The 105,303-nt window shown below is 73.0% G+C and carries 101 protein-coding genes (1 of these 101 cut by a window edge); 54 read left to right on the forward strand and 47 right to left on the reverse strand.

Annotated elements, in window-relative coordinates; translation table 11 throughout:
- Both FXF65_RS20000 and FXF65_RS20005 read right to left on the reverse strand, forming a co-directional pair.
- Positions 1-82, reverse strand: the beginning of a protein-coding gene (locus FXF65_RS20000; RefSeq protein WP_148351467.1) for a CGNR zinc finger domain-containing protein. 482 nt of this gene lie to the left of the window's left edge; the window shows 82 of its 564 coding nt (coding positions 1-82); the start codon lies at positions 80-82; its stop codon lies beyond the left edge, outside the window.
- Positions 83-228: 146 nt separating this feature from the next.
- Complete coding sequence (locus tag FXF65_RS20005; RefSeq protein ID WP_148351468.1) at positions 229-1,416, reverse strand: NAD(P)-dependent malic enzyme; 1,188 nt, start codon at positions 1,414-1,416, stop codon at positions 229-231.
- 361 nt (positions 1,417-1,777) lie between these two features.
- Here FXF65_RS20005 and FXF65_RS20010 point away from each other — a divergent pair, with 361 nt between their 5' ends.
- The 4 genes from FXF65_RS20010 to FXF65_RS20025 all read left to right on the forward strand — a co-directional run bounded on the left by FXF65_RS20010 (position 1,778) and on the right by FXF65_RS20025 (position 5,470).
- Positions 1,778-2,683 carry an ABC transporter substrate-binding protein gene (locus tag FXF65_RS20010; RefSeq protein ID WP_148351469.1) on the forward strand — a complete coding sequence of 302 codons (906 nt, stop codon included), beginning with the start codon at positions 1,778-1,780 and terminating at the stop codon, positions 2,681-2,683.
- Positions 2,684-2,687: 4 nt separating this feature from the next.
- Positions 2,688-3,611: an amino acid ABC transporter permease gene (locus tag FXF65_RS20015; RefSeq protein WP_148351470.1), complete on the forward strand. Its 924-nt coding sequence runs from the start codon at positions 2,688-2,690 to the stop codon at positions 3,609-3,611.
- Between the two features lie 58 nt (positions 3,612-3,669).
- Entirely contained in the window at positions 3,670-4,422 is a 753-nt protein-coding gene (locus FXF65_RS20020; protein ID WP_148351608.1) for an amino acid ABC transporter ATP-binding protein, read from the forward strand.
- 79 nt (positions 4,423-4,501) lie between these two features.
- Positions 4,502-5,470, forward strand: coding sequence for a zinc-binding dehydrogenase (locus tag FXF65_RS20025; RefSeq protein WP_148351471.1), 969 nt, complete (start codon positions 4,502-4,504; stop codon positions 5,468-5,470).
- A 43-nt stretch (positions 5,471-5,513) separates the two neighbouring features.
- Here the strand turns inward: FXF65_RS20025 and FXF65_RS20030 are convergent, their stop codons facing one another.
- The 6 genes from FXF65_RS20030 to FXF65_RS20055 all read right to left on the reverse strand — a co-directional run bounded on the left by FXF65_RS20030 (position 5,514) and on the right by FXF65_RS20055 (position 13,132).
- A complete protein-coding gene (locus FXF65_RS20030) occupies positions 5,514-6,242 on the reverse strand; it encodes a PadR family transcriptional regulator (protein ID WP_148351472.1) in 729 nt (242 codons plus the stop codon).
- A gap of 7 nt (positions 6,243-6,249) precedes the next feature.
- Positions 6,250-7,071 (reverse strand): DUF4097 family beta strand repeat-containing protein, encoded by an 822-nt coding sequence (locus tag FXF65_RS20035; protein WP_148351473.1) that lies wholly within the window; start codon positions 7,069-7,071, stop codon positions 6,250-6,252.
- Positions 7,072-7,182: 111 nt separating this feature from the next.
- Entirely contained in the window at positions 7,183-7,362 is a 180-nt protein-coding gene (locus tag FXF65_RS20040; protein WP_148351474.1) for a DUF6104 family protein, read from the reverse strand.
- 117 nt (positions 7,363-7,479) lie between these two features.
- Complete coding sequence (locus FXF65_RS20045; protein WP_148351475.1) at positions 7,480-11,205, reverse strand: multifunctional oxoglutarate decarboxylase/oxoglutarate dehydrogenase thiamine pyrophosphate-binding subunit/dihydrolipoyllysine-residue succinyltransferase subunit; 3,726 nt, start codon at positions 11,203-11,205, stop codon at positions 7,480-7,482.
- Positions 11,206-11,490: 285 nt separating this feature from the next.
- A complete protein-coding gene (locus FXF65_RS20050) occupies positions 11,491-12,162 on the reverse strand; it encodes an AIM24 family protein (protein ID WP_148351476.1) in 672 nt (223 codons plus the stop codon).
- 61 nt (positions 12,163-12,223) lie between these two features.
- On the reverse strand, positions 12,224-13,132 hold the full coding sequence (locus FXF65_RS20055; RefSeq protein WP_148351477.1) for a glutathione S-transferase family protein: 909 nt from the start codon (positions 13,130-13,132) through the stop codon (positions 12,224-12,226).
- A 123-nt stretch (positions 13,133-13,255) separates the two neighbouring features.
- On the opposite strand from FXF65_RS20055, the gene FXF65_RS20060 reads away from it, so the two are divergent.
- On the forward strand, positions 13,256-13,948 hold the full coding sequence (locus FXF65_RS20060) for a DedA family protein (protein WP_148351478.1): 693 nt from the start codon (positions 13,256-13,258) through the stop codon (positions 13,946-13,948).
- A gap of 4 nt (positions 13,949-13,952) precedes the next feature.
- On the opposite strand, the gene FXF65_RS20065 is transcribed toward FXF65_RS20060, so the two are convergent.
- Complete coding sequence (locus tag FXF65_RS20065) at positions 13,953-15,032, reverse strand: NAD(P)H-dependent amine dehydrogenase family protein (protein WP_148351479.1); 1,080 nt, start codon at positions 15,030-15,032, stop codon at positions 13,953-13,955.
- 208 nt (positions 15,033-15,240) lie between these two features.
- Here FXF65_RS20065 and FXF65_RS20070 point away from each other — a divergent pair, with 208 nt between their 5' ends.
- Both FXF65_RS20070 and FXF65_RS20075 read left to right on the forward strand, forming a co-directional pair.
- Entirely contained in the window at positions 15,241-16,143 is a 903-nt protein-coding gene (locus tag FXF65_RS20070) for an SDR family oxidoreductase (protein WP_148351480.1), read from the forward strand.
- A 4-nt stretch (positions 16,144-16,147) separates the two neighbouring features.
- A complete protein-coding gene (locus FXF65_RS20075) occupies positions 16,148-16,948 on the forward strand; it encodes an enoyl-CoA hydratase/isomerase family protein (RefSeq protein WP_148351481.1) in 801 nt (266 codons plus the stop codon).
- A 191-nt stretch (positions 16,949-17,139) separates the two neighbouring features.
- Here the strand turns inward: FXF65_RS20075 and FXF65_RS20080 are convergent, their stop codons facing one another.
- Positions 17,140-17,982 (reverse strand): sirohydrochlorin chelatase, encoded by an 843-nt coding sequence (locus FXF65_RS20080; RefSeq protein WP_148351482.1) that lies wholly within the window; start codon positions 17,980-17,982, stop codon positions 17,140-17,142.
- Positions 17,983-18,359: 377 nt separating this feature from the next.
- Here FXF65_RS20080 and FXF65_RS20085 point away from each other — a divergent pair, with 377 nt between their 5' ends.
- The 5 genes from FXF65_RS20085 (at position 18,360) to FXF65_RS20105 (ending at position 23,030) form a co-directional block, all read left to right on the forward strand.
- A complete protein-coding gene (locus tag FXF65_RS20085) occupies positions 18,360-18,818 on the forward strand; it encodes a roadblock/LC7 domain-containing protein (protein ID WP_246198952.1) in 459 nt (152 codons plus the stop codon).
- A gap of 158 nt (positions 18,819-18,976) precedes the next feature.
- The gene (locus FXF65_RS20090; protein WP_246198953.1) at positions 18,977-21,598 is read left to right on the forward strand and encodes a sensor histidine kinase; all 2,622 of its coding nucleotides are present in this window, start codon (positions 18,977-18,979) and stop codon (positions 21,596-21,598) included.
- Positions 21,595-22,041 carry a roadblock/LC7 domain-containing protein gene (locus FXF65_RS20095; RefSeq protein ID WP_148351483.1) on the forward strand — a complete coding sequence of 149 codons (447 nt, stop codon included), beginning with the start codon at positions 21,595-21,597 and terminating at the stop codon, positions 22,039-22,041. Before FXF65_RS20090 ends, FXF65_RS20095 begins: the two co-directional genes overlap by 4 nt.
- A 4-nt stretch (positions 22,042-22,045) precedes the next feature.
- Entirely contained in the window at positions 22,046-22,441 is a 396-nt protein-coding gene (locus FXF65_RS20100) for a DUF742 domain-containing protein (protein WP_148351484.1), read from the forward strand.
- Positions 22,422-23,030: a GTP-binding protein gene (locus tag FXF65_RS20105; RefSeq protein WP_148351485.1), complete on the forward strand. Its 609-nt coding sequence runs from the start codon at positions 22,422-22,424 to the stop codon at positions 23,028-23,030. The genes FXF65_RS20100 and FXF65_RS20105 overlap by 20 nt, the downstream gene beginning before the upstream one ends.
- An 81-nt stretch (positions 23,031-23,111) precedes the next feature.
- Here the strand turns inward: FXF65_RS20105 and FXF65_RS20110 are convergent, their stop codons facing one another.
- The 3 genes from FXF65_RS20110 to FXF65_RS20120 all read right to left on the reverse strand — a co-directional run bounded on the left by FXF65_RS20110 (position 23,112) and on the right by FXF65_RS20120 (position 25,488).
- Entirely contained in the window at positions 23,112-23,807 is a 696-nt protein-coding gene (locus FXF65_RS20110; RefSeq protein ID WP_246198954.1) for a cupin domain-containing protein, read from the reverse strand.
- Between the two features lie 10 nt (positions 23,808-23,817).
- Positions 23,818-24,759: an NADP-dependent oxidoreductase gene (locus tag FXF65_RS20115; RefSeq protein ID WP_187412405.1), complete on the reverse strand. Its 942-nt coding sequence runs from the start codon at positions 24,757-24,759 to the stop codon at positions 23,818-23,820.
- A gap of 144 nt (positions 24,760-24,903) precedes the next feature.
- On the reverse strand, positions 24,904-25,488 hold the full coding sequence (locus FXF65_RS20120) for a Uma2 family endonuclease (RefSeq protein ID WP_148351486.1): 585 nt from the start codon (positions 25,486-25,488) through the stop codon (positions 24,904-24,906).
- Positions 25,489-25,831: 343 nt separating this feature from the next.
- On the opposite strand from FXF65_RS20120, the gene FXF65_RS20125 reads away from it, so the two are divergent.
- Entirely contained in the window at positions 25,832-28,318 is a 2,487-nt protein-coding gene (locus FXF65_RS20125; RefSeq protein ID WP_148351487.1) for a sialidase family protein, read from the forward strand.
- 216 nt (positions 28,319-28,534) lie between these two features.
- Here FXF65_RS20125 and FXF65_RS20130 read toward each other — a convergent pair whose 3' ends face one another.
- The 3 genes from FXF65_RS20130 to FXF65_RS20140 form a co-directional block, all read right to left on the reverse strand.
- Positions 28,535-28,720, reverse strand: a complete 186-nt coding sequence (locus tag FXF65_RS20130; RefSeq protein ID WP_148351488.1) for a hypothetical protein — start codon at positions 28,718-28,720, stop codon at positions 28,535-28,537.
- A 127-nt stretch (positions 28,721-28,847) separates the two neighbouring features.
- Positions 28,848-30,704: an endonuclease/exonuclease/phosphatase gene (locus tag FXF65_RS20135; protein WP_246198970.1), complete on the reverse strand. Its 1,857-nt coding sequence runs from the start codon at positions 30,702-30,704 to the stop codon at positions 28,848-28,850.
- Positions 30,705-30,779: 75 nt separating this feature from the next.
- Positions 30,780-30,971, reverse strand: a complete 192-nt coding sequence (locus FXF65_RS20140; protein ID WP_148351489.1) for a ferredoxin — start codon at positions 30,969-30,971, stop codon at positions 30,780-30,782.
- Between the two features lie 158 nt (positions 30,972-31,129).
- Here FXF65_RS20140 and FXF65_RS20145 point away from each other — a divergent pair, with 158 nt between their 5' ends.
- Entirely contained in the window at positions 31,130-31,849 is a 720-nt protein-coding gene (locus FXF65_RS20145) for a class I SAM-dependent methyltransferase (protein ID WP_246198956.1), read from the forward strand.
- 25 nt (positions 31,850-31,874) lie between these two features.
- Here FXF65_RS20145 and FXF65_RS20150 read toward each other — a convergent pair whose 3' ends face one another.
- The 6 genes from FXF65_RS20150 to FXF65_RS20175 form a co-directional block, all read right to left on the reverse strand.
- Entirely contained in the window at positions 31,875-33,002 is a 1,128-nt protein-coding gene (locus FXF65_RS20150) for a prenyltransferase (protein ID WP_148351490.1), read from the reverse strand.
- On the reverse strand, positions 32,992-33,753 hold the full coding sequence (locus tag FXF65_RS20155; RefSeq protein WP_187412418.1) for a class I SAM-dependent methyltransferase: 762 nt from the start codon (positions 33,751-33,753) through the stop codon (positions 32,992-32,994). Before FXF65_RS20155 ends, FXF65_RS20150 begins: the two co-directional genes overlap by 11 nt.
- 72 nt (positions 33,754-33,825) lie before the next feature.
- Positions 33,826-35,121: a glycosyltransferase family 4 protein gene (locus tag FXF65_RS20160; protein WP_246198958.1), complete on the reverse strand. Its 1,296-nt coding sequence runs from the start codon at positions 35,119-35,121 to the stop codon at positions 33,826-33,828.
- A gap of 186 nt (positions 35,122-35,307) precedes the next feature.
- Positions 35,308-36,567, reverse strand: coding sequence for a cytochrome P450 (locus tag FXF65_RS20165; RefSeq protein WP_148351492.1), 1,260 nt, complete (start codon positions 36,565-36,567; stop codon positions 35,308-35,310).
- A gap of 190 nt (positions 36,568-36,757) precedes the next feature.
- On the reverse strand, positions 36,758-37,747 hold the full coding sequence (locus tag FXF65_RS20170; RefSeq protein ID WP_246198960.1) for an MBL fold metallo-hydrolase: 990 nt from the start codon (positions 37,745-37,747) through the stop codon (positions 36,758-36,760).
- A gap of 126 nt (positions 37,748-37,873) precedes the next feature.
- A complete protein-coding gene (locus FXF65_RS20175; protein WP_148351494.1) occupies positions 37,874-39,034 on the reverse strand; it encodes a steroid 3-ketoacyl-CoA thiolase in 1,161 nt (386 codons plus the stop codon).
- 175 nt (positions 39,035-39,209) lie between these two features.
- On the opposite strand from FXF65_RS20175, the gene FXF65_RS43835 reads away from it, so the two are divergent.
- The 8 genes from FXF65_RS43835 to FXF65_RS20215 all read left to right on the forward strand — a co-directional run bounded on the left by FXF65_RS43835 (position 39,210) and on the right by FXF65_RS20215 (position 46,861).
- Entirely contained in the window at positions 39,210-39,617 is a 408-nt protein-coding gene (locus FXF65_RS43835) for a hypothetical protein (protein WP_187412406.1), read from the forward strand.
- Positions 39,618-39,817: 200 nt separating this feature from the next.
- Positions 39,818-40,819: a 3-oxoacyl-ACP synthase III family protein gene (locus tag FXF65_RS20185; protein ID WP_148351495.1), complete on the forward strand. Its 1,002-nt coding sequence runs from the start codon at positions 39,818-39,820 to the stop codon at positions 40,817-40,819.
- 2 nt (positions 40,820-40,821) lie between these two features.
- Positions 40,822-41,574 (forward strand): glycosyltransferase family 2 protein, encoded by a 753-nt coding sequence (locus FXF65_RS20190; protein ID WP_148351616.1) that lies wholly within the window; start codon positions 40,822-40,824, stop codon positions 41,572-41,574.
- Positions 41,571-42,728: a cytochrome P450 gene (locus FXF65_RS20195; RefSeq protein ID WP_148351496.1), complete on the forward strand. Its 1,158-nt coding sequence runs from the start codon at positions 41,571-41,573 to the stop codon at positions 42,726-42,728. The genes FXF65_RS20190 and FXF65_RS20195 overlap by 4 nt, the downstream gene beginning before the upstream one ends.
- Positions 42,725-44,245, forward strand: a complete 1,521-nt coding sequence (locus tag FXF65_RS20200; RefSeq protein ID WP_148351497.1) for a class I adenylate-forming enzyme family protein — start codon at positions 42,725-42,727, stop codon at positions 44,243-44,245. Before FXF65_RS20195 ends, FXF65_RS20200 begins: the two co-directional genes overlap by 4 nt.
- The gene (locus FXF65_RS20205; protein WP_148351498.1) at positions 44,242-45,168 is read left to right on the forward strand and encodes an NAD-dependent epimerase/dehydratase family protein; all 927 of its coding nucleotides are present in this window, start codon (positions 44,242-44,244) and stop codon (positions 45,166-45,168) included. The genes FXF65_RS20200 and FXF65_RS20205 overlap by 4 nt, the downstream gene beginning before the upstream one ends.
- Before the next feature lie 49 nt (positions 45,169-45,217).
- Entirely contained in the window at positions 45,218-45,970 is a 753-nt protein-coding gene (locus FXF65_RS20210) for a Clp protease N-terminal domain-containing protein (RefSeq protein ID WP_148351499.1), read from the forward strand.
- 30 nt (positions 45,971-46,000) lie between these two features.
- On the forward strand, positions 46,001-46,861 hold the full coding sequence (locus FXF65_RS20215) for an alpha/beta fold hydrolase (protein WP_148351500.1): 861 nt from the start codon (positions 46,001-46,003) through the stop codon (positions 46,859-46,861).
- A gap of 9 nt (positions 46,862-46,870) precedes the next feature.
- On the opposite strand, the gene FXF65_RS20220 is transcribed toward FXF65_RS20215, so the two are convergent.
- Positions 46,871-48,313 carry a PucR family transcriptional regulator gene (locus FXF65_RS20220; protein ID WP_148351501.1) on the reverse strand — a complete coding sequence of 481 codons (1,443 nt, stop codon included), beginning with the start codon at positions 48,311-48,313 and terminating at the stop codon, positions 46,871-46,873.
- Between the two features lie 96 nt (positions 48,314-48,409).
- Here FXF65_RS20220 and uraD point away from each other — a divergent pair, with 96 nt between their 5' ends.
- From uraD to FXF65_RS20270, 10 genes are all read left to right on the forward strand, one after another.
- Entirely contained in the window at positions 48,410-48,877 is a 468-nt protein-coding gene (uraD, locus tag FXF65_RS20225) for a 2-oxo-4-hydroxy-4-carboxy-5-ureidoimidazoline decarboxylase (protein ID WP_148351502.1), read from the forward strand.
- Entirely contained in the window at positions 48,874-49,188 is a 315-nt protein-coding gene (uraH, locus tag FXF65_RS20230; RefSeq protein ID WP_148351503.1) for a hydroxyisourate hydrolase, read from the forward strand. The genes uraD and uraH overlap by 4 nt, the downstream gene beginning before the upstream one ends.
- A gap of 5 nt (positions 49,189-49,193) precedes the next feature.
- Positions 49,194-50,060 (forward strand): factor-independent urate hydroxylase, encoded by an 867-nt coding sequence (gene pucL, locus FXF65_RS20235; protein WP_148351504.1) that lies wholly within the window; start codon positions 49,194-49,196, stop codon positions 50,058-50,060.
- Between the two features lie 7 nt (positions 50,061-50,067).
- Entirely contained in the window at positions 50,068-50,940 is an 873-nt protein-coding gene (locus tag FXF65_RS20240; RefSeq protein ID WP_148351505.1) for an FAD binding domain-containing protein, read from the forward strand.
- The gene (locus FXF65_RS20245; protein ID WP_148351506.1) at positions 50,931-51,413 is read left to right on the forward strand and encodes a (2Fe-2S)-binding protein; all 483 of its coding nucleotides are present in this window, start codon (positions 50,931-50,933) and stop codon (positions 51,411-51,413) included. Before FXF65_RS20240 ends, FXF65_RS20245 begins: the two co-directional genes overlap by 10 nt.
- Positions 51,414-51,484: 71 nt before the next feature.
- Positions 51,485-52,828, forward strand: coding sequence for an 8-oxoguanine deaminase (locus tag FXF65_RS20250; RefSeq protein WP_246198962.1), 1,344 nt, complete (start codon positions 51,485-51,487; stop codon positions 52,826-52,828).
- Position 52,829: 1 nt separating this feature from the next.
- Positions 52,830-55,139 carry a molybdopterin cofactor-binding domain-containing protein gene (locus tag FXF65_RS20255; RefSeq protein WP_148351507.1) on the forward strand — a complete coding sequence of 770 codons (2,310 nt, stop codon included), beginning with the start codon at positions 52,830-52,832 and terminating at the stop codon, positions 55,137-55,139.
- A 1-nt stretch (position 55,140) separates the two neighbouring features.
- Positions 55,141-56,442: an allantoinase AllB gene (gene allB / locus FXF65_RS20260; RefSeq protein WP_148351508.1), complete on the forward strand. Its 1,302-nt coding sequence runs from the start codon at positions 55,141-55,143 to the stop codon at positions 56,440-56,442.
- The gene (alc, locus tag FXF65_RS20265; RefSeq protein WP_148351509.1) at positions 56,439-57,455 is read left to right on the forward strand and encodes an allantoicase; all 1,017 of its coding nucleotides are present in this window, start codon (positions 56,439-56,441) and stop codon (positions 57,453-57,455) included. The genes allB and alc overlap by 4 nt, the downstream gene beginning before the upstream one ends.
- Positions 57,456-57,534: 79 nt before the next feature.
- Positions 57,535-58,422: a hypothetical protein gene (locus FXF65_RS20270; protein WP_148351510.1), complete on the forward strand. Its 888-nt coding sequence runs from the start codon at positions 57,535-57,537 to the stop codon at positions 58,420-58,422.
- Between the two features lie 61 nt (positions 58,423-58,483).
- Here FXF65_RS20270 and FXF65_RS43840 read toward each other — a convergent pair whose 3' ends face one another.
- The 3 genes from FXF65_RS43840 to FXF65_RS20285 all read right to left on the reverse strand — a co-directional run bounded on the left by FXF65_RS43840 (position 58,484) and on the right by FXF65_RS20285 (position 59,903).
- Positions 58,484-58,717, reverse strand: coding sequence for a DUF397 domain-containing protein (locus FXF65_RS43840; RefSeq protein WP_187412408.1), 234 nt, complete (start codon positions 58,715-58,717; stop codon positions 58,484-58,486).
- Positions 58,718-58,860: 143 nt separating this feature from the next.
- The gene (locus FXF65_RS20280; protein WP_148351511.1) at positions 58,861-59,091 is read right to left on the reverse strand and encodes a hypothetical protein; all 231 of its coding nucleotides are present in this window, start codon (positions 59,089-59,091) and stop codon (positions 58,861-58,863) included.
- A 164-nt stretch (positions 59,092-59,255) separates the two neighbouring features.
- Positions 59,256-59,903, reverse strand: coding sequence for a TetR family transcriptional regulator (locus tag FXF65_RS20285; protein ID WP_378232198.1), 648 nt, complete (start codon positions 59,901-59,903; stop codon positions 59,256-59,258).
- Between the two features lie 239 nt (positions 59,904-60,142).
- On the opposite strand from FXF65_RS20285, the gene FXF65_RS20290 reads away from it, so the two are divergent.
- Together FXF65_RS20290 and FXF65_RS20295 are read left to right on the forward strand one after the other, a co-directional pair.
- Positions 60,143-61,273 carry an acyl-CoA dehydrogenase family protein gene (locus tag FXF65_RS20290; protein WP_148351512.1) on the forward strand — a complete coding sequence of 377 codons (1,131 nt, stop codon included), beginning with the start codon at positions 60,143-60,145 and terminating at the stop codon, positions 61,271-61,273.
- The gene (locus FXF65_RS20295; RefSeq protein ID WP_148351513.1) at positions 61,273-62,445 is read left to right on the forward strand and encodes an acyl-CoA dehydrogenase family protein; all 1,173 of its coding nucleotides are present in this window, start codon (positions 61,273-61,275) and stop codon (positions 62,443-62,445) included. Before FXF65_RS20290 ends, FXF65_RS20295 begins: the two co-directional genes overlap by 1 nt.
- On the opposite strand, the gene gad is transcribed toward FXF65_RS20295, so the two are convergent.
- Together gad and FXF65_RS20305 are read right to left on the reverse strand one after the other, a co-directional pair.
- Complete coding sequence (gad, locus tag FXF65_RS20300) at positions 62,381-63,877, reverse strand: glutamate decarboxylase (protein ID WP_148351514.1); 1,497 nt, start codon at positions 63,875-63,877, stop codon at positions 62,381-62,383. The genes FXF65_RS20295 and gad overlap by 65 nt on opposite strands.
- 93 nt (positions 63,878-63,970) lie before the next feature.
- Complete coding sequence (locus FXF65_RS20305; RefSeq protein ID WP_148351515.1) at positions 63,971-64,642, reverse strand: TetR family transcriptional regulator; 672 nt, start codon at positions 64,640-64,642, stop codon at positions 63,971-63,973.
- A 151-nt stretch (positions 64,643-64,793) separates the two neighbouring features.
- On the opposite strand from FXF65_RS20305, the gene FXF65_RS20310 reads away from it, so the two are divergent.
- Complete coding sequence (locus FXF65_RS20310; protein WP_148351516.1) at positions 64,794-66,413, forward strand: MFS transporter; 1,620 nt, start codon at positions 64,794-64,796, stop codon at positions 66,411-66,413.
- A 34-nt stretch (positions 66,414-66,447) separates the two neighbouring features.
- On the opposite strand, the gene FXF65_RS20315 is transcribed toward FXF65_RS20310, so the two are convergent.
- A complete protein-coding gene (locus FXF65_RS20315; RefSeq protein ID WP_148351517.1) occupies positions 66,448-67,695 on the reverse strand; it encodes an RNA polymerase sigma factor in 1,248 nt (415 codons plus the stop codon).
- A 234-nt stretch (positions 67,696-67,929) separates the two neighbouring features.
- On the opposite strand from FXF65_RS20315, the gene egtA reads away from it, so the two are divergent.
- The 4 genes from egtA to egtD all read left to right on the forward strand — a co-directional run bounded on the left by egtA (position 67,930) and on the right by egtD (position 72,315).
- Positions 67,930-69,210, forward strand: coding sequence for an ergothioneine biosynthesis glutamate--cysteine ligase EgtA (gene egtA / locus FXF65_RS20320; RefSeq protein WP_148351518.1), 1,281 nt, complete (start codon positions 67,930-67,932; stop codon positions 69,208-69,210).
- The gene (egtB, locus tag FXF65_RS20325; RefSeq protein ID WP_148351519.1) at positions 69,207-70,556 is read left to right on the forward strand and encodes an ergothioneine biosynthesis protein EgtB; all 1,350 of its coding nucleotides are present in this window, start codon (positions 69,207-69,209) and stop codon (positions 70,554-70,556) included. Before egtA ends, egtB begins: the two co-directional genes overlap by 4 nt.
- Complete coding sequence (egtC, locus tag FXF65_RS20330) at positions 70,557-71,291, forward strand: ergothioneine biosynthesis protein EgtC (protein ID WP_148351520.1); 735 nt, start codon at positions 70,557-70,559, stop codon at positions 71,289-71,291.
- A 67-nt stretch (positions 71,292-71,358) separates the two neighbouring features.
- The gene (gene egtD, locus FXF65_RS20335) at positions 71,359-72,315 is read left to right on the forward strand and encodes an L-histidine N(alpha)-methyltransferase (RefSeq protein WP_148351521.1); all 957 of its coding nucleotides are present in this window, start codon (positions 71,359-71,361) and stop codon (positions 72,313-72,315) included.
- Positions 72,316-72,365: 50 nt separating this feature from the next.
- Here the strand turns inward: egtD and FXF65_RS20340 are convergent, their stop codons facing one another.
- Positions 72,366-73,139, reverse strand: coding sequence for an SGNH/GDSL hydrolase family protein (locus FXF65_RS20340; protein ID WP_148351522.1), 774 nt, complete (start codon positions 73,137-73,139; stop codon positions 72,366-72,368).
- A gap of 200 nt (positions 73,140-73,339) precedes the next feature.
- On the opposite strand from FXF65_RS20340, the gene FXF65_RS20345 reads away from it, so the two are divergent.
- Complete coding sequence (locus tag FXF65_RS20345; RefSeq protein ID WP_187412409.1) at positions 73,340-74,521, forward strand: acyltransferase family protein; 1,182 nt, start codon at positions 73,340-73,342, stop codon at positions 74,519-74,521.
- 165 nt (positions 74,522-74,686) lie between these two features.
- Here FXF65_RS20345 and FXF65_RS20350 read toward each other — a convergent pair whose 3' ends face one another.
- Positions 74,687-75,211, reverse strand: a complete 525-nt coding sequence (locus FXF65_RS20350) for a cysteine dioxygenase (RefSeq protein WP_148351524.1) — start codon at positions 75,209-75,211, stop codon at positions 74,687-74,689.
- 216 nt (positions 75,212-75,427) lie between these two features.
- Between FXF65_RS20350 and FXF65_RS20355 the strand changes: the two genes are divergently transcribed.
- The gene (locus tag FXF65_RS20355; RefSeq protein WP_148351525.1) at positions 75,428-76,435 is read left to right on the forward strand and encodes a LacI family DNA-binding transcriptional regulator; all 1,008 of its coding nucleotides are present in this window, start codon (positions 75,428-75,430) and stop codon (positions 76,433-76,435) included.
- 3 nt (positions 76,436-76,438) lie between these two features.
- Here FXF65_RS20355 and FXF65_RS20360 read toward each other — a convergent pair whose 3' ends face one another.
- Positions 76,439-77,902: an aromatic amino acid ammonia-lyase gene (locus tag FXF65_RS20360; protein WP_148351526.1), complete on the reverse strand. Its 1,464-nt coding sequence runs from the start codon at positions 77,900-77,902 to the stop codon at positions 76,439-76,441.
- A 160-nt stretch (positions 77,903-78,062) separates the two neighbouring features.
- On the opposite strand from FXF65_RS20360, the gene FXF65_RS20365 reads away from it, so the two are divergent.
- The 5 genes from FXF65_RS20365 to FXF65_RS20385 all read left to right on the forward strand — a co-directional run bounded on the left by FXF65_RS20365 (position 78,063) and on the right by FXF65_RS20385 (position 82,276).
- Positions 78,063-79,163, forward strand: a complete 1,101-nt coding sequence (locus tag FXF65_RS20365; protein ID WP_148351527.1) for an ABC transporter ATP-binding protein — start codon at positions 78,063-78,065, stop codon at positions 79,161-79,163.
- Positions 79,163-79,813 carry an ABC transporter permease gene (locus FXF65_RS20370; protein ID WP_148351528.1) on the forward strand — a complete coding sequence of 217 codons (651 nt, stop codon included), beginning with the start codon at positions 79,163-79,165 and terminating at the stop codon, positions 79,811-79,813. Before FXF65_RS20365 ends, FXF65_RS20370 begins: the two co-directional genes overlap by 1 nt.
- Complete coding sequence (locus tag FXF65_RS20375) at positions 79,810-80,496, forward strand: ABC transporter permease (protein WP_148351529.1); 687 nt, start codon at positions 79,810-79,812, stop codon at positions 80,494-80,496. The genes FXF65_RS20370 and FXF65_RS20375 overlap by 4 nt, the downstream gene beginning before the upstream one ends.
- Positions 80,497-80,519: 23 nt before the next feature.
- Positions 80,520-81,446, forward strand: coding sequence for an ABC transporter substrate-binding protein (locus FXF65_RS20380; protein ID WP_148351530.1), 927 nt, complete (start codon positions 80,520-80,522; stop codon positions 81,444-81,446).
- Positions 81,447-81,682: 236 nt separating this feature from the next.
- Entirely contained in the window at positions 81,683-82,276 is a 594-nt protein-coding gene (locus FXF65_RS20385; RefSeq protein ID WP_148351531.1) for a lytic polysaccharide monooxygenase auxiliary activity family 9 protein, read from the forward strand.
- A 134-nt stretch (positions 82,277-82,410) separates the two neighbouring features.
- On the opposite strand, the gene FXF65_RS20390 is transcribed toward FXF65_RS20385, so the two are convergent.
- The 6 genes from FXF65_RS20390 to FXF65_RS20415 are packed head-to-tail and all read right to left on the reverse strand — an operon-like array spanning position 82,411 to position 85,055.
- Positions 82,411-82,821, reverse strand: a complete 411-nt coding sequence (locus FXF65_RS20390; RefSeq protein ID WP_148351532.1) for a hypothetical protein — start codon at positions 82,819-82,821, stop codon at positions 82,411-82,413.
- Positions 82,822-82,838: 17 nt separating this feature from the next.
- Positions 82,839-83,402: an EndoU domain-containing protein gene (locus FXF65_RS20395; protein WP_148351533.1), complete on the reverse strand. Its 564-nt coding sequence runs from the start codon at positions 83,400-83,402 to the stop codon at positions 82,839-82,841.
- The gene (locus FXF65_RS20400; RefSeq protein ID WP_148351534.1) at positions 83,402-83,896 is read right to left on the reverse strand and encodes a WXG100-like domain-containing protein; all 495 of its coding nucleotides are present in this window, start codon (positions 83,894-83,896) and stop codon (positions 83,402-83,404) included. Before FXF65_RS20400 ends, FXF65_RS20395 begins: the two co-directional genes overlap by 1 nt.
- Positions 83,896-84,225: a hypothetical protein gene (locus FXF65_RS20405; protein ID WP_148351535.1), complete on the reverse strand. Its 330-nt coding sequence runs from the start codon at positions 84,223-84,225 to the stop codon at positions 83,896-83,898. The genes FXF65_RS20400 and FXF65_RS20405 overlap by 1 nt, the downstream gene beginning before the upstream one ends.
- A gap of 6 nt (positions 84,226-84,231) precedes the next feature.
- Positions 84,232-84,627: a YbaB/EbfC family nucleoid-associated protein gene (locus tag FXF65_RS20410; RefSeq protein ID WP_148351536.1), complete on the reverse strand. Its 396-nt coding sequence runs from the start codon at positions 84,625-84,627 to the stop codon at positions 84,232-84,234.
- Complete coding sequence (locus FXF65_RS20415; RefSeq protein WP_148351537.1) at positions 84,624-85,055, reverse strand: YbaB/EbfC family DNA-binding protein; 432 nt, start codon at positions 85,053-85,055, stop codon at positions 84,624-84,626. The genes FXF65_RS20410 and FXF65_RS20415 overlap by 4 nt, the downstream gene beginning before the upstream one ends.
- A gap of 240 nt (positions 85,056-85,295) precedes the next feature.
- Here FXF65_RS20415 and FXF65_RS20420 point away from each other — a divergent pair, with 240 nt between their 5' ends.
- Positions 85,296-87,119, forward strand: a complete 1,824-nt coding sequence (locus tag FXF65_RS20420; RefSeq protein WP_148351538.1) for an asparagine synthase-related protein — start codon at positions 85,296-85,298, stop codon at positions 87,117-87,119.
- Between the two features lie 56 nt (positions 87,120-87,175).
- Here the strand turns inward: FXF65_RS20420 and FXF65_RS20425 are convergent, their stop codons facing one another.
- Positions 87,176-87,943, reverse strand: coding sequence for an IclR family transcriptional regulator (locus FXF65_RS20425; RefSeq protein WP_148351539.1), 768 nt, complete (start codon positions 87,941-87,943; stop codon positions 87,176-87,178).
- Positions 87,944-88,035: 92 nt separating this feature from the next.
- Between FXF65_RS20425 and hutH the strand changes: the two genes are divergently transcribed.
- Genes hutH through hutI form a run of 5 tightly spaced genes read left to right on the forward strand, consistent with a single transcriptional unit; the run spans position 88,036 to position 94,971 of the window.
- A complete protein-coding gene (gene hutH / locus FXF65_RS20430) occupies positions 88,036-89,580 on the forward strand; it encodes a histidine ammonia-lyase (RefSeq protein WP_148351540.1) in 1,545 nt (514 codons plus the stop codon).
- A gap of 13 nt (positions 89,581-89,593) precedes the next feature.
- Entirely contained in the window at positions 89,594-91,249 is a 1,656-nt protein-coding gene (hutU, locus tag FXF65_RS20435; RefSeq protein ID WP_148351541.1) for a urocanate hydratase, read from the forward strand.
- Positions 91,246-92,445 (forward strand): allantoate amidohydrolase, encoded by a 1,200-nt coding sequence (locus FXF65_RS20440; protein WP_148351542.1) that lies wholly within the window; start codon positions 91,246-91,248, stop codon positions 92,443-92,445. Before hutU ends, FXF65_RS20440 begins: the two co-directional genes overlap by 4 nt.
- 10 nt (positions 92,446-92,455) lie before the next feature.
- Positions 92,456-93,811: a formimidoylglutamate deiminase gene (locus FXF65_RS20445; RefSeq protein ID WP_148351543.1), complete on the forward strand. Its 1,356-nt coding sequence runs from the start codon at positions 92,456-92,458 to the stop codon at positions 93,809-93,811.
- On the forward strand, positions 93,808-94,971 hold the full coding sequence (gene hutI, locus FXF65_RS20450) for an imidazolonepropionase (protein ID WP_148351544.1): 1,164 nt from the start codon (positions 93,808-93,810) through the stop codon (positions 94,969-94,971). The genes FXF65_RS20445 and hutI overlap by 4 nt, the downstream gene beginning before the upstream one ends.
- Here hutI and FXF65_RS20455 read toward each other — a convergent pair.
- From FXF65_RS20455 to FXF65_RS20465, 3 genes are all read right to left on the reverse strand, one after another.
- Entirely contained in the window at positions 94,959-95,390 is a 432-nt protein-coding gene (locus tag FXF65_RS20455) for a flavin reductase family protein (protein WP_148351545.1), read from the reverse strand. The genes hutI and FXF65_RS20455 overlap by 13 nt on opposite strands.
- 47 nt (positions 95,391-95,437) lie before the next feature.
- Positions 95,438-97,141 (reverse strand): signal peptide peptidase SppA, encoded by a 1,704-nt coding sequence (sppA, locus tag FXF65_RS20460; protein WP_148351546.1) that lies wholly within the window; start codon positions 97,139-97,141, stop codon positions 95,438-95,440.
- A 61-nt stretch (positions 97,142-97,202) separates the two neighbouring features.
- On the reverse strand, positions 97,203-97,691 hold the full coding sequence (locus FXF65_RS20465; RefSeq protein ID WP_246198963.1) for a PaaI family thioesterase: 489 nt from the start codon (positions 97,689-97,691) through the stop codon (positions 97,203-97,205).
- A 101-nt stretch (positions 97,692-97,792) separates the two neighbouring features.
- Here FXF65_RS20465 and FXF65_RS20470 point away from each other — a divergent pair, with 101 nt between their 5' ends.
- On the forward strand, positions 97,793-98,650 hold the full coding sequence (locus FXF65_RS20470) for an NUDIX domain-containing protein (protein WP_148351547.1): 858 nt from the start codon (positions 97,793-97,795) through the stop codon (positions 98,648-98,650).
- Here FXF65_RS20470 and FXF65_RS20475 read toward each other — a convergent pair.
- The 3 genes from FXF65_RS20475 to FXF65_RS20485 form a co-directional block, all read right to left on the reverse strand.
- Complete coding sequence (locus FXF65_RS20475) at positions 98,647-99,039, reverse strand: ACT domain-containing protein (RefSeq protein WP_148351548.1); 393 nt, start codon at positions 99,037-99,039, stop codon at positions 98,647-98,649. The genes FXF65_RS20470 and FXF65_RS20475 overlap by 4 nt on opposite strands.
- Positions 99,040-99,048: 9 nt before the next feature.
- A complete protein-coding gene (gene glgB / locus FXF65_RS20480; RefSeq protein WP_148351549.1) occupies positions 99,049-101,277 on the reverse strand; it encodes a 1,4-alpha-glucan branching protein GlgB in 2,229 nt (742 codons plus the stop codon).
- 387 nt (positions 101,278-101,664) lie between these two features.
- Entirely contained in the window at positions 101,665-101,883 is a 219-nt protein-coding gene (locus tag FXF65_RS20485; RefSeq protein ID WP_148351550.1) for a hypothetical protein, read from the reverse strand.
- A 250-nt stretch (positions 101,884-102,133) separates the two neighbouring features.
- Between FXF65_RS20485 and FXF65_RS20490 the strand changes: the two genes are divergently transcribed.
- Entirely contained in the window at positions 102,134-102,892 is a 759-nt protein-coding gene (locus tag FXF65_RS20490; protein ID WP_148351551.1) for a GntR family transcriptional regulator, read from the forward strand.
- A 29-nt stretch (positions 102,893-102,921) separates the two neighbouring features.
- Here FXF65_RS20490 and FXF65_RS20495 read toward each other — a convergent pair whose 3' ends face one another.
- Positions 102,922-104,340, reverse strand: coding sequence for a maltokinase N-terminal cap-like domain-containing protein (locus tag FXF65_RS20495; protein WP_148351552.1), 1,419 nt, complete (start codon positions 104,338-104,340; stop codon positions 102,922-102,924).
- 1 nt (position 104,341) lies between these two features.
- A partial coding sequence (locus FXF65_RS20500) for an alpha-glucosidase C-terminal domain-containing protein (protein WP_187412411.1) occupies positions 104,342-105,303 on the reverse strand: 962 nt, incomplete at its 5' end.

Here is a 105,303-nt window from a genome sequence, read left to right on the forward strand (position 1 = left end):
CGAGGTCGTGCAGGTCGTCCCCGTCGGGGTGGCGCGTGTTCACGAGGTCCACCGCCAGGTCCGCGTACGATGCGAGGTTCACAGGCGCTCCCGACCGACTCGACCCGCCTCGACCTGAATGGACGATTGGCTCCAATTCTTCCCCAACGGAGAGAATTACACGCATGTTCCACGGCCCGCATTCCGAAAGGGGAATGCGGGCCGTCCGGAATCCGCGAAGATCCCTGATCAGATCCGGGCGACGCCCTCGGCCCGAGCCTGCGCCGCCACCGCGGCGGTGACGGCCGGGGCGACCCGGTCGTCGAACGGGCCGGGGATGACGTAGTCGGGGGTCAGGTCGTCGCCGACGATGCCGGCCAGCGCGTTCGCCGCCGCCAGCTTCATGCCCTCGGTGATCGTGTGCGCGCGGACGTCCAGCGCGCCGCGGAAGATGCCGGGGAACGCCAGCACGTTGTTGATCTGGTTCGGGAAGTCGCTGCGCCCGGTCGCGACGACCTTGGCGTGCCGGCGCGCCACCTCGGGCTGCACCTCCGGCGTCGGGTTGGACAGCGCGAACACGATCGCGTCGTCCGACATGGTGGCGACGCACGACTCGTGCACGGTGCTCCCGGACAGCCCGATGAACACGTCCGCGCCGCGCAGCGCCTCCTCCGTCGAGCCCTTCAGCAGCGACCGGTTGGTGATCGCGGCGATCCGCTCCTTGATCGGGTTCAGGCCGTCCCGGCCCGCGTAGATCAGGCCCTTGCTGTCGGACAGCGCGATGTCGCCGATCCCCGCCTCGATGAGGATCTTGGAGACGGCGATCCCGGACGCGCCCGCGCCCGCGACGACCGCCCGCAGCTCCGACAGCGGCTTGCCGACGTACCGGGCGGCGTTCTTCAGCGCGGCGAGCACGACGATCGCGGTGCCGTGCTGGTCGTCGTGGAAGACGGGGATGTCGAGCGCGGCGCGCAGCCGGTCCTCGATCTCGAAGCAGCGGGGGGCGCTGATGTCCTCCAGGTTGATGCCGCCGAAGCTCGGCGCCATCCGGACGACGGTGTCGACGATCTCGTCCACGCCGGTGCAGCTCAGCGCGATCGGCACCGAGTCGACGCCGGCGAACTCCTTGAACAGCAGGGACTTGCCCTCCATGACCGGCATGGACGCGGCGGGCCCGATGTCGCCGAGGCCGAGCACGGCGGTGCCGTCGGTCACGACCGCGACGACCTTGGACGTCCAGGTGTAGTCGTAGGCCAGCTCCGGGTTGTCGGCGATGGCGGTGCACACGCGGGCGACGCCCGGCGTGTAGGCGAGCGAGAGGTCGTCCTTGTCGCGGACGGGAATGGTGGAGCGCATCTCCAGCTTCCCGCCGCGGTGCAGCGGGAACGCCGGATCGTCGTCCAGGGAAGGTTCGGTGGAAATGGGCTGAGCAGCCACAGCGACCCCTGTCAGTGAAAGTTGGCTTTCTCTTCGATGCCGCCGCGGTGGTGGTGGTGTGGTGGCCGGCCCACCGGGTGGTCATCACGCGACGTACGGGGGTCACCCGTTGTCCGATTGTGTCATACCCACCCTTCCTCCCCGGTGGAGACGGGGAGGTGGCGACCGTCACGTGATCATTGCCGCGGCGTGGTCGACCGGTTGCCGTCCGTGCGGCCGTACCAGGTGCGCGTACCGTCCCGGGGCCCGCTCGTTGCGTGATTGTTTCGGACCCTTTATCCAGATCAGGGAGGTTGTGCGCCAAGATGTGCACCTGACCTTCGGATCTACGCATCCGACGCAACCACCTGGAGGGGGACCAGTGATCAGCGGTTCTCTGCGCCGCCGCGCCCTCGCGGCGGGCGCGCTCGTGCTGACGGGCGCGCTCGCCCTGTCCGCATGTGGCGATGGCGACGACTCGGGCTCGGTGTCCCCGGCGTCGAGCACGAGTGCGGACGACAAGCTCGCGGCCTTGGTCCCGGACGCGATCAAGAGCGACGGCAAGATCTCCATCGGGGTGGACGCCTCGTACCCGCCGAACGAGTCCGTGGACCCGGCCTCGCAGAAGATCACCGGCTGGGACGTCGACCTGTTCAACGCCGTCGCGGCCAAGCTCGGGCTGAAGACCGAGTACCACAACGCGGGCTTCGACACGATCATCCCGGGCGTCCAGTCGGGCAAGTACGAGGTGGGCGTCTCCTCCTTCACCGACACCAAGGAGCGCGAGCAGGCCGTCGACTTCGTCACCTACTACTCGGCCGGGACGGCGTGGGCGACGCTCAAGGGCAACCCCAAGGGCGTCAACGCCGACGACGCGTGCGGCAAGAGCATCGGCGTCCAGCAGGGCACCGTGCAGGTCGACGACCTCAAGGCGCGCAGCAAGAAGTGCACCGACGCGGGCAAGCCGGCGATCAAGCCGGTCGTCCGCAAGCAGCAGACCGAGGTCAACAACGACCTGGTGGCGGGCAAGGTCGACGCGATGGCCGCCGACTCCCCGATCGTCGGCGACGCGGTCAAGAAGACCGGCAAGCTGGAGATCATCGGGCAGGTGTACGACACGGCGCCCTACGGCTACACGCTCGGCAAGAACTCCGGCCAGTTCAAGGACGCCGTGCTCGGCGCGCTGAAGGCGCTCATCGCCGACGGCACCTACAAGAAGATCCTCACCGAGAACGGTGTGGAGAGCGGCGCGATCACCGAGCCGGCGATCAACGCCGCGCAGAGCTGATCGCATGACGGCCGACGACGACGTCGAGAAGGGGCGGCCCGAAGCGATCCGGGCCGTCCCGGTGCGGCATCCGGGACGGTGGGTGGCCGCGGCGGTCGTGCTCGTGCTCGTCGCGATGTTCGTCCACTTCCTGTTCACCAGCGACGCGCTGGACTGGGCCGAGCAGCGCAAGTACGTCACGTCCGACGCCGTGCTCAAGGGCGTCCGGAACACGATCCTGCTGACCATCGCGGCGATGGTCGGCGGCATGGTGCTCGGCACGATCCTCGCGCTGATGCGGATGTCGGCGAACCCGCTGCTGAGCGGGGCGTCCTGGTTCTACCTGTGGTTCTTCCGCGGCACGCCGCTGTACACGCAGCTGCTCATCTGGGGCGCGATCGGCACGCTGTTCCCCACGGTCGGCATCGGCATCCCGTTCGGGCCCGAGTTCGAGACGTGGAAGACGCAGGAGCTGGTCACGCCGATGCTCGCGGCGGGACTCGGGCTGATCCTCAACGAGGCCGCCTACATGGCGGAGATCGTCCGGGCCGGGATCCTGTCGGTGGACGAGGGCCAGCAGGAGGCGGCGAGCGCGCTCGGCATGTCCCGGTCGCAGACCATGGGCCGGATCGTGCTGCCGCAGGCGATGCGGGTGATCGTCCCGCCGACCGGCAACGAGGTGCTCTCGATGATGAAGAACACCTCGCTGGTCGCGGCCGTCCCGTTCTCGGAGCTGACGTTCACCGCGCAGACGATCTACGCCAGCACCTACAAGATCATTCCGATGCTGGTGATGGCGTGCCTCTGGTACCTGCTGCTGTCGTCCATCCTGATGGTGGGCCAGCATTACCTTGAGCGCCACTTCAGCCGCGGCGTCGGCCGCAGCGCCGAGGCCGGGCTGCGGCTCAGGCTGTCGCGCGGCGGGGGTAGTGGCAATGAGCGGAGGTGACGACACCGTGGGCGACAAGCTGTCCAAGGAGCCGCCCGCCGCCGAGAGCGGCGGCCTGATGGTCCGCGCCGAGCGGGTGCACAAGTCGTTCGGACGCCTGGAGGTGCTGAAGGGCATCGACCTGGAGGTGCGGCAGGGCGAGGTGATGTGCGTCGTCGGGCCGTCCGGGTCCGGCAAGTCCACGTTCCTGCGCTGCATCAACCACCTGGAGAAGATCAACGCCGGGCGGCTGTGGGTGAACGGCCACCTGGTCGGCTACCGGGAGCAGGGCGGCAAGCTCCACGAGCTGCGCGACCGGGAGGTCGCCGCGCAGCGCCGCGAGATCGGCATGGTCTTCCAGCGGTTCAACCTCTTCCCCCACAAGACCGCCCTGGAGAACGTCATGGGCGCTCCGGTGTGGGTGAAGAAGCAGCCGAAGGACCAGGTCAGGCAGAAGGCCCTCGCCCTGCTCGACCGGGTGGGGCTCGCCGACAAGCCGCGGAGCTACCCGGCGCAGCTGTCCGGCGGGCAGCAGCAGCGGGTCGCGATCGCGCGGGCGCTCGCGATGGAGCCCGCGCTGATGCTGTTCGACGAGCCGACCTCCGCGCTCGACCCGGAGCTCGTCGGCGAGGTGCTGGAGGTCATGAAGCAGCTCGCGCTGGACGGCATGACCATGATCGTGGTGACGCACGAGATGGGGTTCGCCCGGGAGGTCGGCGACTCGCTGGTCTTCATGGACGACGGCGTCGTCGTCGAGACCGGCACCCCTCGCGAGGTGCTGGCCGACCCGCAGCACCAGCGCACCCGGGACTTCCTCTCCAAGGTCCTCTGACCCGTCCGCGCGTCGCGGCCCGCCCCTCGCCAGGGGGGCGGGCCGCGATCGTCCAGAACGAAGGGTTAGTGTGCGTCCCATGTTCGCTGTCACGGCCACACAGATCGACGCAGACAATCCGCTCACCGGGCTGACCGTGGGGGAGCGCCCCGAGCCCGACGTCCCGGACGGCTGGACGACCGTCACGGTCAAGGCCGCCGCGCTCAACCACCACGACCTGTGGTCGCTGAAGGGCGTCGGGCTGCCCGCCGACCGGCTCCCGATGATCCTCGGCTGCGACGCCGCCGGGCTGGACGAGGACGGCAACGAGGTCATCGTCCACTCGGTGGTCGGCGACCCGGACCGGGGCGGCGGCGACGAGACCCTCGACCCGAAGCGGTCCCTGCTGTCGGAGGTCCACCAGGGGACGCTCGCGGAGAAGGTCGCGGTGCCGCGGCGGAACCTCATCCCGAAGCCCGCCGAGCTGTCGTTCGAGGAGGCCGCCTGCCTGCCGACGGCCTGGCTCACCGCGTACCGGATGCTGTTCGGCAAGTCCGGGCTCGAACCCGGCGGGTCCGTGCTCGTGCAGGGCGCGGGCGGCGGCGTCGCGACCGCCGCGATCGCGCTGGCGTCGGCCGCCGGCTACCGCGTCTACGCGACCAGCCGCAGCGAGGCCAAGCGCAAGCGGGCGCGGGAGCTCGGCGCGGACGCCGTGTTCGAGACCGGCGCGCGGCTGCCCGAGCGGGTGGACGCCGTCATCGAGACGGTCGGCCAGGCGACCTGGTCGCACTCGCTGAGGTCGCTGCGCCCCGGCGGGCGGGTCGTGGTGTCCGGCGCCACCAGCGGCGCCGTGCCCCCGGCCGACCTGAACCGGGTGTTCTTCCTGCAGCTCCAGGTCGTCGGGTCGACGATGGGGACGCGCGGACAGCTGGAGCGGCTCGCCCGGTTCCTCGTCAAGACCGGCGTCCGGCCGCAGATCGACCGGACGCTGCCGCTCAGCGAGGCCCGCGCGGGGTTCGCGGCGATGGCCGAGGGCGACCTGTTCGGCAAGATCGTCTTCACGCCCTGACGGCGCGGCGGGGGTCGCGGGTCGCCGCGGCCCCCTTCCGGGGTCAGCGGTCGTCGCGGCGCCGGAAGACCTCGGCCTTCAGGCGCTCCCTGGCCTCGTCCAGGAGGGCCTGCGCGGCGGCGAGGTCGTCGTCGTCCAGGTCGGACGACTTCGCGGCCTTGCGGACGTCCTCGACGAAGCGGCGGAGCAGGCGCTCCAGCTTGAGGCGGGCGACGTCCTCGCGGGTGCCGGTCGCCGTCTTCCAGGCGTCCTCCCAGTTCTGCCGCCACTCCTCCTTCCACGCCTGCTTCTGCTCGCGCCAGTGCTCCTTCTGGCGCTTCCACTCGTCCTTCTGCCGCTCGGTCGTCTCCTTCCAGGCGTCCTTGGACGTGGTCCTGCCCTGGTCGCGCATCGTCCGGGCGGCCTGGGTGAGCTCCTCGCGCAGCGTCCGGACGGTCTGCCGCACGTCCTCCTGCACGCCGCGCGCGAACTCCTGCGCCGAGGCGGAGATCTCCTCCTCCAGCTCGGCCAGCTCGTCCATCCGGCGCTCCAGCTCCTCGCGGCCCTTGTCGGTCAGCGAGTACACCTTCTTGCCCTTGACCACCTCGTGGGTCACGAGGCCCTCGGACTCCAGCCGGGCGAGCCGCGGGTAGATCGTGCCGGGGGACGGCGAGTACACCCCGAGGAACCGGTCCTGCAGCAGCCGGATCACCTCATAGCCGTGCCGCGGGCTCTCCTCCAGCAGCTTCAGCAGGTACAGCCGAAGGCGACCGTGGCCGAAAACAGGGCTCACGTGGTCCTCACTTCTCCATCCGGGGTGTGGTGATCTCCGAGGCGTCGTCGGCGCGGCCGAGCAGCGTGATCGCGCCGGACACGGTGTGGACCGACAACCGGCCCGAGCCGTCGCCGATCTCGCCGGCCCGGGTGCGCGCGACGAGCCCCTCCTGCTCCTCCAGGGCGAAGGACGTCTCGATCCGCCCGGCGGCCGAGTTCAGCGTGACCCGCGCGCCCGCCGACTCGGGGACGCGCAGCGCCACCTCGCCGGACACCGTGTTGACGTCGACCCTCCCGCCGCCGCCGAGCGCGATGTCGGCGGCGACGCGGCCGCTCACCGCGCGGGCCGCGAGCCGGTCGAGCGACCCGCCCGCGAGGGACAGGTCGCCGGACACGGAGGTGAACGAGACCGTGCCGTCCAGGCCCTGCGCCTCGACCGCGCCGGACACGGTGTTGGCGTCGACCGCGCCCGCGACGCCGTCGAGCGTCACGTCGCCGGACGCGCTCTTGATGGACGTCCGCGCGGTCGTCCCCGTCACGACCGCGTCCGCCGAGACGAGGTTCAGCGTGACCGGGCAGTCGCGCGGGACGGTCACCGTCACCGTCGCGCGGCACCGCTGCGTGCGCAGCCAGCTCAGCACGCCCTCCCACAGCCGCTCGTGGGTGATCGTCAGCATGCCCGCGTCGTGCGTGACCACCAGCGGCGGGCCCTCCACGTCGCCGACCATGATGGACGGCCGCTCGTCCGAGGCGAGCACCGACACGCTGCCCGCGATCAGCGTCGCCCGCAGCGCGACCACGCCGTCGAAGTCGAGGGTGGTCGGTTCGTCGATCGTCCAGCGCGACATCGCGGTCTGCCCTTCGTCGAGCGTCTTCCGGCATCCAGTAAACACGATATGTCGCGTCTGACGGATGTCAAGATGTATCGCGTTTCCGGACGGGCCCGTCCCCGGCCCCCGCTACTCGTCCTCGTCGTCGTCCAGGCGGGCCAGCCAGGTGGCGAGGCGGTCCACGGACGTCTCGAACTCGGGGTTCAGGTCGACGAACTCGCGCAGCCGCTCCGCCAGCCAGGAGAGGCTGACCTCCTCCGCGCCGCGCCGGTCCGCCAGCTCCTCGATGCCCCGATCGGTGAAGTACATCGTTCTGGTTCCTCTTCGTGCGGTCCTCGGGTCGGGACGCCGAGGGCCCCGGCGCGCCGCGCCGGAGCCCTCGGACCGTCCTGTGTCTCTTCCGGGGGGACGACCCCCAGACCGGGACTAGCCCTGCTCGAACAGTCTGCCGAGGAGTGCCTCCTGCTCGGCCTGGTGCAGCTTGGCCGACCCCACGGCGGGGGAGGAGGACGCCGGGCGCGACACCCGCGACATCCGCAGCCCCTCGATGTGGTGCGGCAGCTTGAGCGCCATGAACGGCCAGGCGCCCATGTTGGCGGGCTCGTCCTGGACCCAGACGACCTCCGCGCCCTCGGGGTACTTGGCGAGCTCGGCCTTGATCTCGTCGACCGGCGGCGGGTAGAGCCGCTCGACCCGGACGATCGCGGTGTCGGTCGCGGCGTGCTCGTCGCGGGCCTTGGCCACGTCGTAGTAGATCTTGCCGGTGGTGAGCAGCACCCTTCGCACGCCCGCCGGGTCGATGCCCGGGTTGACCTCTGGGATGACCGGCTGGAACGCGCCGCCGGTGATCTGCTCGACCGGCGAGGCCGCCGCCTTGAGCCGCAGCAGCGACTTGGGCGTGAAGACCACCAGCGGCTTGTTGCGGCCCGACAGCACCTGCCAGCGCAGCAGGTGGAAGTAGTTCGCCGGGGTCGTCGGGTAGACGACGGTCATGTTGTCCTGCGCGCACAGCTGCAGGTACCGCTCGATCCGCGCGGACGAGTGGTCGGGGCCCTGGCCCTCGTAGCCGTGCGGCAGCAGCAGCACGACGCTGGAGTGCTGGCCCCACTTCTGCTCGCCGGAGGAGATGTACTCGTCCATGATCGACTGGGCGCCGTTGGCGAAGTCGCCGAACTGGGCCTCCCAGCAGACCAGCGCGTCCGGACGGGTCATCGAGTACCCGTACTCGAAACCCATCGCGGCGTACTCGCTGAGCAGCGAGTCGTGCACGTAGAACTTCGACACGCCCTGCCCGAACTGCTTGAGCGGGGTGTACTCCTCGCCGGTCTTGCGGTCGACCAGGACGGCGTGCCGCTGCCCGAACGTGCCGCGCCGGGTGTCCTGCCCGACGAGCCGGACCGGGTGGCCGTCCATCAGCAGCGAGCCCATCGCCAGCAGCTCGCCGGTCGCCCAGTCGATCGCGTCGTCCTCGATCATCTGCGCGCGGCGCTGCAGGATCGGCTGGAGCCGCGGGTGCGGGGTGAACCCCTCCGGCAGGCTGACCTGCGTCTCGATCAGCCGCTTGACGGTCTCCGGCGGGATCGCCGACCCGGCCTTGCCATGGTCGATCGGGATGCTCTCCTCGATGTCGGGCTTGACGACCGAGCCCGGCTCCAGCGGCTTCTTCACCGCCTCGCGGGTCTCGGTGAACGCCCGCTCCAACTGCTCCTGGTAGTCGCGCAGCGCCTGCTCGGCCTCCTCGACCGTGATGTCGCCGCGTCCGATCAGGGCCTCGGTGTACAGCTTGCGCACCGACCGCTTGGCGTCGATCAGGTCGTACATCAGCGGCTGGGTGAACGAGGGGTTCTCGCCCTCGTTGTGGCCGCGCCGCCGGTAGCAGACCATGTCGATGACGACGTCCTTCTTGAACGTCTGCCGGTACTCGAACGCCAGCCGCGCCACCCGCGCGCACGCCTCCGGGTCGTCGCCGTTGACGTGGAAGATCGGCGCCTGGATCATCCGGGCCACGTCGGTGGAGTACACGCTGGAGCGCGAGTACTCCGGTGCGGTGGTGAACCCGACCTGGTTGTTGATGATCACGTGCACGGTGCCGCCGGTGCGGTAGCCGCGCAGCTGCGACAGGTTCAGCGTCTCGGCCACCACGCCCTGCCCGGCGAACGCCGCGTCGCCGTGCAGCAGGATCGGCAGCACGCTGAACCCGGCCTCGCCGACGTCCAGCAAATCCTGCTTGGCGCGCACGACGCCCTCCAGCACCGGGTCGACCGTCTCCAGGTGGGAGGGGTTGGCGACCAGCTCGGTGTGGATCTTGGAACCGTCGTCGGCGACGAAGTCGCCCGACGCGCCCAGGTGGTACTTCACATCGCCCGAGCCCTGCGCGCTGCGCGGGTCGAGGTTGCCCTCGAACTCGCCGAAGATCTGCCCGTAGGACTTGCCGACGATGTTGGCCAGGACGTTCAGCCGGCCGCGGTGGGCCATGCCGATCACGACCTCGTCCAGGCTCTCCTTGGCCGCGGCCGAGATCACCGAGTCCAGCAGCGGGATGACCGACTCGCCGCCCTCCAGCGAGAACCGCTTCTGCCCGACGAACTTGGTCTGCAGGAACGTCTCGAACGCCTCGGCGCTGTTGAGCCGCCGCAGCACGTGCAGCTGCTCCTCGCGCGATGGCTTGTCATGCGGGACCTCCACGCGCTCCTGGATCCAGGCGCGCTCCTCCGGGTCCTGCATGTGCATGTACTCGATGCCGACCGTCCGGCAGTAGGCCATGCGCAGCACGCCGAGGATGTCGCGCAGCTTCATCGTCGGCTTGCCGCCGAACCCGCCCGTCGCGAACTCGCGCTCCAGGTCCCACAGGGTGAGGCCGTGCTTGAGGATGTCCAGGTCGGGGTGGCGGCGCTGCTTGTACTCCAGCGGGTCGGTGTCGGCCATCAGGTGGCCGCGGACCCGGTAGGCGTGGATCAGCTCGTGGACGCGCGCGACCTTGGCCACGTCGTCCTCGTGGGTGGCCGAGATGTCCTTCACCCAGCGGACCGGCTCGTACGGGATCCGCAGCGCCTCGAAGATCTCGTCGTAGAAGCCGTCCGCGCCCAGCAGCAGCTCGTGGATCCGGCGCAGGAAGTCGCCCGACTGCGCGCCCTGGATGATCCGGTGGTCGTAGGTGGAGGTCAGCGTCATCACCTTGCTGATCCCCATGCGCGACAGGGTGTCGCTGGACGCGCCCGCGAACTCCGCCGGGTACTCCATCGCGCCGACGCCGATGATCGTCCCCTGGCCGGGCATCAGCCGCGGCACCGAGTGGACGGTGCCGATCGTGCCCGGGTTCGTCAGGCTGATCGTCGTGCCCTGGAAGTCCTCCAGAGTCAGCTTGCCGCCGCGCGCCTTGCGGACGATCTCCTCATACGCCGCCCAGAACTGGCGGAAGTCCAGCGCCTCGGCCGCCTTCACCGACGGCACCACCAGCTGGCGCGTCCCGTCGCTCTTCTGCAGGTCGATCGCCAGCCCGAAGTTCACGTGCTCCGGCCTGACCAGCACCGGCTTGCCGTCCACCTCGGTGAACGCCGCGTTCATCTCCGGCATCGCCGCGAGCGCCTTGACGATCGCGTACCCGATCAGATGCGTGAACGAGACCTTGCCGCCCCGCCCGCGCTTCAGATGGTTGTTGATCACGATGCGGTTGTCGATCAGCAGCTTCGCCGGGACGGCGCGCACGCTCGTCGCCGTCGGCACCCCGAGGCTGGCCTCCATGTTCGCGGCCGTCCGCGCCGCGACACCGCGCAGCCGGACCTCCTCCGCGCCCGCCGGAACCGGCGGCGGCGCGGGCTTCTGCGCCTGCTGAGCCGCCTGCCTGTCCGCCTTGGCCTCGCCCTTCGCGGGGGCCTTCGGCGGCTTCACCGGGGGCTGCGGTGTCGGCGGAGCCGCCGCGCTGCCGTTCGCGGCCTTCCCGGTCGCACGGTCGGCACTGGCCTGGGGGGACGCCGGAGTCACGGACGACGGCCGGCTGTCCGGCTTGTAGTCCGCGAAAAAGTTCCACCAGGCCTCGTCAACGGAGTTCGGGTCTTCGAGGTACTTCTGGTACAGCTCGTCGACCAGCCACTCGTTGGCGCCGAAGTCGGTCATGTTCGGGTCGGCACTAGTTTGCGACGACTCTGTCGACACGGCGGAGATCGCCCTCTTCCGCAGCTCGCAGGTGAGTTCTGAGACGAATCAAGGCTACTGCAGTGTTGGCCCAGGGGGGCGACCCCCTGGAACCCCCGTCACGCGCGAGGGGCGCGTTCGACTCGCCGCTGGCGCGTCTCGTCGAACGTGCCCCTCGCGCGGCAGGTCGTGCGGCCTCCGGCGCTGGGGCGCCTCCGGCCGCACGACCTGTGGCCTCGCTTCTGTCCCGTCCAGGGAGGTTCTGTCCTGGACGGGTGTTCGACGGGTGCACTTCTGGGGGCTCTGTCAGTGGCTGTGCTGGGGGACCGTGGGGCCCTCGCTGGCCTGGATCAGGACGAAGCCCTGGCCCTGGTAGGCGAGCTGCATGGCCTCGCCGCTGCCGCGGCCGATCAGGGCGCTGGCCTTGAAGGTGCGGTTCACGCCCACCTGGAGGCTCTGGCTCCAGGCGACGGCCGACTGGCCGTCGGCGAACGTGGGGGCGCGGCCGCAGTCCAGCATGACGGGGGTGCCGTGCGTGGTCAGGGCGACCCAGCCGGTGCCGGTGAGGGTGGTGTTGAACAGGCCGCCCGCGGCGATCCCGGCGCCCTGGACGCGCTGGATGTCCCACTGGAGGTGGGAGTCGAACGCGAGGATGTTCTTGCCGTTGACGGTGATGCCCTCGTTCTCAAGGTAGAACAGGTGGATGTCGTCGGCGTCGTTCGCGACGAACAGCAGGCCCTGGCCCTTGACGCGCATCAGCGGGACGCCCTCGCCCGTCAGCGCCTTCTTCATGAACTTGCCGATGCCGCCCGACCCCTCGTAGTCGAACTCCATCTGGCCTTGGAAGGCCACCATGGAACCCTGCCGGGCGAGGACGTCGCCGTTCAGGTGGACGCGGAGCATCTTGGAGTTCTGAAGCGCGAAGTGACCGGGGAGCTGCTGACCCTGGTCGATGTTTCCGAAGAACTGGCTGCGCATGGTCGGGGGGTGCCTCTCATGGTGATTACTGGAGAACCGCCAGCATAACGACGGTATGGGATCAACGTTCCCGGTTGTGCGGGGTCGTCCAGTCGATGCTCGGGCCCTTGGGCACGATGCCGGTGGGGTTGATGTTGCGGTGCGTCACGTAGTAGTGGCGCTTGATGTGGTCGAAGTTCGTGGTCTCGCCGAAAGCGGGGACTGAATATAGATCGCGTGCGTACGCCCAGAGGTTCGGGTAGTCGGTGATTCGGCGCAGATTGCACTTGAAGTGCGAGTAGTAGACGGCGTCGAAGCGGGCGAGGGTCGGGTAGAGGCGGACGTCCGACTCGGTGATCTCGTCGCCGAAGAGGTAGCGGGAGCTTGCGAGGCGCTCTTCCAGTTGGTCGAGGGCGGTGAAGAGGGCGTCGAAAGCGTCCTCGTAGGCGCCTTGGGACGTGGCGAAGCCCGCCTTGTACACGCCGTTGTTGATCGCGGTGTAGAGCAGGTCGTTCATCTCGTCGATCCCGGGACGGAGCGCCTCGGGGTACAGGTCGGGCGCGTCCGGCCTCTGGAGGGCGGTGAACTCCGTCTCCAGCATCGTGGTGATGTTCGGGAAGTCGTTGGTGACCAGGCGCTCGGTCTCGGTGTCCCAGATGCTGGGGACGGTGTAGCGGCCGGTGAAGTCAGGATCGCTGCGGAGGTACAGCTCGGAGAGGAACTCGGCGTTGGTGACGGGGTCGCGGTCGGGGAAGCGCCAGCCGCGCTCGTCCCGGATGGGGTCGACGACGCCCACGCCGATCGCGTCCTCCAAGCCGAGCAGCCGCCGGACGATCAGGCTGCGGTGCGCCCACGGGCACGCGTAGGACACGAACAGCCGGTACCGGCCGGGTTCGGCGCGCAGGCCGCTGGACCCGTCCGCCGTGATCCGCTCGGTGAACCGGTTCGGCTGCCGGACGAACCGGCCTCCCTCGACCTCCTGTGCGGTCATGCCGGGCTCCTCCCGAAGTCGCCTTGTACGCCCGCGGGCGTAGTCCGCGCGGAGGATTCGACGCCCCGGGCCCCATGGCTACGATAGACCGTCGAATGCTCGGCCGGACGATCGCGGGGACCCATGCTTGAGCAGTTCAACGCCCTGGTGGACGGGCTCCCACCTGGGATGATCTATCTGATCATCGCCGCTTTGGTGTTCGCCGAGGCGGCGCTGTTCGTCGGGTTCGTGTTCCCCGGCGAGACGGCGATCGTGGTCGGCGGCGTCCTCGCCCAGCAGGGCACGCTGTCGCTGCCCGTGCTGATCGTCATCGCCGTGGTCGCGGCGGTGATCGGCGACTCGGTCGGCTACGAGATCGGCCGCCGGTACGGGCCCCGGCTGCTGGACGTCAAGGCGATGCGCAGACACCGGGCCAAGGTCGCCTCGGCGCAGGGCCTGATCCGCAGGCGGGGCGCGTTCGCGGTGTTCATCGGCCGCTTCACCGCGCTGCTGCGGGCGCTGATGCCCGCGCTCGCCGGGAGCTCGCGGCTGCCGTATCCGAAGTTCCTGGTCTTCAACGTCATCGGCGGCGTGACGTGGGTGGTGACGTTCACGCTCGGCGGCTACTTCGCGGGCGCGGCGTTCGAGCACACGGCGAAGCTCGCCGGGCGCGGCCTCGCGATCGGCCTCGCGGTCGTCGCCGTCGTCGCGCTGGCGGTGTGGGGCGTCCGCAAGCACCGGAGCGAGGCCCGCGACGAGGAGAAGGCCGAGGCGGAGATCGGCTCGGGCGAGATGGGCTCGGGCGAGGAGCCGGAGCCCGCGCGCACCCGGCCCTGAGCGGTCAGCGCCGCATCCGGCCGCTGATCATCGGCAGGTCCAGGCCGGTGCGGATGCCGGGATCGGCAGCGCAGACGGCGGGGACGGTGTTCAGCGCGTGCGCGGCCGCCGCCGTGATCGGGTCGGACACCCAGTTCTCGTCGGCGGCGAGCGCCACGGACGGGCTGCCGTTCACGCGGAGCGAGTAGCCGGGGCCGCCCCACTCGGGCGGCATCCGCGCCGCGTCGGCCTTGTGCACCACCTCGATGGTGATCACGGGACGCCCGGCGGCGAGGCCGCTGAACGTCCAGCGGGCCGCCGCGACCGTGCCGCGCGGGATCGGACCGGCCGCGGTGACGAGGTCGGTGCCGGCGAGGCGGTGCTCGACGTCCATGTCGACCTCGTCCAGGTCGACGCCGAGCCCGGCGGCGACGAGGTGCAGGCTCTCGGAGTACAGCGCCCGCATCGCGGTCCGGGCGGGCCGCAGCGCCCGCAGGTACGCCTCCTCGGTCTTGCCGAAGCCGATCATGCGGTGGACCATCTGCCAGGACGGGTACCGCGAGAAGTCCGCGCACTCCCGGACGTAGACGTGCCCGATCCGGCTGGACAGCCGAGTCAGCACCAGCGGCAGGAGGTCGGCCATGAAGCCGCCGCTGATCCCGCTGCCGTGCACGGACGTGCCGCCGAGCTTGCACGCCTGCTCCAGCTCGTTCACGTACTGCGGGCCGTGCGCCTGCGGGTAGACGAAGCCGTTGAGCGAGATCACGTTCTTCCCGGACGCGAGCAGCGCGCAGACGACCTCCAGCTCGGCGAACCGGTCGAGGCCGGGCCGCGGCGCGTAGATGACGCAGTCGGCTTCGAGGTCGAGGATCTCCTCAAGGTCCCGGGTGGCGCGGACCCCGACGGGCGCGCGGCCCGCGATGGCGGCCGCGTCGACGCCCGCCTTGTCGGGGGAGTGGACCCAGGCGCCGGCCAGTTCGAGGTCGTCCCGGTCGAGCACGGCCCTGATCACGCTTCGTCCGACGGCACCGGTCGCCCACTGCACGACGCGGTACGGACGGGGGCCGGGCGAGTACGCGGGCGAGTACGCGTCGGCGGGGCTCATCGATGCGGGACCTCCGTTGCTCGTCGCGAGGAGAGTACGCCGTTGGCACCGGGCGAAAAGCGGCATTCTGCGCAATTCTCTACCGGCCCCATGGTACGCCCGGTCGAAACCGGGGCCCGCTCCCGAGCGCGGTTCGGTTTGGTGGTACCACTGGGTAACCCCTGGATGATTGCCTGGGGCGTAGCAGCTCGCATGTGAGGAGACACAGATGTCGGAACTGCGCTACGACGGCCGGGTCGCGGTCGTGACCGGGGCCGGGCACGGCCTCGGCCGCCGGCACGCGCTGGAGCTCGCCGCGCGCGGCGCCAGGGTCGTCGTCAACGACCTCGGCGGCGACCGGTCCGGCGTCGGCGCCTCCGCCGGCCCCGCGCAGCAGGTCGTGGACGAGATCGCGAAGGCCGGCGGGGAGGCGGTCGCGAACCCCGACGACGTCGCGACGCCGGACGGCGCGCGGGCCGTCGTCCAGGCCGCGCTCGACGCCTTCGGCAAGGTCGACATCGTGATCAACAACGCGGGCATCCTGCGCGACAGGTCGTTCAAGAACATGACGGTCGAGGAGTTCGACGCGGTCATCGCCGTCCACCTGCGCGGCTCGTTCCTCGTCTCCAGCGCCGCGTGGCCGCACCTGCGCGAGAACGGGCACGGGCGGATCGTGAACACCTCGTCCCCGGCCGGGCTGTTCGGCAACTTCGGCCAGGCCAACTACGCCACCGCCAAGATGGGCCTGGTCGGGTTCACGAAGACGCTCGCGCACGAGGGCGCCAAGTACGACATCAAGGCCAACGCCATCGCCCCGGTCGCGTGGACGCGCATGACCGAGGACCTGCTGCCCGCCGACTTCGCGGGCAAGCTGGGCGTCGAGCAGGTGACGCCGCTCGTCGCCTACCTCGCCCACGAGTCCAACCAGGACTCCGGCGAGGTCTACACGGTCGGCGGCGGCCGGATCGCGAAGATCTTCGTCGCGGAGGGCCCCGGCTACGGGCAGCAGGACACGTTCACGGTGGAGGACGTCCGCGACAACTGGGCGGCGATCGGCGCGGCGGAGCCGCTGACCGTCCACAAGAACGCGATGGACCAGCTCGGCCCGCTGATCCAGCAGCTCAGCGGCTGATCCGTTGAGCGGGATAGAGCTCGACCGGCGGGACGGGGTGCTCACGATCGCCCTGTCCCGTCCGGAGCGCCTCAACGCGGTCGACAATGCCATGACCGAGGAACTGCTCGACGTCCTCAACGAGCTGATGCGCGACCCCGACACGCGGGTCGTCGTCCTCACCGGGAAGGGCCGCGGGTTCAGCTCGGGCATGGACATCCAGGAGGGCGACCCGGGCGGCGCCGGGACGGCGGAGGGCCGCGCCCAGCGGCTCTACCGGGCCATCGCACGCGGCGGCGAGGTCACCGCGCGGCTGCGGGAGATCCCGCAGCCGGTGGTCGCGGCGCTGCACGGCCCCGTCGCCGGGGTGGGGTTGTCCTGGGCGCTGGCCTGCGACCTGCGGGTCGCCGACGAGTCGACCCGGTTCGTGGTGCCGTTCACTGACCTCGGGCTGTCGGCGGGCGACTGCGGCCTGTCCTGGCTGCTGCCCCGGCTCGTCGGCCCGGCGCGGGCCGCGGAGATCGCCTACCGGAGCCCGCGGCTGGACGTCCGGCGCGCCGACGCGCTCGGCCTGATCACCGAGACCGTCCCCGCGGGGACGGTCCTGGAGGCGGCGCACGCCCTCGCGGGCGAGCTGCTCGGCAAGTCACCGTACGGGCTGCGCCGGACGAAGGAGCTGCTCAACGCGTCCCTGGACGCCCCCGGCCTGCGCGCGCACCTCAACACCGAGACGGCCGTCCAGACCCTCGCCTTCTTCACCGAGGACCTGGCCGAGGGCATGGCCGCCGCCCTGGAGAAACGTCCCCCAGACTTCAGGAACCGTTGATTCCCGGAGAGACCTGAGCCGAGCCCGCGGGTTGTGCGGCCGGAGGCGCCCCAGCGCCGGAGGCCGCACGACCCGACGGCGCAGGCGACCGCAGCGACGCCCCACACACTCGCACAGGCAAGACAGACAGAAACGGCGGCGTGAGGATCGCCTGCGCCGCAACGGGGGTTCCAGGGGGTCGCCCCCCTGGGCTAGTCAGCCAGGGCGAGCGACAGGGCTTCCACGTAGCGCAGGGCGGCCAGTCGGGCCAGGGCCGGGTGGGCGCCCAGCGGGGTGGACGCGGCGGCGCCGACGGAGGCGGCGGCGGGCGCGGCGAGGACGGCCTCCGGCTCCGGGCCGATCAGGTGCGGCGCGAGCGCGATGGAGGCGGCCCCGGCGGCGCGCAGCTGCTCGGTGGCGGCCTTGACCGACGACTCGTCGTTCAGCGAGGCGGTGAAGACCGGCGCGGCGAGCCGCGAGGCGAGCAGCACGCCGGTGACCTCGGCCTGCCGGACGGCCGTCGCGTCGCCCGGAGTGGCGACGATCACGCCGGACGCGGCCGTCACCATCGTCATCAGCCGGATCCGGTCGGCGCGGGCGAGCCCGGCGTCGGCGAGCCGGTCGTGCAGGGCCTCGGCGATGAGGGGGTGCGGGCCGAGCGGCTCGGCGGCCACGGCGTGCACGGGCGCGGCGGACACGGCGGCGTGCAGCGCGGCGTCCATTCTCGGGTCGGGGCCCGTCGACAGCGGGACGACGACCGCGGCCAGCTCGCCCTCCTCGCCGCGCAGCCCGGCGAGCACCGCGGTCAGGCTCGCCTCGTCGCCCTCCAGGTAACCGACGCGGGCGGGCTGCCCGGTGTGCTCGATCTCGACGAGCCGGGCGAGCTCCGCGGCGATCGCGGTGGCGGTGTGCCGGGCGGGGCCGGGCACGGCCAGGATGAGCGTTGGGGAGTTGGGGGGAAGCAGGAAGGACTCGTCGCCGCGATGCCGGCCGCCGCGGGGGGCGCGGCGCCGTCGCGACGGCAGTGCCTCGGGTGCGTGGCTCTCGGGACTCACGGCGGGCATCGTAACGCCCTCTGGCCGGGGAGTCGGTCTCCCGGCCCGGCCGCCGTCGTTGCCTGTATGAATCGCGGTGCTCCTTCCGTGCCGGTCGCGACGCCTGCGGGGGATGAAGAAGCAGAGTATGGCGGAATGTCCCGCGGCAACAGAGGGAAATGAAGTAAATTGTCCTGATTTGCCGCTATCTCCTTGCGATCGGTTCGCCGTGCCCCGCCCTGATGACGGACATACCAGCAGGTGATGAGGAATGGCGGCAATGACGTCGAAAGGCGGCAAAGGGGTTGCGGCGGCGTCACCGGCGGCCTTTATGATCCAGGGACCTTCCGCGCCGGAACGCCCGGGGCCCGCTGGAATCGGAGGACGAGGGAACCCGCATGATGCACAACACCGCGACCGGCGAGCTGAACTGGCTGCTCAACGACTTCGCCGAGCGGGTGACGACCGTGCGGCAGGCGGTGATCCTGTCCCGGGACGGCCTCGCCGTCGCCGCGTCCAGCGAGCTGGGCCGGGAGGACGCCGAGCACCTGTCCGCGCTGGCGTCCGGGGTGCAGAGCCTCGCCCGCGGCGCCGGCCGCCACTTCGCGGGCGGGAACGTCCGGCAGACGATCATCGAGATGGACGCCCTGCTGCTGTTCGTGACGGCCGCCGGCGACGGCACCTGCCTCGCCGTCGTCGCCGAGGCGGACGCGGACGCCGGGCTCGTCGCCTACGAGATGGCGGTGCTGGTCAAGCGCGTGGGGCAGCACCTCCAGGCGGCCCCGCGGTTCGCTTCCGGACCGGGCGGCGGCGGGGGCCTCGGAGCCCCCGGAGGGTCCGCGCCGCGCGGCTTCTGAGCCGGTCGGACGGGTCCGGCGGCGGACACGCCGCGGAAACGCCCGGCGCCGGTGACCCCGCGAGGCGGTAGGCGACGTAGTAGGCTCCCGCACACCCCCCTTACTCCCACGCATCGGGAGGATTCCCCCGCAATGTCCTGCCTCCGGACGCCGAAGCCGTGACGATCCCCAGTCTCTCCTCCATCCGGGCGAGGATCACCCTGCTGGTCCTCGTCCCGCTGCTGGCGCTGGCCGCGCTGTGGGCGTTCCTCACCGGCATGACCTACGGCGACGCCCACCAGCTGCTGCAGGCCCGCAAGTTCCAGAACGAGATGGTGCTGCCCTCGCAGCGGCTCATCGACGCGCTGCAGAAGGAGCGGCGGCTGGCGATGGCCGAGCTCGGCGGCGCCCGCGCGGCCGACCCGGGCGTGATGCGAGCGCAGCGGCAGACCGCCGACACGGCGGCCGAGGAGGTCCGCGCGGGCAGCCGGGACAAGGGCCTGCGCGGGGCGATCCAGCCCGAGATCGTGGAGCGGATGGACACGTTCGTCCGCCGCCTCGGCGACCTCCCGGAGGTCCGCCGCGGCGTGGACCAGCGGGTCACCGCCCGCGCCGACGCGCTCCGCGCTTACAGCGACCTGATCGACGCTGGCTTCTCCGTCTACAACGCGACCACGCCGGGGGACGGCTCCATCACGGCGCACGCCCGCACGCTCATCGCGTTCGGCCGCGCCCGCGAGTTCCTGGCCCGCGAGGACGCCCTGCTGACCGGCGCGCTCGCCGCCGGGCGCATCACGGTCGCCGAGCGCGGCCACTTCGCGCAGCTCGTCGGCGCGCAGCGGCTGCTGTACGGGGACACCGTGCCGAACCTGCCGGCCGACGACCGCGTCCGCTACGCCAAGCTCGTCGCGACCGACCCGTTCACCCGGCTCCGCACGATGGAGGACCAGGTCGTCCGCGGCGCCGAGCCCGCCACGGCGGAGTCGCGGCGGGCCCAGCAGGGGCCGAACGCCGTCCCCGGTGCGGCGGGCCGCCAGGGCGCGCGCGGCCCGGTCGTCGACCCGTCGGTGTGGCGGTCGGTCGCCGACACCGCGAACGGCGGCCTGTACACGCTGGAGAACAAGGTCCTCGACGACGTCACCATGCACGCCCGGCACATCGCGGTCCGCACGTTCCTGCGGCTCGCGTTCGCGGGCGGGCTCGGCCTCCTCGCGATCGTGCTGTCCGCGGTGATCGCGACGCGGGTGTCGCGGCGGCTGCTGCGCGAGTGCCGGACGCTCGCCGCGGGCGTCGTCGAGTTCACCCGCGACCGGCTGCCGCGGCTCGCCGAGGGGGTCCGGGCGGGGCGTCCCGCCGAGCCGGGGCCCGTCCCGGACGCCGGGTACCGCATCGACGAGATCCGGCAGATCGCCGAGTCGTTCGACCGCACCCGCGAGGCCGTGGTGCGCGCCGCCGAGGGCGAGGTCGCGGCGCGGCGCGGCATCAACGACGTGTTCGTCAACCTCGCGCGCCGCAACCAGGCGCTGCTGCACCGGCAGCTCAGCCTGCTCGACACGATGGAGCGCCGCACCGAGGACCCGTCCGAGCTGTCGGACCTGTTCCGCCTCGACCACCTCGCGACCCGCATGCGGCGGCACGCCGAGGGCCTCGTCATCCTCGCGGGCAAGTCGGCGGGCCGCGGCTGGCGCCGTCCCGTCCCGCTGGTGGACGTGGTGCGCGGCGCGGTCGCCGAGGTCGAGGACTACCCGCGCGTCCGGGTGCAGCCGCTGCCCCGGGTCGCGCTGCTCGGCTCCGCGGTCGCCGACGTCATCCACATGCTCGCCGAGGTCGTGGAGAACGCGACGACGTTCTCGCCGCCGCAGTCGCCGGTGCGGGTCAGCGGGCAGGCGGTCGCCTCCGGGTTCGCGATCGAGGTGGAGGACCGCGGGCTCGGCATGACCGAGGAGGCGCTGCGCGCCGCCAACGAGCGGCTCGCCCACCCGCCGGAGTTCGACCCGTCCGACAGCGCGCAGCTCGGGCTGTTCGTCGTGGCGCGGCTCGCGCTGCGGCACGAGATCCAGGTGACGCTCCGCCCGTCCCCGTACGGCGGGACGACCGCGATCGCGCTGATCCCGAGTTCGCTGGTCGTCGAGGCCGCCGAGCCCGACGCCGCCGTCCGCCGGGCGACCGGGCCGATCCAGGCGCCGCCCGACCCGGCGGTCGCGCTGCCCGCGTCCGCGCGTCCCGCGGTGCAGGCGGGCCCGGCCGAGCGGCCCGAGGCGAGCGGGCTGATGCGGCTCGTCGCCGAGGCCGGTCCGCTCGCGCCGCCGAAGCCGCCCGCTCCGGCCGAGGAGGGCGCGAAGGAGAAGGAGGACGCGGGGCAGCCCGCGCCGCAGGCGGGAGAACTGCCGAAGCGGCGCCGGCAGCAGCACCTCGCGCCCCAGCTCAAGGAACGGGTGGACGCTCGCCTCGCCGCCCAGAACGGTTCCCGCCCGCCCGCGGGGTCCGAGCCGGAGCCGGGCGCGGCGGAGATGACGCCGCTGTCCGCGCCCGTCCCGATGGACCCCACTCCCGAACCCGCCCCGCCCGCTCCCGCCCCGCCCGCTCCCACCGAGACCGCTCCCACCGAGTCCGCTCCCGAGATTTCGGACGGCGCGCCGTCCCCGGCCGCCGACGAGAACCCGGAGCGCTCGCCCGAGGCGTTGCGCTCGATGATGTCCGCCATGCAACGCGGCTGGCAGCGCGGCCGGAAGGACTCGGCCGACGCCGAGCCGGCGCGGGAGGACCCCGCGCGGGAGGACCAGGAGGACGACACCCGATGACAGAAGCCGAGCACTCCGGCGGGGAGGTTCCGGGCGGCGCCGGAGGCGAGCTGAACTGGCTGCTGGACAGCCTGGTCGAGCGCGTCGCCGCGGTGCGGAACGCGGTCGTGCTGTCGAGCGACGGGCTGCGGATCGCCGCGTCCAAGGGGCTCGCCAGGGAGGAGTCCGACCACCTGTCCGCGGTGGCCGCGAGCTTCCAGAGCCTCGCGCGCGGGGCGGGCGAGTCGTTCGGCGGCGGCCCGGTCCGGCAGACGATCGTGGAGATGGAGTCGGCGTTCCTGTTCGTCACCGCCGCCGGGGACGGCGCGTGCCTCGCCGTCCTGTCCGCCGCGAACGCCGACCTCGGGCTGATCGCCTACGAGATGGCGATGCTGGTGACGCGGGTCGGCCGGCACCTGTCGGCGAACCCGCGGGCCACCCTGACCGAGCCGGGCGGCGGGTGAGGCCATGGCGGACGGTGCCTGGTACGACGACGCCGCGGGGCCGGTGGTGCGCCCGTACGCGCTCACCGGCGGCCGGACGCACTACACGGGCGACGACTTCGACCTCGTCGCCCTGATCGCGGCCGCCGAGCCCCCCGAGGCCGCGGCGGGCGAGCCCGCCCTGGCGGCGCCCGCGTGGGCGCCCGGACCGGAACATCACATGATCTTGGAGCTTTGCCGCACACCGCTGTCGGTCGCCGAGATAGCGTCGGATCTGGAACTTCCCCTCGGGGTCGTCCGTGTCCTGCTCGGCGATCTGCTCGACCGCTCGCTGATACAGGTCCGGCGCCCCGCGCCGGTGGCGCAGTTCCCCAGCGAGCGCGTACTCAAGGAAGTGATCGATGGAATCCGTGCGCTCTGACGCGGCCGCCGCATCCGGCGACTCCTCCGCGCTGACGGTCAAGATCCTCGTCGCCGGCGGTTTCGGCGTCGGCAAGACGACCCTGGTGAGCGCGGTGAGCGAGATCCGCCCGCTGCGCACCGAGGAGGCCCTGACCGAGAAGAGCATCGGGATCGACGACACCACGGCCGTCGCCAACAAGACGACGACGACCGTGGCGATGGACTTCGGGCGGATCACGCTGCCGAACGGCCTCGTGCTGTTCGTCTTCGGCACGCCCGGCCAGGACCGCTTCTGGTTCATGTGGGACGAACTGGCGAAGGGCGCGCTCGGCGCGGTCGTCCTGGTGGACACCCGGCGGCTCGCCGACTGCTTCGCCTCGGTCGACTACTTCGAGCGGCGCGGCGTCCCGTTCATCATCGGGGTCAACAAGTTCGACGGGGCGGGGCAGCACTCGCCGGACCAGGTCCGCGACGCCCTCGACCTGTCGCCCGACATCCCGGTCATCACCTGCGACGTGCGCGACAGGGAGGACGCCAAGCGCGTCCTCATCACGCTCGTCGAGCACATCATGCGGACGATGAGCGCCCGCCAGACGATCAGCTACTGAGCGTCCGGGCGGCGTCCGCCGCCCGGACGCCGCCCGGCCCCCGCCCGCTCATCGGGCGGGGGCTTCGGCGTCCTCCCGGCGTCATGCGCGGAAGTCGGCGAAGTCGAAGCCGGGCGCGACGACGCAGCTCACGAGCACCTCGTCCGGTCCGGCGGGGCGCGCCGCCTGCCAGCGGCCGGGCGGGACGAGCGCCTGCGGGACCTGGCCGTCCGCCACGTCAGCGCCGAGCGTGATCCGCTCGGGCTCCGCGCCCGGCCGGTCCCCGTCCCCGCCGAGGAACAGCGACAGCGGACCGCCCCGGTGCCACAGCCACAGCTCCGCCGACCGGACGGAGTGCCACATCGACTCCTCGCCGGGCGGCAGCAGGAAGTAGATGGCGGTCGCGGCGGCGCGCTCGCCCGGGTAGCCCTTCGGGACGAAGGACACCTCCGACCGCCACGTCTCCCGGTACCAGCCGCCCTCGGGGTGGGGGAGGAGGTCCAGGGCCCCGGCGGTGGCGGGGCGGTCCAGCAGCGCGACGTGCCGCCCGTCCGGGGCGCGCCGCAGGTAGCGGACGCGGGACGCCGCCGTCCGGTCGATCACCCCGCGCGCCGGGACCGCGCCGGGCGGCGGGTCGAGCGTGACGGCGACGACCTGCCCGCCGTCCGCGAAGACGTCGTCGGCGACGGCCAGGGCGCCGGGTTCGTCGTCGGGCGCCCACACCGCCCCCGCGTCGGAGAGGGCGAACCCCGGGCCGGGCTGGGCGAGCCAGCCGTCGAGCGTCGTGAGGAGCAGCACCCGACCGAGCCTAGTCCTCCGCGGTGAGGACGATCTTGCCGGAGACCCGGCCGGTCTCGCCCCGCTCGTGCGCCCTCGCCGCGTCCGCGAGCGGGAACACCGAGTCGATCTCGACGCGCAGCGCGCCGGACGCGGCCAGCTCGGCGATCCGCGTCAGCGCGTGGTGGTCGGGCTCGACGAGCAGCGACTCGGCCCGGACGCCCGCCGCCGCTGCGTCCATCTCGGCGGGACGGCTGAGCACCAGCGACACCAGCACGCCGCCCGGACGCAGGACGCGCAGCGACCGGGGCCCGTAGTCGCCGCCGATGGTGTCGACGACGACGTCCACGTCCTTGACGGCCTCGGCGAAGTCGGACGCGCGGTAGTCGACGGGCTCGTCCACGCCGATGCCGCGCAGGAAGTCGTGCTTGGGGGCGCTCGCCGTCCCGATGACGTACGCGCCGTGCGCCTTGGCGATCTGCGCGGCCAGGTGCCCGACCCCTCCGGCCGCCGCGTGGACGAGGACGCGCTGCCCGTCCCGCACCCGCGCCGTGTCGACGACCGCCTGCCAGGCGGTGAGCGCGGCCAGCGGCAGCGCGCCCGCGTGCGCGTGGTCGATCCCGGCGGGCTTCGCGGTGAACGTCCGGGACGGCGCGGCGACGTACTCGGCGTACGCGCCGCCGCCGAACGGGTAGCGCAGCATCCCGAACACCTCGTCGCCCGGCTTGTGCAGCGTGACGCCGACGCCGGTCGCCTCCACGACGCCGGAGACGTCCCAGCCCAGGACGAACGGCGGCCGCCCGAGGAACCCGCCGTCCGCCCGGAGCTTCCAGTCGGTCGGGTTGACCCCGGCGGCGCGCACCCTGACGAGCACCTCGGTGGGCCCCGGCTCCGGCCGCTCGGCCTCGACGAGCTTCAAGACCTCGGGCCCGCCGAGCGTGTCCTGACTGACCGCGCGCATCGTCTCGGCCATGCGTCCTCCCCTGTCCGTGACCAACCTGTCCGTGATCAACCGTGCCGGTGATCGTCCTGCGGCCAGCCTTCCCGGCGCGCGCGGAACGGACGAGTGGCGAGATCGCCATCCTCCGTAAAGATCCGGCCAGCCGAGGGCCGGGCGTCAGTCCATCTCGGAGAGGCGGACCGGGTCGAACGCCATGGGGAACGGCCGGTCGAGCGCGACGGTCTCGCCGGAGCGCGCCTTGCCCGCCAGCTCGTAGCGGCCGTCCGCCAGTTCGAGCATCGTGATCAGGGGGCGCGGTTCGAGGTCGACGATCCAGTAGTGCGGGATGCCGGTGGCGGCGTACTCGTCCACCTTGTGGACGCGGTCGATCCGCTCGTTCACCGTGCGGGGCGTGACGACCTCGGCGACCAGGATGAGGTCGGGGCCGTAGTAGGTGCGGGTCCGGCGCTCCAGCGCGGCGCGGGCGACGTCGCGGCCCACGGCGAACACGTCCGGCTTGCGGACGCCCGCCGGGGTGGTGACGTCCTGCGGTGTCCCGGCGATGTGGACGTCGGCGCCCGCCTGCCGGGCCGCGTCCTTGAGGATGCCCCTGAGCTGCTCGGCGGCGTGGTCGTGCCACAGGTCGCCGGGCAGTTCGTGCAGCCAGCCGTCGGCGAGCTCGTGGCGGCGGCCGTCCTCGGGGAGCGCGTCGAGGTCGTACAGCGTGTACGGACCGTGCGCGCGGCCGAGCGTCCCGCCCATGATTCGTCCCCCCTCGGTCTGGGCCTTTTCCGAATCTAGCGGACGGACGTCCGGCCGGGCCGCAGGCTTGATCGCGCGTCGGGATGCGGGCAATGTCGCGAAAACCGAGGCGGCGGGCCGGGGCGGAGCGGGCGGGCCGCGCGGGTGCGGGCGGCCGCCCGCAGTCGTCCATATCCGGGGTTATGCCTATAAGGGGGTGATCGAGGCAAAAGATCAGTTACGTCGCCCTTGAAGTGATAGAACGCTCCCGCGGCCCCACCGGCCGCCGTTCACCCGGATGTCCGTGCGGACACCGGCGTGGCGCGATTTGATGGTGGTCCGACAGGACCGTGAAGGAGCGCGTGTGACGGCGAGGACCCCGGAGCAGGACGAGGCCCCGCGGAGCGCCGACGAGGGGCCGGGCGGCTCCCGCCGGGTCCGGCGGCGGCTGACCTTCGGCGTCGCCGGTGACCTCGCCGACATGCCCGCGGCGCTGTCGCCCTGGCAGCGCGCGTACGAGGCGTGGCGCGCCGCCGGGCTGTCCTGGGGCCACGGCGCGCCGCCGCGCGAGCCCGCCGCCGCCCGGCCGCGCGCCCCGCAGGAGCGCCCCGCCGTCCCGTCCGCGAAACCCGCTGGGAAACCGGCCGCGAAGCCCGCCGCGAAGGCGCGGCGGAAGGCGGCGGTCTCCGAGCCGGGGGACGTCCTGGTGGCCGGGCCGCCGCGCCCGCCGACGCCGCCGCTGATGCGGCGGCTGCGCTTTCGCGCCGCGATCGGTGTGACGCTCGTGCTGGGCGCCGCCTTCGTGGTCGTCGCCGTGTCCCAGGGCGAGGACGACGCCGCTCCCGGCCGTCCCGGCCTCCCGGCCCCGGTCGAGGCGGACGCGCTGTTCGCCGCCGACCCGGCCGCGGCGACGGACGGGCTCGTCCAGAGCCTCGCCGCGGTGGCCGCCGACGCCGGGACGCTGGTCGCCGCGGGTACCGAGGGCGACCCCGACCCGGGGCGGGAGCGGCCGCAGTTCCTCGTCTCCGCGGACGCGGGCAAGACCTGGTCGCTCGCCCGGATCCGCACGCAGGACGGCGCGATGCCCCCGCTCGGCGAGATCCCGTCCCACGTCGCGGGCGGCGGCGGCCGGTGGATGGCCGTCGGCCGGACGCCGAGCGGCGCCACCGTCGCCTGGACCAGCGCGGACGCCGAGACCTGGACGCGACTCCAGCCGTCCGCCGCCTTCAAGCCGACCGACCGGGTGAACGGCCTGGCCCGCACCGGCGGCGGCTTCGTCGCGGTCGGCGGCACGGCAGCCGGCCGGGCCGTCGTCTGGACCTCGCCGGACGGCCAGACCTGGCAGCGCGACGAGAGCCTCACGTGGATCGTCGGCCTCGACCGGGTGGCGTCGTCCGGCGGCGTGGTCGTCGCGCACGGGACGTATACGCGCAAGGTGACCACCAGGAAGGGCCGCAGGAAGGTCACCCGCACCGTGCGCGCCGAGGGTCTCTGGCGGTCCGCCGACGGGGGCCGCACCTGGACGGGCGTGAGCGTCCCGCAGGGGCAGGGCTCGTACGGGGAGACCCGGGGCCTCGCGGCCGGGCCGGGCGGCGGGTTCGCGACCGTCCGCGAGGGCAGGCGGACGACCGGCCCGAAGAAGCACCGCAGGACGGCCCGCTTCGGCGTCCTGTTCACCTCGCCGGACGGGCAGCGGTGGCAGGCCGTCAGCCGCTTCGGCGGCGGCGGGATCGAGCGGTTCGGCGGCGCGCCGTCCGGCCTCGCGGTCGTCGCGCGCGCCGCGAAGGGGTTCACGGTCCTGCGCAGCGGCGACGGGCGCACCTGGCAGCCGGGCGGCTCCGTGCCCGCCGGGGTGCGGACGAGCGCCGTCACGGTCGCGTCCGGCGGCGCGGTCGCGGTCGCGGGACGGCAGGGCGACGACGCCTACCTGTCCGGCGTGGACCTGCGGGGCGTGGCGGGCGCGGTCCGCGCGGAGCGGGCCGTCCGGGCGCTCGCCGCCGGTCCCGGCCGCGTGGTCGCGGTGGGCAGCACGAACGGCGGCGCGGCGATCTGGTCCGCGCCGGACGGGCGCGCCTGGACGCGGGCCGGGTTCCCCGCCACCGGCGGACGCCTCGCCGACGTCGTCCACGGGCCCAGGGGCTGGCTCGCGCTGGGCCGCACCGCCGCGTCCGGGCCGCTGGCGATGACGTCCCAGGACGGCGCGTCCTGGCAGAAGGCGGCCTTCCCCGCCGGACCGGCGCCGCTAGCGGTGGCGGCCGGCCCGTCCGGCTACGTCGCGGTCGGCGCGCGGGCGGCGTGGCGCTCGTCCGACCTCGCCGCCTGGAGGTCCGCCCGCCTCGACGGCGTCGCCACCGCCGTGACCCTGGCCGCCGACAAGTACGTGGCGGTCGGCGGCAAGGGTGCGGGACCCGCCGCCTGGACGTCACCGGACGGCCGCGCCTGGACCCCGGCGAAGCTCCCGGAGGGACTCACCGGCCGCCTCACCCGGGTCGCCGCGCGCGGCGGCGTCCTCGTTGCGATCGGCGCGGGCGACGCGCCGCTGGTGTCCGCCGACGGCGGGACGACCTGGACTCCGCAGGTCCTCGGCGCGGGCCTCGTTCCGACGGCCGTCACCGCGACGCCGGGCGGCTTCGTCGCCGCCGCGGCCACGCCGGAGGGGGACGCGGTGGTGCTGGCGTCCGCGGAGGGCGTGTCCTGGCGCCGCCTCCAGGTGCCGGGCCTGTCCGGTCGGGGCGACCGGCGGCTCACCGCGCTGACCGCGATGGACGCGGGCGTGCTGGCCACCGGGACGACGACGGACGGCGGGCGCACGGAGGCGCCGATGCTCTGGCAGGCGCGAATCCCGGGTTAGCGTTCAGCCGTTTCAGCCGTTGCAGCCGCAGGAGCAGCCCTTCGGGCACGAGCAGCCGTTGCCATGTCCGCAACTACAGTCTTTTTTCGTCATGAGCGGAAAGTAACCTCTGTCGCACTTTGGGGTCTATGCCCGGTGGCGCGACGGGGACCTGTCGCGGGGGACACGGGCCGCCCCGGGGCGGGGAGTTCGAGACGGCCCGTGACCTGCCCGCGGCTAGGCGCGGATGTGGAGGTCCACGCCCAGCAGCACCAGGAACCAGAGGAAGATCGCGAGCAGTGCGCTGCCCACGTGGCGGAGCAGGCTCACGTTGATGTAGCCCCGGTCCCAGGCAACGAACAGACCGATGATGATGTATATGAGGCCGACCAAGCTGATGTGAGGCCGGTATCGGGTCGCCATAACGGCGCTCCTCCCGTCGGGGGGTGCGACGTCCGCTGAGGTGCCCGGCTGGCCGACAGGAAAACGCGAGCCTTATTCAGGACTGGGCCTTGATGTCGTTTAGGGCGCGTCCGAAACTCGGGAGCCCCTATTTCCCGTCCATGTCGACGCGGACGACCGTGGGATCGTGGTCGTCGGCCCGGTCGGCGAACTCGGCGGCGCGGTGCACGATGTCGAACTCGTGCGGGCGCCTGCGCAGCGACGGGCTGAGCAGGACGTGGTCGAGCGTCTCGGAGCCGCCCGCCGTCACCGCCGTGTACCGGTCGCCCGCGGGCAGCCCGGCCGGGAGGTCGGTCAGCCCGGCGCCGGACGCCAGCGTCCGCACCGGCGCGGACGTCTCCGCGTCGTTCAGCTCGCCCGCGACGATCACCATCGCGTCCGGGTCCGCCTTCCGGACGGACCGCACGAACCCCGCCACCACCCGCGCCTGCGCCTCGCGCCGCCACAGCGTCGGCCGGGACGGCGGCTGCCGGCGGCCGAACGCCGGGTCGTCGTCGGCGGTCCTCGGATACCACTGGTTCGCGATCACGATGAGGGGACGGCCCCGCCACCGCAGCTCCCCGGCGAGCGGCTTGCGGGCGCCCGCCCACGCGGCGTTCCCGGGCGCGATCCGGCCGGGGCTGAGCGACAGCGCGACCGCGCCGTCCCGCCGGACGGCCGCGACCGGCGTGACGGCCGGATCGGGCCCCGCGGGCGGCGGGTCGTCGGCGAGCGGCTCCGCCGGGGCGGGACGGTCCACGAACGCGAGCCCGCGGTCGGTGCGGAACAGGAACCCGAGCCGCCGGTTGTCGCCCTTCGCGCCGCCGTCGGCGTTGTCGCGCGGGGCCACCGAGCGCCAGTCGTAGGCGGGGCCGCCCGCCGCGCTGATCGCGGTGATCAGCTGCGCGACGGTCTGGTCGGCGGTGACGGTGCCGTCGTCGTCCGGGCCGCTGTTGTCGCCGAGCCCGACCGCCACGACCAGGTCGGGGGAGCGCAGGCCGGCCACGATGTCGGCGGCGAGGTCGGTGAACCGGTCCGGCGGCGAGTCGGGGTTCAGGCCGCCGAGCCCGGCGGTGCCGACCGCCAGCTCGCCGGGGCGCTGCGCCCGCGTCGTCTCGCGGGACGGCCCGGCGGCGGCGCGCCGCGGCGTCGCGGCGAGCAGCAGGTGGTAGTCGCCGAAGGCGTAGTCGAGGACGCCGTCGTTCGGGCCCGGCAGCCGGTCGCCGACGTCCATCGCGGGCAGCGGGGCGAGCGCGTCGTCGAGGACGATCCGCGCCGGGTTCGCGCCGCCGTCATGGGCGGGGACGCCGCCGCGCGCCGTCCGCGGCCCGGCGCCCGCGCCCGCCGCGGGCAGCACCGGGACCTCGCCGTCGCGGGACGGCCCGGCCGCCACCGCGTCCCGCACCTCGACCCGCATGCCTTCGAGGGACTCGTAGAAGTCGAGCGCCGCGCGGCGCGGGTCGAACGCGCGGCCCTTCTCCACGTCGCCGCGCGGCCCGTCGATCACGCGGCCAGGCGGGCGCCGCCCGCCGGGTCCGAGCACGACGGGCGCGGGCAGCGGCACGCCGTGCGCGGTGACGGCGGTCGCGGAGGCGTCGATCTCGGTGCGGGTCAGCCCGCGGGACGCGGGGCCGCCGGGACGGAACTCGGCGACCCGCCCGTCCACCCGGACGGCGTCGCCGACCGCCGCGCGGGGCCGCGTCCGGGTGAACACGAACACGCCCTCGGACGTCGCGTCGCTCCGGTCGGGGCGCGGGTCCTGCATCCAGAACCCGTTGCCGGTCAGCGCGGTCACGACGCCCGGGACCCCGGTGACGGCCGAGCCGGTCAGCGGGGAGACGTGGGCCGCGCCCTGGACGTCCCTGATCCGGACGACGCCGGGCGGGGCCGCGGCGTGGGCCACGGGCGCCGCGGCGAGGGGCGCGACGAGGGCGGCGGCGGCCAGGACCGTCCCGAGACCGTGCACCAACCGCGCTCCATGACAACCTCGGACTCCGACAGGACGAGAAGGATGATACGCGCGGGCGGGCCGGCGGGCGCGTCACTCGTCGAGCGTCAGCGCGGCCTTCGGGCACGAGCGGACGGCGTGGCGGACGCGGTCGGCCTCCCCGGGCGGGACGTCCGGCCGGAGGATCCGGAGCTCGTCGTCGTCGTCGAGGTCGAAGACCTCGGGCGCGAGCCCGACGCACACGGCGTTCGCCTCGCACACCAGCGGGTCGACCCGTACTCTCATCGCTTCTTCTCCGTTCCGGGACACCGTGCCCGCCAACCTACCGAACCGGGTTCGGGGCGCGCGCCGACCGCAAAAGTAGAACACGTTCCAGTCTGCTCGGGCAAGGCTCGCGCCGCACCGGACGATCTCGGATATGGTGCCCGCACGGAGGGAGATCGATGACCGACACCGAGGCGTCCGCCGGTCCGGGGACGACCGGCCGCCCCATTCCCGCGATGCCGTCCGACCTGCTGCGGGCCGCGCGCTACGCCAAGGGCTTCATGCCCCACGACGAGGGGCTCGCCCTGTACGAGGCGGGCGTCGAGTACGCGGCCCGGCGGCCCGCCGCCGGGCCGATCCTGGAGGTCGGCTCGTACTGCGGCAAGTCCGCCGTCTACCTGGGCGCCGCCGCCAGGGCCGCCGGGACGGTCGTCGTCACCGTCGACCACCACCACGGCTCGGAGGAGAACCAGGCGGGCTGGGAGCACCACGACCCGTCCCTCGTCGACCCGCGCACCGGGCGCATGGACACCCTCCCCACGTTCCGCAAGACGATCGCCGCCGCCGGTCTGGAGGACGAGGTCGTCGCCGTCGTCGGCCAGTCCCGCACCGTGTCGGCCTTCTGGCGGACGCCCCTCGCCGTCCTGTTCATCGACGGCGGCCACGCCGAGGAGCACGCCCAGGGCGACTACGAGGGCTGGGCGCCGCACGTCGCGGTCGGCGGGGCGCTCGTCATCCACGACGTCTTCCCCGACCCGGCGGACGGCGGCCGACCGCCGTACCACGTGTATCTGCGGGCGCTCGCGAGCGGCGCGTTCGAGGAGCGCCGCGCGGTCGGGTCGCTGCGCGTCCTGCGGCGCGTCGCCGACGCCGACCCGCTGGCGCGGCCGTCCCGCTAAAACCGTGCCCGCCGGTGCCGTCCCGCTAGAGCCGGGTGCGGACCGGGTCGGCCACCGAGACCAGCGCGCACCCGCAGGCGACCGGGTCGGACGCCTCGCACGGCCCGAGCGGACGCCCGGCGATCTCCTTGAACAGCCGCGCCCCGGGCGAGGCGTCGGCCAGCGCGTCCGCCGCGAGGACGACCGCCGCCGCCGTGTAGGTGGAACGGTCCCCGGGGAAGTGGCGGCGGTTCTCGAACTGCCAGCCCGTCCAGTAGGAGCCGTCCTCGTGCCGCAGGTGCTGGATGGTCGCGAACAGCTCCAGGGCGCGGTCGCGGTCGCCCGAGGCGTCCAGCGCGAGCACCAGCTCGCAGCTCTCCGCCGCCGTCACCCACGGCTGGTCGGACACGCAGCGGCAGCCGAGCCCGGGGACGACGAACGCGTCCCACCGCTCGGCGAACCGCTGCGCCGCGTCCGCGCCCCGGACGGGCCCGCCGAGCACCGGGTAGTACCAGTCCATCGACCAGCGGCTCTTGTCGGCGAACGCCTCCGGGTGCGCGGCCACCACGTGGCCGAGCTGGTCGGCGGCGAGCTCCCACTCCGGCTCCGGCTCGCCGAGGTGCTCGGCCAGCGCGACCGCGCAGCGCAGCGACTGGTAGATGGACGAGCACCCGGTCAGCAGCGCGTGGTCGGACGGCGCGCCGTCCTCGTGCCGGATCCAGATGACCTCGCCGCGCCGGGTCTGCAGGCCGAGCGTGAAGTCGATCGCCCGCCGCACCGCGGGCCACATCCGGCGCGCGAAGCCGTCGTCGCCGGTCATCACCAGTTCGTGCCAGACGCCGACCGCGGCGTAGGCGGCGTGGTTGGACTCGCCGCCCGGCTCCGTCACCGCGCCGAGGACCCATTTCGCGGGCCACGAGCCGTCCGGCCGCTGGACGCCGCGCAGCCACTCGTACGCCCGCCGCGCGTGCTCGCCGAGCCCGGCGACGCGCAGCGCCATCGCCGCCTCGACGTGGTTCCAGGCGTCCACGTGCCCGGGGACGCCCGCCGTCGGCGCGAACCACGGGATCGCGCCGGACGGCTCCTGCTGCGCCGCGATGCTGCGGGCCGTCGCGACGACGTCGTCCCGTGACAGGACGCCCGGGACCGCCGGCGGGCCGGTCTCAGCCCGCATCCGCCGTCTCCCTGGCCGGGTCGGCGGCCGTCCCCGGCGCCGCGGGCTTGGCGAAGTAGACGACGACGCTCTTGCCGATCAGCGGGTTCAGGGCGCGCTCGGCCAGCCGGGTGGCGCGCGGGCGCTTCATGATGTCCCAGACGAGGAGCCGGTGATAGGCCTTGGCGAGCGGGTTCGCGTCGTCGTTCACGCCGACCGCGCACTTGATCCACCAGTAGGGCGCGTGCAGGCCGTGCGCGTGGTGGTGGCCGCCGACCCGGAACCCGATCGACTTCAGCTTGGCCTCCAGCTCGGCGCGCGTGTAGATCCGCACGTGGCCGCCGGGGGCGGTGTGGTAGTCCTCCGACAGGGCCCAGCACACCCGCTCGGGCAGCCAGCTCGGCACCGTCACCGCGAGCTTCCCGCCGGGCTTCAGGACGCGCAGCAGCTCGCGCATCGCGCGCATGTCGTCCGGGATGTGCTCCAGCACCTCCGAGGCGACGATCGCGTCGAAGTGGTCGTCCGGGAACGGCAGGTCGAGCGCGTCGCCCTGGACCGTCTCGGCGGACGCCTCCGCCGGGACCTCGCCTTCGAGGCGCATCGCCCCGAACATCTTCTCCACGCCGGACAGCTCGCCGGCGTCCTGGTCGAAGGCCACGACGTGCGCACCCCTGCGGTACAGCTCGAAGGCGTGCCGTCCGGCGCCGCATCCCATGTCGAGGACGCGGTCTCCCGGGGCGATGCGGAACCGCTGGAAATCCACGGTCAGCAGGGTCGTGCTCCTTCCATGCCGGGGGCGCCGGGGCGGCGTCCCCTCCCTTGCCCTTGCGGCCGTCGCTCGCCGTTACTCGGCTTCGCGCGCGAGCCGCAGGTAGTTCGCCTGGGCGACGGCGGCCCGGTAGTGCTCGACGGTGGCCTTCGCCACGGCCGGCCACGCGAACCGCTCCTGGACGCGGGCGAGCCCCGCGGCGCTCGCGCGGGCCCGCTCGGCGGCGTCGTCGTGCAGCCGCCGCAGCGTCGCGGCCAGTTCCTCGGCGTCGCCCGGCTGGACGAGCACGCCCGCGTCGCCGACGACCTCGGGCAGCGCCCCGGCGCGGCTCGCGACGAGCGGCGTCCCGGACGCCATGTGCTCCACGGCGGGCAGCGAGAAGCCCTCGTACCGGGACGGCACCACGGCGATCTCCGCCGACGCCATCAGCTCGCCGAGCTCGTCGTCGCTGATCCCGCTGACGAACCGGACGCGCTCGCCGAGCGCCAGCTCGCGCACGAGCTTCTCGGTCGGGCCGTCCTTTTGCGGGCGGCTGACGACGATGACGTGCACGTCGCGCTCGGTGGCGAGCTTTGCGACCGCGCGCAGCAGCACGTCCACGCCCTTGATCGGCGCGTCCGCGCTGGCCATCGCGACGATCCGGCCCGGCGTGCGCTCGCCGCGCGGGTGGAAGATCCGGGTGTCGACGCCGAGCGGCAGGATGTCGATGTCGCGCGGGTCGACCTTGAAGTCCTTGACGATGTCGACCTTGGACGACTCCGACACCGTCAGCACCGGCCCGATCCGCCGCGACACCTGCGACTGCATCGCGACGAACCCGTACCAGCGGCGCTTGCCGAGCTTCTGCTTGACGCCCCGCGCCGCCTGGATGTCGATCCGCCGGTCGACGCTGATCGGGTGGTGGATGCTCGTGACGAGCGGCAGCCCGAGCCGGGGGATGCCGAGGTTGCCGAGCCCGAGGACCTGGTTGTCGTGGACGACGTCGAAGTCGCGCCGCCTCCGCCGCAGCTCGCGCAGCACCCGCAGGCTGAACGTCAGCGGCTCGGGGAAGCCGCCGGTCTTCATGTGCGCGAATTCGAGCACGTCGACCCAGTCGCGGAACTCGCCGAGGGACGGGGTGCGGAACGGGTCCTCGTCCCGGTACAGGTCGAGGCTCGGGATCTTGGTGAGGACGATGCCGTCGCGGTCGAGCTCCGGGTACGGCTGCCCGGACAGCACCTCCACCGCGTGCCCGAGGTCGGCCAGCTCCCGGCTCAGGTGCCGGAGGTAGACGCCCTGGCCGCCGCAGTGCGGCTTGCTCCGGTACGACAGCAGGGCCACCCGGAGCGGTCCGCCCGGCTCGCCCGCCCCATCCACGTCGGTCCCCCGCACGCACCGCTCCCGTCAGTCGGGGGACGCCGGGGCGCACGCGCACCGGCATCACCCAGATGCCGTTGATGAAACTAGACCTTAGCCACCGTACGTTACCGCTGAGTCAATATTGGGTGGTGCGTCCAGGAGTGTTCCGAAGAGCACACCGCGCCTGACTCTTCCCGTTCAGGACGGGGTGAAGCGGATTCAGGACGGGGTGAAGCGGACCGGCAGCTCCTTGAGGCCGTTGACGAAGTTCGACCGGAGCCGCCGGGGCTCGCCCGCGGGGGCGATGTCGGGCATCCGGTCCAGGATCGTCTCGAAGATGATCTTCAGGTTCATCCGGGCGAGGTGGGTGCCGAGGCAGAAGTGCGGGCCGCCGCCGCCGAACCCGAGGTGCGGGTTCGGGTCGCGGCCGACGTCGAAGGAGAACGGGTCGTCGAACACGCGCTCGTCGCGGTTGGCCGAGCCGTAGAACAGGACGACCTTGTCGCCCGCCTTGATCTCCTCGCCGCCGAGTTCGACGTCGGAGAGGGCCGTCCGGCGGAACTGGTTGATCGGGCTCACCCAGCGGACGATCTCCTCGACCGCCGCGGGCAGCAGGCTCCGGTCGGCGCGCAGCCGCTCCCACTGGTCGGGACGCTCGAAGAACGCCTGCATGCCGCCCGCCGTCGCGGTCCGGGTCGTCTCGTTCCCGGCGATGCCCAGCATGATCACGAAGAGCGCGAACTCCTCCTCGCTGATCCGGTTGCCGTCCGCGTCCGGGGTGAGGAGCTTGGTCACGATGTCGTCGCGCGGGGTGGACTCGCGGGCGCGGGCCAGCTCGCCCGCCCAGCCCGCGAACTCGGCGGCGCAGATCTGCGACTCGGTCCGGTCGCCGATGTAGTCGGGGTCGTTGAAGGCGACCAGCTTGTTCGACCAGTGGAAGACCTTCGCCCGGTCCTCAAGGGGCGCGCCGAGCAGCTCGCAGATCGTGTAGAGCGGCAGCGGGGCGGCGAAGTACTCGACGAAGTCGCACTCGCCGAGCGGGGCGGCCTCGTCGATCAGCCTGTCGCAGATCTCGCGGATGTGGTCCTGGAGCTTGCCGATCATGCGCGGGGTGAAGCCCTTGTTGACCATGGAGCGCAGGCGGGTGTGGTCGGGCGGGTCCTGGAACAGCATCATCTGGCCGTAGAGGGCGATGTCCTCGTCGGTGAACTCCTCGAACATCGCCGTCCGCGCGTGGGAGGAGTACGGGTCGGCGCGCCGCGACACCTGCACCACGTCCTCGTGCCGGGTGATCGCCCAGAACCCCGGCACCCCCTCGTTCGGATCCCGGTGCCAGTGGACGGGGTCGTTGTCGCGCAGCCACTGGAACTGCCGGTGCGGGATCCCGCCGCGCTCGTACACGCCCGGATCGATGACGTCGATCTCCGGAGCGCGGAACGGCCGCGTGGCGGAGGCGGTGGACGTGGCGACAGCAGCCATGGAAGACCCTTCGTGCCGGGGTGGGGGACCGTGCGCGGCGGTCTTTGACTGAGCGCTTGCTCGGTCCCCGCGGACCTAGAACAGGTTCTAACATGAGACTGGAGTCTCATCAAGGGTCCAGCGGCCCGAGTGACCCGGGTCGCACCCGTCTCTCACCTCGCCGTGTGGGCCCCGTTCCGGGGCGAGCCGGTCAGCGCAGGACGTACCGGAGCGGGTCGTCGGTCCCGTCGCGGCGCGCGATCCCGCGCGTCTCCAGCGTGCGGAGGTGCGCGGCGGCCTCGGCGGCGGCCATCCGGCGGGACTGCCGCGACATGTCCGCCCAGGGGTGCCGCCAGGTGAGCCCGGCGGTGAGGTCCCACAGCGTGATCGGACGGGCCGACAGCAGCGCCGCCACCTCCGCGAGCCGCTCCTCGTGGTGATCGATGATCTCCCGGGCGCGGCCGGCGAGGCCGTTGAAGCGGTACTGGTGGGCGGGCAGGACCTCGTCCGCGGACATCGCGGAGACCTTGTCGAGCGAGCCGAGGAAGTCGCTCAGCGGGTCGACGTCCGGGAAGTCGTAGGGGTAGAGGCCGATGTGCGGGGTGATGCGCGGCAGGACGTGGTCGCCGGTGAAGATGCGGTCGCCGTCCTCCAGGTGGAGGCAGATGTGGCCGGGGGAGTGGCCGGGCGTCCAGATGACGCGGAGCCTGCGGCCGGGGAGGTCGACGAGGTCGCCGTCGGAGACCTCGCGGTCCGGCAGCGCGGGCGGGGAGACGCGCGGGCCGTCGGCGCGGTCGGCCGGCTCCGACTCGGCGGCCCCGGCGCGGCGCAGCGCGGTCAGCTCGAACTCGCGCCGCCCGCCCTGCCCGGCGGACCGGAACAGCTTGACGATCCCGGCGTCCGCCGGGTGCATGGCGATCCAGGCGCCGGACGCCTCGCGGACGCGCCCCGCGAGCCCCGCGTGGTCGGGGTGGTAGTGCGTGACGACCACGCCGCGGACGTCGGCGACGTCGATCCCGAACGCCGCGAGCCCGCCGTGCAGAGCGCTCCAGGCGTCCTCGTGCTGCCAGCCCGCGTCGATCAGGACGGGCCCGCGCGGGCTCTCCAGCGCGTACACGAGCGTGTAGGCGAGCGGGTTGTCCGGGATGGGGACTGGGACGCTCCAGAGTCCGCCGCCGAGGTCTTCGGGTTCCGGCTGCAAGGAGACCGCCTTTCGCGCCGGGTGCTTCGGCGCCGGTGGGATCGGGGCCCCGGTGACCATACCCGGAGCGCGGACGGGGCCCAGGGGGCGTCCCCCTGGGCCCTTTCGGGATCGCGACGCGGCGCGTCAGACCCGTTCGAGGATGGTGGCCGTGGACAGCGCGCCGCCCGCGCACATGGTGATCAGCGCGGTCCCGGCGTCGCGCCGCTCCAGTTCGTGCAGCGCGGTCGTGATCAGCCGCGCGCCGGTGGCGCCGACCGGGTGGCCGAGCGCGATCGCGCCGCCGTTGACGTTGACGCGGTCCATGTCCGGCCCGTGGACGGACGCCCAGGACAGCACGATCGACGCGAACGCCTCGTTGATCTCGGTGATGTCGATGTCGCCCATCGCCATCCCGGACCGCTGGAGCACGCGCTCGGTCGCCTGGACGGGGCCGTCCAGGTGGTAGTACGGCTCGGCGCCGACCAGCGCCTGCGTCCTGATCCGGGCGCGGGGACGCAGCCCGAGCGCGCGCGCCTTCTCCTCGGACATCAGCACGACGGCGGCGGCCCCGTCCGAGATCTGGGACGAGGTGCCCGCCGTGTGCAGCCCCTCGGGGCCGAGCACGGGCTTGAGCTTGCCGAGCCCCTCGGCGGTCGTCTCCCGCAGCCCCTGGTCGCGGGTCACTTCGCGTGTCTCGCCGGTCGGGTCGCCTTCGGCGTCCAGGACGGGCGCGGTGATCGGGGCGACCTCGCGGTCGAAGCGGCCGTCCGCCCACGCCTTGGCGGCGAGCTGCTGCGAGCGGGCGCCGAACGCGTCGAGGTCGGCACGGGTGACGCCGCGCCGGGCGGCGATCCGCTCGGCGGCCTCGAACTGGTTCGGCATGTCGATCGACCAGTCGTCCGGACGCGGGTTCGCGGGCAGCACGTTGCTGCCGAGCGGTGCACGGCTCATCACCTCGACGCCGCAGCCGATGGCGACGTCCACGACCCCGGCCGCGATCTGGGCCGCCGCGAGGTGGACGGCCTGCTGCGACGACCCGCACTGCGCGTCGAGGGTGGTCACGCCCGCCTGCCAGGGCAGGCCCGCGTACAGCCAGGCGTAGCGGCCGAGGTGCCCGCCCTGCTCGCCCGCCTGCGTCACGCAGCCCGCGAAGACCTGCTCGACCTCGGCGGCGTCGACGCCGGAGCGGTCGACGGCGGCGGTCAGCGCGTGCGCGAGGACGGCCATCGGCTTCAGACCGGCCAGCACGCCGCCGCGCTTCCCGAGCGGCGTGCGCACCGCCTCGACGATCACCGGGGTTCCCATGCGGTCTCCTTCTAGAACGCGATTCAGCTTCGACCGTAGCCCGCGCCCGGTCCGCGCGGCGGCCCCGGTCCCGGAGAGCAGGACGGAAGAGGCCCCGGAGCGCACGGGCCGGAGGAACCGTCCGGAGCGTCGACTAGCCTGGGGATCCTGACCGCCCCCCGCGCCGGAGACCCTCATGGCCGCAGACTTCGACGAGCCCGTGTTCGACGACGATTTCGTCCGGAGCGCCGCGTTCACCGAGCCGTCCGCGCTCGAACGGGCCCGGCCGCCGAGCAGGCGCGAGCGGCGCCGCTCCCGCCGGGCCGCGCGCCGCACCGGGCTCGGCGGCGGCGGCCGATTCCGGCGGCGCCGCCGCGGCCGCCGCGGCCGCCGCGACCGCGACCCGAGCTACCGCCGGGCCGTGGTCCAGCTGGTCGGCGGCCTGCTCGTGCTGTTCGCGATCTCGTTCGCGCTGTGGTGGTGGAACTCGGCGGCGCGGGACGAGCAGCCGGTGCGCCCGGTCGTCCCGACGATCACCGACACGCCGCCGTCGCCCGCGCCGACGACCGCGAAGCCGTCCCCGTCGGCCATCCCGGAGGTCTAGCCGTATCCGCCCTGACCGGGTGCAATGCCTCATATGGGATGAGTGGTAGTACTCACGGCAAAGTCGGGTACAACGCCCGACCTCGGTTCCGTAGGGTCGCCCTGTCCGGGGCGTCGCGGGTCGGCGAGGCTGGCCGTCCACGGAGCACGAGGAACCGGGGAGAGCCCAGCCATGAAAGCCCCAGCCATGAAAGCCCGGCCATGAGGGCCCGCATCACCGCCGTCGCGGCGCACCTGCCCGCGCGGACGGTCACCAGCGCCGAGGTCGAGGCGCGGGTCGCGGCCGAGAGCGGCGGCTACCGGCCGCGTCCGACGATCGTCGAGCGGATGACCGGGATCCGGGCGCGGCACGTCATGGCGGACGGCGAGCAGGCGTCCGACCTCGCCGCCGCGGCGGCCCGGCGGGCGCTCGCCGAGCGCGGGACGCGGCCCGAGGGCCTCGACCTGATCGTCTTCGCGTCCGCGTCACAGGACCTGATCGAGCCCGCCACCGCGCACATCGTCGCCGCGAAACTCGGCGCGACCTGCCCGGTGTTCGACGTCAAGAACGCCTGCAACAGCTTCCTCAACGGATTGCAGGTGGCGGACGCGCTGATCCGCACCGGGCAGCACGAGCGGGTGCTGGTGTGCACGGGGGAGAGCCCGTCGCGCGCGGTCCGGTGGAAGGTGCGCGACCGGGCGCAGTTCGCGGACGCCTTCGCGGGCTACACGCTGTCCGACGCGGGGGCCGCGATGCTCGTCGAGGCGTCCCCGGACGGCGGGATCTTCTACCGCGACTTCGCCGCCGTCTCCACCGCCTGGCCGGTCGGAACGCTCCCGGCGGGCGGCTCGATGCGTCCCCGCGACCTCGACGCCACCTACTTCAGCGGGGACGGGCGGCGGCTCCGCGACGTGTTCCTCGCGGCGGGCGCGGAGATCTTCACGACCGCGCTGCACAAGACCGGCCTGACCTGGGACGACTTCGCCGTCGTCGCCGTCCACCAGGTGACGGTGCCGTATCTGGAGCTGCTGCGGACGGTCCTCGGCGTCCCGGCCGACCGGCTCGTCGTGACGCTGCCCGAGCACGGCAACACGGCGTCGGCGAGCCTGCCGCTCCAGCTCGCCGCCGCCCGCGCGGACCGGCGCTGCGGCCCCGGCGACCGCGTCGCGCTGATCGGGCTGGCGGGCGGCGTCAGCCTCGGCGTCGTGTTCGCGGAGCTGTGAGCATGCGCCTGTGGGTCGTCGTCCCCGCCTACGACGAGGAGCGCTCGATCGGCGCGACGCTGCGCCGCCTCGCCGAGCAGACCGACACGGCGTTCACGCTGGTCGTCGTCGACAACGGCAGCACGGACGGGACGGCGCGGGTGGTCAAGGAGTTCGCCGCCGGGGACGTTCCGTTCGACGTGCGGATCGTCGGTGAGCCGGAGAAGGGGACGGGCGCCGCCGCCGACACCGGCGTCCGGCACGCGATCGCCGCCGGGGCGACGCACGTGGCGCGCACCGACGCCGACTGCCTCCCGGACCCGGGCTGGGTCGCGGCGGTGAAGCGCGCGTTCGGCGACGGGCTTGAGCTGGTGTCGGGCCCGCTGCTGCCCCGGACGGACGAGTTCCCGCTGAAGTTCTGGGAGCGCCGCCTGCTGCCCGCCGTGATCCGGGTCGCCGCGCTGTTCGGCCGGTTCCGTCCCGGCAACCAAGACCCGCTCTACCTCGGCCCGTACGTGATGATGCCGGGCTGCAACCTCGCCATCACCGCCGACCTGTACAAGCGGTCGGGCGGGTTCCCGCGCACGCGGATCGAGGACGTCCACGAGGACCGCGCGCTGGTCAACCGCGTCCGCTACGTGACCGGCGCCTACGGCCTGCGCGACGACGTCACCGTCTACGGCTCGGTGCGGCGGCTGCGGGCGTACGGCCTGGTCAGGACACTCGGCTGGTACGCCGACCACCGCTACCGCCCGCCCGTCGTGGACATCCGGTGACGCCCCCGGACTGGGAGCGCCGCCTCTACCTGGCCGCGCATCCGTTCGCGTACCCGCTGCTGCGCGCGGCGGCCCGGCGCGGGCCGATCGTCCGCGTGCCGGGGGTCGGGGTCGTCGTCAACGACGCCTCGCTGGCGCGCGGGATCCTCATGGACGGCGAGACCTTCCGCAAGGACGGGCCCGGCTCGCCCGGCGAGCTGTGGACGCCGGTGCTGGGGCCGTCCGTCCTGCTCAACATGGAGGGGGACGCGCACCGGGCGCTGCGGCGGCGGCTCACCGAGCTGTTCGTCCCGTCGTACACCGAGGCGCTGTGCGCCCGCGTCCTGGACGAGCCGCTCGACCGGCTCGCGGGCCGGCTCAGCGGCGGCGGCGTCGACCTCGTGGACGCCGCCCGCGTCATGGCGGGCGCCGTGATCGGCGAGGTCATCGGCCTGGACGCGCGGACCGATGCCTCCTACCGCGACCTGTTCGAGCAGGGCGAGCGCGTCGTGTCTTCGGTGTCGCTGCGGACGCGGCGGCTCTCCCCGCCGCAGGTGCGGAAGGCCCGCGCGGTGCTCGACCCGCTGGGCGACATCGCGGCTAAGGCGTACGCGGCGGGCGACGAGTCCACGGTGATGGGACGCATGCGGGCCCTCGGCCTGTCCGAGGACGAGGCGCGCGGCGCCGCCGGAGCGTTCTTCCTGACCGGCACCGAGACCGTCGCGACGCTGCTGCCCCGCCTGTTCGCCCTGCTCATCGACCACGGGCAGCTCGCCCGCGTGGCCGCCGAGCCGAGCCTGCTCGACCGGGCGGTCGAGGAGGCGATGCGGGTCGCGACGCCGACGCCGGTGATGCTGCGGAGCGTGCACCGTCCGGCGGCGGTCGGCGGCGTGGCGGTCCGGCCGGGGGAGCGGGTGCTGATCGCGACGCACAACTGCTGCCGCGCGCTCGGGCCGTTCGACCTCGACCGTCCGCACCCGCCGGAGCTGCGGCGGCTGTGGTTCGGCGCGGGGCCGCACTTCTGCATCGGGTATCCGCTGGCCATGGCCGAGATCCGGCGGGTCGCCCGGACGCTCCTCGCCGCCGCGCCCCTCGTCGTCACCCGTCGCGCGGCGGCACGCGGCGTCCTCATCCCGACCTACCGGGAACTGGTCGTGCGGAAGGGGGCCGCGTGACGCTCGTCCGGCGGTTGCTCGACCAGGGGGCGCGGACGCCGCGCGCCGTCGCGCTCGTCTCCGGGGACGGAACGCGGCTCACCTACGGCGAACTGCGGCGGCAGGTGCTGGCCGTCCGGCACGGGCTGCTGGCGCGGGGTCTCGCGCCCGGTGACGCGGTGCTGTTCTCCGTGCGGCCGTCGCCGGAGGCGCTCGTGCTGGCGCTCGGCGTGGTCGCGGCCGGGGGCGTGGTCGTGTTCGCCGACCCGGGGGCCGGGCCCGAGATGTTCGCCGCGCGGCTGCGGCTGGCGCGTCCGCGCTGGTCGGCGGCCGAGTCGGTGCTCTACGCGGGCAGCCGGCTGCGGCCCGTCCGGGCGTACGCGCGGCGGCGCGGGCTGCTGCTCCCGAACCTCGCCGCGCTGCGGGGACCGGACGAGGACGCCATGCGGCACGTGTACGTCGGGCGCCGTCTCCCCGGCGTGCCGCGCGGCGCGCTGCCGTTCGCGCGGCTGGCGCGCGGCCCCGCGCCGGAGCCGGACCGCGACTCCGACCCCGACGCGCCCGCCGCCGTGATCTTCACGTCGGGGACGACGGCCGCGCCGCGCGCCGTCGTCCACACGCAGGCGTCGCTCGCGGCGGCGCTCGACCTGTTCCGGACGCGGCTGCCGCTCGGGCCCGGCGACGTCGTCCACACCGACCAGCTCATGCTCGGGCTGCCGACGCTGATCGCGGGCGCGCGCTGGTCGATGCCGCCGATGTCCTGCCCGCCCGCCGAGTTCGCGCGGCTTTTGGAGGAGCGGGGCGCGACGCACACCTTCTGCGTTCCCGTCCATCTCGCGGAGATCCTGGACGCCGTGCCCCAGTTGCCCGAGTCGCTGCGGTACGTGCTGCTCGGGGCCGCGCCCGCGCCCGCCGCGATCCTGCGCCGGGCGCTGCGGGCCGCGCCGTTCGCGGAGGTCCTGTCGGTGTACGCGATGACGGAGATCCTGCCGGTGGCGATCGCGTCGGCGGAGGAGAAGCTCGCGCACACCGGCCCCGGCGACCCGGTCGGCGCGTTGCTGCCCGGCGTCGGCGCGCGGCTCGCGGACGACGGCGAACTCCTGCTGTCCGGCCCGAACCTGTGCCGCGGCCACCTCGGCGCCGATCCGCTGCCCGAGCTGCCGACCGGCGACCTCGCCCGGCTGGACGGCGGCCGACTCGTCCTCACCGGACGCAAGAAGGACATGCTGATCCGCGGCAAGTTCAACCTGTACCCCGGCCTGTACGAGCCGTCGATCGCCGCTCTGCCCGGCGTCGCGGAGGCGGCGATCGTCGGCGTCCCCGACCCGCGGACCGGGGACGAGGAGGTCGTCCTCGCCGTCGTCCCCCTGGCAGTGAGCGACTCCGGCGACCTGCCGGACCGGCTCCATCGCGCCCTCCCCGGCGTCATCGACCACGACGCCCTCCCGGACCGGATCGTCGTCCTGGACGCCCTGCCCCGCTCTGGCCGCACCCGAAAACTCGACCGCGACCGCCTCCGCGAGCTGGTGCGACTGTGAGGATCGCGGTGACCGGGGCGTCCGGGTTCGTCGGCGGGACGGTGTGCCGGGCGCTCGCCGCCGAGGGCGTCACGGCGTTCGCGTTCGGCCGCCGTCCGGCCGTGGACCCGGCGCATGTCGGAGGCGCCGCCTACCGTTCGTGGGATCTGACGCGCGGCCCGCTCCGCGACGCGCCGAACGTGGACGCGGTGATCCACTGCGCGGGGAGCGTCACCGACTGGGGCCCGCCCGCCGGGATGTTCGCCGCCAACCTGACCGGCACCCGGCATGCGCTCGCGTCGTTCCCCGGCGCGCGGTTCGTGCACGTCAGCACGGCCAGCGTGTACGATCCGTCCCGGCCGAGCGTGCTCGCCGCCGAGGACGAGGCGCCGGTCGCCCGCTACCCGACCGCCTACGCCGCGTCGAAGGCCGCCGCGGAGCGGGCCGCCGCGGCGCGCGGCGCGGTCGTGCTGCGGCCGCACGCGGTGTACGGGCCGGGCGACACGACGCTGCTGCCGCGCGTCCTGGCGGCGGTGCGCGGCCCGGTCCTGCCCGCCGCCGGGACAGGGCGCCAGCGCGTCAGCCTCACCTCCGTCGGCAACCTCGCCCGCGCCTGCCTGCTCGCCGCGACCGGGCCGGTGGACTCGGGCGTCTTCAACGTCGCGGACGCGGCCCCGGTGACGATCGACGACGCGCTCCGGGAGATCCTCCGCGAGCGGGGCGTCCGGGCGCGCCCCTTGTACGTGCCCGCCGGGATCGCCCGGCCGCTCGCGGCCGTCACGGAAGGCGTGTTCCTGCTCGCGCGCCGTCCCGACCCGCCGCGCCTCACCCGCTACGCGGTCGGCCACCTGGCCTTGGAGCGCACGCTCGACATCACGGCGGCGAGGACGGTCCTCGGCTACGACCCGGCGCCCACGTCGTTCGCCGGAGCGGTGGACTGGTAATCGTCAACCTCGGGTTGACGATCGAGAGGCGTCAACCTATGGTTGACGCATGACGGAATCCACCGAATCCACCGAATCCAGCGGACCCGCGCAGCCCGTCCAGCTCCGCCTGGACGACCTGATCAACACGATCAAGAAGGTCCACTCCGACGCGCTCGAACAGCTCACCAGCGCCGTGCTCGCCGCCGAGCACCTGGGCGAGGTCGCCGACCACCTCATCGGCCACTTCGTCGACCAGGCCCGCCGGTCCGGGGCGTCCTGGACGGACATCGGCAAGAGCATGGGCGTGAGCAAGCAGGCCGCGCAGAAGCGGTTCGTCCCGAAGGGCGAGACCTCGGACCTGGACCCGTCGCAGGGCTTCTCCCGCTACACCGCCCGCGCCCGCGAGGTGGTCATGGGGTCGATGAACGAGGCGCACGCCGCCGGGAACGCGCAGATCACGCCCGCGCACCTGGTCCTCGCGCTGCTCGGCCACCCGACCGCGATCGGCCCCAAGGCGATCACCGCGCAGGGCGTCCTGCTGGACACCGTCCGCCAGGTCGCGACCGCCGCGCTCCCGCCCGAGGTCGAGGACGTCCCGGAGATGGTCCCCTTCGACCAGGCCGCGAAGAAGGTCCTGGAACTGACGTTCCGCGAGGCCCTGCGCCTCGGCCACAACTACATCGGGACGGAGCACCTCGTCCTCGCCCTGCTGGAGTACGAGGACGGCACGGGCGTCCTGTCCGAGGCGGGCGTCGACAAGGCGGCGGCGGAGGAGACGATCGTGGCGGAACTGAAGAAACTCGCCGACATGGAGGGATGAGTTCCGGGCGCCAGCGTGGTCTGCACCCGTATGGAGAGAATCATCGAGGCCAACGGGGTGGAGCTGTGCGCCGAGACGTTCGGGGACGCCGCCGACGCCCCCGTCCTGCTCATCGGCAACACCATGCTCACCTGGCCGGACGGGTTCTGCGCGCGCCTCGCCGCGCTGCGCAGGCTCGTCGTCAGGTACGACCTGCGTGACACGGGGCGGTCCGCGACCGTTGATCCCGAGGCCCCCGGCTACACGCTGCGCGACCTCGTCGCGGACGCGGCCGGGGTCCTCGACGCGCACGGGCTGCCGTCCGCGCACGTCGCGGGGTTCGGGGTCGGCGGCTGGATCGCCCAGCTCCTCGCCCTGGACCACCCGTCCCGCGTCCGCACCCTCACGCTGGTCGGGACCCGTTCCACCGCGCCCGGCCCCGCCGACGCCGACCTGCCCGAGCACGCGCCCGAGCTGATGGCCCACATTATGAACCCGCCCAAGGTCGACTGGGGCGACCGGGCGTCCGTGGTCGCGTTCATGGTGGAGAGCGCGCGGCACCTCGCCGGGCCGTCCTTCGACGAGGCCGAGGTGCGGAAGAACATCGAGCGGATCTGCGACCGGACGCCCGTGCCCGGCGACCCCGGCAAGGCGCACCGCGCGAACCAGATGGCGACCGCTTTCGCCGCGCTCGACGCCGGGCCGCGCTGGCGGGAGCGGCTCGGTGAGATCACCGCGCCGACCCTGGTGGTCCACGGCGAGGACGACCCGTTCTTCCCGCTCGGCAACGGCCGCGCCCTCGCCGCCGAGATCCCCGGGGCCGAGCTGCTCACGCTGCCCGGCACCGGGAACGAGCTGCCGCGCCGGGTGTGGGACGAGGTCGTCCCGGCACTGCTGCGGCACACGTCCTGACCGGCTGGGTCAGCCGACCTGGAGGGCCAGGAAGAAGTCGACCCGGTCCTCCGGGCGGGACAGGTCGCGGCCGGTCAGCTCCTCGATCCGCCGGATCCGGTAGCGGACGGAGTTGACGTGCAGGTGCAGCTCGGCGGCGCAGCGCGTCCACGAGCCGGAGCAGCGCAGGAACGTCTCCAGCGTCCGGACGAGATCGGCGCCGTGCGTCCGGTCGTAGGCGTTCAGCGGGCCGAGGAGGCGGCGCCGGAACATCCGCCGGACATCGTCCGGGACGCTCGCCAGCAGCAGCACGTGCGTGGCCAGCTCGTCGTGCCGGACGACCCGCACCGGCCCCGGCCGGGTGGCCGCGAGCCGCCGCGCGTAGCGGGCCTCCTCCACCGCGCCGCGCAGCCCGGCGGCGGGCACGACGTCGCTGATCCCGGCCGCGATCCCGGCGGCGGGCAGGCCGGGGGCGAGGGCGTCGAGGCCGTCCCGGACGTCGGCCGCGACGTCGCGTCCCCCGGACGGCACCAGCGCCATGGCCTCGCCGTCCAGGAACCCCACCGCCGGACGTGAGCCGGAGAGGATCTCGACGAGCACGGCGCGCAGGTCGTCCGGGCCGAGCCCGCCCGACGCGGCGACCGCGACGAAGCCGGAGCCGGGGTCCAGCCCGGCGCGTTCCAGGGGCGGCGCGTCGCCGGTGGCCGCCGCGGTCACGACCTCCTGCGCGACCCGGGCGTCCATGCTCAGCCGCGACCGTTCCAGCGCGACGATCGCGGCCAGTTCGGAGATCAGCGTGCGGCGCTCGGCGGGCCAGTCGGCGGCGTCGCCCTCGGAGGCGACGAACCAGTCCGCGGCGCGCGGCCCGTCCGCGACCGGGACGAGCGACAGGTCGTGGGCGCGCACGTGGTGCGGCAGGCGCGGCGCGGCGAGGAACGCCCGTGCGAGGCCCGCCGGGTCGGGCGGCCGCGGCCCGGCCACGACCCGCCCGGTGGCGGCCAGGACGTGGCAGTGCCCGACCAGGTCGAGGACGGCGTCGAGGCCCGTCCCCTCGACGAGGCGGCGGTGCCGGTCCAGGACGTCCGCGAGGTCGGCGGCGCGGGCGCGCGACAGCAGCCGGACGACCTCCTCGGTGATCGTCGCGAACGCCACGTCCTCGGAGACCTTGAACAGCGGCAGGCGGTGGCGGCGGCACGCCTCGACCAGGTCGTCCGGGATGGCGCCGAGCGCGAGGTCCCACGCGGCGAGGCCGGACACGCCCGCGCCCGCGAGCGCCCGGACGAACGTCTCCGAGTCGGCGGGGCCCGTCCGCCACACGAGCCCGGTGAGGACGAGTTCCCCGCCGCGCAGGTAGCGGCCGGGGTCGAGCAGGTCGGTGGTGACGACCCAGCGGATCGGCCGGTCCAGCTCGTCCGCCCCGGTCACGACCTCCAGCCGCAGTCCGGGCATCGCGAGCAGGGCACGCAGCCTCATATGGAGAAACCTACAAAAGGGAACGGCGGGCGGAGGTCACAGTTCGGACGTCCTGCGTCTCGACCCGCGCCCGGACGGCTGTGTGTACTGCATGCGATGAGGGATGAACGGGTGGTGTTCACGGAGGCGGAGCTGTCCGCGTGCTGCGCGTCGCGCCGGTGGGTCGCGGCGGTCGCGGGCCGCTCGTACGCGGGACCGGCCGACCTGCGCGCGGCGGGCGCCGCCGCACTGGACGAGCTGACCTGGGCCGACGTCGAGGAGGCGCTCGCCGCGCACCCGCGCGTCGGCGGCCGTGCGGCGGGCTGGTCGCGCGCCGAGCAGGCCGGGATGGACGGGGCCGCGCCGGACGTGCGTGCCGCGCTCGCCGCCGGGAACCGTGCCTACGAGGACCGCTTCGGCCACGTGTTCTTGATCCGCGCCACCGGCCGCACGGCCGACGAGATGCTCGCCTGCCTGCGCGAACGCCTCGGCAACGACACGGAGACCGAACACGCGGCCGTCCGGCGGGAACTGGCCGGAATCGTCGATCTACGGCTCGCGAAGCTTGCGGGGGAGGACACGTGAGTCTTTCGACGCACGTGCTGGACGCGGCCAAGGGGCTGCCTGCGGCGGGGATCGCCGTCCGGCTGGAGCGCCGCGCCGAGGACGGCGGCTGGACGCCCCTCGCCGAGGCGCGCACCGACGCGGACGGCCGGATCAGGGAATGGGACGCCGAGCCGGGCACCGGAATTCACCGGCTGGTGTTCGACACCGCCGGGCTGTCGGAGTTCTATCCCGAGGTCGCGGTGGCCTTCACCGTCACCGATCCGGAAGGGCATCTGCACGTGCCACTGCTGATCAGCCCGTTCGCCTATTCGACGTATCGAGGGAGCTAGCGGCGATGGCGATTGTTCTCGGCCCCAACCGCTACGGGAAGGCGGAGACGCGGGTCGTCCGCGTCACCAGGGACGGCGGCGTCCACCACGTCAAGGACGTCAACGTCAGCATCTCCCTCTCGGGCGCGATGGACGAGGCCCATCTGAGCGGCGACAACGCGGCCGTCCTGCCGACCGACAGCCAGAAGAACACCGTGTTCGCGTTCGCGAAGAAGCACGGGATCGCGACCATCGAGGAATTCGGGCTCCTCCTCGCGCGGCATTTCGTGGACTCGCAACCGACGATCCACCACGCCCGCGTAGAGATCCACGAATTCGCGTGGGAGCGGATCGAGGGCGGGCATTCGTTCGTCCGGAAGGGCGGGGAGACGCGGACGGCGCTGGTGCACAGCGACGGCGAGGGCGGCGCGGAGTCGGTCGTGTCGGGGCTACGGGACATGGTCGTCCTCAACACGACCGACAGCGAATTCCATGGTTTCGTCCAGGACCAGTACACGACGCTCGAACCCACCGACGACCGGATGCTCGCGACCGCCGTGACCGCCCACTGGCGCCACCGCGGAACCACCGCCGCCTGGGACGACTCCCACCGCGCCGCCCGCGACCGCCTGCTGCGCGCGTTCGCTGAGACCTACAGCCTCTCCCTCCAGCAGACCCTTTACGCGATGGGCCGCCGTGTACTCGACGAATGCGCGGGGATCTGCGAAATACGGCTCTCGATGCCCAACAGGCACCATTTCCTGGTCGATCTGGAGCCGTTCGGCATGGACAACGACAACGAGGTCTACTTCGCGGCGGACCGACCGTACGGCCTCATCGAGGGCACGGTGCTCACCGACGACGCGCCCGCCGACCCGTCCGCCTGGAACTGAGGGGGCCATGGACTTCCTACGACCCGCCACCTGGGACGACGCGCTCGCCGCCAAGGCGGAGCTGCCGGACGCGCTGCCCGTCCAGGGCGGCACCGACGTCATGGTTGAGATCAACTTCGCCGCGCGTCGTCCGGCGGCGCTGCTCGACCTGACCCGGATCGGTGCGCTCGGCGACTGGGACACGGCGGACGGCCGGTTCCGCGTCGGCGCGGGCGTCACCTACGCGCGGCTGATCAACGAGCTGGGCGCGCGGCTGCCCGGCCTCGCGCAGGCGTCCCGGACGGTCGGGTCGCCGCAGATCCGCAACCGGGGCACGGTCGGCGGCAACCTCGGCGCGGCCTCGCCCGCCGGGGACGCCCACCCGCCGCTGCTGGCCGGGGGCGCGGTGGTCGAGGCGGAGTCGGCGGCGCGCGGCGTCCGGATGATCCCGGCCGCCGAGTTCTTCACCGGCGTGAAGCGCAACGCCCTCGCGCCGGACGAGCTGATCCGCGCGTTCTGGACGGCGCCCGCGTCCGGCCCGCAGTACTTCGCCAAGATCGGCACCCGGAACGCGATGGTGATCGCCGTGTGCTCGTTCGCGATCGCGCTGCACCCGGCGGAGCGGCGGGTCGGGACGGGCCTCGGCTCCGCCGCCCCGACCCCGCGCCGCGCGCCCGCGGCCGAGGAGTTCATCTCCGCCGAACTCGACTGGGACGGCTGCGGCCCGCTCCCCGAACCGGCCCGGCGGCGGTTCGGCGAGCTGGTCGCGGCCGCGTCCGCGCCGATCGACGACGTGCGCGGGACGGGCGCCTACCGCGCGCACGCCCTGGCCGTCCTCGCGCGCCGGACGCTCACCTGGGCCTGGAACGACCACCGGAAGGAGGCCCGCCGATGCGCGTGAACCTCACCGTCAACGGCGCCGCCCAAGCCGTGGACGACGTGTGGGAGGGCGAGAGCCTGCTCTACACGCTCCGCGAGCGGATGGGCCTGCCGGGCTCGAAGAACGCTTGTGAGCAGGGCGAATGCGGCTCCTGCACGGTCTACCTGGACGGCGTCCCGGTCTGCGCGTGCCTGGTCGCGGCCGGGCAGGCGGAGGGCCGCGAGGTCCGCACCGTCGAGGGCCTGGCCGAGGGGGCGCCCGGCGACGAGCGGCTCGACCCCGTCCAGGAGGCGTTCGCGGAGGCGGGGGCCGTGCAGTGCGGGTTCTGCACGCCGGGGCTGATCGTCCAGTCGCACGACCTGCTCGAACGCAACCCCGCGCCGACCGACGCGGAGATCCGCGAGGCGCTCGCGGGCAACCTGTGCCGCTGCACCGGCTACGAGAAGATCCTCGACGCGGTCCGCCTGGCCGCAGAGCGGAAGGCGACCCGATGACCGCAGCGAAGCGAGGATCATCGGGTCGCCCGCGGGGGTCGGGGGGTCGTCCCCCAGAAAGGCAGGGCCCGGTGATCATTGAGAACGCGCACGTGGTCACTGTCTCCGGGGACGAGTACCCGGATGGCCACATCGTCATCGAGGGCGATCGCATCACGGCCGTCGGTTCCGGCAAGGCGCCCGTCCAGGACGGGGAGCGCATCGACGGCGCCGGATGCCTCGCCACACCCGGGCTCGTCAACACGCACCACCACCTCTACCAGTGGGCGAGCCAGGGCATGGCCGTCGACAGCACCCTCTTCGACTGGCTGACCACGCTTTACAAGCCGTGGTCGAAGATGGACGCCGAGGTCGTCGCGGGCGCGGCGACGGCGGGCCTCGGGTGGCTCGCCAAGTCGGGGTGCACGACGTCCGCCGACCACCACTACCTGTTCCCGAAGGGGCGCGGCGACCTGTTCGCGGCCGGGATCGAGGCGGCGCGGGAGGTCGGCGTCCGGTTCCACCCGTGCCGGGGGTCGATGGACCGGGGCGAGTCGCAGGGTGGCCTCCCCCCAGACGAGGTCGTGGAGGACCTCGACACGGTCCTCGCCGAGACGGAGGCGGCGATCGACCGCTACCACGACCCGTCGCCCGGCTCGATGCTGCGCGTCGGCGTCGCGCCGTGCTCGCCGTTCTCCGTCACGCGCGAGCTGATGGTCGAGTCCGCGCGGCTGGCGCGCGCCAAGGGCGTCCGGCTGCACACCCACCTCGCCGAGACGCTCGACGAGGAGGAGCACACGACGGAGCAGTTCGGCATGACCCCGGCCGAGTACATGGACTCGATCGGCTGGCTCGGCCCGGACGTGTGGCTCGCGCACTGCGTCCACCTGCGCGACACCGACGTCAAACGGCTCGCCGAGACCGGCACCGGCACGGCGCACTGCCCGAGCTCCAACGCCCGCCTCGGCGCCGGGATCGCCCGCGTCGCGGACCTGCTGAAGGAGGGCGCGACGGTCGGGCTCGGCGTGGACGGCCCGGCGTCGGCGGAGTTCGTCCCGCTCGCCGGGGAGCTGCGGCAGGCGATCTACCTGCAGCGAGCCCGGTACGGGCCGACCGCGCTGACCGCCCGGCAGGCGCTGGAGATGGCGACGCTCGGCGGCGCCCGCTGCCTCGGCCGGGACGCCGACCTCGGCACCCTCGAACCCGGCAAGCTCGCCGACGTCGCGCTCTGGCGCGTGGACGGCTTCCGCGCCGCCGTCGACGACCCCGTCGTCGCGTTCGCGTTCGGCCCGACGCCGCCGCTCGCCCGCCTCCTCGTCGGCGGCCGGACGGTCGTGGACGCCGACACGCTCGTCACCGTCCCGCAGGACGAGGCCGGGCGGCGCGGCGCCGACGCCCACCGCCGCCTCATGCGGCTGGCCGAGGAGGTGCTCTGACATGGCGTCGCCGGTGCGGACCCCCGGTCACGTCGCCGCGCCGGGCATCGGCGGGGTCGGGGAGAGCCCGCTCCGCCCGGACGGCACGCTCAAGGTCGCCGGGGAGTTCGCCTACGCCTCCGACCTGTGGATGGACGGCATGCTGTGGGGCGCGACGCTCCGCAGCCCGCACGCCCGCGCGCTGATCCGGTCGGTCGACATCGGCCCGGCGCTGGCCGTGCCCGGCGTCCGCGCGGTGCTGACGCACGAGGACGTCCCCGGCCGCGCGATGTTCGGCATCGACGGGACCGAGGACCAGCCCGTCCTGGCGATCGACCAGGTCAGATACCAGGGCGAGCCGGTCGCGATCGTCGCCGCCGACGATCCGGAGACCGCGCGGTACGCACTGGAGAAGATCGTCGTCGGCTACGAGGCGCTTGAGCCGGTCACCGATGCGCGCGCCGTGGTCGCCGACCCGGAGGGGCTGAAGGTCCAGCGGCTGGGCGGCATCACCCGGTACCAGCCCGTCCGGGTCGGGGACGTGGACGCGGCGAGAGCCGAAGCGGCGGTCGTCGTGTCGGGCGAGTACGAGGTCGGCATCCAGGACCAGGCGTTCCTCGGGCCGGAGGCCGGGCTGGCCGTCCCGTCCGAGGACGGCGGCGTCGACCTGTACGTCTCGACGCAGTGGATCCACAACGACCTCAAGCAGATCGCGCCCTGCCTCGGGCTCTCCGCCGACCAGATCCACATGACCTTGGCGGGTGTGGGCGGCGCGTTCGGCGGACGCGAAGACCTGTCGATGCAGATCCACGCCGGGATGCTCGCGCTGCACACCGGGCGTCCGGTGAAGATGTCGTACAACCGGTACGAGTCGTTCTTCGGGCACGTCCACCGGCATCCCGCGCAGATGCGGTACGAGTACGGCGCCGACGCCGACGGGCGCCTCCTCTACGCCGACGTCGAAATCGTGCTGGACGGCGGTGCGTACACATCGTCCACGAAGAACGTCGTCGGAAACGCGGCCTCGCTCGGGGTCGGGCCGTACGAGATTCCGAATATTCGCATCGACGCCTACGGTGTGTACACCAACAACCCGCCGTGCGGTGCGATGCGCGGGTTCGGGGCCGTCCAGGCGTGCTTCGCCTACGAGTCGATGATGGACAAGCTCGGCGCCGCCTGCGGGCTCGGACCGCTGGAGATCCGCCGCCGCAACGCCGTGTCGCAGGGGTCGCGGCTCGCGACCGGGCAGGTCGTCGAGTCGCCCGCACCGCTCGCCGCGATGCTGGCCCGGCTGGCGGCGGTCCCGGAGCCGCCGCCGCTCGACCCGTCCGACCTGCGGAACCTGCCGGGCGGGGTGTCGCAGGCGACGCACGGCGAGGGCGTCGCGCGGGGCGTCGGATACGGCGTCGGGCTCAAGAACATCTGCTTCTCCGAGGGGTTCGACGACTACTCGACGGCGCGCGTCCGGCTGGAGGTCATCGGCGGGGAGGCGACCGCGCTCGTGCACACCGCCGCCGCCGAGGTCGGGCAGGGGCTCGTCACGATCCAGGCGCAGGTCGCGCGGACGGAGCTCGGCGTCCAGAAGGTCACCATCGCGCCCGCCGACAACCAGGTCGGCGACGCCGGGTCGTCCAGCGCGTCCCGCCAGTCGTACATGTCGGGCGGCGCGGTCAAGGCGGCCTGCGAGGCGGTCCGCGCGGAGCTGCTCGCCCTCGCCGCGCGCCGCCTGGGCCGCGCCGACCTGAGCGTCGCCGGCGGGAAGGTCGTGTCGCGGGCGGACGGCGCGCTCGGCACGATCGAGGACGTCCTCGGAGACGCCGTCATCGAGGAGACCCGCGAGTACCGGCACCGGCCGACCGTGCCGATGGACCCGGTCACCGGGCAGGGGCGCAGCCACGTGCAGCTCGCGCTGTGCGTCCACCGCGCGGTCGTCGACGTCGACGTGGACCTCGGGCTGGTCAAGGTCGTCGAGCTGGCCGCCGTCCAGGACGTCGGCAAGATCATCAACCGGACCGGGGTGGAGGGGCAGATCCACGGCGGTTCCGCGCAGGGCCTCGGCCTCGCCGTGATGGAGGAGATCGTGGTGGCGGACGGGCTCGTCCGCAACCCGTCCTTCACCGACTACCTCATTCCCACCATCCTGGACATGCCGCCGATGCGGCTCGACATCCTGGAGATCCCCGACCCGAACGCGCCGTACGGGCTGCGCGGCGCGGGGGAGCCGCCGACGCTGTCCTCCACGCCCGCGATCGTCGCCGCGATCCGGGACGCGACCGGGCGGGCGCTGAACCGGGTCCCGGTCCGTCCCGAGCACATCGTGCACGGGGCTTGACGTGGACGATCTCGTGATCCGGTCGCGGCGGGCCGTGCTGCCGGACGGTGAACGTCCCGCCGCCGTCTCCGTCGCGGACGGACGGATCACCGCCGTCTCGCCGTTCGACGCGGCCCCACCCGCCGCTGCCATTGTCGATCTCGGCGATGCGGCGCTGCTGCCCGGCCTGGTCGACACGCACGTCCACATCAACGAGCCCGGCCGCACCGAATGGGAGGGGTTCGCGACAGCGACGCGCGCCGCCGCGTCCGGAGGCGTCACGACGCTGATCGACATGCCGCTCAACGCGCTGCCGCCCACCGTCGACCCGCCCGCGCTCGCCGCCAAGCGCTCTGCGGCCGAAGGGGTCTGCGCGGTGGACGTCGGGTTCTGGGGCGGGGCCGTCCCCGGGAACCTCGCCTCGCTTCGTCCGCTGCACGAGCTGGGCGTCTTCGGGTTCAAGTGCTTCACGTCCGACTCCGGCGTGCCGGAATTCCCGCCGCTCGACGCCGCCGGGATGCGCGCCGCGTTCCGGGAGATCGCCTCGTTCGGCGGGCTCGTCATCGTCCACACCGAGGACCCGGGGTCGCTGTCGGCGCCGTCCGGCGGCCGGTACGCGGACTTCCTGGCGTCGCGTCCGCCGTCAGCCGAGCGGGCCGCCGTCGAACAGGTCGTGCGGCTGGCGGAGGAGACCGGAGTACGTGCGCACATCCTGCACCTGTCGGCCGCCGACTGCCTGGACGTCCTGGCGAAAGCCCAGGCGGACGGCCTTCCCGTCACCGCCGAGACCTGCCCCCACTACCTGACCCTCTCCGCCGACGATGCCACCGGGACGGCCTTCAAGTGCTGCCCGCCCATCCGCGACGCCGCCAACCGCGAACGCCTTTGGGACGGCCTCGCGTCCGGCGTCATCTCCTGCGTCGTCACCGACCACTCGCCCTGCGCGCCCGACCTGAAGCGCGGCGACTTCGCCACCGCGTGGGGAGGGATCTCGTCGCTTCAACTTGGCCTGCCCGCCGTCTGGACGGCGGCCCGAGAACGCGGCCACGGCCTCGCCGCCGTCGTCCGCTGGATGGCCGAGGGCCCCGCCGCGCTGGCCGCCGTCCCCGGCAAGGGCGCGACCGTCCCCGGCAACGACGCCGACTTTGTCGCGTTCGCCGCCGACGAGACGTTCACCGTCGACCCGGCCGCGCTCAGCCACCGCCATCCCGTAACCCCCTACGCGGGACGGACGCTGACCGGCGTCGTCCAGGCCACGTGGCTGCGCGGACGCCGCACTGGCGGCCCGCCCGCCGGACGCCTCCTCACCGCGGAGCCCCGATGACCGACTTCACCGCCCTGCCCGACCTCGCCGTCCGGACCCTCGGCGGCTCGGTCGCCGCCGCCAGCGACGAGTCGTTCGCCGAGAAGGAGAACCTTCTCAACCCGTGGGCGCCCGCCTTCACCCCGGCGACGTTCGGGCCGAAGGGCCAGGTCTACGACGGCTGGGAGACCGCGCGCCGCCGGGGGCCGGGGCACGACTGGGCGCTCGTCCGGCTCGGCCTGCCGGGCGTCGTCCGCGGCGTCGTGATCGACACCGCCTGGTTCAAGGGCAACTACCCGCCGCACGCCTCGGTGGACGCCTGCTTCGTGGACGGGCCGTCCGCCGACCTGTCCGGCGCCCGCTGGGTGGAGATCGTCCCGAAGAGCCCCCTGGACGGCGACACCGCGCACACCTTCCCGATCAGCGTGGAGCGGCTGTTCACGCACGTCCGGCTGAACATCCACCCGGACGGCGGCGTCGCGCGGCTCCGCGTCCACGGCGACGTCGTCCCCGACCCGCGCCTCCTCACCGGCCTCACTGTCGACCTCGCCGCCCTGGAGAACGGCGCCCGCGTCGTCGCCTGCTCGGACATGTTCTACTCCGCGCCCGACAACATGCTGTTCCCCGGCCTCGCCCGCGACCAGTCCGAGGGCTGGGAGACGGCCCGCCGCCGCGACGGCGGCAACGACTGGGCGGTGATCCGCCTCGCCGCCCCCGGCACGATCCGCCTCGCCGAACTCGACACCACGAACCTCAAGCACAACGCCCCGGCCGAGGCCGCCCTGCACGGCCTGGACGCTCGCACGTCCTCGGTGGACGACCCGTCCGCGTGGCGACCGCTGCTCCCGCGCACGGCCCTCGTCCCCGACGCCCGGCACCGCTTCCGCCTCTCGACGCCCGAGGTAACCCACGTCCGCCTGGACATCCACCCGGACGGCGGCCTGGCCCGCCTCCGCCTCCACGGCCACCTGACCCCCGCCGCCGAAGAGACCCTCGCCACCCGCTGGCGCACTCTCACCAAACATACGTATTAACAAAGAGTGACCATCATCACACGGAGAGTCATTGGATAGTGACGGTATCTAACAGTGACGGCAAAGTAACGTTCCGTGCATGGTCACCGTCGCACACGAAGGACCAATCCAGATCATCCGTGACAACCCGGAGGTCATCGCCCAGATCTTGCACACCGCGTTCGACATCCGGATCCCCGACGACCTCATCATCAAGACCACCTCGGAGGAGTTCACCCAGATAGCCCCCGCCGCCTATCGCGCCGACAACGTGGTGGAGATGTACAGGGCCGACTCGTCGAACCCGACCGTCGCCGTCGTCGCCGAGACCCAACGAAGAAAGGACCCGCGCAAACGCGGCTCCTGGCCCGTCTACCTCACCACCCAGAGGGCCAGAACCCAGTGCCCGTGCTACCTGGTGGTCTTCTGCCACCGCCGCTCGGTGGCCGAGTGGGCGCGGAAACCGATCGAGATCGGCCACCCGGGCTTCACCCTGACCCCCCTCGTCATCGGCCCGGGTATGGGACCTCTCGTCACCACCCCCGACCAGGCCACCCAGATGCCCGAACTGGCCGTCCTGTCGAGGCTGCTCGACGTCACGCCCGCCACGAAGGAGGAGCTGGAGATCACCTACGCGGCCCTCGCCACCATCGAGAGCGCGGGCCACGAACACGCTCACTTGTACACTGACCTTGTCCTCGAAGCGCTGCCGACGGCGGCGCGCCACATCCTGGAGGAGTTCGTGGCCACGGGAATCGCCGACTACGAGTTCAAAAGCGACTTCGCCCGCCGCAACCAGGCCATCGGCCGGGCCGAGGGAAAGACGGAGGGTGAGGCCAAGGGGCTGCTGATCGTGCTGGAGTCGCGCGGGATCGAAGTGTCCGACGAGGCGCGCGAGCGGATCCTGGGCTGCACGGAGGAGCAGCAGGTCACCGCGTGGCTCGCTCGCGCCGCCACGGTGGAGTCCGTCGACGAGCTGTTCGACTGAGCGTCAGCGCAGGTACGTGAACGCGCCCCCGGCCGTTGGGTCGGGGGCGCGTTTTTGGCGGTCAGGGGGCTTCGGTGGGGTCTTCGAGGAGGTCGTCGAACTCGCCGTCCTTGACGCCGGCAATGAAGGCGTCCCACTCGGCCTCGGTGAAGTAGAGGATCGGGCCCTCGGGGTTCTTGGCGTCGCGCATGACGACGGCCCGCTCACCGAAGTCCTTGTGCTGGACGGGGACGTCCTTGCCATCGACGAACTCGATGATGACCCCGTCGCTGAGGATCGGTTCCTGCTCGGTCACTGGCACACCTTCTCGGTCCTGGCGGTTGTCGCGTCCAAGGCTAGTCCGGAAGGTGTACGGGCCACATGGAAAGCACCCCGGCCGCCCAATTGGGGAGGGGCGACCGGGGGCGGTCCTCAGGGGCGGCTGAACCCGAACGTGTACTAGCCCCAGCCGCTGTATGCGCGGCTCTCGACCAGGGTGTCGCCGAGCTTCGAGCCGGGCGACGCCTTCGGTTGCCTCTGAACGGCGTCCGCCGAGCTGGGGACGGGCGCCGCGTGTGCCAGGCGCTTCGGCGCGGGCGGGCCGTACGACCCCGCGTGGGCCGGGGTCACCGGCGCCACCGCGAGGCTGGACGCGGCCACGATGCCCGACATGGTGCTTTCTCGTGCCATGCGGGCTCTCCAGGGGGTGGGGAGAAATGGGAGGGGGTCACCCCGATGTTCGAAATAGTGGACCACCTGGGCGTCAACCGACAATCGATCGCACTCAAGTGGTTTTTCAGTGTGGATTCCGTTCCCATCGAACGGCCCTGAGCTGCGACGACGGCGGGCGCTGGTCAGGCGTCGATGAGCAGGCGCGCGGCGGAGATCTCCAGCCGCGCCTGGATCTCCTCGGCGGTGGCGTTGCCGCGCAGCATCTCGATCATCTCCATGGTCCAGATGCCCGCCAGCGCGCGGGCGACGAGGCGGCGCGGGTCGTCGGCGGGGACGGCGGCCGGGTCGCCGGTCGCGGCGGCGCGCAGCAGCAGCCCGGTCATCCGCTCGCCGAAGTCGGTCTTGACGTCGGAGAGGAGCAGCGACCGGATCAGCGCCTCGGCCAGCTCGGGCTCGCGCATCAGCCCGCGGGTCGCGCGCATCAGCACCTCGACGGCGCGCTGCGGCGCGTCGCCCGCGCGGGGCGGGCGGCGGTCGATGCTGCCTTCGAGGAGGTCGAGCTCCTCGCTGACGACGGCGACGACCAGGTCCATCTTGGACGGGAAGTACCGGTAGAGCGTGCCGAGCGCGACCCCGGCCCGCTCGGACACGGTGCGCATCTGCATCGCCTCGATGCCGCCGCGCGACGCCAGCGCCGCCGCGGCCTGGACGATACGCTTGCGCCGCTGGTGCTGGCTGCGGGAGCGCACGCCCTGGCCGGGCGGGCCGGACGCTCCGCCCGCGGGCTGACTCCGGGTCTCGTCCCCGGTCGCCGTCGGCTCTGCGGTCACGGTCGGTCCCTTCTCCGCGGGCGCGGTCGCCCGGCGCGTCCCCCAAGGATACAACCAGCACGAGAACGTGTTATCTGATCCGCTGCCGCAATGGCGCGTCGCGTGTGCCGGTCTCCCGTCAAGAACCCTGACTCGCTAGGTGAATCTCGTCGCGCGCGCAAACGATCACGCCCCTGGACACTTACTAGAATCTGTTCTACTTTCAGCTCGGTGGGACGGTCCGGGAGGAGAGCGGCGCAGTGGACTTCAACCTCGACGAGACCCAGCGGGAGCTCCAGGGCCTCGCCGCGGGCGTGCTCGCCCGCGAGGCGGCGCCCGAGCGGCTGGAGGCGTTCGAGCGGGACGGCGCCCCGTACGACGCCGCGACCTGGCGGGGACTTGCGGGGGCCGGGCTGCTCGGGGCCGTCCTGCCGGAGGACGCGGGCGGCGCGGGCCTCGGCCCGGTCGAACTGGCGGTCGTCCTACGGGAGGCGGGCGCGCGGGTGGCACCCGTCCCGCTGTACGCCTCGCTGGCGCTCGCGGGCGTCCCGCTCGGACGGCACGGCACCCCCGCGCAACGCGCGCTGCTGGCCCCGCTGGCGGCGGGCGAGATCGTCCTGACCGGTGCGTACCGCGAAGTCGGTCCCACCGGACGGGTCGCGGCGACCGCACGCCGCAACGGCGCGGGCTTCGTCCTCGACGGCGTGAAGACGTTCGTGCCGTACGCGCGGGAGGCGGCTCGCATCCTCGTCCCGGCCCGCGTCGACGGAGCGGGCGTCGGCGTGTTCCTCGTCGAGCCCGCCGCTGCGACGATCACTCCGCAGCCGTCCGCGACGTCCGAGCCGCTGTCCAGGGTCGCGCTCGACGGCGTTCGGGTCGGCTCGGACGCCCTGCTCGGCGGCAGCGCGGACGGCGAAGCCTGGGACACGCTGCGCCGCACCGCCGTCGCCGGAGCGGTGGCCGTAGCGTCCGGTGTGATCGACGGCGCGCTTGAGCTGACCAAGGAGTACGTCAAGACGCGGGAGCAGTTCGGCCGGGCGCTCGCGCAGTTCCAGGCCGTCACGATGCAGATCGGCGACGTCTACATCGCCAAACGCGCCCTGGACGTGGCCGTCTGGGCGGGCGCGTGGCGCCTCGCCGAAGGCGCGCCCGACACCGACGAGGTCCTCGCCGTCGCCGCGTACAACGCCTGCGACCCCGTCGTGAAGGCCCTCTACACGTGCCAGCACCTGCACGGCGGCATCGGCCTGGACGTCACCTACCCGCTGCACCGCCACTTCGCCTGGGGCAAGCAGTACGCGCACCTGCTCGGCGGCGCGGACGACCCCCTCGACTCACTCGGCGACCTCCTCGCCGCCTCCGCTCCCGCTCCCCGGAAAGGCAGGGCGTGATGTTCATCGACTTGAGCGGCGAGCAGAAGAAGCTCCAGGCCGAGTTGCGCGAGTACTTCGAGAACTGCCTCACCGAGGAGCAGCGCGCCGCCATCCTGGACGACCCGTTCGGCCCCGAGTACCTGGAGCACTGCAAGCGGCTCGGACGCGACGGCATGCTCGGCGTCGCGCTGCCCGGGGAGTACGGCGGCCGGGGCTACGGCCCGGTCGAGCAGACGATCTTCGCGAACGAGATCGCCCGCGCGGAGGTCACCTATCCGCTGATCACGCTGAACTCGGTCGCGCCGACGATCCTCCAGTACGGCTCGGACGCCCACAAGGAGTTCTTCATCCCGCGCATCCTCGCGGGCGAGTGCCACTTCGCGGTCGGCTACAGCGAGCCGGGCGCGGGCACCGACCTCGCCGCGCTGCGCACCGCCGCCGTCCGGGACGGCGGCGACTACGTCGTCAACGGCCAGAAGGTCTTCACGTCCGGCGCGCACACCAGCGACTACGTGTGGCTCGCCGCCCGCACCGACCCGGACGCGAAGAAGCACAAGGGCATCTCGATGTTCATCGTCGACTGCCGGGACCCCGGCTTCTCCTGGACGCCGATCACCACGATGGACGGCCGCCACCACACCAACGCGACGTACTTCCAGGACGTCCGCGTCCCGGCGGACATGCTGATCGGCGAGGAGAACAAGGGCTGGGACCTCATCGTCAACCAGCTCAACCACGAGCGGGTCACGCTCGGCCCGGCGGGCAACATCGGGCACGTGCACGTCCGGCTCGACCGCTGGGCGCGCACCACCGGGCGCCCGGACGGGCGGCCGCTGATCGAGGAGCCCGCCGTCCGCCGCGCGGTCGCCCGCGTGTACGCCTACCTGCGCGTGAACGAGCTGCTCAACTGGCAGGTCGCGGCGAACCAGGACCTCGGCTGGCTGGGCGCGCCGGACGCGTCCGCCACCAAGGTCTACGCCTCGGAGCGGGTGCAGGAGGTCGGCCGGATCGTCGGGGACGTCCTCGCCCGGTTCGGCGACCCCGGCGACCCGGAGACCGCCCGGTTCGCCGAGGCCGCCGACCGGCTGGCGAAGGGCGCGCTCGTGCTGACGTTCGGCGGCGGCGTCAACGAGGTCCAGCGCGAGCTGATCGCGATGATCGGCCTCGGCCTCCCGCGGGCCCCTCGCTGACGTCCTTCTTCCTGCCGACCGGGGTCCGCTTCGGCTCGGTGCCGTGCGCGAAGCCCGCGTCCGCGGCCGCGTCGTGCTGCGGCTCGCGCTGCGCCTCCAGCCGGGGCACGACGCGGCGCAGGTCGTCCAGGAGCATGTCGGCGAGGTCGTGGCTGAACCCGTTGCGGACGACGACGCGCAGCACTTCGAGGTCGGTGCGGTTCGCGGGGAACGTGTAGGCGGGGACGAGCCAGCCCCGCTCGCGCAGCGCCGCGGACACGTCGAACACGTTGAACGGGGCGTCGCCGTCCTTCACCCGGAACGCGAACACGGGGAGGTCGGCGCCGTCGGTGAGCAGCGCGAACGGGCCGAGCGTGCCGATCGCGGACGCGAGCCGGACGGCGGTGTCCCGGCACGTCCGCTGCACGCGCTGATACCCGGCGAAGCCGAGCCGCAGGAAGTTGTAGTACTGCGCGACGACCTGCGCGCCGGGGCGGGAGAAGTTCAGCGCGAAGGTCGGCATGTCCCCGCCGAGGTAGTTCACGCGGAAGACGAGGTCTTCGGGGAGGGCGCTCTCGTCCCGCCACACCGCCCAGCCGACGCCGGGCATGACCAGCCCGTACTTGTGCCCGGACGTGTTGACCGACGCGACCCGCGGCAGCCGGAAGTCCCAGCGCAGGTCGGGGTCGAGGAACGGGGCGACCATCGCGCCGGACGCGCCGTCCACGTGGATCGGGACGTCGACGCCGGTCCGCCGCTCCAGGTCGTCGAGCGCCTTCGCGATCTCGGCGACCGGCTCGTAGCTGCCGTCGAACGTGGACCCGAGGACGGCGACGACCCCGATCGTGTTCTCGTCGCACAGCTCGACGGCCTCGCGCGCGCCGAGGTGGAACCGGTCGCCCTCCATCGGCACGTACCGGGGCTCGACCTCGAAGTAGTCGGCGAACTTCTCCCAGCAGATCTGCACGTTCACGCCCATGACGATGTTCGGCCGGTCGACCGGCTCCCCGGCCGCGCGCCGCCGGTGCTGCCAGCGCCGCTTCAGCGCGAGCCCGCCGAGCATCGCCGCCTCGCTGGACCCGGTCGTGGAGCAGCCGACGGCGCGGCGCGGGTCGGGGGCGTGCCAGAGCCGGGCGAGCATGTGGACGCAGCGCAGCTCCAGCTCGGCCGTCCGCGGGTACTCGTCCTTGTCGATCATGTTCTTGGCGGCGCACTCGGCCATCAGCGTCCCCGCCTCGGGCTCCGCCCAGGTGGACACGAACGTGGCGAGGTTCAGCCGCGCGTTGCCGTCCAGCATCAGCTCGTCGTGGACGATCTGGTACGCCGTCCCCGGCTCCATCTCGCCGGCGGGCAGCGCGTAGCGGGGGACGGTCAGCGGCTCCCGGCTGAAGATCGGGTTGATCTCGAGGTCGTGGCCGCCGCGCGCGTCCCGCCGGGGATGTCTCGGTGGCATGCCCGCGTCCCCCCTCCGTGCGCTCGCGCTGGGGGTACCCGCGGCGGCGCGTCCCACACCGGTCGCGGGCGGCGTCCCCGCTGGCCGGCGGGGTCAGGACGGGTCGCGCGGCGGACGGTTGAGGCCGTCCTCCAGGACGGCGAACGCCTGGTCCATGGTCTCCGAGAGCGAACCGAACGCGTCCGGGTGGTGCCGGACGGCGTCGGCCGCGGCCTGGAACCCGCACGTCGCGGCGGCGGCGATGATGTGCGGCAGCAGCTCGGTGGCCGGGTCGAGGCCGAGCCGCTCGGCGATGACCTCGGTCATCAGGGTCTGCTTCTTGCGCGCGTGCTCCATGCTGCGCGCCATCATGGCCGGGCTGTCGCTCGTCATCGTCAGCATGCACTCGAAGCGCTCGGTGTCGAAGCCGAGCTCGCCGCGCTCGCAGGCGCGGGCGATGCCGACGACCGTCCGGCGCAGCGCCGTCATGATCGGCTCGTCCGCCGGACGCTCCCGCAGCGCCGCGAAGACGGCGCCCATCTGCTCCTCCTGGAAGGTGAGCGCGACGTCCTCCTTCGAGGAGAAGTAGCGGAAGAACGTCCGGGACGAGACGTCGACGGCGTCGGCGATCTCCTCGACGGTGGTGGCGTCGAACCCCTTCTCGGCGAAGAGGGCGAACGCCGCGTCGACGAGGGCCTCGCGGGTGCGCTGCTTCTTGCGCTCGCGCCGGCCCTGGGGCTGGGTACCCAGACAGGCTGCGCCGGTCTCGGGGGCGGTCGCGGTCATGTGCGAAGTGTAGCCACCCGCCGACCCCGAACCAAGTGTCAGCCACTGCCCGATGTCGTGATATGAATCATGTCTCGCTGCGACTTTCGGCGGTTGACGCCAAGTGTCAGAGCATGACAGTTTGAGGGCCTGCTCACACCGGAGGTCCCACATGACTCAGTTCCAGGGCGCCGAGAGGATCGACCCCGGCGCCGTTCGCATATCCCCGCGCGACCAGCCGCGCGGGCGGCCGGCGCGGCGCGGCCACGGCCATCCCTGGCTCACGCTCGTCGCCGTCGCGCTCGGCGTGATGATGGTCGGCCTGGACGCGACCGTCGTGGCCATCGCCAACCCCGCGATCGCCCGCGACCTCGGCGCGAGCCTGTCCGGGCTCCAGTGGGTCACCAACGCCTACCTGCTGGCGCTCGCCGTCACGCTGATCCCCGCCGGGAAGATCGCCGACCGGTTCGGCCGGAAGCGGACGTTCCTCGCCGGCGTGGTCGGGTTCGCCGTCTCCTCGGTGCTGATCGGGCTGTCCGGCGGGCTCGGGATGGTCATCTTCTGGCGCGTCGTGCAGGGGTTCGCGGGGGCGCTCCTGCAGCCCGCCAGCCTCGCCATCCTGCGCAACACCTTCCCCGCCGAGCGGCTGAACGCGGCCATCGGCATCTGGGGCTCCACCGTCGGCATCTCGATCGCCGGCGGCCCGATCGTCGCCGGGCTCCTCGTCGAGAACGTCAACTGGGAGTCGGTCTTCTTCCTGAACGCGCCGCTCGGCGTCGTCGCGCTGCTCGTGGGCCTCTGGGTGATCCGCGAGTCCAAGGACGAGGACGCCGCGGGCTCGTTCGACCTGTCCGGCGTCGCGCTGCTCACCGGCGCGCTGTTCGCGCTGGTCTGGGGCCTGATCAAGGCGGGCGAGCACGGCTTCGGGGACGGCGTCCCGCTCGTCTCGTTCGCGGCGGCGGCCGTCCTGTTCGCCGCGTTCGTCGTGAACGAGCTGCGGGTGGAGCGTCCGCTGCTGCCGCTCGGACTGTTCCGCTCGGTGTCGCTGTCGGCGGCGACCGGGCTCATCGTCCTCGGCTTCTTCGGCATGTTCGGGACGATCTTCTTCATCACCCTGTACCTGCAGCAGGTGCACGGCATGAGCCCGGTGGACGCGGGCGTCCGGATGCTCCCGATGACCGGCGTGTTCATCGTCGCGTCCCCGCTGGCGGGCGCGCTGACCAGCCGGTTCGGGCCGCGGCTGCCGCTCGTCCTCGGGATGGCGTTCACCGCGACCGCGATGTTCGGCCTGTCGCGGATCGGGGTGGACGCGCCCTACGTCCAGCTCTGGCCGTGGTTCGTGCTCGTCGGGCTGGCGTTCGGCATGGTGATCGTCGCGGGCACCGAGGCCATCGTCGGCAACGCGCCCGCGCACCTCGCGGGCGTCGCGGGCGGGCTCCAGCAGACGGCCGCGCAGGTCGGCGGCGTGCTCGGCACGTCCGTGCTGGGCGTGCTGCTGTCCACCAAGGTCGGGGACGTGCTCTTCGGACACCTCACCGACGCCGGGGTGCCCGGTTCCACGGCGGAGCAGGTCGCCGGTCAGGGCGGGATCGTCTCGCAGGGCGTGGCGCCCGTCCCGCCGGGGTCGTCCGCCAAGACGGCCGACGCCATCACGACCGGCAGCCACCTCGCGTTCATGGACGGCTTCCAGAACGCGCTGACGGTCGCCGGGGCGGTCGCCGTGGTCGCGGTCCTCGCGGCGCTGCTCGTCCGGCGGGGGAGCACCCCGGTGGACGGCGCCGCCGCCGCGTGAGGCGCCGTTCGAGAGCGCCGTTCGAGACCGCCGGTCAGCCGCCCTGGCTCGTGTCGGGGGACGGGGTCGGGTTGGACGTCGGGCTCGGCGACGCCGTCCCCGGCCCCTCCACCGGCGGGTCGGTGGGGTCGCCGGTCGGCGGCGTCGTCGGGTCGGTCGGCTCGCCCGAGGGCGGCGTCGACGGATCGCCGGGACTGGGCGGGGGCGTGGTCGGCGGCGTCGACGGGTCGCCGGGGTCGGTCGGGGCGCGCGACGGGTCCTTGCCGGGCGACGGGGAGCCGGACGGGTCGTCGGACGGGTACGGGACCGGCGAGGGCGTCCGGTGCGGCGTCCCGCGCTCCTGCCGGGGGTCGCCGAACACGACGCTCCTCGGCGGGTGCTCGGAGGCCCGCTCCGTCCCGGTGAGGCCGGGGCGCGGGTTCTCCAGGACGCCGTTCGTCCGCATCGAGGCCGGGTCCGTCTGGCCGGTGCTCGCCGTCGGCACCAGCGAGGCGGCCCCCTCGCCCTTCCCGGAGGACGGCCAGGACGCGAGCAGCCCGACGACGGCGGCCGCGGCGGCGGCGAGCCCCGCCGCGGCGCCGAGGCCCTTCGACAGCGGACCGGCCGGCGCGTCGGGCCCGGAGCGGCCGGGGCGGCCCTGCTCGGAGCCGATCACGATGAGCGGGCTCGGGGCGGCGACGGTCGGCAGCGGCCGGATCGCCTCGGCCTCGCACGCGGCGAGGACGCGGTGGCGCAGCTCGCGCGGCGCGCCGGACGGCGCCCGGCGGGCGAGGAGCTGCGGCAGCCGCCCCTTCTCGAACGCGGAGATGAGGTCGAGGCGCGGCTCGGTCGTGCCGCGCATGAGGAAGTCGAGGACGGCCCGTTCGAGCCGCGTCCGGGCCGCGTTGAGCAGCTGGGCGACCGTGTCGGGCGCGATGCCGAGGACGAGCGCGATGTCGTGCGGTTCGAGCCATTCGCCCGCCCACAGCAGCAGCACCTCGCGGTGGTCGGAGCGCAGCCCAGCGGCGGCCCGCAGCAGCGGGTCCGAGGCCGCGAACAGGGGCTCCTCCCGCCGTCCCGCCGAGCGCCCGGCCGGGCCGGTGAACGCGCCGCGCTCGGCGCACGCGGACCGGGCCAGCGAGTACAGCCAGAGGACGCGGTCGCCGCGCGGCGGGTGGTGGACGGCGGACGCGAAGGCGTCGCCGACGGCCGCGGGGGCGTCCCGGTCGCCGAGCAGCGACCAGCAGTACGCGTACAGGCGGTCGGCATGGGCGTCGTACAGCGAGCTCATCTCCACGCCCATGTGGCCCTCCTCACAATTGGTGCATACCGCCGGACGACGGGACTCTAGCGCTTCCGGTTGATGTCTGAGAAGTCCGGGATTGGGCGAAACGTCGAATAGTACGGAAGGTGATCGTTTCGGCAGCGGACGGTCACGTTCACGGAGATTTACGAAAGTTCATGAAAATTACCGGATTCCTGATCCGGTTCAGCAGGGAAGGTCTCGAACCCGCTATCGAGTTTCGCGGGGGTGATCGTGACCAGGCTCACCGTAGACGACGTCTACCAGCACATTCGCGGGGTCTGCTTCAAGACGGGACCGCCCGGGACGGTCGGCGCCGAGACCGAATGGCTCGTTGTCGACACGTCCGATCCGACCGCGTACGTGTCCGGCGACCGGGTCCGGTCACTGGTCGCGGACGCCGGTCCGCCGACCGGCGGGAGCCGGGTAACCTACGAGCCCGGCGGCCAGATCGAGCTCAGCTCCGCGCCGTTCGCCGGGCTCGGCGCGCTGCACGCGGCGCTCGGCGGGGACATCGCGCACGTGCGGGACGCGCTCGCGCCGGACGGGCTCGCGCTCAGCGGGCACGGCGTCGACCCCGTCCGGTCGCCGGTGTTCCAGGCCGAGCATCCGCGCTACGCCTGCATGCGCGACTACTTCCTCGCGGCCGGCTTCACGGACGCGGGCCTCGCGATGATGTGCTCGACGGCGTCCGTCCAGGTCAACCTGGACATCGGCGCCGACGGCCGGGACGCCGTCCGGCGCTGGCGGCTCGCGCACGCGCTCGGCCCGGTGCTGGTCGCCGCGTTCGCGAACTCGCCGCTGCGCGCCGGGCGGCGGACCGGGCTGCGCTCGTCCAGGCAGGGCATCTGGACCGAGCTCGACCCGTGCCGCACGCTGCCCGTCCTGCGGGAGGGCGACGACGGCGACCCCGCCGAGGCGTGGACGCGGTACGCGCTCGACGCCCGGGTGATGCTCGTCCACACCGCGACGGGCGAGTGGGCCGCCGACCCGGGCATGACGTTCCTGGAGTGGCTCGCCAAGGGCGAGCCCGACGAGGAGGACCTGACCTACCACCTCACCACGCTGTTCCCGCCCGTTCGGCCACGGGGCTGGCTGGAGCTGCGGATGATCGACGCGCTGCCCGCCCGGTACTGGCCGGTGCCGGTGGCCGTCGCGACCGCGCTGCTGGACGACCCGGCCGCCGCGCGGATCGCCGAGGCCGCGACCGAGCCGGTCGCGCACCGCTGGGCGGAGGCCGCCCGGCACGGGCTGTCCGAGCCGTGCCTCGCGGCCGCCGCGCGGGCCTGCTTCGCCGCGGCGGTCGACGCGCTGCCGCGGCTCGGCGCGTCCGGGCTCGTCCCGCTGGTGGACGAGTACGCCCGCCGGTACGTCGAGCGGGGACGCAGCCCCGCCGACGACGTCCCGTCGGCACCGCCGTCCAGACCGTTCTCCACGCCCGTGTCCACGCCCCTGACCACGCCCCTGACCACGCCGTCCCCGTCCACCCCGACCGAAAAGGAGGACCTGACATGACCGCGACGAGCTTCCACGGCCCCCGCGCCGAGGACGACCTGAAGGAGCTGATCGCCGCCGAGCTCGGCGCGGTGCGGGACCGGAGCTTCGGCCTCACCACCGACGTCCTCGCCGAGCACGACCTGACCGCCCAGGTGTCGCCGCTGATGTCGCCGCTCGTGTGGGACCTCGCGCACGTCGGCAACTACGAGGAGCTGTGGCTGCTGCGCGAGGCCGCGGGCGTGGAGGCGATGCGCCCCGAGATCGACGACCTGTACGACGCGTTCGAGCACCCGCGCGCCGAACGGCCGTCGCTGCCGCTGCTGTCGCCGGAGGACGCGCGCTCGTACATCGCGACCGTCCGGTCCAAGGTGCTCGACTCGCTCGCGTCGGTGCGGTTCGACACGCCCGATCCCCTGACCGCGGACGGTTTCGTCTACCGGATGGTCGTGCAGCACGAGCACATGCACGACGAGACCATGCTCGCCACACACCAACTCCGCAAGGGCGTCCCCGCCCTACTCGACCCCCTGGCCGAAATCCTGGAAAAGGGCGCCGAGATATCCGGAACGGACGAGGTGCTGATCGAAGCGGGCCCTTTCCAGATGGGCACTTCGGACGACCCGTGGGCGTACGACAACGAGCGTCCGGCGCACATGGTCGACCTACCCGCGTACTACATCGACGCAGAACCGGTGACCAACGCCGCCTACATCGCCTTCGTCGAATCGGGCGGATACGCCGACCCGCGCTGGTGGCACCCGGCCGGATGGGAATGGCGCAACGCGAGCGGCAAACGCGCCCCCGCGTTCTGGTCACGCGAAAACAGGCAGTGGCTGCGGCGCCGGTTCGGCAGGACGGAGATCGTCCCGCCGGGCGAGCCCGTCCAGCACGTGTGCTGGTACGAGGCGGACGCCTACGCGCGGTGGGCGGGCAAGCGGCTGCCGACCGAGGCGGAGTGGGAGAAGGCCGCCCGGTGGGACCCGTCCGTCCAGCGGTCCCGCACGTACCCGTGGGGCGACGTCTACGAGGAGGGGCGCGCCAACCTCGGGCAGCGGACGCTCCGCCCGGCCGAGGCGGGGTCGTATCCGGCGGGCGCGTCCGCGTACGGGGTGCGGCGGATGGTCGGCGACGTGTGGGAGTGGACGTCGTCCGACTTCCACGGCTACCCCGGATTCCGGTCGTTCCCTTACCGGGAGTACTCGGAAGTCTTCTTCGGCCCCGAGTACAAGGTGCTGCGCGGCGGCTCGTGGGCGACGCACCCGCTCGCCGTCCGCGGGTCGTTCCGCAACTGGGACTACCCCATCAGGAGGCAGATCTTCGCGGGCTTCCGGTGTGCGCGGTCCGCGGACGGGGAGGGCCGCTGAATGTGCCGCCACATCGGCTACCTCGGACCCGACCGGACGCTGGAGTCGCTCGTCTACGACGGCGGGCACTCCCTGGAGACCCAGGCGTACGCGCCGCGCATGACGCAGGGGAACCTGCTCAACGCGGACGGATTCGGCGTCGGCTGGTACCAGGACGGACGTCCCGTCCGGTTCCGCCGGGCCCAGCCGCTCTGGACGGACCAGTCGTTCCGCGAGGTGGCGGGCGCCGTACGCGCGTCGTGCGCGGTCGCGGCGATCCGGTCGGCGACGGTCGGCTTCCCGGTGGACGAGTCGTGCGCCCAGCCGTTCCGCGCCGGGACGTGGCTGTTCAGCCACAACGGGAAGATCGAGGGCTACGACGGCGTCGAGGGCAAGCTCCGCGAGCTGGCCGGGGACGTGGCCGGGGTGCCGGACGCGCGCGCCCCGGTCGACTCCGCGCCGCTGTTCGCCCTCGCCGTGCGGCTGTGGCGGGAGGGGCGCCCGCTCGCCGACGGCCTGGCGGAGGTCGTCGCCGCGGTCACCGCCCTCGCGCCCGGCCGCTACAACCTGCTCGCCTCCGACGGGACGTCCCTGGCCGCCACGACGTGGGGCGACTCGCTGTTCGTCCGGGAGGGCGACGGCGAGATCCGGATCGCGTCCGAGCCGCTGGACGACGGCCCGGAATGGCGGCTCGTGCCCGACCGCTCGCTCGTCACGGCCGGGCTCGCGTCCGGCGTCTCCATCGCCCCGCTCTGAGAAACCGACCCGCTCTCTGAGAGACCGACCGCTCCGAAGTTCTGAACCCGCCTTGAAGGAGAACCACGTGGACCGGTTCCTGACCGCCGACGACCTCGCCAAGACGCTCCGCCGCGACGTCCGCGAGGGGTTGGCGGGGACGCCGAAGACCCTGCCGCCCAAGTGGTTCTACGACGAGCGCGGCAGCGAGCTCTTCGAGAAGATCACGAAACTGGAGGAGTACTACCCGACCCGCCGCGAGCGGGAGATCCTCGCCGCGCGGGCGCCCGCGATCGCCGCGGCGACCGGCGCCCGCACGCTCGTGGAGCTCGGCGCCGGGTCGGGCGAGAAGACCCGGCTGCTGCTCGACGCGCTGTCCGGGACGCTGCGCGGCTACGTCCCGGTGGACGTGAGCGGCGAGTTCCTGGAGGAGGCCGCCGCCGGGATCGCGGCGGACCACCCGGGCCTCACCGTCCGGACCGTCGTCGCCGACTACGAGCAGCACCTGCACCTGCTGCCCGGCGGCGAGCGGCGGCTGATCGCGTTTCTCGGCGGGACGATCGGCAACATGCCGCCCGCCGACCGCGTCGGGTTCCTCGGCGGCCTGCGCGCCACCATGGGCGACGGCGACTTCCTCCTGGTCGGCGCCGACCTCGTCAAGGACACGGGACGGCTCGTCCGCGCCTACGACGACGAGGCCGGGGTCACCGCCGAGTTCAACCGGAACGTCCTGCGGGTCATCAACCGGGAGCTGGACGCCGACTTCGACCCGGACGCCTTCGAGCACGTCGCCGTCTGGGACGAGGCCGAGGAGTGGATCGAGATGCGGCTGCGGTCCGTCCGCGACCAGGACGTGCACGTCCGCGGGCTGGACCTCGCGGTGTCGTTCGCGGCGGGGGAGGAGATGCGCACCGAGGTCTCCGCCAAGTTCCGGCGGGCGCGGCTGGAGGCGGAGCTCGACGCGGCCGGGCTGCGGCTCGCCGAGTTCTGGACGGACGCGGCGGGCGACTTCTCTCTCGGCCTCGCCCGTCCGGCGGGCGCCTAGTCCTTCCAGCGCGCTCAGTCCTTCCGGCGCGCTCAGTCCTTCCGGCGCGCTCAGTCCTTCCGGACGGGGTGGTCGAGCCCCAGCCGCTCGAGGTCGGCGGCGAGGCGGGTCGCCAGGTACCGGTGGCCCGCCTCGTTCGGATGGGTGCGGTCGTGCTTGATGAACTGCGCGGCGTTGCCGGTGCCGGCCAGCCGGTCGCCGGTGATCCACCGCTCGCCGATCGGGTCGACGAACGGGATGCCGAGCTGCCCGGCGAGGTTCTTCAGCGCGACCTGGACGGCGAGCGCGCCCGCCGGCGGGGCGTCCGTCCCCCACAGCGGTCCGACGAGCAGGATGTGGGTGCCGGGCCAGCGCTGCCGGGCGCGTTCGAGCAGCAGGTGCGCCGCCGCCGCGACCTGCGGCGCCGGGTACCGCCAGTCGTTGTGGCCGCCGGACACGACCAGCATGTCCGGCGCGGGCCGCCAGCCGAGCTGGTTCTCGAAGTGCCCGAGGAAGGAGTGCGGGCCGCCGCCCCGCGCGACGAACCCGGTGCCGCCGCGCCCGCCCACGACGACCTGCCAGCCGAGCAGCCGCCCGGTCGCCGACGCGTACGTCGTCTCCGGCCCGACGCCCCGGTCGCCGACGGTGTAGCTGTCCCCGAGGAACATCACCACGGACGGGCTGCGGCGCGGCTCGGGCGCGCCGGCGCGTCCCGGGCCGTCCGCCGCGGCCGACCGGTGGACCTGCCCGCCGAACGCGGAGCAGCCGGTCGCGGACGCGGCCGCCACCAGGCCCAGGCACAGCGCGAGGATCGCCGCGCCGCGGCGGGCGCGGCGAGATGTCATCGAGGGACCACCTAATCGTCGAGGACCGCGGAGGTCTCGGAGGGTCACGGGCATCTTACTGATCCGGCGCGCGGCGGGGGGCGAGTCGCTCGGTGTCGTGGCGGTACGGGCGGATGCGTACGGGGAATCGCGGCTTCTCCTACACCCGCCGTTCACTCCGCGGCTCTCGCGGGGAAACCTCACGCCGAGAGGGTTCCGCGGTGACTCGACCGGAAACCCCGCGTACGGGACGGCTGCGCGAACTCGACCTGCTGCGCTTCGCCGCCGCGCTCGCCGTGGTGCTGTACCACTTCACCGGGTTCGGCGGTCCGGGGCCGTGGCCGTCGGCCGCGCGCAAGGTGTTCCCCGAGATCGCGGACGTCACCCGGTTCGGCTACCTCGGCGTCGACCTGTTCTTCGTCATCAGCGGCTTCGTGATCCTGATGAGCGCGTGGGGACGCGGGCCGGGGGAGTTCGGGGTGTCGCGGCTCGTCCGGCTGATGCCCGCGTACTGGGTGAGCGTGCTCCTGGGCGCGTTCGTCTACGCGGTGTTCGAGCAGGGGAACGGCGTGTCCGGGGTGGTCGTCCCCAACCTGACGATGCTGCAGGGCGGGCTCGGGGTGCGGAACCTCGACGCCGTCTACTGGACGCTCTGGGTCGAACTCCACTTCTACGTGCTGATGGCCATCCTGGCGGGCATCGGCATCACGTACCGCTCCTGCCTCATCTTCATGGCGGCCTGGCTGTTCGGCGGCCTCTACGCGGACGAGGCGGGGAACAAGCTGCTCCAGGTCATGCTGGTGCCGACGTGGAGCGCGTACTTCATCGCGGGCATGGCCCTCTTCCTGATCCACCGGTTCGGGCCGACGCTGCTGCTGTGGGGATACGTCGCCGTGTCGTACCTGCTGGCGCTGCGCTGGGGCGCCTGGCGTGCGGCGAACGCCTTCCACGGCGCGGACAAGGTCGTCGTCAGCGCCGTCATCACCGCCGTCTTCGCCGTGATGATCCTCGTCGCGACCGGACGGCTGGGGTGGGTGCGGTGGCCGGGGCTCACCGTTCTAGGGGCGCTGACGTATCCGCTGTACCTCGTCCATTCGCAGCTCGCGCTTCCGCTGCTGGACGCGATCTATCCCGGGCTCAACCGGTGGGCGGCGCTGGGCGTGGCGGTCGGGGCGTCCCTCGCGGCGGCCTACGCGGTGCACCGGCTGGTGGAGCGTCCGGGGGCGGCCTGGATGCGGACGCGGCTGCGCGCCTCCCTTGAGCCGATGCGGGCGTCCGAGCCGTTCGCCAAGCTGACCCGTCAGAGTGAGAAGAGCGACTCCCAGCCCAGAACCGGCGAAGCTCTCAATGGCGGCGCTGAGCCCCGGCTTCGCGCTCCGGCCGACGCGGGCGCGGGCAGGTGAACGCGAGGGTGTGACACGTTCCGGGCCGGGTGCGCTGGAGGAAGTGTGGGCGTCCGGCCGACGTGAGCGGGCTTCGGCCGGGCGCCCCCTCCGGTGGGTTCGTCTCCCCCGGTCGGGCCCACCGGAGGTTCCAGCCCCGGCGGCCCGCGACTCGCCTCGGCCCGGTCAGGACTCCTCGCCCGGCGGGCGCAGCTCCTCGGTGTAGTCGACCGCCATGCGGCGCATCACGCCCGACTCGTCGATGGAGTACTGGCCGAGCCGGTTCAGCGGCGGCGAGTAGGCGTGGATGGAGACGGACGAGGCGTCCACGCCGGTGAGCCGGTGGATGTGGTCCGGGCCGAAGGAGAACGACCTCCCCTCGCTGACCACCGTCCGGACGGGCTCGCCGCCGATGCGCGGGTTGTTCTCCTCGATCGCCCCGGCGACGACGCGGACGGCGCCGGATGAGACGTCGTGGTCGTGCCATCCGGTGTCGTTGTCGGGCGTCCAGCACAGGAGCCAGACGTCGACGTGCTCGTCGCGGTGGAGGGACGCGTAGTGGCGGCGTCCGCCGGGGAAGGCGACGTGCTGCCGCCACAGCTCCGGCCGCTCCGCCAGGTCGTCGACGAGCGCGCGCAGTTCGCCCTCGTCGAGCGGGCGGCCGGGCAGGCGCTCGAAACCGGCGGGACGGGACAGGACCTCGGACGACACGGTGCGCTCCTCTCGGACATTTCGCTCTCGCGGGATTTCGCCGATGCGGCTCCCGGCAATTCGGGCCCCCGTTCGCGCTGGGACGAACCGGCAGGACACGGCTGCTGAACCGCATCACTGAACCGCATCAGTTAACCGTTTCAGTGAAGCGGTTAAGAATGTCGCCGTCAAGATGGGTCCGGCGGATTGTCAGCGGTGCCGTCTAGGGTTGGGGGGATGTCGGAGAAGCGCAAACGCGCGACCATCCGGGAAGTGGCGCAGGCGACGGGGCTGTCGCCCGCCGCCGTGTCGTACGCGCTGCGCGGCATCCAGACGTCGGAGGAGACCCAGGAGCGGGTCCGGGCCGCGGCCGAGGAGCTCGGCTACGAGGCGCATCCGATCGCCCGCGCGCTGGCCAGCGGGCGCACCGACCAGGTCGGCCTGCTCTGCGGCTCCCTCGAGGACTACTGGCAGCAGTCCCTCGCCGTCGGCATCGGCCGGGCGCTGCTGGCCCGCGACCGCTACGCCCTGATCGTCGACGCGGGCGGCGACCCCGAGCGCGAGCTGGCCCTCGCCCGGCGGCTGCGCGACCAGCGGGTGGACGGCCTGATCGTCCAGCCGCTCGACCCGTCCGCCGCGTTCTGGTCGGAGCTCGCCGCCGCGGTCCCGGTCGTCTCCATCGGCGACGCGCTGCACGGCGGCCAGGCCCAGGGCGAGGTCGTGTTCGACAACCGGCGCGGCGTCACGCTCGCGCTGGAGCACCTGCGCGACCTCGGCCACCAGCGCGTCACCGTGTTCACCCCGACCGGCGCGAGCACGCCCGACCGTCCGGCCGACGTGCACGTCAACGCCGAGGCCGAGCGGCTCGGGCTGCGCGTCGACGTCGTCGTCGTGCCGCAGTCGCTCGCCGCCGCCACCGAGGTCGCCATGCGCGTGCTCGGCGGGCCCGACCGTCCGTCCGCGGTGTTCTGCTTCGCCGACTCCATCGCCTACGGCGTCTACGCCGCCACCCGCGAGCTCGGCCTCGGCGTGCCCGCCGACGTCGCCGTCTGCGGGTACGACAACCATCCGATGTCGGCGCTGCTCACGCCGCCGCTCACCACCGTCGACTGGGACATCGACGGCATCGTGCACTCGGCCGTCCGGCTGGTCGTCGACGTCATCGACGGCAAGCCGCGGCGGCGCCGGGTCGTCCGCGAGCCGTCGCTGCGCGTCCGCGCCTCGACCGGCCCCACCGCGCCCTAGGGGTCAGGGGTGCAGGGCGGCGAGGCGGGGGAGCAGGTCCGCGGCGGCGGCGATGTCGGCGTCCAGCGGACGGTCCGCCACGCGCGGGTCGAGGACGCCGTCGGCCAGCGCCAGGGCCGCGCGCAGCGGCCCGCCGGACGGCGCCCGCCCCTGCATCCGCAGCGCCCGCGCCGCCGCGACCAGCTCGCAGCCGAGCCCGAGCCGGTAGGCGGCGACGGCGTCGGTCGTCGCGCGCGCCGACTGGGTCGAGAAGCCCGCGTGCTCCTCCACGCCGCGCGACAGCACCGCGCTGCCGAGCGCCGCCGGGGTGGCGAGCCGCCGGACGTCGGCGAGGCAGGAGTGCGCCACGTACTCCAGGATCATGATCCCCGACGACGCCTCCGTCTCGCCCTGGAACGGGTACAGGCCGGTGAACGACGGCTCGGCGAGCGTCCCGAGCCGGGCGGCGGCGAGCGCCATCGTCTGGAACAGGGCGGCGCGGGCCGCGTCCAGGGCGAGGCCGACGTAGGCGGTGTGGAAGTTGCCGTTGTGCCACACCGTCCGTCCCTGCACGTCGACCAGCGGGTTCTCGGCGGCGGCGTTGAGTTCGCGGGTGACGACCTCTTCGGCGTACGCGGCGGCCTCCAGCGCGGGGCCGTGCACCTGCGGGAACGCGCGGTAGCCGTACGGGTCCTGGATGCGCGCCGGCGCGGGCTGGTCGAACGCGAGCAGCGTCCGCATCGCCGCGGCGGCGTCCTGCTGGCCGGGGTGCGGGCAGGCGTCCTGCACCTGCCGCGCGTACGGCTCGATCGACCCGCGGACGGCGAAGTGCGACAGCGCGGCGACCACCGTCGACGCGGCGAGCAGCTCGCGCAGGTCCGCCACGGCGAGCGCGGCCTCCCCGAGCGTGGCCGCGTTGGAGCTGATGAACGCGAGCGCGTCGGCCGAGCGCAGCCGGTAGCCGGGGCCGCGCTCCGGCGCGCCGTCCGGCCCGGCGAGCCAGGCGCGCTCGCCGAGCAGGCAGAGCGCGGTCGAGGCGAGCGCGGTCAGGTCGCCGGTGCCGATCGCCCCGTGCACCGGGACGGGCGGCAGCAGACCCAGGTTGAGGACGTCCGCGAGCGCCCCGAGCACGCCCGGCTCCACCCCGGAGCCGCCCGCCGCGATCTGGTTCAGCCGCACCGTCAGCATCGCCCGGACGATCTCCGGCGCGACCAGCGGCCCGGCCCCGGAGGCGTGGCTGCGCAGCAGGCGCAGGCCGTGCGCGTCGGCGTCCTCCCACTCGACGTCCACGACGCGGTTGGCGCCGACGCCGGTCGTCCGGCCGTAGACCGGCTGCGCCGCGGCGACCTCGGCGGCCACCAGATTCGCCTCAGCTGCGCGTTCGACACCGTCCGGCGATATGTAAACGGTCACATCCGCCCGTGCGGCGCGTACCACCTCGGCGCAGGTCAGCGCCGTCCCGTCGATAACGATTCGGCCGTTCTCCACGCCCCGCAGCTACTTTCCCTGGATTCCTGGTCGTTATGCTCAACAACTGAAGTTCCGGACAAGCCGGTACAACCACCTGACCGTATCCCCGGTTACGGTTTGTCGAGAAGGCCGGAGTCGATCATCGGCGTCGAGGGCGCCCCCACGAGGACGTGAATCGTTGATCACCTTTGAGGGCGTGACAAAGCGCTATCCCGGAGGCACCGTCGCGCTCGACGACGTCAGTCTCGAATGCCCCACGGGCCGCATCACCGTGTTCGTCGGCACGTCCGGCGGCGGCAAGACCACCGCGCTGCGGACGATCAACCGGATGGTCGAGCCGACGTCCGGCCGCGTGCTCATCGACGGCGAGGACGTCCGCGAGAAGCGCCCCGCCGAGCTGCGGCGCGGCATCGGGTACGTCATCCAGCACGCCGGGCTGTTCCCGCACCGCACCATCGAGGACAACATCGCCACCGTCCCCTACCTGCTGGGATGGAACAAGAAGAAGGCGCGCGAACGGGCGCTGGAGCTGATGGAGCGGGTCGGGCTCGACCGCACGATGGCCAAGCGGTACCCGTTCCAGCTCTCCGGAGGGCAGCAGCAGCGCGTCGGCGTCGCGCGGGCGCTCGCCGCCGACCCGCCGGTCATGCTGATGGACGAGCCGTTCAGCGCCGTCGACCCCGTCGTCCGCGCCGAGCTGCAGGACGAGTTCCTCCGCCTCCAGGACGAGCTGCACAAGACGATCGTGTTCGTCACGCACGACATCGACGAGGCCATCAAGCTCGGCGACAAGATCGCGGTCTTCCAGACGGGCGGGAAGCTCGTCCAGGTCGACAGCCCCGAGGACCTCCTCGCCCATCCGGCCGACGACTTCGTCGCCGGGTTCATCGGCCAGAACCGCGGCATCCGCACCCTGTCCTTCGCGACGACGAGCGGGCTGCGGCTCAGCGACGACGCCGTCCGGCCCGGGTCGGCCGCCGCCGCCGACGCCGCAGGGCTCGACTGGGTCCTCGTCGTCGACGACGAGCGGCGGCCGCTCGGCTGGACGCGGCCCGCCGGGGTCGAGGGCACGCTCGCGGAGGCGAGGCTCGACCCGGTCGGCGCCACGTTCCGGGTCGGCGCCGACTCGGTGCGCGTCGCGCTGGACGCGGCCGTCCTGTCCCCGGCCGGGCTCGCGGTCGGCGTCGACGGCGACGGCGCGGTGGTCGGCACGGCGGCGGGCACCGACCTGCTCGCCGTCCCCACCCACGGCTCGTCCGGCCCGGAGGACGACGGCTGATGGACATCGACTGGGCCTGGATCGGCGACCACCGCGACACGCTGACCGAGCACGCCCTGATCCACCTGCGGCTCGCGCTGCTGCCGGTCGTGTTCGGACTGCTCATCTCGCTGCCGCTCGGCGTGCTGTGCCGCCGCTGGGGCTGGCTCTACCCGCCGACGCTGACCATCGCGAACGTGCTGTACGCGATCCCGTCGCTCGCGCTGTTCATGATCTTCATCCAGTACACCGGGCTGACCGCGTCCACCGTGATGATCCCGCTGACCCTCTACAGCCTGTCGGTGCTCGTCCCGAACGTCGTGGACGGCCTGGCGTCGGTGTCCGAGCCCGTCCGGCAGGCGGCGACCGCGATGGGCTTCGGCCCGCTGCGCCGGCTGCTGCGGGTCGAGCTGCCGATCGCCGTCCCCATCGTGATCGCCGGGACGCGGGTGGCGGCGGTGTCGTCCATCAGCCTCGTCGCGGTCGGCCAGCTCATCGGGCAGGGCGGGCTCGGCTACGACATCATCCGCGGCTACCAGCTCCAGTTCCAGACGCAGATCGTCGCCGCGACCGTCCTGATCGTCCTGCTGGCCCTGATCACGGACGCACTCCTGGTAACGCTCCAACGCGTGCTCACGCCTTGGGCGCGGGCGAGGGGGAGGGCCGCATGAACGACCTTTGGAACCAGATCGACCTGTTCTGGACGTGGCTGACCGCGTCGTCCCAGTGGCACGGCGGCGACGGCATCCCGCACCGGCTGCTCCAGCACCTCTACTACAGCGGGGTGTCGCTGCTGTTCGCGGCGGTGATCGGGCTGGCGCTCGGGCTGCTCGTCGGGCACACCGGGCGCGGCGGCTTCCTCGCGATCAGCGTCGCCAACGTCGCCCGCGCGATCCCGACGTTCGGGCTGGTGCTGTTCGTCGTCGTCATCGAGTACAGCATCACGCCCGTGCTGGTCGCGCTGGTCGCGCTGGCCGTCCCGCCGATCCTCGTGAACACGTTCGAAGGCGTCCGGGGCGTGGACGCCGACGCCAAGGACGCGGCCCGCGGCATGGGCATGACCGGCTGGGGCGTCCTCTGGCACGCGGAGCTGCCGATGGCGCTGCCGCTGATCCTGCTCGGGCTGCGGACGTCGGCGATCCAGGTGGTCGCGACCGCGACGATCGCCGCGTACCCGGGCTTCGGCGGCCTCGGCCGCTACATCATCGACGGGCTCGCCCGCGGCGACTACCAGTTGGTCGTCGGCGGCACCGTGCTCGTGGTGCTGCTCGCGCTGGTCGTCCAGCTGGCGTTCGCGGGCCTGCGCCGTCTCGTCGTCTCGCCGGGGCTGCTCGGCTCCGCCCGTTCCTCCTGACCGACCGAAGGGCAAACAGGAAAATGCACAAACTCATCCGTGGCGCGGTCGTCGGCCTCGTGGCCGCCCTGGCGCTGTCCGCCTGTGGCGACGGGGACTCCGGCGGCGACGACAAGAACCCGCTGTCGGGCGGCGGGGGCGGCGGCACCGTCATCGTCGGCGGCGCCAACTTCCCCGAGAGCAACCTGATCGGCGAGCTGTACGCGCAGGCCCTTGAGGCCAAGGGCGTCAAGGTCACCCGCAAGTTCAACATCGGCGCCCGCGAGGTCTACTACGACCAGGTCGTCAAGGGCGGCATCGGCGTCATGCCGGAGTACAACGGCGCGCTGCTGACGACGTCCGTCAACAAGGACAGCGAGGCTTCGACGACCGATCAGATCAACAGCGAGCTGAAGGCGAAGCTGCCCGCGGGCGTGGAGATCCTCAACTCGTCCCCGGCCGAGGACAAGGACTCCGTCACCGTCAACCCGCAGACCGCCGCCAAGTACAACCTGAACTCGATCACCGACCTCGGCCCGGTCGCCAAGGAGCTGACGATCGCGGGGCCGTCGGAGTTCAAGACCCGGCAGCAGGGCCTCGTCGGCCTGAAGAAGGTGTACGGGCTCGAATTCAAGAAGTTCCAGCCGTTCGACGCCGGCGCGCAGGCCACCCTGGTGAAGCTGCTCACCGAGAACAAGGTCCAGGCGGCCGACCTCTTCACCACCGACCCGACGATCCAGGAGAAGAAGCTGGTCGTCCTCGAAGACCCGAAGAACGTCTTCAGCGCCCAGAACGTCACGCCGCTCGTCAACAAGAAGGCCGTGAACGACACCGCGAAGGCGGCGCTGAACGCCGTCTCCGCCAAGCTCACCACCCAGGACCTCCTGGACATGATGAAGCGCATCGCCATCGACAAGGACGACCAGGAGAAGGTCGCCGAAGAGTGGCTGAAGAAGTCCGGCCTGGCCTGACCTCTCCGCTTCCGAGGCCCGTCGCCCCCGGGGGCGACGGGCCTCCGCCGTCCCCGGGCCGCTGTGCAGAACGTGCCAGATTCGCCGCGCGCCGTGCCCGATTCCGCTGGACCGCTTGACGCGCCGCCGCCGAGCCCCCACCTTACTTAAAGGAAAGTTTCCTTAGAGTTGGCTGTACAGTCGGCTCGCCTCCGCCTCCGGGTACCCCCGCGTACCTCCCGCCAAGGAGAAGCAGGATGCCAAGGAAGACCAGCCTCGCCGTGGCCGCGGCCGTCACCGTCGGCCTCCCGCTGGCACTCGCCGTGCCGGCGTTCTCACACGGCTACACCACGTCGCCGCCGAGCCGCAGCTACCTGTGCGGCACCCACAAGGTCCAGAACTGCGGCCAGGTCCAGTGGGACCCGGACGGCGTCGAAGGCCCGAAGGGCTTCCCGAACAGCGGCCCGCGCGACGGCACGATCTGCGCGGGCGCCGACAGCCGCTGGAGCCCGCTCGACGACCAGCGCGGCGGCACCGGCTGGCCCGCGACGAAGGTCACGAGCGGCTCCAACCTCAGCATCAGCTGGACGTTCACCGCCGCGCACGCGACGACGTCGTTCCGCTACTTCCTCACCAAGGACGGCTGGAACAGCACCGCGCCGCTGAGCCGCGCCTCGCTGGACCTCGTCCCCTTCATCGCGACGAAGGACAACGGACGGCCGCCGTCCAACCCGACCGTCCACAGCGGTACGCTCCCGCAGCGCACCGGCAGGCACATCCTGCTCGCCGTCTGGGACATCGCCGACACCGGCAACGCCTTCTACCAGTGCTCCGACCTCGACTTCGGCTGACCCCCGAAGTCCGCTAGCCGGAACGGGAGGACCGCGCCAGGGGCTACGCGCGGCCTCCCGCTCCGCTCCACCCCGCCCCTTCCGGGAGATGGGACGGCGGCCACCGGCGGAGCGGCTCGTTGGCCGTCGGTTGCTCAGCCCAGGTGGTCTCGGCACGGGTGCGAGCGCTTCCACTCGCTTTCCCATGTGTTCAACGCCGTCCGAAGTGCGGGCCCCTCCGGAGCGATGAAAGCGAGGTAGGCGAGCACTATCTCGTGCGCCTCGCTGAATTGGTAATCCCCGGTCCAGTCGTCGGAGTAGAGGTCGGACAGATGTACCCCTTGTCCGTCCACGACCACACGCCAGGAGTTTCCCTGCCAGGAGTTCTGGTCGTCGGGGCCGTGCCATACGTCCTCGGTCCAGGCGAGTACGTCCAGGCAGGATGTCACATCGCTCTGCACATCACTGGTCAGCATGGATCCGAGCGCGCCGTAGTCGGGGTGGGCCGGTTCGCTCGCCGCCACGCCGAACTCGTTGCGAAAGAACCTGATTCTCGTCGTCGCCATCTCTGTTCATTCCGATATTAGAAGACCGGCCAGCCCGAGTCCCAGTCGCGACCGTTGCGATGAAAAGATCCTTCGACAACGATACCATCCGCCGTGCCTTGCCAGCGGCGCGGATTTCCATGTCGGTCGAATTGCGTCACCGTGTGTCCGTCGAACGCCTTTCGGATGGTTCCATCGACGCTCTGCGGCGTCCAATTGTCCGGAAAGAACGTACTGGGGAACGGCTTGTCGACCCATTGTCCATTGTCGTCCCGCATCTGCACTCGGGCGCGATAGGTGCCATGCGGGCCGGTCGCGGTGACGTTTCCGATCCTGCGATCCGGCCAGTCCTGTCCCATGAAGCGATGGTGGTAGCCGCCCGGCACCCGCTGGCCCTGCAACGGGCCTCCGCGGGCCGTCCTGATCTCTCCGCGAAAGATGTGGTGGTGCCTCCTGTTCCGCTGCACCTTGCGGCGCATCCACCGGACCGCGGGCTCGAACAGTCCTGCCCCGCCCGCGCCGCCGTGCCCGCGCCGCCGAAGTGCGGATGCCAGGAACAGGGCGATGAGCAGTAACGTCATTCGTCTCACGAGGACCGCCATCAGCCATTGAGGATGGCCTGGAGGGCCTGGTCGATTATTATGTCTATCAGGGCGCCGGTTATTTCTTTGAAGATGGGGATTTCGGCTAGGGAGGCGCCGAAGGTGGGGCCGGCGGTGGCCAGGGCCTGGGCTATCTCGATGGCGAGGATGGTCAGTTGGACGATTACGTTGATCTTCAGGGCCAGGACGATTCCACCGCAGATCATGAGGCCGGCGCCGATGATGTTGGCGGCGGTGGTGAAGTCCTGGAGGTTGCTGTTGGGGGAGTCGTCGGCGGTCCAGGACGTGCGGAACGCCTCGATGTCGTCGCCCTTGTTGGCCTGCCACACGCGCTGGGCCTGGGAGTCGGCCTCGCCGAGCGGGCCGGAGTGGGAGCCCGCGAAACGTAGCCAGGCGTTGCCCATTTCTATGAGCTTGACCTCGTCGGCCTCGGGCCAGTTGTAGCCCAGCATCGACAGGAGGGAGCGGAGTTCGCCGGGTAACTGCAGGCCCATCAGCCGAGCACGTCCCGGACGCGGTTGATCTCCGTCACGTTGTGCTGTTCGGCGGCGAAATGGTTCGCGGCCACGGCCTGGACGGCCTCGGCGTCCTCGGACATGGAATCCAGGTTCTCGTTGTAGCACTCGACCGCGACTTCGTAGATGGCCTGGTAGACGCCGCCGATGAGGGAGCCGATGTCGTCGGTTCCCCACGGTTCGCCGAATCCGGCGAGTTCGCCTTGGAACGCCTCCCAGTCGGCCTTCAGTTGTTGCGCCGAGGAGCCGATGCCGATTCCGGATCGGCGGATTCCCTCGGGATCGACCTCGTATCCGGGCATGCCCATTTTCGCTCAGCTCCGTCCCAGGGCGTTGATCGAGTCGCGCAGAGATTCCGTGTATTCGGTGAGTTGGCGCACGCTGAGGTCCTGCGCCTCGCGGAGGCGGGCGGTCAGGTCGGCGTCGCCGAAGGCGGTCGGCGTCCGGGCCGAGAGGCCGTCCAGCGCGGCGTTGATCGCGGCGACGGCGCGCTCGGCGATCTCCTGCGAGTTCAGCCGCGCGGCGCGGGGGCCGATCTCCACGGACGTGATCCGGCCGTCCGGGGAGACGACCGCCCGGACGGTCCGGTCGGGGTCGTGCCCCTCGCTCTCCTCGTCCGGGGTCGGCGGGGACGTCTGCGCCTCGGCCGCGGCGCCGAGGACGTCGCCGAGCACCTTGTCGAGGTCGTCGGTGGCGCGTTCGTAGCTCATCGCATGCTCGCCCGCGCCTTCGCGAGCGCCTCGCCGACGGCCTGGTTGATCAGGGCCATCTGGCGCATGCCCTGTTCCTGGACGGCGCGCAATGTCTGGACGAGCGCCGCCGGGTCGACGACCGGTTCCGTGTTCGCGGACGCCGACCGCGCGCGCAGGTCGTCGAGCGCGGCGTTCGCGGCGGCGGCGATGTGTTCGCCCAGTTCCGCGGGCGAATTCCGCATCGCGCGGGGGTCGATTTCAAGGCCGGTCAGGCGTCCGGCGACCGCGGTCGCCCGAACCCTTTCCTCGTCCGCCGTGCCGATTCCGCGGTCGGACGGCGATCCATTTTCGGGTGGCCCGGAATTCGGCTCGGCGTGCAGCGACATCAACCGCTCGCGGGCCTTGGCAAGCCGTTCCTCCGGGTCGTCTGGAAGGGCCTCGTCCATCGATGCTCCCTGGTGATCAAGGTGCCGTAAATCCTATCAAAGGCGCTATTCAAGTGATTGTTGATGATCAGGAGCCGTGATGGACAACGGTTCACGGGAACGGAACTGGACGGTCACCGCTGGTCGCGGCCGTCCGATGGGAGGCGATTCGGCCTCCGCCCGGCGTATGGCGGGCAAACTTCGAGTTAAGTGCACCGTTCCACGGCGTCGGCTCCGGCGGGGATGTGATCGTCTTCGGATGTGCGCGTCTATCTGCTGCTCGCCGCCCGTGAAGTGCGCGAACGCATTCCGCCGGTGGCCCTCCGCGCGGCCCGGCGCGCCGTCGGCGCGGCGTTCCCGGTGCCGCCGGACGTCGTCCGGCCCGTGGAGTGGACGGCGCCCGACGGCCAGGTCGCGCTGTTCGGCTGGTCCAACGAGCCGGACGAGGAACCGCTGCCCCCCACCATGATCGGCGGGTCCGGCCGCAGGCTCGGGTACTGCGGCCATCTCGCCGAGCCGAAGCAGGACGGCGACCTGCTGCTCAACGAGGACGACCTGGGCGCCGCAGCCGCGGAACTCGGCGGCGTCTTCGCCGTGTACCGGGCGAGCGAGGACGGCATCGAGGCCGCGACGTCGATGGCCCGCGTCTGCCCCGTCTACCACGCGGAGGCGGCGGGGGCGCGGGTGGTGGGCAGCCGCTCGCTGCTGGTCCACCTCGTGGCGCGGGCGGTGGAGACGGGCGTCGAGGAACCGGAGACGGACCTCGCGGTCGAAGTCCTGCATCCGCTGATCCGGCACGGGTTCTTCACCAATGACGACACGCCGTTCCGCGGCGTCCGGGCGCTCCCGGCCGGATCGGTGCTGATCGCGGCGCCGGGGCGGCCGACGGCCATTCGGCGGCAGCCCGTTGCGGAGGTCCGGAGCCCGCGAGGAAAAGACCGGTCGCAGCGGGAGTTGATCCGTCCGCTGGCGGAGGCGCTCGTCGACTCGGTGGCGCCGCTGGCCAGGCACCGCGAACCGATCGTTCTTTCGCTTTCGGGCGGCCGGGACGGCCGCCTGATGGCCGCGGTGCTGAATGCGGCGGGAGTCCCGTTCACCGGCTCGACGCACGGTTTCGCAGACGATCCGGACGTCATTCTCGCCACGCAGGTCGCCACGGCCCTCGGCATCGAGCACAACGTGGACTTGGCCCATCCCGAAGGGCCGAAGGAATCGGTGACGGTGGAGCACCCGTTCGCCAGGGCCGCCCATGTCATCCGCATGTGCGAGGGGATGAACTCCGCTTATGAGAGCGTTGCCAGGTTTCGTCCCTACCGAATGGTTCCCGGAATCTCCGGATCGGGTGGTGAGACGCTGCGCGGCGGTTTTCTCTACGACCAGGACGACATCAGCCCCGAAAAGCTGAAGAAGCGCGTCCACCTCATCTTCCACGCCGCCGGACGGATCCTGACCGCCGACGCGAACGCCCGCGCCGCCGCCGGACACCGGCCCTGGGCGGAACTCGCCGAGACCGACGCCTTCGACGTGCTCGACAAGCTTTACCTCTACTACCGCACCGGACGCTGGATCGTCGGCTCGCACAGCGCGACGCTCATGAACTCCCCGTTCTACCACCCGTTCTTCGACAACCGGGTGGTACGGGAGGCGACGGCCCTCGAACCACGCTGGCGGCGCAGCGAATACCCGTTCTATCTGCTGATCCGGGAACTCGCGCCGCAGTTGGCGGAGATCCAGCCGGAGGGCAAGCGGTGGCGTTTCGACCGCGAGCAGAAACCCCGGCTCGTCCGAAGACGCGCGTGGCGGGCCCGCGCGGTCCCACCGGCCCGGGGCAGGACGGCCGCCTTCAACTGGCGCGTCTCCTACGACGACGGTTTCCGCAAGCTACTGCTGGACCAGATCCTGGACGGTCCCCAAAGCCTCTTCGACATCGTCGACCGAGAGGCACTGACAACACGCGTCCGCGACCGCCCGAAACACTGGGTCAAACAGCTCTGGCACGTCTACACGCTGAGCGTGCTCCTGAGCGGTGAATGGCGCACCCCGCCCCCCGACCTCCCAAAGATGGAAATCCCCATCCCCCACTGAATTCAAGTTGTGCGGGAGGGGCGGGTGCGGGAACGCGTCGGCGGGCCGTCTTCCGGTCAGTGGGGTTTGGGTGGGCGGCCGGCTAGGCGGGTTGTCAGGAGGGCGGCGGTTTCGCGGACGGGGGGCGCCAGCGATGGCCAGGACGACGGGGGGCGGTCGGTGCGGCGGAAGGTGACCGTTATCGCGGCCGTGGGGTGGCCGGTGTGGTCGAAGGCGCAGGCGGCGATGCTGGCGAACCCCTCGGTGATGTGGCCGTCCTCGGCCGACCAGCCGCGCCGGGCGTCCTCGGCCAGGACCTGGCGGAGTTCGCGCAGCGAGCTCGGGCCGGAGCCCGTCCGGTCGACGAAGCGGCCCGGGAACAGGGCCCTGACCTGGGCGGGGGGCAGGTAGGCGAGCATCGAGCGGCCGCTCGCGGTGAGTTGGGCGGGCATCCGGACGCCGACGTCCGTGACGAGGGTCGCGTGCCGGGGCGGCTGCTCCTTGAGCAGGTAGAGGGTCTCCGCGCCGTGCAGGACGCCCAACTGGACGATCTCGCCCAGCCGGTCGACGAGGCGGCGCAGCAGGGGGCGCGCCAGCCGTTCGAGCGGCTCGTGCCGGAGGTAGGCGGAGCCGATCTCGAACGCGGCGACGCCGAGGCCCCAGCGGCGCTCCTCCGGGAGGTAGGTGACGAAGCCGTCCTCGGCCATCGCGGCGAGCAGGTGGTAGGCGCTGGAGCGGGGCAGGTCCAGGGCGCGGGCGATCGCGGACGCGGGCAGCGGGCCGGGCGCCCCGGCCATCAGACGCAGCACGGCGAGCGCGCGGCGCGCGGCGGGGACCTGGCTCATCCCGGCATTGTCTCGTATCTGAGACAGATCACCGCGTCCGGGGCTGGGCCCCGCGGCGCCGGGACGCCTTAATGGTGGGTATGGGTTTGGACATGGGGGACGCACGCGTCGCGGTAGGCCCGGAACCGCTGGACTTCGCCGAGGTCGTCGCCGTCGCGCGGAACGGCGCCGAGGTCGCGCTGACCGAGGAGGCGCTGAAGCTGGTCGGGGAGGCGCGGGCGCACGTCGAGGAGCTGTCGGCGCGTCCGACGCCGGTGTACGGCGTGTCCACCGGGTTCGGCGCGCTCGCCACCCGGCACATCGCCCCCGAGAAGCGGGCGCAGTTGCAGCTGAACATCGTCCGGTCGCACGCGGCCGGGACGGGTCCCGAGGTGGAGCGGGAGGTGGTCCGGGCGCTGATGCTGCTCAGGCTGCGGACGCTCGCCACCGGCCGGACCGGCGTCCAGCCGGTGACCGTCCGGACGCTCGCGGCGCTGCTCAACGCGGGCATCACGCCGCAGGTGTTCGAGCACGGCAGCCTCGGCTGCTCCGGCGACCTCGCGCCGCTCGCACACGTGGCGCTGGCGCTGATCGGCGAGGGTTCGGTCCGCGACGTGCAAGGCGTGCTGAAACCCGCCGCGCAGGCGATGGACGAGGCCGGGATCACGCCCGTCGAGCTGGGCGCGAAGGAGGGCCTCGCCCTCCTCAACGGCACGGACGGGATGCTCGGCATGCTCGTCCTCGCGATCAACGACCTGCGCGCACTGCTCACGGCGGCCGACGTCGCCGCCGCGATGAGCGTCGAGGCGCTGCTCGGCACCGACCGGGTGTTCGCCGCCGACCTCCAGGCGCTGCGGCCGCATCCGGGGCAGGCCGCGTCCGCCGCGAACCTGCGGGCGCTGCTCGGCGACTCGGAGATCATGGAGTCGCACCGCGGGCCCGACTGCACCCGCGTCCAGGACGCCTACTCGCTGCGCTGCGCGCCCCAGGTCAACGGCGCGGCCCGCGACACGCTCGCGCACGCCGAGCTCGTCGCCCACCGGGAGCTGGCGTCCGCGATCGACAACCCGGTCGTCCTGCCGGACGGGCGCGTCGAGTCCAACGGCAACTTCCACGGCGCGCCGATCGCGTACGTGCTGGACTTCCTCGCCGTGCCCGCCGCCGACGTCGCGTCCATGTCGGAGCGGCGTACCGACCGGATGCTCGACAAGGCCCGCTCCGCCGGGCTGCCCGCCTTCCTCGCCGACGACCCGGGCGTCGACTCCGGGCACATGATCGCGCAGTACACGCAGGCCGCGATCGTGTCCGACCTGAAGCGCCGCGCCGCTCCGGCGAGCGCCGACTCGATCCCGAGCTCGGCCATGCAGGAGGACCACGTGTCCATGGGCTGGAACGCGGCCCGCAAGCTGCGCCGGTCCGTGGAGGGTCTCGCGCAGGTCGTCGCCATCGAGATCCTCACCGCCGCGCGGGCGCTCGACCTGCGCACCCCGCTGCGGCCCGGCCCGGCGACCGCCGCCGTGGTCGCCCGGCTGCGCGAGGTCGTCCCGCCGCCGGGCCCGGACCGCTACCTCGCGCCCGAGATCGCCGCCACGACAGAGCTGGTCAGGGACGGCTCCCTGGTCGCCGCCGCCGAGGCCGTCACCGGCCCCCTCTCCTGAAGGAGCACCCCAGATGTCAGGTCCGAGGCCCGTCCGCGCCCCGCGCGGCACTGCGCTGACCGCCGCGAAGGGCTGGCCGCAGGAGGCCGCCCTGCGCATGATCCAGAACAACCTCGACCCCGAGGTCGCCGAACACCCGGACGAACTGGTCGTCTACGGCGGTTCGGGCAAGGCGGCCCGGAACTGGGACGCCTTCGACGGCATCCTCCGCTCCCTGGCAGACCTGGAGGGCGACGAGACGCTGCTCGTCCAGTCCGGCAAGCCGGTCGGGATCTTCCAGACGCACGAGTGGGCCCCGCGGGTGCTGATCGCGAACTCCAACCTCGTCCCGCAGTGGGCGACGTGGGAGGAGTTCCGCCGCCTGGAGTCGCTCGGCCTGACGATGTTCGGCCAGATGACCGCCGGTTCGTGGATCTACATCGGCACGCAGGGCATCCTCCAGGGCACCTACGAGACGTTCGCGGCCGTCGCGGAGAAGCGGTTCGGCGGCTCCCTCGCCGGGACCATCACGCTGACCGCCGGGCTCGGCGGGATGGGCGGCGCGCAGCCGCTCGCCGTGACGATGAACGGCGGCGTCGCGATCTGCGTCGAGTGCGACCCGTCCCGGATCGAGCGGCGCGTCGAGCACCGGTACTGCGACGTCAAGGCGGACTCGCTGGACGAGGCGCTCCGCCTCGCCGAGGAGGCGCGGGAGGCGCGCCGCCCGCTGTCGATCGCGGTCCTCGGGAACGCGGCCGACATCGTCCCCGAGCTGCTGCGCAGGGGCGCGCCGATCGACATCGTCACCGACCAGACCAGCGCGCACGACCCGCTGATGTACCTGCCGCGCGGCGTCGGGTTCGAGGACATGGCCGCCGAGCGCGACAAGGACCCGGCCGCGTTCACCGAGCGGGCCCGCGCGTCGATGGCCGCGCACGTCGAGGCGATGGTCGGCTTCCAGGACGCGGGCGCCGAGGTGTTCGACTACGGCAACTCGATCCGCGGCGAGGCCCAGCTCGCCGGGTACGAGCGGGCGTTCGAGTTCCCCGGGTTCGTGCCCGCCTACATCCGTCCGCTGTTCTGCGAGGGCAAGGGGCCGTTCCGGTGGGCGGCGCTGTCCGGCGACCCGGCCGACATCGCGCGCACCGACCGGGCGATCCTCGACCTGTTCCCGGACAACGAGCCCCTCACCCGCTGGATCAAGATGGCGGGGGAGCGGGTGCACTTCCAGGGCCTGCCGTCCCGGATCTGCTGGCTCGGCTACGGCGAGCGCGACAAGGCCGGAGAGGTGTTCAACGACCTGGTCGCGCGGGGCGAGATCAGCGCGCCGATCGTGCTCGGCCGCGACCACCTCGACTGCGGCTCGGTCGCCAGCCCGTACCGGGAGACCGAGGGCATGAAGGACGGCTCCGACGCGATCGCCGACTGGCCGCTGCTGAACGCGATGCTGAACACCTCGTCCGGCGCGACGTGGGTGTCGATCCACCACGGCGGCGGCGTCGGGATCGGCCGCTCGATCCACGCCGGCCAGGTCTGCGTCGCGGACGGGACGGCCCTCGCGGGCGAGAAGCTCCGGCGCGTCCTGACCAACGACCCGGGGACGGGCGTCATGCGGCACGTCGACGCGGGCTACGACCGCGCCTCCGAGGTCGCCGACGAGCGCGGCGTCCGCATTCCGATGCGCCCATGAGTTTCGAGGAGATGTGGGCGGCGCTGCTGCCGGTCGGGCGGGACGACGCGACCGGCGGCTACCACCGGTTCGCGTGGACGCCGCCCGAGCTGGAGTGCCGCGCCTGGTTCCTGGACGAGGCCCGCCGCCGCGACCTGACCGTCGAGCACGACCCGAACGGCAACATGTTCGCCTGGTGGTACCCCGCCGACGGGACGCGCGGCGACGCCGTCCTGACCGGGAGCCATCTGGACTCGGTGCCGGGCGGCGGCGCGTTCGACGGGCCGCTCGGCGTCGTCTCGGCGTTCGCCGCCGTCGACCGGCTCCGCGAGCGCGGCTTCGCGCCCGCGCGGCCGATCGGGATCGCGGCGTTCGCCGAGGAGGAGGGCGCGCGGTTCGGGGTGGCGTGCCTCGGCTCGCGGCTGCTGTCCGGCGCGATCGACCCGGCGCGGGCCCGCGGCCTGGCCGACGCGGACGGTCACACGTTCGCCGAGGTCATGCACAACGCCGGGCTCGACCCCGAGGCCATCGGCCCGGACGAGGGCCTCCTCGGCCGCATCGGGCAGTACGTCGAACTGCACGTCGAGCAGGGCCGCGCCCTGCGGGAGCCGGTGGGGGTGGCGAGCGCGATCGTCCCGCACGGGCGGTGGCGGTTCGACTTCACGGGCGAGGGCAACCACGCCGGGACGACCCTCCTCGGCGACCGCCGCGACCCGATGCTGCCGTTCGCCGCGATGGTCCTCGCCGCCCGCGAGGCGGCCGAGCGGAACGGCTCGGTCGCGACGGTCGGGAAGGTGCGGGTCGTGCCGGGCGGGGTGAACGCGATCGCCTCGTCCGTCAGCGCCTGGCTGGACGCCCGCGGACCCGCCGACGACGCGGTCCGCCGGACGGTCGCCGAGACCGGCGAGGCGGCCCGGGCCGCCGCCCGCCCGCACCGGGTGAGCGTCGACCTGGCGGAGGAGTCCTACACCGAGATCGTCGACTTCAACCTGGCGCTGCGCGACCGGCTCGGCAAGGCGCTCGGCGGCGTCCCGGTGCTGCCGACCGGGGCGGGCCACGACGCGGGCATCCTGTCCGCCCGGGTGCCGACGGCGATGCTGTTCGTCCGGAACCCGTCGGGGGTGTCGCACGCGCCCGCGGAGTCCGCCGAACCGGCCGACTGCCTGGCCGGGGTGGAGGCGCTCACCGCGGTGCTGGACGACCTGGCGCGCGGGTAGGGGACCCCTTATGCAGTGGCATGCCCAGTTCGCCTGGCTCGGAGACGCCGTGGCGTCCGACGTGCTGATCGAGGCCGACGGCGAGCGGATCACCCGCGTCGCGCCCGGCGTCCCGGCCCCGCCGGGCGCCGCGCGGCTGCCCGGACTGACGCTCCCCGGCCTCGCGAACGCGCACTCGCACGCCTTCCACCGCGTCCTCCGCTCCCGCGCGCAGGCCCACTCCGGCACCTTCTGGACGTGGCGCGACCAGATGTACAAGGCCGCGGCCCGGCTCGACCCGGACTCCTACCGCACCCTCGCCACCGCCGTCTACGCCGAGATGGCCCTCGCCGGGATCAGCTGCGTCGGCGAGTTCCACTACCTGCACCACCGGCCGGACGGCGCCCCCTACGACGAGCCCAACGCGATGGGCGAGGCGCTGATCGCCGCCGCATCCGACGCGGGCATCCGGATCACGCTGCTCGACACCTGCTACCTCGCGGGCGGCATCGGGCGTCCGCTCACCGGCCCGCAGCTCCGCTTCGGCGACGGCACGGTGGGCGACTGGGCGCGCCGGGTCGGCGGTCTGCGCGACCGGACCGACAAGGCGGGACGGCCGCACGCCCGCGTCGGGGCGGCGATCCACTCCGTCCGCGCGGTGCCGCGCGAGCAGCTCGGCGCGGTCGCGGCGTGGGCGAAGGAGAACGAGGCGCCGCTGCACGTCCACCTGTCCGAGCAGCCCGCCGAGAACGAGGAGTGCGAGGAGGCGTACGGCATGACGCCCACCCGCCTGCTCGCCGAGTCGGGCGCGCTCGGGGCGCTGACGACGGCCGTCCACGCCACGCACCTCACCGCCGAGGACATCGGCCTGCTCGGCGGCACGCGCACCGGCGTGTGCATGTGCCCGACGACCGAGCGGGACCTCGCCGACGGCGTCGGCCCGGCCCGCGATCTCGCCGACGCGGGCTCCCCGGTCTCCCTCGGCTCCGACCAGCACGCCGTGATCGACCTGTTCGAGGAGGCCCGCGCGGTCGAGCTGGACGAGCGCCTCCGCACCCGCCGCCGCGGCCACTGGACGGCCGGGGACCTGCTTGCCGCCGCCACGTCCAACGGGCACTACGGGCTCGGCTGGCCGGAGGCGGGACGCATCGAACCCGGCGCCTACGCCGACCTCGTCAGCGTCGCGCTCGACTCCGTCCGCACGGCCGGGGCCGCGCCCGGCCACGTCGCGGAGGCGGCCGTGTTCGCGGCGACGGCGGCGGACGTCCGGCACGTCGTCGTGTCCGGACGCCAGATCGTGTGCGACGGCCGCCACCTGCTGGTCGACGACGTCCCCGCCGCCCTGACCGCCGCGATCGAGGCCATCACCGCCGAGGAGCCCGCTTGAGCATCGCCATCACCGACATCGGGGAACTGGTCACCAACGACCCGGCCGTGGGCGACGGCCTGGGGGTGATCCGGGACGCGGCCGTCGTGATCGACGGCGACCGGATCGCGTGGACGGGCCCGTCCGCGGACGCGCCCGCCGCCGACGAGGCGTTCGACGCCGCGGGCCGGGCCGTCCTCCCCGGGTTCGTCGACTCGCACGCCCACCTCGTCTTCGCCGGGGAGCGCGCCGAGGAGTTCGCGGCGCGGATGAGCGGCCGGAGCTACGCGGCGGGCGGGATCCGGACGACCGTGGCGCGCACCCGCGCCGCGTCCGACGACGAGCTGCGCGCGACCGTCCGCCGCCTGGTCGGCGAGATGGCCCGGCAGGGGACGACGACCGTCGAGTGCAAGTCGGGCTACGGGCTGACGGTCGAGCAGGAGGAGCGGGCCGTCCGCATCGCCGCCGAGTTCGCGGACGAGGTCACCTACCTCGGGGCGCACGTCGTCCCGTCCGAGTACGGGGACGACACCGCCGCCTACACGCGGCTCGCCTCGACCGACATGCTCGCCGCCTGCGCGCCCCACGCCCGCTGGGTGGACGTCTTCTGCGAGCGGGGCGCGTTCGACGCCGACCAGGCCCGCGAGGTGCTCCAGGCGGGCGTCAAGGCGGGGCTCGGCGCGCGGGTCCACGCCAACCAGCTCACCGAGGGACCGGCCGTGCGGCTCGCGGTCGAGCTGGACGCGGCGTCCGCCGACCACTGCACGTTCCTGAGCGACGCCGACGTGGACGCGCTCGCGTCGTCCCGGACCGTCGCGACGCTCCTGCCCGGCGTCGAGTTCTCCACGCGCCAGCCGTACCCGGACGCGCGCCGCCTCCTGGACGCGGGCGCCACCGTCGCGCTCGCCAGCGACTGCAACCCCGGGTCCTGCTACAGCTCCAGCATGGCGTTCTGCATCGCGGTCGCCGTCCGCGACATGCGGATGACGCCCGCCGAGGCGGTCTGGTCGGCGACGGCGGGCGGCGCGCGCGCCCTGCGCCGCACCGACGTCGGCCGCCTCGCCCCCGGCGCCCGCGCCGACGTGCACCTGCTGGACGCGCCGTCCCACATCCACCTCGCCTACCGCCCCGGCGTCCCCCAGACGGCGGCGGTGTGGCGGGCCGGGGTTCAGGTGAGGTAGCGGCGGTTGACTCTGATCAGGGGTTTCGCGTCGCGCGTCGTGTAGTCGGCGGCAAGGACGGCGGCGACGAACAGGACGTGGTCGCCCGCATCGACGACCTGGCGCGTCTCGCATTCGAGGGCGGACACGCCCGTCTCCGGGATGAGGGCGCCCGAGTGCTCGCCGCGGTGGTGCGGCTCGCTCGCGAGGAGGATGCGGGCGCTCGGACGTCCTTCGGCGGCGAACCGTCCGGCGAGGGCGCGCTGCCCGGCGGACAGCACCGTCGCCGCCCACCGGTCCTGCCGCCGCAGCACCTCCGCCAGGTAGGACGACTCCGCCACGCTCGCCAGCACCGCCGGAGGGTCCAGCGACACGGACATGAACGAGGTGACCGTCGTGCCGAGGTCGTCGCGGCCGTCCCGGACGGTCAGCACGACCACCCCGGTGGCGAAGCCCGCGACGGCGTCGGCGAAACCGGGGACGCCGGTCAGCGGATGTCCCAGAAGCCGGGCAGCGTCAGCGGCCCGGCGGCGGGCAGCCCGAGCCGGGCGGCGAGGCCGCCGAGCGAGCCCCAGGCGTCGAACCGGGCCGCGGCGGCGGCGCGGTCCTCGCTGGACTCGGGCGGGCGCAGCCGCTCCAGCGGCGAGGTGTGCGGGTAGACGCGGACGGGCGTGTCGGCGGGCAGCCCCGCGCCCTTGCGGGCCAGGTCGAGCGCCCGGTCCAGGCCGCCGAGCTCGTCGACGAGGCCGTGCTCCCTGGCGTCGGCGCCCGTCCAGACGCGGCCCCGCGCCAGCTCGTGGACGCGCTCGCGGGACAGGCCCCGGCCGTCCGCGACCCGCGAGGTGAAGTCGTCGTAGATCTTGTCGAGGGAGGCGTTGACCCGCTCCCACTCGGAGTCGCTGAAGTCCTTCGTGGCGCTCGACATCCGGGCGTGGTCGCCCTCGGAGACCGCGCCGAGGTTCACGCCGACCCGGTCGAGCAGGCCGTTCACGACCGCCTTGCCCGCGACGACGCCGATCGAGCCGGTGATGGTGCCGGGCTGCGCGACGATCGTGTCGGCGGCCATCGCGACGTAGTACCCGCCGGACGCCGCGACGTTGCCCATCGACACGATGACGGGCTTCCCGGCGCGGCGGGCGAGCACCACCTCGCGCCAGATCGCGTCGGACGCCACCGCCGACCCGCCGGGGCTGTTCACCCGGAACACGATCGCCTTGACGCGGTCGTCCTTCACGGCGGCGCGGATGGCGGCGCCGACCGTGTCCGAGCCCATCGCGGGGCCGGAGTTCGGGAACGGGCCGCCGCGCCCGCTGCGCCCGAGCCGGATCGGGCCGTGCCCGTTGACCAGCGCGACCACGTCCTGCTTGCCGGGCTGCGGGAGGCGGCTCGCGAGGCCGTGCGCGCGGGCGTACCGGGACACGTAGCGGAGCTGCGCCTCGTCGCCGAACCGCTCGCGCAGGTCGGCGTACACCTCGTCGCGGTAGCCGAGCCTGTCGACGAGGTCCTCCTCCAGCGCCTCGCCGGCGAGGAACGGGCCCCGGTCGATCAGCGCGCGGACCTTGTCGGCGGGCAGCCCGCGGGCGGCGGCGACGCCGTCGGCGATCTGCTCGCCGATCGAGGCGACGAGCCGCTTCGACGACTCCTCGTGCTCCGGCGTGTACGCCTTCTCCATGAAGGTGTTCGCCATGGTCTTGTACTCGTGCCGCTTGGCGAACCTCGGCTGCACGCCCGCCTTCTCCAGCGCGCCCGCGAGGAACGGCTCCTCGATCGCGATGCCGGTCAGCCCGACCTCGCCGGTCGGCTGGAGGTAGATGGCGTCGAACGCGGTCGCGAGGTAGTACGGGACGGTGCCCCGCCCGCTCTCGCCGAACGTCTCCGCCCACGCGACCGTGTGCTTGCCCGCGTCCCGCAGCGCCTGGACGGCCTCCCGCAGCTCCTGCACGAGCGCCAGCCCCGCGCCGCCGGTGACCTTCACGACGAGGGCGCGCACCCGGGCGTCGGAGCGGGCGCGGCGCAGCCCGTCGAGGACGTCGCGCAGGCTCGTCCGGCGCATGGCGAGGATCGCGGAGACCGGGTCGGCGGGCGCCGTCTCGACGATGCCCTCGGTGAGGTCGAGTTCGAGGATCAGCGGGGCCGTCCGCCGGTCGCGGGCCTGCTTGATCGCGTTCACCACTGTGCCGGGATCCACCATGGGGCCAGCCTATGTGCTCGATCGCGGGCGGTCCCGCAGGGTCAGCGCGCGAACGCCTTGCTCAACGTGTGAACGCCTTGTTCGGCACTACGCTCGCCGACGCCCGCGCCACCGGGCGCCCGTGCGCGTCGTCCACCGTCGCCGTGGAGTACATGCGGGTGCGGCCGGGGTGCACGCACGTCCCGGCGACCGTGTAGGTCTCGTCGGCGCGGACGGCGCGCAGGTAGTCGACGTTCAGGTTCAGCGTCAGCATGGGGACGAAGCGCTCCCCGGTGCTGGCCGCCGCGAGGCAGACCGCGTTGTCGAGGATCATCGCGATGTACCCGCCGTGGACGGTGCCGCCCGGGTTGCAGAGGATCTCGGACGGCGTCCAGGAGATGTCCACCCGGCCGGGCACGGCGCCCGTGAGCACCTGCCCGATGTGCCGGTTGACGTCGGAGATCTCCGGGAACCGCCCGTCCGCCATCGCCTGGAGCAGCTCGGCCCCCGACAGCGTGTCCCACAGCTCGGCGGCCCGCCGGTGGGCCTGCGGCCCGGCCTCGACGCTCACGTCCGTCCCCCTTGATCGGCACTCGCCCCGAATGCTATTCGGAGATGGGCTCCGCGCGGCTGTGCCGTTCGTCACGGGCCATCGCGGCTATCGTCGTCGCCATGGGAGACGGCGACGGCTGGGCGGGGTGCGACCTCGGGCACACCCACTGGGGACGGTTCGGCGCGGCCGGGCTCCTCGCCTACCACCGCGATCCGGACGGGCAGGCGTGGATCCTGCTCCAGCAGCGCGCCTGGTGGGGGATCGGCGGCGGCACGTGGGGCATGTTCGGCGGCGCCCTGCACAGCCACGAGGACCCGGTCACCGGCGCGCTCAGGGAGACCACCGAGGAGTGCACGCTCGACACCGGCCTGGTGACCGTGCACGGCACGAGCGTCGAGGACCACGGCGGCTGGACGTTCACGTCCGTGCTGGGGTCGCTCGCCGAGCGGCCGCCGGTCGGCGCGGCGTCGCGGGAGACGCGCCGCGCCGAGTGGGTGCGCGCCGAGGAGGTCACCGACCGCAAGCTGTTCGCCCCGTTCGCGCGGTCGTGGCCGCGGCTGCGGGACGCGATGCGGGGCCTCGTCCTCGTCGTGGACGCGGCGAACGTCGTCGGCGCCCGCGCCGACGGCTGGTGGAAGGACCGGGCGGGCGCGAACGCGCGGCTCCGCGACGATCTGAAGGCCCTTGACGCGGGAGTGCTCGGGGTGCCGGGCGGGCTCGTCTCGTTCGACCGATGCTTCCCCGAGGTCGTCCTCGTGGTGGAGGGCGCGGCGCGGGGCGTCGCGGACGCGCCCGCGAACGGGGTGCGGGTCGTGGCGGCGCCGGGCAGCGGCGACGACCGGATCGTCGACCTCGTCAGCGGGGCCGGGCCGGACGCCGCGCACCTCGTCGTGACCGCCGACCGGGAGCTGCGGGCGCGCTGCGAGGCGGCGGGCGCCGCCGTCGTCGGCCCGCGCTGGCTCCTCGACCGCCTCTAGGCCCCGGCCTCCGGTCCCGGCTGGGCGCCGGTCTCGACGCGGTGGCCCGCGTCGCGGAGCGCCGTGGTCGCGTCCTTCAGCCGGTGCTCCGGGACGAGCACGAGGTCCGCCGAGTAGGTGGACGCGACGAACACCGAGATCCCGGCGTCGGCGAGCGGCCCGACGAGCGCGGCGAGCATCCCGGTCGCGTTCAGGCTGTGGGCGCCGTCGCTGTAGAAGCCGGCCCAGCGCTCCGTCTCGGCGAACGGCGACGCGTCGCGCACGACCGTGAGCCCTTCCGGGGCGCGTACAAGGGCGATCCAGTCGTCGTCCTCGGGGAAGGTCGCGTTCGGGAAGTGGTCCACGGTGAACTGGCCGGGAACGATGTGCAGGCGCTGCGCGACGGTCATCGCGCCAGCCTATTCCGGCACGAGCCAGACCGCGCCGAGGGGCGGGACGCGCAGGGTCGCGGACGCGGGGAGCCCGTGCCAGGGCTCCTCCGCCGCCTCCACGCGGCCGAGGTTCCCGACGCCGCTGCCTCCGTAGTCGTAGGAGTCGGTGTTGACGATCTCGCGCCAGCCGCCCGCGCGGGGCAGGCCGAGCCGGTAGTCCTCGTGCGGGTTCCCGGCGAAGTTGACGACGCACGCGACGACCGGCGACTCGCCGTTCTCGGGCGTCCCGTAACGCAGGTAGGAAAGGGTGTTGCCGCCCGCGTCGTTGCCGTCGATCCAGCGGAATCCCTCGTGGTCGCTGTCGCGCGTCCACAGCGCGGGCTGATCGCGGTAGGCGACGTTCAGGTCGCGGACGAGTTTCTGCATTCCGAGATGGTGCGCGCCCTCGGAGGCGTTCTCCAGCAGCCACCAGTCGAGCGGGCGCTCCTCCGCCCATTCGGCGCCCTGCCCGAACTCCTGTCCCATGAACAGCAGTTGCTTGCCGGGATGCGACCACATGTAGGCGAGCAGGGCGCGCAGCCCGGCGAACTGCTGCCAGGCGTCGCCCGGCATCTTGCTCAGCAGCGACCCTTTTCCGTGGACGACCTCGTCATGCGACAGCGGCAGGACGTAGTTCTCCGAGAAGGCGTACACCAGAGAGAACGTGATCTCGTTGTGGTGGTAATTGCGGAACACGGGCTCGTGGCGCAGATACTCCAAGGTGTCGTGCATCCAGCCCATGTTCCATTTGAAGCCGAACCCGAGGCCACCCAGATGGGTCGGACGTGACACGCCCGGCCAGGCCGTCGACTCCTCCGCGATCGTCGTGACGCCCGGGTTCCGTTTGTAGACCGTCGCGTTCATCTCCTGGAGGAACGAGATGGCCTCAAGGTTCTCGCGTCCGCCGTAGATGTTCGGCGTCCATTCGCCCTCGTTGCGTGAGTAGTCGAGGTACAGCATCGACGCGACGGCGTCGACGCGGAGCCCGTCGATGTGGAATTCCTCAAGCCAGTACGAGGCGTTGGCGACCAGGAAGTTGCGGACCTCCGCGCGCCCGTAGTTGAAGACGAGCGTGCCCCAGTCGGGGTGCTCGCCGCGCGTCGGGTCGTCGTGCTCGTAGAGGGCGGTCCCGTCGAAGCGGGCCAGGGCCCATTCGTCCTTCGGGAAATGCGCGGGGACCCAGTCCATGATGACGCCGACGCCTGCCTGGTGGAGGCGGTCGATGAGGTGCCGGAAGTCGTCCGGGTCGCCGAAACGCGAGGTCGGCGCGTAGTACGACGTCACCTGGTAGCCCCAGGACGGGCCGTACGGATGCTCGGCGACCGGCAGCAGTTCCACATGCGTGAAACCCATGTCGCGCACGTACTCGGTCAGTTCGTCGGCCAGTTCGCGGTAGCTGAGCCCCGGACGCCACGACCCCAGATGGACCTCGTACGCGCTCATCGGCTCGTGCAGCCAGTCGTGTTCTTTCCGGCCGCCCATCCATTCCCCGTCGCCCCATTCGTAGGACGAGGTGAAAACGCGGGACGCGGTGGCCGGGGGCTGCTCGGTCCAGCGCGCCATCGGGTCGGCCTTCGCGCGCCACACGCCGTCCGCGCCGAGGATCTCGTACTTGTAGCGCGTCCCGTCGCCGACGCCCGGGACGAACAGTTCCCAGATGCCGGACGACCCGAGCGACCGCATCGGATGGGCGCGCCCGTCCCAATGGTTGAAGTCGCCCACGACCCGCACCCCGCGCGCCGTCGGCGCCCACACCGCGAAACTCGTCCCGGTCACCGTCCCGAACGCGGACGTGTAGTCGCGCACGTGCGCCCCGAGCGCCCGCCAGAGCTCCTCGTGCCGCCCTTCGCCGATCAGATGAAGGTCGAGTTCGCCGAGCGTCGGAAGATGGCGGTAGGGATCGTCCTGGACGGTCTCGGCGCCGCCCTGGTACGCGACCGCGAGCCGGTAGTCGGGGACGGCGAGCGGCGCCTTTCCGTCGTCGTCCCCGGAAAGGGACGCGCTGGCCGGCAGCGTCCCGGTGAAGAGTCCTTCGTGGAAATGGCGCAGCGGATGCCGGTCGCCGTTCGGCAGCACCACCTCGACCCGTTCGGCGAGCGGCCGCAATGCCCGGACCGTCACGCCGTCCCGGCCCGGGTGCGCCCCGAGCACTCCGTGCGGGTCATGGTGGTCGCCGCCCACCAGCCGGTCGATCTCCGCGCGCGTGACCCGTGCCATGACCTGGGGGCCTCCCGTCCGACCTGAGTTTTACCCGAGTAGAGGTGCCCGCAGATCGGTCGGTCTCACGTCTTCGCCGCACCTGTTTCCGGGAGTTCGGCGGTTTTCGGGGACGGGCGGCGCGGCGGCGGTGCGCGGCGACGGGTGCGGCGCGCGGTGCGCCGGGTGGTGCGGCCGCACGGGCGGCACGACTCTTCGTCGTGGGGTCGCGCCGGTTGCGCCACCCGTGCGGCCACGTCAGCCTGGCCCCAGCGGTGACACCGACCACACCGCCGCGGGCTCCATTCCTGTGTCACCTGAGCGCCACAGGTACCTGCCGTACCGGCGAACGCGCCGGCCCGGCCCGCCCCCGCCGCGGACCGGGCCGTGCCGTTCCCCATGGCCGTGTCATCCCGCCCCGGGCTCCCGGCGGACCTGGTCGAGGAGCAGCCGGCGGAGCCCGGAAGCGTCGTCGGCGGCCACCGTCATCGCGTATCCCGCCTGGAGTTGCGCGTCGGTGAGGTCGCCGCTGCGGGTCGCGTACCACCGTCCGGCGTCGCTTCGCCACACCTGCCAGCCCGGGAACTCCTCCTCGATGGCCGCCTTCAGATCCTCGAAGTCGCCCATCAAGGTCGTCCTTTCCCCGAGGTCGCTCTTCTGTATACAAAAGTCTTACTCAGTCCTAGAGGTGTCAAGCTGTCCGTAAGCGGACCGTGCCCCCGTGGATAGCGCGTGGAAGGTATGGATCGATGGGAGGGCGTGCCAGGGATCGAACGCGGCGTCGAACACTGTGTCGAATGCCGCGTCGAACGCCGAGCCGAACGGCGAGACGAGCGGCGGCCGGTCGGCGCGCCCGGGAGAAGGGGAGGTGACGCCGGTGCCGGACCGACCCGCCTACCTGCGCATCGCCGACACGCTGCGCGAGGGGATACGGGACGGCAGCCTTCCGCCGGGGACCCGGCTGCCGACCATCGCCGACCTGTGCGCCGAGCACGGCGTCTCGGAGATCGTCGTCCGGCAGGCCGTCGCGCTGCTGCGCGGCGAGGGCCTGGTCGAGACCCGCCGCGGCGGCGGCACGCTGGTCCGGGTCGTCCCCCCGGCGCGCCGGGTGGCGATGGACCGCTACCGCGCGGTGACGCGGCCGCTCGCCGTCCCGGAGACGACCTTCACCCGCGACCAGCGGATCAGCTGGGAGGAGTACCGGCTCGACCGGGAGTTCACCCGGGTGCGCGCCGACCCCGAGCTCGGCGGGCTGTTCGAGCTGCCCGCCGGGACCGAGCTGCTGCGCCGCCGGTTCGTGTTCCACGCGCGCGGCGAGCCGCAGCAGATCTCCGTCAACTACCTGCCGTGGGACCTCGTCGGCGGCACCCCCGTGGCCGACCCGGCGCGCGAGCCGTGGCCCGGCGGGACGCTCGCGCAGCTCGCCTACCTCGGCCGTCCGCCGACCCGGGTCGAGGAGGCGGTCCGCTCCCGCATGCCGACGCCGGAGGAGGCGGAGACGCTGCGGATGACGCGCGGCGTGCCCGTCCTCGCCATCACCCGCCGGCTGTTCTCCCGCGCGAACGTCATGGAGGTCTGCCGCGACATCGTGCTGCCCGCGGACAGGGTCGTCCTCGACTACTCGATCGACCTGTAGCCGCGCTCTGGTAGCCGCGCGCGGGCCGGTCAGTCCGCGAGGTGGGCGAGGGACCGCAGCGGGACGGGCAGCCACGACGGCCTGTTCCGCGCCTCGTAGCGGATCTCGTACACCGCCTTGTCGAGCTCGAACGCCCGCAGCAGCGCCTCGTGCTCCGCCGGGTCGGGCCCGCCCGCCGCCGCGTAGCCCGCGCAGAACGCGGCCCGGTTCCGCTCCGCCCACGCGCGGGCGCGCAGCTCCAGCGTCTCGGCCGCGTCCGGCGGGACGTCGCCGTCCCGCGCGAGCAGGAACCGGGCCGCGTACTCGAAGGAGCGGAGCATCCCGGCGACGTCCCGGAGCGGATGCGCGGGCGCGCGGCGCTCGGCGGGCGGACGGGCGGGCTCGCCCTCGAAGTCCAGCACCGTCCAGCCGGTGTCGGTCCGCATGACCTGGCCGAGGTGGTAGTCGCCGTGGACGCGCTGGTACGTGAGCGGCTCCGCCTGCGCCGCGAGCCGGTCGAACGCCTCGCGGATCGCGTGCGAGTACGGCCGCAGCTCCGGGACGACCGCGCCGACCTCGTCGAGCTGCCGGTGCATGCCGAACACGACGTCCCGCACCCGGGCCGCGGGGGTCTGCGAGACGCCGAACGCGGCGGCGAGGTCGCGGTGCACCGCGGCGGTCGCCGCGCCGAGCCGCTCCGCCTCCGCGGCGAAGTCGCCGCCCGCGTCGCCCGCCCCGGCCGTGGTCGGCGCCGCCGTGGCCGGCTGCGCGAACCAGTCGCGGACGCTGGTCAGCGCGAGCTGCCAGCCGTCGGTCGCGCTGCGCAGGAACTCCGAGAGCAGCGCCAGCGTGACGGGGTCGTCCCCGGCCTTGTCCGGTTCCAGCTCGACCCATCCGTGCACGACGGGCACGTGCTCGCAGCCCTGGCGGGACAGCGCGAGGTTGACCTCAAGGTCGGGGTTGACGCCGGGGGAGAGGCGGCGGAACAGCTTGAGGATGTAGGCGTCGCCGAAGACCAGGGACGTGTTGCTCTGCTCGGCCGTGGTGGGGACGCCGTCAAGGTCCGTGCGCAGGCCGGTGCCCGGCGCGCGGCGGAACCGCACCGGCCCGGCGGCGGTCTCGTCCGCCAGGTGGGCGAGCAGCGGGCGGGTCAGCTCCGCGTCGTGCGCGGCGTCGTAGACGTGCCCGTCGAACCCGCGGTCGCCCGCGAGGCGTCCGATCAGGGTGGGACGCAGCCGGTCGGGCAGGTCGCTCCGGACGCCGAGCAGCAGTTGGTAATGGTCGGTGACGCCGTCTTGGAGGACATCGAGGATCAGGTGGTGGAGGGCGGGGTCGCCGGGCAGCAGCTCGGTGACGGTGCCGATGGAGAGGTCGTCGATCGGGCCGTCCTTGCCGCCGAACCACCGCTGCGCGGGCAGCCAGCCGGCGAGGAGCCGGACGAGGGAGCGGTCGGGCGGCGACACGGTCATCTCACTCTTCTCCCGGCTCGTGTCCGTCGGGCGGCGGCGGCAGGAGGAACCAGTAGAAGCCGTGCCCGGGGAGCGTCAGCAGATACGGCAGGTCGCCGATGGGCGGGAACTGGACGCCGCCCATGCATTCGATGGGGGCGGAGTCCCGGAATCTTCTGAGGTCGAGTTCGACGGGCTGCGGGAACCGGGAAAGGTTGTTCACGCAGAGAACGGTGTCCATTCCGCCCCATTGATTGGCCTCTCCGCCGTCTATTTCTCGGGTGAAGGCGAGGACGGAGGGGTTGGAGGCGGAGAGTTCGACGTAGGAGCCGACGCCGAAGACGGGGTGGCGTTGGCGGATTTCGATCATTTTGCGGGTCCAGTGGAGCAGGGATCCGGGGTTGTTGGTCTGTGCTTCGACGTTGACGGCTTGGTAGCCGTAGATGGGGTCCATGATGACGGGGAGGTAGAGGCGGGCGGGGTCGCAGTGGGAGAAGCCGGCGTTGCGGTCGGGGGTCCATTGCATGGGGGTGCGGACGGCGTCGCGGTCGCCGAGCCAGATGTTGTCGCCCATGCCGATTTCGTCGCCGTAGTACAGGACGGGTGAGCCGGGGAGGGAGAGGAGGAGGGCGGTGAAGAGTTCGAGTTGGTTGCGGTCGTTGTCCAGGAGGGGTGCGAGGCGGCGGCGGATGCCGATGTTGGCTTTCATGCGGGGGTCTTTGGCGTATTCGGTGTACATGTAGTCGCGTTCTTCGTCGGTGACCATTTCCAGGGTGAGTTCGTCGTGGTTGCGGAGGAAGATGCCCCATTGGCAGGATTCGGGGATTTTGGGGGTTTGGGTCATGATCTCGGAGATGGGGTAGCGCTGTTCGCGGCGGACGGCCATGAAGATGCGGGGCATGACGGGGAAGTGGAAGGCCATGTGGCATTCGTCGCCGCCGGTGGCGGGGTCGCCGAAGTACTCGACGACGTCGGCGGGCCATT

Source organism: Actinomadura syzygii (assembly GCF_008085905.1).
Lineage (GTDB): Bacteria > Actinomycetota > Actinomycetes > Streptosporangiales > Streptosporangiaceae > Spirillospora > Spirillospora syzygii.

Coding starts and splice junctions, on each gene's coding strand:
- FXF65_RS20015 (WP_148351470.1), top strand. CDS start 2,688: ATGACGGCCGACGACGACGTCGAGAAGGGGCGGCCCGAAGCGATCCGG.
- FXF65_RS20020 (WP_148351608.1), top strand. CDS start 3,670: ATGGTCCGCGCCGAGCGGGTGCACAAGTCGTTCGGACGCCTGGAGGTG.
- FXF65_RS20025 (WP_148351471.1), top strand. CDS start 4,502: ATGTTCGCTGTCACGGCCACACAGATCGACGCAGACAATCCGCTCACC.
- FXF65_RS20035 (WP_148351473.1), bottom strand. CDS start 7,071: ATGTCGCGCTGGACGATCGACGAACCGACCACCCTCGACTTCGACGGC.
- FXF65_RS20040 (WP_148351474.1), bottom strand. CDS start 7,362: ATGTACTTCACCGATCGGGGCATCGAGGAGCTGGCGGACCGGCGCGGC.
- FXF65_RS20050 (WP_148351476.1), bottom strand. CDS start 12,162: ATGCGCAGCCAGTTCTTCGGAAACATCGACCAGGGTCAGCAGCTCCCC.
- FXF65_RS20055 (WP_148351477.1), bottom strand. CDS start 13,132: ATGACCGCACAGGAGGTCGAGGGAGGCCGGTTCGTCCGGCAGCCGAAC.
- FXF65_RS20060 (WP_148351478.1), top strand. CDS start 13,256: ATGCTTGAGCAGTTCAACGCCCTGGTGGACGGGCTCCCACCTGGGATG.
- FXF65_RS20065 (WP_148351479.1), bottom strand. CDS start 15,032: ATGAGCCCCGCCGACGCGTACTCGCCCGCGTACTCGCCCGGCCCCCGT.
- FXF65_RS20070 (WP_148351480.1), top strand. CDS start 15,241: ATGTCGGAACTGCGCTACGACGGCCGGGTCGCGGTCGTGACCGGGGCC.
- FXF65_RS20085 (WP_246198952.1), top strand. CDS start 18,360: ATGATGCACAACACCGCGACCGGCGAGCTGAACTGGCTGCTCAACGAC.
- FXF65_RS20095 (WP_148351483.1), top strand. CDS start 21,595: ATGACAGAAGCCGAGCACTCCGGCGGGGAGGTTCCGGGCGGCGCCGGA.
- FXF65_RS20100 (WP_148351484.1), top strand. CDS start 22,046: ATGGCGGACGGTGCCTGGTACGACGACGCCGCGGGGCCGGTGGTGCGC.
- FXF65_RS20105 (WP_148351485.1), top strand. CDS start 22,422: ATGGAATCCGTGCGCTCTGACGCGGCCGCCGCATCCGGCGACTCCTCC.
- FXF65_RS20115 (WP_187412405.1), bottom strand. CDS start 24,759: ATGGCCGAGACGATGCGCGCGGTCAGTCAGGACACGCTCGGCGGGCCC.
- FXF65_RS20120 (WP_148351486.1), bottom strand. CDS start 25,488: ATGGGCGGGACGCTCGGCCGCGCGCACGGTCCGTACACGCTGTACGAC.
- FXF65_RS20130 (WP_148351488.1), bottom strand. CDS start 28,720: ATGGCGACCCGATACCGGCCTCACATCAGCTTGGTCGGCCTCATATAC.
- FXF65_RS20140 (WP_148351489.1), bottom strand. CDS start 30,971: ATGAGAGTACGGGTCGACCCGCTGGTGTGCGAGGCGAACGCCGTGTGC.
- FXF65_RS20145 (WP_246198956.1), top strand. CDS start 31,130: ATGACCGACACCGAGGCGTCCGCCGGTCCGGGGACGACCGGCCGCCCC.
- FXF65_RS20150 (WP_148351490.1), bottom strand. CDS start 33,002: ATGCGGGCTGAGACCGGCCCGCCGGCGGTCCCGGGCGTCCTGTCACGG.
- FXF65_RS20165 (WP_148351492.1), bottom strand. CDS start 36,567: ATGGCTGCTGTCGCCACGTCCACCGCCTCCGCCACGCGGCCGTTCCGC.
- FXF65_RS20175 (WP_148351494.1), bottom strand. CDS start 39,034: ATGGGAACCCCGGTGATCGTCGAGGCGGTGCGCACGCCGCTCGGGAAG.
- FXF65_RS43835 (WP_187412406.1), top strand. CDS start 39,210: ATGGCCGCAGACTTCGACGAGCCCGTGTTCGACGACGATTTCGTCCGG.
- FXF65_RS20185 (WP_148351495.1), top strand. CDS start 39,818: ATGAGGGCCCGCATCACCGCCGTCGCGGCGCACCTGCCCGCGCGGACG.
- FXF65_RS20190 (WP_148351616.1), top strand. CDS start 40,822: ATGCGCCTGTGGGTCGTCGTCCCCGCCTACGACGAGGAGCGCTCGATC.
- FXF65_RS20210 (WP_148351499.1), top strand. CDS start 45,218: ATGACGGAATCCACCGAATCCACCGAATCCAGCGGACCCGCGCAGCCC.
- FXF65_RS20215 (WP_148351500.1), top strand. CDS start 46,001: ATGGAGAGAATCATCGAGGCCAACGGGGTGGAGCTGTGCGCCGAGACG.
- FXF65_RS20220 (WP_148351501.1), bottom strand. CDS start 48,313: ATGAGGCTGCGTGCCCTGCTCGCGATGCCCGGACTGCGGCTGGAGGTC.
- uraD (WP_148351502.1), top strand. CDS start 48,410: ATGAGGGATGAACGGGTGGTGTTCACGGAGGCGGAGCTGTCCGCGTGC.
- pucL (WP_148351504.1), top strand. CDS start 49,194: ATGGCGATTGTTCTCGGCCCCAACCGCTACGGGAAGGCGGAGACGCGG.
- FXF65_RS20240 (WP_148351505.1), top strand. CDS start 50,068: ATGGACTTCCTACGACCCGCCACCTGGGACGACGCGCTCGCCGCCAAG.
- FXF65_RS20245 (WP_148351506.1), top strand. CDS start 50,931: ATGCGCGTGAACCTCACCGTCAACGGCGCCGCCCAAGCCGTGGACGAC.
- FXF65_RS20255 (WP_148351507.1), top strand. CDS start 52,830: ATGGCGTCGCCGGTGCGGACCCCCGGTCACGTCGCCGCGCCGGGCATC.
- alc (WP_148351509.1), top strand. CDS start 56,439: ATGACCGACTTCACCGCCCTGCCCGACCTCGCCGTCCGGACCCTCGGC.
- FXF65_RS20270 (WP_148351510.1), top strand. CDS start 57,535: ATGGTCACCGTCGCACACGAAGGACCAATCCAGATCATCCGTGACAAC.
- FXF65_RS20280 (WP_148351511.1), bottom strand. CDS start 59,091: ATGGCACGAGAAAGCACCATGTCGGGCATCGTGGCCGCGTCCAGCCTC.
- FXF65_RS20295 (WP_148351513.1), top strand. CDS start 61,273: ATGTTCATCGACTTGAGCGGCGAGCAGAAGAAGCTCCAGGCCGAGTTG.
- gad (WP_148351514.1), bottom strand. CDS start 63,877: ATGCCACCGAGACATCCCCGGCGGGACGCGCGCGGCGGCCACGACCTC.
- FXF65_RS20305 (WP_148351515.1), bottom strand. CDS start 64,642: ATGACCGCGACCGCCCCCGAGACCGGCGCAGCCTGTCTGGGTACCCAG.
- FXF65_RS20310 (WP_148351516.1), top strand. CDS start 64,794: ATGACTCAGTTCCAGGGCGCCGAGAGGATCGACCCCGGCGCCGTTCGC.
- FXF65_RS20315 (WP_148351517.1), bottom strand. CDS start 67,695: ATGGGCGTGGAGATGAGCTCGCTGTACGACGCCCATGCCGACCGCCTG.
- egtB (WP_148351519.1), top strand. CDS start 69,207: ATGACCGCGACGAGCTTCCACGGCCCCCGCGCCGAGGACGACCTGAAG.
- egtC (WP_148351520.1), top strand. CDS start 70,557: ATGTGCCGCCACATCGGCTACCTCGGACCCGACCGGACGCTGGAGTCG.
- FXF65_RS20340 (WP_148351522.1), bottom strand. CDS start 73,139: ATGACATCTCGCCGCGCCCGCCGCGGCGCGGCGATCCTCGCGCTGTGC.
- FXF65_RS20355 (WP_148351525.1), top strand. CDS start 75,428: ATGTCGGAGAAGCGCAAACGCGCGACCATCCGGGAAGTGGCGCAGGCG.
- FXF65_RS20370 (WP_148351528.1), top strand. CDS start 79,163: ATGGACATCGACTGGGCCTGGATCGGCGACCACCGCGACACGCTGACC.
- FXF65_RS20375 (WP_148351529.1), top strand. CDS start 79,810: ATGAACGACCTTTGGAACCAGATCGACCTGTTCTGGACGTGGCTGACC.
- FXF65_RS20380 (WP_148351530.1), top strand. CDS start 80,520: ATGCACAAACTCATCCGTGGCGCGGTCGTCGGCCTCGTGGCCGCCCTG.
- FXF65_RS20385 (WP_148351531.1), top strand. CDS start 81,683: ATGCCAAGGAAGACCAGCCTCGCCGTGGCCGCGGCCGTCACCGTCGGC.
- FXF65_RS20390 (WP_148351532.1), bottom strand. CDS start 82,821: ATGGCGACGACGAGAATCAGGTTCTTTCGCAACGAGTTCGGCGTGGCG.
- FXF65_RS20395 (WP_148351533.1), bottom strand. CDS start 83,402: ATGGCGGTCCTCGTGAGACGAATGACGTTACTGCTCATCGCCCTGTTC.
- FXF65_RS20400 (WP_148351534.1), bottom strand. CDS start 83,896: ATGGGCCTGCAGTTACCCGGCGAACTCCGCTCCCTCCTGTCGATGCTG.
- FXF65_RS20405 (WP_148351535.1), bottom strand. CDS start 84,225: ATGGGCATGCCCGGATACGAGGTCGATCCCGAGGGAATCCGCCGATCC.
- FXF65_RS20410 (WP_148351536.1), bottom strand. CDS start 84,627: ATGAGCTACGAACGCGCCACCGACGACCTCGACAAGGTGCTCGGCGAC.
- FXF65_RS20415 (WP_148351537.1), bottom strand. CDS start 85,055: ATGGACGAGGCCCTTCCAGACGACCCGGAGGAACGGCTTGCCAAGGCC.
- FXF65_RS20425 (WP_148351539.1), bottom strand. CDS start 87,943: ATGAGCCAGGTCCCCGCCGCGCGCCGCGCGCTCGCCGTGCTGCGTCTG.
- hutH (WP_148351540.1), top strand. CDS start 88,036: ATGGGGGACGCACGCGTCGCGGTAGGCCCGGAACCGCTGGACTTCGCC.
- hutU (WP_148351541.1), top strand. CDS start 89,594: ATGTCAGGTCCGAGGCCCGTCCGCGCCCCGCGCGGCACTGCGCTGACC.
- FXF65_RS20440 (WP_148351542.1), top strand. CDS start 91,246: ATGAGTTTCGAGGAGATGTGGGCGGCGCTGCTGCCGGTCGGGCGGGAC.
- FXF65_RS20445 (WP_148351543.1), top strand. CDS start 92,456: ATGCAGTGGCATGCCCAGTTCGCCTGGCTCGGAGACGCCGTGGCGTCC.
- sppA (WP_148351546.1), bottom strand. CDS start 97,141: ATGGTGGATCCCGGCACAGTGGTGAACGCGATCAAGCAGGCCCGCGAC.
- FXF65_RS20470 (WP_148351547.1), top strand. CDS start 97,793: ATGGGAGACGGCGACGGCTGGGCGGGGTGCGACCTCGGGCACACCCAC.
- FXF65_RS20475 (WP_148351548.1), bottom strand. CDS start 99,039: ATGACCGTCGCGCAGCGCCTGCACATCGTTCCCGGCCAGTTCACCGTG.
- glgB (WP_148351549.1), bottom strand. CDS start 101,277: ATGGCACGGGTCACGCGCGCGGAGATCGACCGGCTGGTGGGCGGCGAC.
- FXF65_RS20485 (WP_148351550.1), bottom strand. CDS start 101,883: ATGGGCGACTTCGAGGATCTGAAGGCGGCCATCGAGGAGGAGTTCCCG.
- FXF65_RS20495 (WP_148351552.1), bottom strand. CDS start 104,340: ATGACCGTGTCGCCGCCCGACCGCTCCCTCGTCCGGCTCCTCGCCGGC.